Below are 113612 nucleotides of genomic sequence, written 5' to 3' on the forward strand. Positions count from 1 at the left end.
CGTCGCCAGCGGACCTTGTTGTTGCTCTCGACGGCTTATTCGGCTGCCATAATCTGCTCACCGGCTCGCTGATTGTGGGCGGTCCGCTCTTCTTCGTCTTCCAGTTTGTTTTCGCTAGGCTGCTCTGGAGTTTCCTCGACTATAGATTCGACCGCCGGTTCGTCGCCAATGGCTCGGCCCAGCGTGCGAAGCGGTTCGGGCAGCCAGGCCGTGTCGGTGAGCAAGGTCTGCGCCTCGGCAGCCATGTCACCCTTCTTCAGATGCTCGATCCGATCGGCGGCGCGCTGCCCTTTTGCCTCCACCACGGCCTGGAGGATTCGCGTCTTCGTCACCCGACCGAAGAAGTTGTCTACGGTCGGTTTCCACCCCGCCGCAGCCATGTCGAGATCGACAGCCCGGGCGAGACGGTCGGCGTGAGCGAGCGCACGCGGCCGCCGATTCCAGGGTTCATGCACGGCGTTGACCGACAGGCTGACGACATGGGCAAAGAGCATCGCCTGGCTGTCGCCGTCCCACGCCTGAAGTGCGTCCCAGAGGTCGGCCGATTCCTTCGGCAAAGCCTTCGCCCAGCGCTCGTGCCGAGCGCGGATCGCCTCGGCTAAGGCGCTGTCGTTCAGGCCGAGCGCCTGGGCGCCGAAACTCACGCTCTTCAGATCCAGCTCCAGGCAGCTATCCGAGCCGTAGTGGTAGAAGGTCTTCAATGTCAGAGCATGCAGGGCCGCATGAAAGGCGACCTGCGGCTGCTCACCGAGGGCATGACGCAGGCCGAGTGTCCGATGGGTGGTGAGCTCGGTCATCAGCCGGTCGGAGATGGGCGAAAGGCCCTCGTCCTCCTCCTGCTCGGCGCCGGGCTCGACCGACACGTTGCGCTCGCCGCCTTCGTAGCTCGCGGCCTTGGCCCGTTCGGCCTCACCATCTTCTTCAGCAAGACCGGGCTCCGGCTCCGCCGACGGTTCGTCTTCGGGCCGGACGTAGCCGCGCTCAACACGAAGCTCGCCTTCAGCGCCAATGCTGACGAAGACGCCTGCGCGCACGATCTCGGCCGGGTCGAAAACAACCGGCCGGCTCTCGAGCCCCTCCAAAGCTGTTTCCAGCTCGGACAACCGTTCGTCGACCTCGTCGGGCAGTTCATCGGCGTCCGCGTGTTTCTCAGACAGCTGATCGAACTCTGCTTGCAAGGCGTTGCGGGCCGCTTCCTCCTCGGCAGTGAGGGTGACGATCTCGCCGCGAAGTTGTCGCAGACCGAAAGCGTGGCCGTAAGCGAAATCGGGGGCGACCTCGGTCCACTTCCAACCCTCGGCGGCAATCGTCTCGGATTCCGCCTTCAGCTTGTCGGCCACCATCTGGTCGACGAGCGCGACATCCTGCATCCAGCCGCCATCGTCGCCCTGAAACAGATCTCGCAGCACCGTGCCACCGGCGGCAGTATAGGCGTCAACCCCGATGAACAGCGCCCGCTTGTCGGAAGCGCGGACCGCGCCTTCTGTCAGCATGCGGCGGATGACGTAGGGCTGCTTGTCGTGGGACGCCTTCAGCCGCTCGAACACAACTTCCTGACGCTCGTGGTCGCCAGATACAGCGAAGGCCATGAGCTGGTCGAGCGTCATGCCGTCCTCCGCATAGACGTCGAGCAGCGTCGGCGAAACCGACGCGAGCTTGAGGCGTTGCTTGACGACGTTGACGGAGACGAAGAAGGCGGCAGCGATCTCCTCCTCCGACTGGCCCTTTTCGCGCAGCGCCAGGAATGCCCGGAACTGGTCGAGCGGATGAAGCGGAGCGCGCTGGACGTTCTCGGCGAGCGAGTCTTCCTCAGCGATGCCGCTATCGCGGACGACGCAGGGCACCGGGGCGGTCTTGGCGAGGCGCTTCTGCTTGACGAGCAGCTCCAGCGCGCGGTAGCGCCGGCCGCCAGCCGGGATCTCGAACACGCCGGTCTCGGCGCCGACCTGGTCGACGACGGGCCGGACACTGAGGCCCTGCAGAAGGCCCCGGCGGGCGATGTCCTCTGCTAGCTCCTCGATCGAGACGCCGGCCTTCACGCGCCGGACGTTCGACTGACTCAGCACGAGCCTGTTGAAGGGGATATCGCGCGAGGGCGAAAGGGTGATCTTGCGAACGGTAGTCGCCATGGGATGATACTCCGCGACGGGCGCCGAGAGCCTCTCTCTCGACATCAACTCGTCACGAAGCGCAGCGCCGCCCTCTCACTTTGGAGGGCGGCGTCGCAAAGCCAACGAACAGGAAAGACGGAAAGCCTCGGAACCGGAAAAGCACCGTTCCGTATCTCCGGTTGTCCGGGAATCAGGCCGCGCGGTCGAGCAGCTTCTTCGCCCGTGCCTCCATGTCGAGTCGTGCGTCCTGATGAGTCTTGTCGCGCGCGACGGCTGTGATGCCCTGGACGAAATCAAACACGCTCTCGGGCTTCCGGCCTTCCTCGGACAGAACTGTGTCGATGATCTTCGCCGTCTCGGTCTTGGAGAAGCCGCCCTTGCGCAGAAACTCGCTGCGGTCCTCGTCGGTCCGGGCGACGATCCGCTCCCGCGCCGATTTGATGCCGTTGACGAAGGGCATCGGCGAAGAGTTCGCGAAGCGTGTCAGCGCCGGCGCCGCCTCATGGGCGAAGCGCGTCGCGGCGTATTTCGAATGGCGGATGGTGATCTCCTCGAAATCCTGAACACCCCACAAATTCCGATTCTGACAGACGGCGCGAAGATAGAAGCTCGCTATGCCGAGCGTCTTCGCGCCCACCTCGGAATTCCAGCAGTAGAAGCCGCGGAAGTAGAGGTCCGGCAAGCCGTCGGGCAGCCGGCCGGCCTCGATCGGATTGAGGTCGTCGACCAGAAACAGGAAGACATCGCGATCGGAGGCGTAGAGCGTCGTCGTATCCTGGGTGATGTCGACGCGCGGGTTGTAAACGCCAGTCGACCAATCAAGCACGCCTGGGACCTTCCAGCGCGTGTCACCCGTGCCATTGCCGGCGATGCGCTGAACAGCTGCCACGAGTTCGTGGTCAAATATACGCCCATATTCCGGACCCGTCGCGGCGCGAAGCTCGAGGCGACTGCCCTGCACCTCAAGCGTTTTTATCTGCTCGGCTCGATGAAAGCTGAGGCCGAACTGCAGGTTGATGCCAGCGAGCGGTGCCGGAAGCTGACGGAGGTAAGCCGCCGGCGCTCCGACCAAGCTGGCAAGTTGACCGAAGCTCCAATGAGTCGGCGCGATCGGCGCGTCGCAACCGGGTAGCATCAGCGTCAGGCGCTCGGCATCGTCGCGGTTGGCCTCCACTCGGATCGCGGTGCTCTCGACCGTTCGGGTCCGGCTGCGCTCGCTCCGGCTGCGCACGGCGGAGTAGAGATCCGACAAGGACAGATAGCGTTCGTCCGCCGGCCGCGAGAACCATTCGGATGAAACGCGGCCGATGCGCTCGCCGCGACTCACATCCACCTTGTAGCCGCCGGCGCAGTCGTGGGCAGCGATCAAAACTTCTGCTTGGGTCATGGGACAATCTCCATGACGGGCGCCGGAGGCCTCTCCTCCGATCATCAACCCGTCACGGCGAAGCCGATCCGTCCTCTCACTCTAATGGGGGCGTTGCGGGGTCTCCCCGCAGAAGGGGGTGCGTCGGCGACCGCGGCGCCGACCAGGGGGAAGGCTTTCCCCTCAAAGGCGCACCGCCGGAATTCGCCATATCATCGGAGCAACAGGCTGCGTAACCCGATGGACCAGCTCGGAAAGTTAGTGCGCGCGCAAACAAGGGGAACTGAACATCGGAGCCAACTGGCGGGTGCTTTCGCCATTTTCATACGACAGCTTGACTTGACGTCCCACACACCGGCAGAACGATCCTCCACAGACCACAACGTCAGCGATTGAAACGAAAATGACGTTCGATATCAGGGGCAGCATCAAGAATACGAAGATCAGCTCGAACCTGTATGTCGTTTTTGAGGAACCGATCTCAAATGCGACCGACTCATTCCTTATCCGCAAGCACGAAGACGCCTCTGAAACGGACATGCTGGTTGAAATCGACGTCTAATTTATTCGAGCTGACATGCTCGACGACCGAGAGTCCATGATCGTTTCCTGCAAAGACAACGGATACGGGTTGGGAGACGATCAGCTCAAGGCATTTCTAACCAAAGACACTTCCTACAAGGACGACCTTCCGATCTTCGCGATTGGTCAGTGTACCTGCGGCCGAGAGCCGCAAGTATTTTTGCTACGCTCCGTTACGCTATCTTGCGGCTATCAACGCAGGCTGACGCGTTAACTCGCTCGCGTTTGACGCGAGCTATGCGGGGTCATCGAGAATATCGTTTTCTTCCGTCATTCTGGGTGCCAACATCTCAGTCATCTCGACCGTGACGTTTCGTGCGGCGGAGTGATGGAGAAGACGAATGACGGAGTCCAAATTCCTGACACCGGAGGAAGTGTCTGCACGATACCGTGGCGAGGTCTCCGTGGGTACGCTGCGGAATTGGCGCGCAATGCGAACTGGGCCTGCATACATCAAGATCGGCAAAGCCGTCTTATACCCGGTGGACGAGCTTGACGCATGGGATCGGGGAAATCTGGTGATTTGTAGTGCGTCGAAAGAACTGAACGTGAGCTAGCTTGAGAAAACAAAATCGCGCTCTAATATGATGACTCAATCCGCTGGCACGCTCGAGACAACGACTCGGTTGCTGTGCTCGGAATGATAGGGAGCTAAAATCGCGAACCGCGCTGCGTTTCCCCTGTTCAGCGGTGCACCGTCAGACCACCGCTTTCATCATAAGTCGGCTCAACACTGACGCCATGTCCTCGCGGCACTCCGTCCGTGACCAAATACTCAGCGCAGAGAAGGCGACGTTGAGTTGAGCGCTCCGAACCGGTCGGTTCAGGCAATCAGCCGTGTCCGATAGGCCTCAAGCCGCGCCAGTCGATCCTGCAGATACGTGCGATATTGGATCAGAAGATCATCTGGACTGGCGAACTCGCCAAGCACCCTTTCCGTCTCTGCCATCGCCTGATCGATGGTGAGGCAGCCCGAACCGTCGCCTGTCATCTGATCGGTCAAGTAGCGCTCGACCTCCAATCGAGTAGGTTCGGGGAGAACCGAGCGCGCTTCGAAATAGATCAACCGGAGCCCGAACCAGCGCAGTCGCTCGTCCTCCATGCCCTGGACGATCGCGAGGCGGTCCTCCCATCGCGCATCGTGGAACGCGGCAATGCGTGCCTCATCAGCAGGACCGGGAAAGCCGCTATAGATGCGCTCTTCGAGGTGCGGAGATAATGCGTAGGGCTCGCGCGCAGCCATGTAAGCAGCCACAAGCCGCGCGCACAGACCAGTGTCCGCCTTCATGAGACAGGCCCGGTCTCCGGTGGCGCCCATCGAACCGCCATCCAGCATATGCTCGGGAGCGTCGTAGAACGCCGTCAGCGTGGGCGCGGCATTGATCCTGAAGCGACGAATCGGACTTGGCTTCTGCGTCCGATGAACTTGCAGTTCGAGATCGCTCATCGCGGCAAGCCGGCCCATGTCTTCGTTGAGACTCAAGCAAAGCCGGCCATTGGCCTGATCGGGATCCCTGCCGATGCAGACGACCGACGTATGATAAGCTTGGCCGCCGAAAAACTCGGTCAACACGAAGCCGTCTTCGACCTCAATGAAATCCGCGACGGTCGCTTTGTTCGAGAAGCGCACGAAGCGCTGCCACAACTCCGGAGACCTTCGATAGACCAATCGGCTCAGTTCGAGCGTCGCAAGCACATCGGACATCGCGTCGTGTGCCCGAGCATGTGCGACGCCATTTGCCGCCGCCAACTGTTGCAAGCGAAATGTCCGCCGCCCTTCTTCGCTGACCGGCACAACTAGTTGCGCAGGCGACACGGCATCGGCGGCCATCACCAGACTGAGCGCATCGGCGCGGCAGTTTCGATGATTACTTGTCAGATATGCCGGATATAGGCACTGGAAGAGGGCGTGGCGCAGCATCTCCTCGTCGAAGCGGATGGAGTTGAAGCCGACGAAAACCGCAGGGCTCCAGGAAATCAAGGTCCGGCGAATATCTCCTACCATGGTGTAGTGCGACGGCAGGCTGGAATCAGTCAACGACTCGATCGGCAATCCGTTCGTCCGAAGCGCCGAAGGATGGGGAAGCACATGTGGCTGAAGGCGCGAGCGCGTCTCGAACCGAGCCACCTCGTTCAGGTTTTCATCGGTGCGAACAGCGGCGAAGTGGAGAATCTGATCGAAGCCACGCTTAAGCCCCGTCGTCTCGGTGTCGAAAAAGACGAAGCTCATGGGTGTGCTACCAACGAGTCAACCGGAAACGCATCGCCGCCGGGCTTACCCTAAACCGGCGCGCGAGACCCTCAATCGCTGCCTCGTCCTCGAGATCCACACCACCGCCTTCCAAGACGGCGGCTAAGAGGTCGCCGGGGATCAACAGCTCTGAGGCGAAGGCGTTGGCTTCGATCTCTATCGGTTCGGTTCCGAGCGCTGAGATATCATCTCGGAAGAGAACGCGTATCCCCTTGTCGACGTGAACGGCTTGTCTGATGTCTTCGTCGTGCAGCACATGATGGGCGAGTTCATGGGCGGCGGAAAAACGCTGGCGGTTGGGATGATGTAGCGCATTGACGCCGATGATGCCGATGCCGTCCTTGATATAGGCCATGCCCGAAAGATCCTCCTCCAGCGGTGCGTACTGAAGGACGATCTTGCGCGATTTAATGATGCGTTCGACAGGGACGGGCGGCGCTGAAACGCCGAACTCCCGAAGGATCGAGCGCGCAGCTTCGCGCGCTCGACCTGGATCAGCGTCCCTCACGATCCGACCTTAGAGCCGCGGCGTGGCGCGAGCGCGCTGCTGATCAAATCAGCGACCTGGGCGCCCGCGTTCTCGGACAGCGACTCCTTCGAAAGCTTCTCATTGACCAGCGTCATCTTCAATTCCTCCCCGATGGACTTATGCGGCATTGGCGGCAGCAGGTCGGCGACCTTCGCGAAATCAAGCGCGGTGGCGAGGGCATAGACATGGTGCAGCAATATGTTCTGCCGGCCGCTCTCGATGTTGGCGATCGACGCGCGAGACATCTTAACTTTGCTCGCCAACTGGGCCTGGGTCAGCGAAAGAGCCTTGCGCCGCGTCGAGACCGCGTTGCCGAACGCTATATAGACCGGATTGCCCGCCATCGCCGATGTTTGCGCTGCTTCGGGCATAATGTCAATCCCGCAAACATTATGTGCTTATTACAAACTTACTAGTGTGATCATTACTTGACATATTGGCCAATCTCAGGAATCCATATCCCGCCGGAGAGCGCGACGCTCACCGACGAGGCGAAGGAACCGAGATGTCGAAGCGCATTCATGTCGTGCCGCACGAATCAGGTTGGGCAACCCGACGTGAGGGGGCGTTGCGGGTGGGGTCCACCCATCACACCCAAGCCGAGGCGACGGAGGCGGCGCGTAGCACTGCGCTTCGCGAGCACGGCGAAGTCGTCATCCACCGTCCCGATGGCCGCATTCGCGACGCCAACTCCTACGGAAACGATCCCTTCCCGCCGAAAGGATAACCCAACGGATCGCTCACCAGGGCGATCCGGTCGGATCGGCGCGCGGAGGTCATTCAAAGAAGAGGACCAATATCGATGTCGAATTTTCCGTCCCTGCGCCGCGATGATCGGCCTGATGATCCCTTTGCCGACCCGCTGGACGCGGTACTCGCCGAGCTTGCCATCAATATTCAGCTTCCGCCCGGCCTGCATGCCAAGGCGGTCGAGCGATATGAGGCGGTCCGACGCTACATCGAACGACCCGGTAGTCCGCTCGAAGGCAGGGTCGCCTGCTTCTATCCCCAGGGCTCCATGGCAATCGACGCAACCACGTCGACCCGCGGCACGGACGACGAGTACGATCTCGATATCGTCGCCGAGATCGAAGGCCCCGACCTCGGTCCCGAGGCGCTGCTGGATGACCTGGAAGCCGCACTCGAGAGCTACCCGGTAAGCAAGGTCGTGCGCCAAACTCGGTGCATCACGCTCTACTACGCCGACGGCATGCATCTTGACATTACGCCGTCGCGGCGGCGGGCGCCGAAGGAGAAGGAAGGCGAGATCCCGCATGCGAAGAAGGGGACTCGCAGCGACCCGGCGCGCTATGTGCCGATGAACTCATATGCCTTCGGGAAGTGGTATTGCGCCCGAACGCCTACCGAGGAGCGGTTCGCGCTGGCGCTGAATCGTCAGCTGTACGAACAGGCCGGAATCGCCTTCGCCGCAGCGGACGTCGAGGACGTTCCGCCGCAAACGCCGCTCATCATCAAGAGCGTGACGACGGTCGCGCTGCAGCTAATCAAGCGGCACCGCAACATCGCCTACGCGACCGAGACGGGCCGGATCCCGCCATCGGTGATGTTGTCGTGCCATGCCGGCCATGCCGCCCGTCCGGGCATGAGGCTTGCGGAAATGCTGATCCGGCAGGCGCGCTGGACGGCCCGCGCGATCGACGACGCCGCGAAGCGCGGCCAGCTCCTGGTCGTGCCCAACCCCGAATTTCCGGTCGAGCGTTTCACCGACCGTTGGCCAGAATCTCAGCTGCAACAGACAACCTATTCTCGCCACCTGCACACCCTCGCTAACGGGCTCGAAGCCGCCCGCACCGGCGACGTGCAGCTGGAGGACTTGCAGGAGTGGTTGCGCGGGCAGTTCGGGGACCGGGTCGTCACGCGTTCTGTCAAAGCTTTCAACCAGCGGCTCGGGCGCCAAGTTCAATCACGGCAGCATGGTTATACGCGCTCCGGCGGCCTGTTCGTTCCCGCCGCGCCGGCGATCATCGGCGCGGCGACCAGCCTGGCGCCAGTCGCGGCTCGCGCACACACCAACATGGGAGAGCGCCGATAAGTGGTGATGACGGTCGACGCCCAGATCACTGACATGGCTTCCTTGTGGCCGAACTTGAAACTCATCGGCCGCCACGGCGCAATCGCGGCGTGGCAGGGCCCTCTCCGGCCTTTGCTTCAGACGTTTCAGGTCGAGATCACTTATCGAGCGCCGCTGGTGATCGAACGGCTCGACGTGCGCATTCTCCAGCCACGCGTCAAAGTCTTGTCACCGCCGTTACGGCACCGTCCGGGCGACCCGGAGGGTAGGCTCCCTCACGTGTACTACGGTTCGGATGGCGAAGTGACGCTATGCATGCTCGATCCCGATTCCGACGATTGGTCGCCGTTCGACAGCCTCTCGCAGACAACTGTGCCCTGGGTGATCGAGTGGCTTGCCGCTTACGAGGGCTGGCGCGCAACGGGTCAATGGACAGCGAGCGGCCGCCACGTCGTAGCAGGTGGCGTCGGTGTCTAAGAGCAGCATTCCGCAAAAGGTCCAATCGGCGCTGTGGGCGCGGGCTGCTGGCCGCTGCCAATATCGTGGATGCAATACTGATTTGGTCGGCGACCTGGTGGCCGGGCGGCAAGACGGGATCTTCGGCTTCATCGCACACATCGTGGCTGACGTCGAAGGCGGCCCGCGCGGCGATCCGATCCGGTCGACTCAGCTCGCGCGTAGTCTGGAAAATCTAATGTTGATGTGCGCCCGACATCACAAGCTGATCGATCTTGACGCCGTCGCCGATCATCCGGAATCTGTTCTGCTAACTATGAAAGCCGAGCACGAGGGCCGGATCGCGATCGTTGCCGGCATCGACGAAGACCGGGCATCTCACGTCATCAGGTTTGGGGCGAGCATTTGTGACAACGAGGCGCTTGTATCGACGCAGGCGATCTTTTCGGCGATGCCGCCCGACCGCCACCCAGCCAGCGGCCAGAGGTTGGATCTTGAAATGGTAGGCTGTGCGTTTCGAGACAACGAGCCTGCCTATTGGACGGTCCAGCGCGAGAACCTGAGACGCCAGTTCGAAGCGAAGGTGCGAGGCCGCGTAGAGCGACAGGAGATTAGGCATCTAAGCGTATTCGCACTCGCACCGCAGCCGCTGCTGATCGAGCTTGGCCGGCTGCTCTGCGATATCGTTCCGGCCGTCGTTCATCAAAGGCATCGCGAACCCGCGAGTTGGCGATGGGCGTCCGATGGCCCCCCGATCACATTCCAGGTCACCGAACCGGATATCGGGCTGTCAGGCTCGGTCGCGCTAAAGCTCGGTGTCAGCGCTACCGTGACCGACGCGCGACTCCAGGCGGTTCTCGGCGACGAAGCCGCGATCTGGTCGCTCTGCGCGGATCAACCTCACAACGACGTCTTGCGGCGAGCTGACGATCAGGCCGCATTTCGGCGCGAACTCCGACGGCTCTACGACCGCATCAAGGCTCGGCATGGCGAGGGAACGCTGCTGCATGTTTTTCCCGCGCTTCCCGCCTCCCTGGCGGTCGAGGTCGGCCGCGTCTGGATGCCCAAATCGGATCTTTCCCTCCGGCTCTACGACAACAATCGATCGCACGGGTTCATACGGACCTTCGATATTCCCTAAACCCGATGCGACAAGCGCGCGGACATCTTCCTGTCCGCAATCCTCCTCGCCGCTGCGATTACCTGGTGGATCAATTAAGTCCGGACCCAAGCCCTCTCTCGTAGAGGCATGTATCCGAACGGGAGAAGCCTATTTTTTCAGGAGGCCACCAAGCCACTTTTGAAGGCTGTCACCGTTCATCAATTCGAGACGCGTCGGCAGAAAGGGAGTTATGAACGGATCAGATATTAGCCTTGGCGGAAAGTCCGACGTTGTAGTCAGGATTCCCTTAGAGGCATTCTGCTCCCCGCTGAGTACGCCCAGCAATGCACGAATGTCATCATATGAAACCTCGTTCCTCGGCTTATACGCCTTCACCGATCCTATGATCTTGATGCAACCAACCCCCTTCGAACAGCTATGACATCCCGTCCGTGATCCCCTGAGCGTGGCGTTAATGTCACCTCGTCGAACCCCGCTTTATCGAAGGCACCAGCGACGATCTCTTCCCAACGCGTCGCAGAAAGTGAATACGCTTGGCTCCAATCCGATTGCAGGCTTGCTACAATTTCATACCAAACCGCTGAGTTTGCCTTTATTAGAAATCCCTCTGCCGTTTTACGATCTGCCAGGACGATCTTGTGATCTGGTGTAATGATTCCCGCTACTCGCAACTCCGCTTGCTTATTCCCCTCGGAAAACCGCCGAGCGATAAACGACTCGAACACTGACGGAAGCCTGTCTTCGTAGATCAAGTCAGTAATTTTGATCTTCTCTGGTGGAATTTCCAGATTCCTAAAATCCACTAGTCGTGTGAACTCTAAAAGAATCGGAAACGCTAATTTCTGCGCAATAGGAAACAGCTTAACGGGCATGTAGAATATCAGTTGCTGCGCTAGGCGAACCCTTACCTCTTCCATCTGCTGCAAAGTAAGCATGGCACGCGCTCTTTACTACAACTGCGCATAGGTTAGCAGTCAGCCGGCTGTCGGGCCTTAACAGCCGGAATAGCCAAATCGCAGTTTCGAATACCGACTCCGTGATCAGCGCCTGCTAAGTTTGACAGATCACGTATCCATGTGCGTTCATTTCGGTACACGCCGAGAAGAATGACATCAACAGCCAATAGAGCTGAACGAAGTATGGGTCTGGCGCTTGGCCGGCTGCGACTTCCTTTAGCGCCTCTTCAACAGCACCGCGGCTCAGCGAAGAGGTCACGATGAAGACCCGACGAATTGCATCCGGCGCAAGCCGCACTTGAGCGAATTCGTTCATTAGCTCGTCGGCATCGCCTCGGACAATCCTCTTGATCCGGGTTTTGACTCCGCTACCGCTTACATACTTGTTGTTCCAACCACGAATTTTCGCTTCCATCGATTCCGGCGGAAGGCTCATACGCTGCAAGTTCTTAATTGCTTGGCTCACGGAGATATGGAACGGCCCAGCACCGAGCGATAGTGGACCATGCTTTGCGTGATAAAAGGTAATTCTAGGCGGGCTGCTGGAGTTGTTTAGCCCAATATAGTCCGCCCATTCGTCGCCAAGATCGTCGCACACAAGCACATCGTCCCCGTCCGCAACACTCGCTTCGATCACACCGAAAGTGGAGTCAGCATCAAAGGTGGCCTTTCGCGTCGAAAAGTTACCCTTTTCATCAGTCACTCCGTCTAGGAGCGGATCAGAGCGCAAATGGCGCAACAGGGCTGCGCCACCATCTACAAAGCCTTCGTCGCGGAACAAGGTCCCGTCGATGTAAGCTAAAGAGAGGGCGTCGAACAGCAATATGAACTTATCCTCGCGATCGATGTAGCGTCGGAGCGAGATCCGATTTGGATCGTGACCGAGAGCATACTCTGTACTTTCGACCTCGATGCCGGCAGTGATCGGCAATTGCAAGTCACGCAATGCTACGCGAGCTTGGTTGATTGCAATTGCTCCAACCGAATCAGCACCGTCGAAGATATCCATCCTCTTTCCGTCGCCGCTGACCCTAAACGCACGATCGAGCTCATTTAACGCTGCATCGATTTCATGCTTGGAGAGTTGAGTGAGTCTACCGCTATCTTCATGTACAAGTCTGATTTCGCGATCGACATGGATCGCATCAACAAATCCCGCAACGTCGACGGCAAAACTTGTTGGACGCGCGGTGCCGCCAATACTCGCCAAATCGATAGCGCGGGCTAAGGTACGGAGAAAGCTGGCAGGTGCAGCTCTTCCACCTACCAGCTCGTCAATTACAGATTTCGCGTACTCCACAAGTGCGAGGTGATCGACCCGATCAGACCGCTGCCCTATCCTGCCGGTGCTAGGAGTTGTAGAATAGTGGTCAGTTCCCGACCGGACCGCGTACGCCTGGGGCACATACCGGTTTGCGCCAGCAGGCCCGACAACATTTTGTAGGTCATCGGCTTCGAACGTTTTACTCCTCATCACGTGCTTGGAGACCGACATGTTTCGAAGCCGAATCTTTTCGAACACCGCTCCCTGCCGTGCGACCGCACGATCCACGCGTTCGGCTGATACTCGACCGAGATAGCGGGTGAAAAATCCTGCCGGAAGATCGAGCTTGGATTTAAGAATCGCGAGATGATCGCGATATTCGATCAAAAGAATAAATCCGCAGATTCGTTCTCGGATTCCTGCGTCTTCGGTTAAGAATGAAGGCGAGCGGTCATAGAGGAAGGAGATCGCAGACCAACGCGCGCGCCCAGCTTGGACGCGCCGATGGTAGAATATGTTTTGGGAGGCCGAGGGCTGGCTTGCCCGAACTTGGCGAAAAAGGTCATCCAATGCGGCATTGCTCATCTGCCGCTTAAGAATGTGAAAATTTGCTGTTTTTGCAACGCGAAGAGAGTCGATCATCCATCCCCCGTCGCGTTTCCGCGCGGAAGTACGCCATGTCAATTAAGACGGACCTTCAATATGATCAACTTAAGCGCGAATGCCTCCACGATGCAAATGGAAAGAACATGCCCCCCGCAAAGAAGAGTTAGAAGGCTACTCGATGTCGCGCAGCTCTAGACGGCCTGCTCAATAGCAACGTTAGCCACAAAGTGTCGGCTTATCGACACGTATCCGGTTGATGGGCGTTGAAGGCTATGATCTCTTGACTACGGGGCGACGGCATGCGGAGCGTGCTTGAGGTGCTATGCGACGACAACCCAGTGATCGTTCGATAAAGATTCTGTTCGCTTCTTCGGGGGGCCTATGCGCTTTCCCGGGATGTACAACGCAGCTCGTTCAGCCTCAATCTCGCGCATTACTGGGCGAACTCTGCCACATTCGTGCGGCCTCTCCCGGGGGGCCGAGATTCGATCCCGCGCAATCCGAAGAGTCGCGCAACGACGCAGACAACTTGATCATCCTATGTCCAACGCATCATCGTTTGGTCGATCAGGATCCGACCACTTACACAGCGGATTCGTTGCTTCTCATGAAACGGCGCCATGAGAGCCGCGTCGCAGCATTTCTCAGCTCGGTTGCTGTCGAGCTTACTGACAAGCAGGCTACCGACCTCTCGCGACAGGTGGAGGACGAATCAGTCGACTTCGCAGTTGTCGTCGCGTTGCGGAAGGAATTGGCTGCGCTTAAGCATTATTTTCCTGAGCTGGTACCGATTTCGTCGACATCGGATTCGACCCGCACGTACCTTCGCGGAACGATTCCAACAAGACGCGGCGGCTCGTATCGAGTTGTTGCCACTCTCCTTCATTCGATGGGAAATCTCGATGCCGCACATGCGACATCGGACCTCATCCACAAATGGAAGCCGCGATTTGTACTTGTGAATGGAATTGCTGGTGGAATCTCTAGAAAGGATCAGGGCTTCGGCGATATCGTGGCCTCGAACTCCATTTTCTATTATGAGCTCTCGAAGGTTCGACCCAATCATCAGGAGCATCGAGCTCGGCAATTTCAGGCGGACCCCATCCTCGTGGATGGAATACTGAACTTGACCGACTCAACGTGGCGCGCACATTTGCCTTCAAGGCCCGATGGGAAAAGCGCGAGCGCCATCGAGCCGAGAATTCATGTCGGACCAATTGCCTCTGGAGAGAAGGTGATTGCTTCAAGCGAGGCTGCCCAAGAGCTTCGGTCGTTGCAACGCGATCTCATCGCAATTGAGATGGAGAGTGCAGGAGTCGCTTCTGCGGCATTCAGCGCTGTCAAGAAGGTGGGATTCTTGACGATCCGAGCCATCTGCGACTTCGCCGACGGCAAAAAGAATGACATGTGGCAAGAGTACGCAGCGTATTCCGCGGCTTCGTGCTTGCGAAGCTTCATTGAGTCGCGCCCAGTTTCCCTCTCGGAGGGGGCGTGGCCGAAGTCCGTTGCTTCGGTAGCGGCAACGAAGTCGCGTATTTCGATAGCTCAACGTAAGAAATTGTTCGATGAGCTGTGTACGGCGTTCGATATGGAAGAGTTTAAGAACCTTTGCTTTCTCCTGGGCGTGGACATTGACGAAATTCCCGGCGACCGCAAATCGGCCCGGGTCAGAGAGCTAATTTTACTGTTCGAGCGGCGCGATACGTTGCACGTATTGGAGGAAGCCGTCGATGAAAGGACACGTTAACGGAAAACCTGAGCATTCAGGCTGATGCTTTCGGCGGTGTCCGTAAGCCGTCGATACGCACTGAAATGCATGTCACGGACAGATCGGGCATTGAAACAAGGACTCCAATCGAAGCGGCCAGGACCGAGCGTGAACTCTCGTGACTATCACGAACAATCACCCACTACATGCCCCAGTCTCCGCCTCCTACAGCTCGATCAGAATCTAAAATAACAGCAAACTCAAATAGATAATAGACGCCGCAGGCTCATGCACAACCACCCCTCAGGCGATCCCTCCCCCTCGCAGGCCGACATCCAGATGACCAAGGCCATCATCGACATCGCCAAGCCGCTGGGCATTGCCGTGCACGATCACATCATCGTCGGCAAGAACGGGCATGCCAGCCTGAGGGGAATGAAGCTGATCTAAACGACGTCGCCTCTCGGGCGTTAAAGCGGGCCTTGCCGCGAACCTCGCAAAACGACGCGATTGCCCCATCTGAGACATCGGCTGCCCGCGCGAAAAAGTTCGGCCGAACTCACAAGAAATCTTCTCTCTTTGGCTCTCGATGTTACGGACGAGCGGACACCGGCCTTAAAAGGCAAAGCGACGCGGATCACTCGATCCGGAACGGCATCGAAAGCCGCTTCTGCGCCGAAAAAAGGCCAACCCGGAATGATCGCATCAGGTTCACGCCTGAAGCTTTACTGGGCCATTGCCGAGGTGTTGCTCTTGCGAAGTCTGTCGAGGTCCTCATCAACCGCCAGAGCCATCGGCGTATTCCGCGGCGTCATCCGGTACGTCTGCAAAGAGGGTGCAGCCGCGACCAAAGCGGGCCACGCCGCCTCCGCGTCGGCGGCATGGCCGGTACGAATAAGCGACGATAGCCAGACCGCCTTGCAGACACCTATCGCAGGAGTTCGATCCATACATTCGCGAGCGAAACGCAGCGCATCCTCGTAATCCTGCACGGAATAGCGCAGCCTTGCCCCGTAGAGCGCGTAGTGCGCTGGGCGTACCGGGTTCCAGGAGATCGCCTTCTCGAAGGCTTCAATCGCTGTCTGGGTTCGACCGGCATAGTGCAATGCACCCGCAAGGGCGACCCAGTTGTCCGGATCGCCAGGGCCGAGCTCGATCGCCCGCTCGGCCGCGCTCACCGCTGACTCAGGGGCCTGACCTGCGTCGGTTACCAAGGACAGCACTCGCCACGAACTGGCACGCAGCGGGTCCAGCGCAATCGCGCGCCTGACGTCGGCGATCGCCTGCGGCAAGTCCTGACGACTGAGCCCAGGATCGTGATGGCCAAAAATCAGCATCTTCTTCACCAGTCCGAGTCCCGCCCACGCGGGCGCGTAGTTCGGATCAAGGCGGACCGCCAGTTCGAGCTCCTGCCGCGCTTGGCGGAGGCTCTCGGAACTTGGTACCATGGTCAGCGCAAGCGTGCGCAGCACGCGCGCATGCACATCAAGCGAGGCCGGCGCGCGGCTCCGCAACGCCGCCCGGTCCGACTCGCGCACGGTTGCACCAAGCGAGGCGCTGATCCGCGAGATCAACGTTTCAGTAACGTCGGGCAGGTCCTGCGCGGTGGGCTCGAACCGGCCGCTCCAGACGATGCGGCTGTTGCCGGAATCGATCAATTGCACGTGGAGCTGCAGCCGGTCGCCGCGTCTCTCCGCGCTGCCATCCACAAGGTAGCGAGCGTGGGTCATCGCGGCGATCTGCGCCGGCGGCAAGTTCTTGCCGCTAAGTTCGGCTGTGGCGAGGGTTGCGACGATGTGCAGGTCGGGGTTGCGCGCAAGTTCGGAGGCGATCATGTAGGCTAACCCGTGGCCGTCCGGACTGCCTTCCTGAGAGGTGTTGAGTACGCGCAGGGGTAGAACTGCAACATCGGCCACCATCCTCTTGTGTACTTTGGGGGGCCCGGAGCCGGCGCCGAGCAGTAGAAATTGCCAAACCAGCACAATCGCGACTGCCACCATCGCAAGGGCGGCGGCCAGGCGATAGAATCTTCGCACATCGCGCGGCGCCGTGTCGGCCGCGTCAACGATCAGAAGGTAACCGCGTCGTGGCATCGTCCGCACGACTTGCTGCCGGCTGTCACCGAGCGCGCGCCGGATCTCGACCACGCATTGCACGAGCGAGTCGTCGGTGACCGAAACGCCCGGCCACACTCGCGCACCGAGATCTAGTTTTGTAACCAGCTCTCCGGGACGGCGCCCCAATTCAAGCAAAACTGCCAGAGCCTGAGGCCGCAGCTCAACGGCCTGGCCGTGCCGGTCAAATAACTGCGCCTGATCCAAATTGAGCGTGTATCCGTTCAGCCGCAGGCAGGTCATGCGCACACCTCCCGCCACTGATCTTAGCGGACCGGAAAGTGCGTCTCAAGGCAGCGGCAGAGCCCGATTTCGTCCTTTATCGTGCCTTTTCGTGCGGTTTTCCCGCAGACCTGCACTACGTTGACAACCGGAGAGCCGCTGCCCTGAGCCCGCGGTAACCGAATAACGCGATACCGAGAAAGCTGCACCGCGCTCACAGGGCCGGAGTGTGTCCAGTGCGCAACATCAGACGGTGGACTCATTCTTCTCGCGAGATTGCAAATGCGGAAGAGATCTTCGATAGCCATCACAGCGGGAAGGGCACATTGCGGCGGAGTCGACCGTCATTCGCGCGCGCGCCGAGGCAGCCGTTACTTCATTGCGACGATACTGAGCGCAGCCTGCATCGTTCAGTTCGCAACCAATCCGGCGCGGGCTCAATGCACGGCTCGCGATGTCTTGCAAAACCAGCTGAAGCTCAAGACGCGCCCCGCCGAAGTGTCCCAGCAACTCATTCAGTCCGGCCGCGATGTGGCGACATGGAAGACCATTACCATTGGCACCTTCGCTGATCCGCTTGGACTGCGCAATAAACTGGACGGCATGGGCTGCGGTATCGGCGGGCAGGCCGCTGAAATACTTGCTCGACCGACATTCATCCTTGGCTCTCGCAAGACAGACGTGGAGCTTGTCCTCGTATCGCCAGCCCAGCTTGGATTCACGTCCGATACTGTGACCTTGGCTGATGTTTACGCACGTGCTCGACAGTTCGGCTTCGAACTCGCGGCAGCCGAAGTCGGCCCGCAATTGCGCATCCAATATCTTGACCAGCCTATCGGTGAATTTCTCATCATCGGAATGGAGCCAATCAAGACGTGGAGTGGCGAGCCGATTGTTCTGAATGTAGCAAATGGCGGCGCCGGATTGATCCTCATCGGCCAGGACGGCAGAGCCAGTTCCGCAATACACGTGACATCTCGGTTCGTCTTCGCGCGCTCGCATCCATCCGCACCCGGCACTGGACCGATTGATCAGACAGCGGCGTTTCTGCCACCATGAAGAGGAATCAAGCAGTGAGGCCACTATGCTTCATCGTGTCTCCATCGCAGCGGCATTGATCGCCGGAGCGATCGCCGGAGGTGAAGTCGCCAACACGGCCGCCCTCAATTCGGGGTACCGAGTGGTTGCCGGCAGCGAGCAGCCATCGGTCGATGTCGAACTCGTTCTTGCTGTAGATGTCTCCTATTCAATGGATCCTGGCGAGCTTTTGCTTCAGCGCGAGGGTTACGCGGAGGCCATCGTTTCCAACGAATTTCTGCAAGCGATCAAGGCCGGGCCGAACCGAAGGTTGGCCCTGGTCTATGTCGAATGGTCTGGACCGAACGATCAGAAAATCATCGTGCCGTGGAGATTGATCGACAGCCACGAATCTGCAGCTGCGGTGGCGGCGGAAATCGCGAAAGCGCCGGTTCGCGTGGGCTCACGCACCTCGATCTCTGGCGCGATAAATTTCGCATTGCCGCTGTTCGATGCGGATCCGTATCGTGGATTGCGGCGTGTGATCGACGTTTCCGGCGATGGCGCGAACAACGACGGAAGCCCAGTTACCATCGCACGTGATGCGGCACTGGCAAGGGGCATTACCATCAACGGATTGCCGATCATGCTCGAAGGAAGGCTTCCGTCGCAAATGGACATCGACGACCTCGATCTCTATTACGAGGATTGTGTGATTGGCGGGGCAGGCTCGTTTATGATGACGATCAGAAGCCGTGACAGGTTCAAGGAGGCGATCCGAACAAAACTCGTGCTCGAGGTTGCCGGCGGCGTGCCCAGGGACCGGATCGTTTCGGTGACCGAAAGGGAGCCGCGAGTATCCTGCCTCATTGGTGAGGCAATATGGGCGAAGCGAAGCCGGTGGTGAGCGCTTCGGTACCTTTTTGGAAGGCGCACAGCTCGATCCGCGTTGAACGAGCGTAGTACGTCTGCTCATGGCCCGTTTGAGACATGCCGACCGACTTTGAGAATGTCCGCGAACCGGGGAAGACCGGAAGTGGCCAGTGCACAAGGCAGGCCGCTTCCATGCGGCCGTCTTCGCTTGGTCACGAATGACTCGGATTGGCAGCCTGCAACGCGCCGATCGCCTCGGCAGGGCGAGCCGATGATCGCTTCCTTACGGCAGCGACCCTCTAAGGTCCGCGACACCAAAATCTACCAGGGCTCCGCCACCGTTCTCGGAAGTCGTCTGGGTGCGGGCCTCGCGGTACTCTGACACAGCGATGACCCGGCCGCCTTTCTTCTCCGGCGGTCCGACATTTCGAGCGAGGATCGCGCCAAGCAAAAGCATCGTGACCATCAGCCCGCTCACGGACGCAGTCACATAAAGATTGGACCAATTGCGCATCACTACACCACCCATGCGCATCGCCCCGGCCCGATGCAACATGCGTCGTTGAGTCGTTAGGCGATTTGGTGGCGCGGCAGTGGCGTTCTGGCGTTCACCTCACGTGTTACGCGGTGGCGACCACGCGTTGCAGGTTCGTGGCGAGCGGATTGCTTTGAGCAGCCTTTCCTGTGGACCGCCGCACTTCCATCACAGGAGGCAGCATGGACTCAGGCATACTCCGAAATTGCGCGGCTTGCTCTCCCGGCCGCGCGGATCTGGCCTGGAGCCCCGGCTGGTACGGTCGGGGCTCTCTTTGGAGCGTCTCTCTGAGACCGTTCAGCTTGGCCTCGGGCGGCGGTCTTCTGCCAGTCGCCTCAGCCACCAACCCTATCACAAGCTCCGTCAGAACTGCCGACGTTGCCGTCCGCTTTCGGGATTTCAGCGCTGTTCGTCTGGATCAGACATAGCTGTTTCCGCATCTCGACGAGGCGCGCTCCACTTGCGGCGTCGCGAACTCCTCCAACAACGCCTTTGCTCCACTCAGGTCATGGGTGTCGAAGCCCTCGGTAAACCAGCCGTAGACCGGAGCGAGAAATTCTCAAAGGTCCTCATTCCGTCTCCCTTGATCGCGCCGCAGCCGCGCCGTGCTAATTGTTGCGCGCAGCTCAAATGACGACAATTCCGGGCTGTATCGTGCTTCATCGTGAGCAAGAGCGGCCACGCCGGTCTGCGCGGATGCGGTTGATCTAGGGCTTCGAATCAAGTGACAACGGCAGCATGAGCGACTGGCTGCACAATCTGCCGGTGCCCGTGATGGCGCTGGTGATCTTTGGATTCACATATCTGCTCGCCGCGGCCATCTTCGCAGGCATCGCGAGGGCTGCGACGGAGGAGCGCGCGAAGTCGCTGAAGGCGATCTCGCCGGGCATGCTGCCGGTGCTCGGTATCATCTTCGGCCTGTTCGTCGCCTTCACCGCGGCGCAGGTCTGGGGCGACAGCGACCGCGCCAGCGCCGCGGTGAGCCGCGAGGCCAGTGCGCTGCGCAGCGCCGTGCTGCTGGCCGCCGGCCTGCCGGCGGAGCAGGAGACGAAGCTGCGCGGCCTGGTGCGCGACTATGTCGGCCAGGCCGTCGCGGTGGAATGGCCGATGATGGCGCATCAGGAGGTGTCGCTGAAGGTCACGCCGCCGGCGCTCGCCGAAGCCCTGCAGTTCGTCGTCGCGATGACGCCGCAAGGCCCCGGGCAGGCGAATGTGCAGCGCGAGCTCATCGCCGCGCTGGAGCAGGCGCTGGACGCGCGGCGGCAGCGGATCATCGTCAGCCTCGCCGCGGTCAACCCGGTCAAATGGTGGTGCCTGTATCTCCAGGCGGCCTGCGCGCTGCTGGTGATCGGCCTCGTTCATTGCGACAACCGGCTGGGATCGGCGATCGCGATGGGCCTGTTCGCCACCGGCGTCGCCACCTCCGTCCTGCTCATCGCCGCGCACGACCGGCCGTTCGCAGGCCAGATCTCGATCCAACCGGAGCCGCTGCTCCAGATCATGCCGGCAGCCCCCGGCTAGAGTTGAGCAGAGCGCCGCCCGAGAGAGCATCTCACCGGACGAGTTGCCACCCCTTCGGGGTCCAGCGCAGCAGCGTGCCGGACAGCGGCTTCGGCGCGCGCGCCATCATGCTCCTGGCCAGCGTCCGCAGCGCGTCGATCGCAGCACTGCTGTCTTCGCTTGCATAGAGCACGAGATCGGCCGACGGCGCTGCGACGATCAGGACACCGCCCTGGGCCTGCGCGAGCGGCGCCCAGCTGTCGACCAGCGCGAGCCGGCTGGTCTGATAATAGTCCCCCGTCAGCGTGCCGAACTGTCCTGACGGGACCGCTTTTGCAACCGTCGTGAGCGGCTTCACGCTGCTGCGCAGATTGGCGATGGCGATGTCGAAGACCTGGTCCTGCGTCAAGCCGAGCGCGGCACGATCCTTGTCGTTGAACACCCTGACCGCCCGCGGCGAATCCAGCACCGGGACGACCACCAGCCCCTCCGCCAGGGGCCGCGTCAGCGCCGGGTCGCGCGCGTCGACCTCCCGAAGCGCCTGCCGCATGTAGTCAGCCGAGCGCACGACCACGCGAAGGGCTGCTCGGGTCGGCGGATCGTTCCGGCTGCTCGCCGTTGCCTTGACGCCGCTGACATAGGCGCCGATCTCCCTGGCGCAGCCGCCCGTATTGGCCTTGCAGAAGGCGTAGATGCGGTCGAGGTTGGTTTGCAGAGGGCCGACCGACAGCGTCAGCGGTCCCTTGATCACGACCGGGGTGTCACGAATCTCGGCGCGGATGCGCTCGGCCACGAAAGCGGTAAACCCGGGTTCGTCGGCTGGAATCTGTTGTGCCCGGGCAGCCCCGGCTCCGACAACGCCGGCTACGACCGCGGCGATCAGCCACCGGCATATCCGCGATCGGATGCTCATGCGAACCACCAGCCGGCGGCTGATCGATCAATAGCAATAGCGTTGGCTGACCCGGACATAATAGCCGTCGGGACGCTGCATGTAGCAGCCGCGCTGATAGGCGTAATAACCGGAGCGGCGGCGCTCGCCCTCGGAGGCGATAGCAGCGCCCGTGCCGGCACCGACGACCGCGCCGATTGCGGCGCCGCGTCCGCCGCCGAGCGCGCCGCCGAGGATCGCCCCGCCGACACCGCCGATGATCGCGCCGCCGATGGCATCCTGGGCCGCGGCCTCCTGCGCCGGCATCGCCATCGCGACCGTCAGACATGCCGCGATTGCAAAACTTCCAATGCGAAGACCTCGAAGCATGCTCGCCCTCCCTGTGATGAGCCAGTCATAGCGCCGGAAGCGGATTCGGACCAGACAAATAGCCGGGCGGCACGGCTCGCGACGCCTAAGCGATGGCGTCGGAGGCGCAGCGTGAAGACGGCTCAAACCATGCCGCCAGCGATGCACCGGCCGATCGGACGTCAGGGATCGATCCAGCGCTGCACGGCCTCGGCGGTGTCGGCCGGCGTGGAGTTGAAGCAGATGGCGGCGTCAGGCGCCAGGCGATGGACGAGATTGAGCACCTTCTCGAACAGCAGCAGGCGCTCTTTCGGCTCGCGCAGCCCCGCGCCGATCACGATGCAGTCGAAGCGTTCGTCGCGCAGTGCGGCCGTGACGCCGGCTTCCGCGGTCGCATCGAGATCGATCAGGCAGCTCGTGACCTCGTAGCCGCGATCACGCAGGCGCAGCAATTGCGCTTCGATATAATGGCGCACGAGCTCCGGCGTGAGCTGCGGAAATGCGCTGTAATCCGCATTGCCGGGTTCGATGCCGATCGCGAGGACGCGCTTGGCCATGCAGGGCTCCCTACCGCATCGTCTAAAATGCTAACGGGCGAACGACCATGCCGGTTCCCCCACCGGCGGGTCGCGCTGCCGGCGAAGGCGCGGGTCCGGCCCTGCGGCACATTTTCCCGCCGAGGCTGTAAGCCATTTCACATGCGCCGGGCCGGCAACCTGCCACATTTGCTGGAGATCCCGTTGGAGTCACACCCGATCACGGCACCCGGTCCATATCTGACTTGCACGAAATTTCGATAATTCATCAATTTTCGGGAGCGGAAGATGGTCTCATTCGAGAGTCTGAAGAGCGAGTACGAGCGGAATTGGTCCAATCTCGAGATCCGGCCTTCCCGCCTCGGCGATGCGAATGGGGTCGCGCGCAAGGCGATCAACGGCAAGGCGACCTATCAGCAGATCGAGCGGTTGACCGGAGTCCCCTGGTATTTTGCTGCGCTCTGCCACTACCGCGAATCCAACTTCGATTTCGATACCTATCTCGGCAACGGCGAAACGCTTCATCGCGTGACGACCATCGTTCCGAAAGGGCGTGGCCCCTTTACCACTTTCGTGGACGGCGCGGTGGACGCGTTCAGAATCGAGAACTTCATCGGCGCCCACGACTGGGGCATCGCCCGGATCCTGTTCCGGCTCGAGGCGTTCAACGGCTTCGGCTATCACGCCAAGGGCTGCAATTCGCCCTACCTCTATGGCGGTTCGACACTGTACGGCCCGCCCGAGGCGAGGGCCGGCAAATTCGTCCGCGACCACGTGTTCGACTCGAACCACGTCGATTCCCAGCTCGGCACGGCGGTGATCCTGCATGCGATGATGTCGCTCGATTCCTCGATCACCCTCGACGGCAGCCCGCAATTCGCCAGCCGCACCGAGCCCGAGGACGATGCGGCGTCGACGATTGTTCTGATGCAGCAGGCGCTCAACAAGCTCGGCGCCAATCCGCCGCTCGTCGAGGACGGCATCAGCGGACCGAAGACGGGGGCCGCGGTCTCGCAGTTTCAGCAGCAGAACGGCCTGAGGGATACCGGGCTTCTCGACGGGGCCACGGTCGCGGCGCTCACGCGTGCAACGCAGGCGGGAGGCTCCGTGCCGAGCGGCGATATTTCCAAGATCCTGAAGCGGCTGGAAGACCTCGCACACTTGCTGCGACCGTCAGCCGGCGGCGTAACACCGGGAACGACGACACCGGGCAGCACGCTGCCCGCCACCAACGATCCGATCAACCTGTTCGAACGGCTCTTCTCCCTCATCAACAAGACGGCGCCCGTGCCAGGACCGGTCAGCCCGACCAACCCGGCCCCTGTCGATCAGCTGAAGCAGGTTGTCGACCTGCTCAGCACCCTGCTCAACAAGGACGGCAAGCCGGTGCTCGGCCAGGTCAACGGCGCGCTCGGCGAGACCATCGGCAAGCTGCTCGACGGCAAGAAGACCGCAATCGGCATCGGCGGCTCGGTGCTCACTGCGCTGCTCTCTTCGGTGACCGCGAGCCCGAATGCTGGCGGTCTTGCCGGACTGCTCGGCACGATTGTGTCGGCGGTGCCGGGCCTCGGCCAGTTCGCAATGCCGATCTCGCTGGCGCTCACCGCCTGGGGCGTGCTCGGCAAGCTCGAGAAGTGGGCGCAAGGCACCGCGCCGCCGCCGAAGCCGACGACGTAAGGCCGTTTGCGTCTTCAGCCGTCGGAATCGGCAATGGCTGCCGCACGCCGCTCCATCAACACGCGCTCGCGCGCATTGTTCGCGAGTCGTGCAGCGGTCTCGAACGATCTTCGCGCCTCGGCAAAGCGGCCGAGCTTCTCCAGGAGGTCGCCGCGGACAGAATGGAGATGGTGGTAGGCCCCGAGCGCCGGTTCGTCCGCGATCATGTCCACGAGATCGAGACCGGCCTGCGGCCCTTCGGCCATTCCGAGCGCGACCGCCCGGTTGAGCTCGATCACCGGCGAGCGCACCAGCGCCGCGAGCTGGCCGTAGAGCTCCGCGATGCGGCGCCAGTCGGTGGCAACGGCCGTCTCCGCCATCGCGTGACACGCGACGATCGCGGCCTGCAGCGTGTAGAACCGGCCGGCACCACCGAGCTCGCGCGCGCGGTCGAACGCGCGAAGGCCGCCGCCAATCAGGCGCCGGTCCCAGAGCCTGCGGTCCTGGTCCATGAGCAGGATGGGCTCGCCATCGATGCCCGTGCGCGCCTGCTTCCGCGCGGCATTCAGCTCCATCAGTGCCATGAGACCGTGGACCTCGGGCTCGAGAGGCGCGAGCCCGACCAGCACCCGTCCCATGCGCAGGGCCTCGTCGCAGAGCCGCGGCCGCAGCCACTCCTCGCCGCCCGAGGCCGAATAGCCCTCGTTGAAGATGAGATAAACGACCTCGAGCACCGAGGCGAGACGCTCCGAAAGCGCCTCGCCGCTCGGGATCTCGTAGCTCAGGCCCGACCGCGACAGCGTGCGCTTGGCGCGGACGATGCGTTGCGCGACGGTTGCCTCCGTGACCAGGAAGGCGCGCGCGATCTCGTCGGTGGTCAGGCCGCAGATCATACGCAATGCCAGCGCCGCGCGGGCCTGCCGCGGCAGCAGCGGGTGACAGGCCGTGAAGATCAGCCGCAACCATTCGTCACCGATATCGTCGTCGAGGGCGGCGTCGATATCCGGCATCGCGTCCTGCTCCTGCATCAGCTCGTGCGCGAGCTGCTCCTGCTTGCGGGTGAGCATTTTTGCCCGGCGCAGATGATCGAGCCCGCGGCGCTTGGCCGTCGCAACCAGCCAGGCGCCGGGATTGTCCGGCACCCCGCTGTGTGGCCAGGCTTCCAGCGCTGCGACCAGCGCGTCCTGGGTCAATTCCTCGGCCAGCGGCACATCCCGCAGCATGCGCGACAGCGTGGCGATCAGCCGCGGCTGCGCGACACGCCAGGTTGCGTGAATCGCGGCACGGATCGCGCGATCGATGTCGGCGGTCGTCATCGCCGCCGACCAGAGCCCTTTCCGTTCCGATTGAATCGGAACGGGGCTCTGGATTCTTGTTTTGACGTGTTTTCTCGACGCGAACCGGTATCCGCTTCGCTCGAAAACGCTCTGGGACGAGCGGTGCTGTCCATCAGGCGTGGGCGGCCACCCTGGACTGCGCGTCGACCTGGCAGGCTGTGTCGAGGCCCGGCGTGGCGAAGGCCCGCAATTCGCAGGTACCCTCCCAGCCCGGCATGTGATCGAGGTGCAGCTGCATGAATTCCTTCGCCATGGCCACGGCTTCCGCCTTGTCGCGCAGCTCGAAAATGGCATAGCCGCCGATCACTTCCTTGGCCTCGACGAAGGGGCCGTCGATGACGCTGAGTTCGCCGTCGAGGATTCGCACCCGTGCGCCGGTCGCAAGCGGCATCAGGCCGCCATTGTCGATCATTCGACCAGCCTTGATCTCCCGCTCGGATATGTCCTGCATGGCCTCCATCAGCGCCGGGCTCGGGGCAGCCATCGGCTGGCTGGAGGTGACGATGTACATGAAGCGCATGAAAGACTCCCTTGGCGAGCAGCAGCCGCTCCGGCTGCAAACCGCTCGCTATGGATGTGACGATTGAGCCTCGGCTAAATCGACATCGACCGGAAGAATTATTGCCGCAGCATGATCAGGGGATCGGCGGTATCGGGGACGCGCCGCCATTGCGCGTTGTCATCGGCCTCGAACTGCCAGGCCTCGCCCGATTTCGACATCAGGACGATCTGGCCGCGCTCGAGCCGCCATTGCGCCGGATTGAACTGAGCAATCGCCGGATCGCATTTCGGCTTGAGGAAGACCTGGAAATTGTCCGGGCCGGCTTCCGTGTTGGTCAGCGTCAGCCCGCACACCGGCTGGCCGTTGCCGCGCACCATCGACCAGTCGCCGATCATCTGGTCCATAGACTTGGCCATCGAGCGGGCTGCGGCGAGGTCCTGGAGGATGTAGACGCCCTCGCCCTGCCGCAGGCCTTCGAAGATGCCCGCCTCGACCTCGGTGAAGTCGATCACGGCTTCACCGGTCGCGTCCTGCAAACGAACGATGTCGAGGCCCCTGACGCTCCAGGCGACGATGTCCTTCGTAAAGGGCAGCGTGGTCTTGCAGGCCGGCTCCAGCTCCAGCTTGAACCCCTGCCCCGCGGCATCGCCCTTCATCGTGACGACGCAGGTCTTGCTGCGCTCGGTGGTCGAGAGCTCCCACTGCCCGGGCATCGTCTTCTTCAGGGTCGTAGCATCCTGCGCATGCGCGATGCCGATCGCGGCCACGCAGGCCGCGACGGCGAATGCAACGACCCGAAGACCTCTCATCAGCGCCCCTTGAACGGCGTTTCCGCAACCGGCGTCAATGGCGCCTTGCCGGCGAACCAGGATTTGAGGTTGTCGACCACGAGCTGATCCATCGCGTTGCGCGTCACCACCGACGCCGAGCCGATATGCGGCAGCAGCACGACGTTCTGCATGGTCTTGAGCTCGTCCGGCACGTTCGGCTCGGCCGCGAACACGTCGAGACCGGCGGCGAGGATGGTGCCTGATTTCAGCGCCTGGACCAGCGCCGCCTCGTCGACCACCGAACCGCGCGCCACGTTGACCAGCACGCCGCGCGGACCGAGCGCCTTCAGAACCTCGGCATTGATCATCTTGCTGGTCGAGGCGCCGCCGGGCACGATCACCATCAGCGTGTCCACCGCCTTCGCCATCTCGATCAGATCGGGATAGTGCTTGTAGGAGACGTCCTTCGACGGATTGCGGGAGTGGTAGACCACCGGCACCAGCGAGGCATCGAGCCGGCGCGCGATGGCCTGGCCGATCCGGCCCATGCCGACGATGCCGACCTTGCGATCGCGCAGCGAGCCGACGCTGAGCGGATAGTTCTGCGTCTGCCAGAGGCCGGAGCGGACGTAGCGGTCGGCCTTGATGAACTCACGCACGGTGGAGATCAGAAGGCCCATCGCGACGTCGGCGACCTCCTCGGTCAGCACGTCGGGCGTGTTGGTGACGATGATGTTGTGTTCGGCCGCGTATTTGGCGTCGACATGGTCGTAGCCGACGCCGAAGCTCGCCACCATCTCGATCTTGGGCAGCTGCGACAGCGATTCCTTGTTGGCGTGGACCGTGTGATAGGTCACCGCCACGCCGCGGATCTTCTCGCGGACCGCCGGCGTCAGCCGCTCGAGATCGCCCCGTGTCTCGGCCTTGTGCACGACGAAATGATCGGAAAACCCGTTCTCGAGGATCGGCCGCACCGGTCCATAAATCAGAAGGTCGATCTTTTCGGACGAAATCGAACCGGTAGTCATCAGTTTTCCTTTCCAAGCGCGCTCTCGTGCCAGCGCCGTAAAACGAGGTGGGAAACTAGCGCCAGCACCCCATAGATGACAATCCCGGCCAGCGACAACAGCAGCAGCGCCGCGAACATGCGGGGTATGTTCAATCGATAGCCGGATTCGGCGATCCTGTAGGCGAGCCCGGAGCCGGCGCCGGCCGTGCCGGCCGCGATTTCGGCCACAACCGCGCCGATCAGCGACAGGCCGCCGGCAATGCGCAGGCCGCCGAGGATATAGGGCAGCGCCGCTGGCAGCTTCAGGAAGCGCAGGGTTTGCGGCGGCGAGGCGCCGTAGAGCTGGAACAGACCGGCAAGGTTGCGATCGACCGAATTCAGCCCAAGCGTGGTGTTGGACAGCACCGGGAAAAAGGCGACGATGAAGGCGCAGACGACGACCGCAGTCTGCTGCTCCAGATAGATCAGAAGCAGCGGTGCAATCGCGATGACAGGAGTCACCTGGAGGACGATTGCATAGGGGAACAGTGAATATTCCACCCATTTCGACTGGTTGAACAGCAGCGCCAGCGCGATGCCGCCGATGCTGGCGGCGACAAAACCTTCGAGCGTGGTCAGCAGCGTGGTCGCGAGCGATTGTGACAGCACCGCCCAGTCCTTGACCAGCGTCAGGAAGATGACGGAGGGCGCCGGAAGAACGTAAGGCGGGATGTCCTTGATGCGGACGACCAGTTCCCAGGCCGCGAGTCCGGCTGCGAAGACGATGACGGGAAGCACGAAGCGCATCGCGCGTTGCGCGCCGGATGGCTTTGCGGCGGCGGCAGCTTGCGCGTTCATAGCGTCGACTGCCCCGAATAGGACGGCGCCAGCGCAGCCGACACTTTCCGGCAATAATTGGAATAGGCGGCCGAGGTCCGAAACTCCTCACCGCGCGGCTCGACCGTCTCGATGCGGATATCGGCCTGGATGCGACCGGGCCGCGCGGTCATGACGACGACCCGCTGCGACAGATAGACGGATTCGAACACCGAATGGGTGACGAAGATGATAGTCTTGCCCAGGGCGCGCCACAGCGCAAGCAGGTCGTTGTTGAGGCGAAAGCGCGTGATCTCGTCGAGCGCGGCGAACGGCTCATCCATCAGGAGGATATCAGGGTCGGTGACGAGCGCACGCGCCAGCGACACCCGCATCTTCATGCCGCCGGAGAGCTCGCGCGGGAAGGCATCGGCGAAATCGGCAAGACCCACGCTGGCCAACGCCTCATCGGCCCGCGCGCGCGCCTCCGCCTTCGGAACGCCCGCGAGCCTCAAGGGCAGCCGCACATTCTCGCGCACGCTGGCCCAGGGCATCAGCGTCGGCTCCTGGAACACAAAGCCGATGCCATGACCCGGCAGCACATCGCCCTCGTGGCGCGCCACCCGCACGATGCCGGACGATGGCGCGCTGAGCTCTGCGATCAGGCGCAGCGCAGTGGACTTGCCGCAACCTGACGGGCCCAGCAGCGAGATGAACTCGCCCTTGCGAACGGCAAGGTCGAGCGGGCCGAGCGCCATGACGCCATTGTCATACGCCTTCGTCACGCCGCGCAGGCTGACGGCGAGAGCCGTCAGGCCGGCCTCGACCCCGGACGAAGTTTTGGCGGATGACATGGACCTTGCGCTACGGCTTGCTCGGGCGCAGCTCGACGCCGACGCCCTTGTTGACGAAGCGCAGCGTATAGGACTTGCGGAAGTCGAGATCCGCCTTCACGACGCCGGCTTTCACCATCTTGTTGAAGAAGGAGGTGTAGCGATCGTCGCTCATCGCGCCGATGCCGTTCTTCAAGGACTCGCCGGAATCGACGATGCCGTACTCCTTCATCTTGGCGACGGAATAGGCGAGCAGCTCGTCGGTCATCTCGGGGTTGAGCTGCTTGATCATGGCGTTGCCCGCGGAATTGTCGCGGTAGATGTAATTGTACCAGCCGACCATGGAGGCATCGACGAAGCGCTGCACCAGGTCCGGCTTCTTCTCGACCATGTCGCGGCGAGTCTCAATCAGGGTCGAATAGGTGTTGAAGCCATAATCGGCAAGCAGCAGCACATTCGGCTTGAAGCCGGCGGCCTTCTCGACCGCGAAGGGCTCGGAGGTGACGTAGCCCTGCATCGCGCTCTTGGGGTTGGCGATGAAGGGCTGCGGATTGAAATTGTAGGGACGGACGTTCTTCTCGCTGAAACCGTATTCGGACTTCAGCCACTGGAAGTAGCTGGTCATGCCCTCCTTGGAGACGAACAAGGTCAGCGGCTTGAGATCCTCGATCTTGGCGACCTTGGCATCCGGCTGCGTCAGCATCACCTGCGGATCCTTCTGGAAGACCGCTGCGATGGTGACGACGGGGACGTTGTTCGCCACCGCGTCGAACGACATCAGCGTGTTCGCGGCCATGAAGAAATCGATCTTGCCGGCGATCAGCAGCATCCGGTTGTTCTCGTTCGGACCGCCGGGAACGATGGTGACGTCGAGCCCGTATTTCTTGTAGGTGCCGTCGGCGACGGCCTGGAAGAAACCGCCATGCTCGGCCTCGGCGACCCAATTGGTGCCGAAGGTGACCTTGTCCAGCGTCTCGGCGCGCGCCGGAGCCAGAGAGACGAAGGCGGCCATCAAGCCCGCCGTTAACGCTCGCCGCAAATGAGAGGGGCTCATGGGTGCACTCCGTCGATCGCTTCTAGCAGATGCCAATCCAACGCGATAAAACCGCAAGACATTCGGGGACGCGAGCCGGCCAGGCCCGCGTCCCCTGATAACCCCAAAATACGCGACAAATTCGGGCAAAGAAACCACGATGACGCCGTCTCGCGACTGGATCGACATCAACTGGGCCGATGGGAGCCTTGCAGAGGTGTCGCGCTGGATCGCGGTGCTGCCGCTGGCGGCGACCGAGCAGCACGGCCCGCATCTTCCGCTCGAAACCGACGTGCTGATCGCGGACGCGTATCTCGCGCGCGTGCGCGAGCTGTTGCCCGCAAATGTTCCGGCGACGTTCCTGCCCGTTGAACCGGTCGGGATTTCCACCGAGCATATCGACTTTCCGGGCACGCAGACGCTGCCGACCGAGGTGGCGCTGAAGCGATGGACCGCAATCGGCGAGGACGTCGCGCGGCGCGGCGTGAAGAAGCTCGTCATCATCACCAGCCATGGCGGCAACAGCGCGGCAATGATGCTGGTCGCGCAGGATCTTCGCGCGCATCACAGGCTCTTTGTGGTGACGACGTCGTGGTCCCGGCTGTCGCGCGCGGAGAAACTGTTCCCGGCGGATGAAGTGCGCCACGGCATTCATGGCGGCGCGGTCGAGACGTCGATCATGCTGGCACGCTATCCCGATCAAGTGCGGGTTGATGCGATCGCGGATTTTCCCGCGAGCAGCATCGCCATGGAAAAGCAGTATCGCTGGCTGTCGACACAGCGGCCCGCACCGTTCGCCTGGCAGGCGCAGGATCTCCACGCGAGCGGGGCGATCGGCAACGCGACATTGGCTGTGCCCGAGAAGGGTGAGCAGCTGCTCGATCAGGGCGCGCGCGCTTTTTGCGAACTGCTGACCGAGGTCGATAACTTCGACGTGAACAGGCTCGCCAAAGGGCCTCTCGGCTAGCCCGCATCCGACTGGAATCATTCAGGAAACAGCCGGGCCGCACGCGTGCTTTTGCGGGTTTCGAACCGGACGCGGCAAGCCTCCGTCCAACTGGGCACGCGGGCCACAACGGACCGCCTCAACCCGGATGGAGTTTCACATGTCGATCAAGACCAGGATTGCCGCCGTCGCACTCGCTGCCCTCGCCGTCACCGGCAGCATCGTGTCCACCACCTCTTCGGCCGAAGCCAAGCAGCCCGGCTGGGTCTGGGGTGTGGGTGCCGGCATCGCCACCGCCGCCGTCGTCGGCTCCGCGATCGCCGCCAGCAACGACCCCTATTACTACGGCTATCACCGCTGCGGCTGGGTCGCCCAGTACAACGCCTTCGGCCAGTACGTTGGCCGCGTTCGTTCTTGCTACTGATTTGAGTACCTGAGGCCGATCTCACGTGGATCCTGCGTCCGACACGGGCGCCTCATCCACCCCGTGTCGTGTCCCCGACCCCGCCCGGCTGTCCCCCCGGGCGGGGTCATCCATTTTTGCCGCCGGGAATTTGTTGCAGCTCCGTCACACAAGAGTGCGAACCATCTGCTGCGGCAATCCGTGCCAGTTGCTATTGCGAATTAATCGCAATAAGGTTCGCAGCAGGCACAGGGGCTTGGGAAGAAATCGCGTCGAATCGGGATCGTCTGGTCCGATCGCGTGAACAACCAAGACTTCGTGACAGGGCCGCCGCGAATCTGCAGGGATATCGCGGCGAATGGGACACATTCGCGTTTGGGGGCGTGCGTTTTGACGTTGAGAGGTCACCGTTACAGGTATTTGCGAACGGCCGCGGCGGTTGCCTCGGGCGTGCTGGCTTTTCCCGCCGCCGGCCACGCGGCCGATCTGCCGCTGAAGGCACCGGCGCTGAAAGCGGTCTATGACTGGACCGGCCTCTATATCGGCGCGCATGCCGGCTACAGCCGTGGCTCGTCCGGCTTCGCGCTGAACGACGGCGCCGCGATCAATGGCAACGGCGTCTTCAGCGGCATGATCGGCGGCGTGCAGGCCGGCTACAACTACCGGCTCAATTCCGGATGGCTCGTCGGCGTCGAAGGCGATTTTTCGTTTCCCAACTACATCACCTCCAATTCGATCGTTTCCTTCCTCGGGACGCCAGCCAACACGGTCATCCAGCAATGGGACTACACCGCGAGCGTGCGCGGCCGCGTCGGCTACACCAGCGGACCGTGGCTCGTCTACGCCACCGGCGGTTTTGCGTGGATGGGCGAGCGCTATTTCGACACCCCGGCCTCCGACGACCAAGTCCCGAAGATCCTGAACACGCGGCCCGGCTGGATCGCGGGCGCAGGCATCGAATACGGCTTTGCGCCGCACTGGAGCGCGCGGCTCGAATATCTCTACAGCCGCTTCGACGGCGCCAACGTCGCCTTCTCCACGGGCGCCCAATACACGTCATCATCGCTCGACTTCCAGTCGGTCAGGGTCGGCCTCAACCGCAAGGTCGATTGGCCGGGCATGCCGAGCTACGACCCGAAGAGCTCCTTGATCGACACGGAATCGGATCGCTGGGAGATTCACGGCCAGAGCACCTATCTGCCGCAAGGCTATCCGTCGTTCCCTGCGCTCTACAGCGGACCGAACTCTCTGTCGCCATCGACGCAGGCCAAGGCGACGTGGAGCAACAGCCTGTTCCTGAACGCGCGGCTGTGGGACGGCGGCGAGGTCTATTACAATCCCGAACTGCTCCAGGGATTTGGACTGAACGACACGGTTGGCGCGGCAGGCTTCCCCAACGGCGAAGCGCAGAAATCGAACTTCCCCTATCCGCATTACAACACCTCGCGGCTGTTCGTGCGCCAGACGTTCGGCTTTGGCGGCGAGCAGGAGGAGCTCGCGAGCGGCCAGCTGCAGCTTGCGCAGAAGGTCGACGTGTCCAGGCTCACGGTGCAGGCCGGCAAGTTCGCGGTGATCGACGTGTTCGACGGCAATGCCTTTGCCAAGGACACCCGCAAGGACTTCATGAACTGGTCGCTGTGGGCGCCTGGCGCCTTCGACTATTCCGCCGACAAGGTCGGTCTCACCTATGGCGTCACCGCCGAGCTCAACCAGAAGCAATGGGCGCTGCGCGGCGGCTATTTCCTGATGGTCGCGGAGTCCAATTCGAATCATTTCGACACCAGGGTCGGGGAACGCGGTCAGTACGCGATCGAGCTGGAGACCCGGTTCTCGCTGCTCGGCCAACCCGGCAAGCTCAGGACCATGGGCTGGGTCGACAGCGCCAACATGGGCAGCTTCCGCGAGACGCTGGACAATCCCGCGCTCAATCTCGACATCGCGCAGACCCGGCGCGGCCGCCTCAAGGTCGGTTACGTCATCAACCTCGAGCAGGCGATCACAGAGGATATCGGGCTGTTCGGACGCTGGAGCTGGAACGACGGCAAGACCGAAACGCTCGCCTTCACCGACATCAACCGCAGCCTGGCCACCGGACTGTCGATCAAAGGCACGAAATGGGGCCGGCCTGACGACGTGATCGGCATCGGCGGCGCCATCAATGCCATCTCGCAGGATTATCGCGACTTCCTGGCCGCCGGCGGCCTTGGTGTTCTCATCGGCGACGGCGCTCTCAACTACCGCAAGGAGCGCATCCTCGAGGCCTACTATGCCTATTCGGTGAACAAGAGCGTCACGCTGACCGCGGACTATCAATTGATCACAAACCCGGCCTATAACGCCGACCGCGGGCCGGTCTCGATCTTCTCGGGCCGCCTGCACGCAGAGTTCTAGCCCAAAATTCCAGCCCAAGGGCGGGCCGATGAAGCCGAGAGATATCCGCACGGCCGCGATCGGCCGGGCGCTACTCCCCAATGTCTGGGACGTCGCGGCGCTGATCCTCGTCATCGGCGCCATGGTGCTGATCGTCTATGGCGGCAAGCAGACCGTCGCGCCGCTGTCCGAGCTGGAGCGCACGCCGGTCTCGCTCGATCCGGCAAACCTGCCGCTCTACGCCTTGCGCACCACGTTGCGGATGCTGCTTGCGATGGTGTGCTCGACGGTCTTCACCTTCGTCTACGCGGCAATTGCCGCCAAGAGCCGGCGCGCGGAGCTGGTCATGATCCCGCTGCTGGATATCCTCCAGTCGGTGCCGATCCTCGGCTTCCTCACCTTCACTGTCGTTTTCTTCATGAATTTGTTTCCGGGCCAGGTGCTGGGCGCCGAGCTCGCCTCGGTGTTTGCGATCTTCACCAGCCAGGCCTGGAACATGACCTTCAGCATGTACCAGTCGATGCGCAACGTGCCGAAGGACCTCGAGGAGGCCACCCAAAGCTTCCATTTGTCCGGTTGGCAGCGCTTCTGGCGCCTCGACGTTCCGTTCGCGATGCCGGGACTGATCTGGAACGCGATGATGTCGATGTCGGGTGGCTGGTTCTTCGTGGTCGCCTCGGAAGCGATCACCGTCGGCACGACCACGGTGACCCTGCCGGGAATCGGCTCCTATGTCGCGCTGGCCATTCAGCAGCAGGATTTGCCGGCCATCCTCTACGCCATGCTGGCGATGCTGTTCGTGATCATCGCCTATGATCAGTTGCTGTTCCGCCCCATCGTCGCCTGGGCCGACAAATTCCGCTTCGAGCAGACCGCCTCAGGCGAGGCGCCGACCTCCTGGATGCTCGACCTGTTCCGCCGGACCCGCGCACTGCGTGCGCTGACCCTTCCTTTCGCGGCGCTGAGCCGCGCGATCTCGAACTTGCGCATTCCGCTGCCGAAACTGCCGCCCGCGGCGGCAGGCAAGGGCCAGCCGTCCCGCCTCGTCGATAGGGTCTGGATCGCATTGATCCTCGCCGGCACGGCCTATGCCGCCTCGCTGACCTATCGCTATCTCTCGGCCAGTCTCGGAATGTCCGACGTTCTCGTCGTCATCAGGGACGGGCTCATCACATTGTTGCGCGTCGCCGTCCTGATCAGCCTCGCCACATTGGTCTGGGTGCCGGTCGGGGTCTGGATCGGCCTTCGCCCGAAACTGGCCGAACGGATTCAGCCGCTGGCGCAGTTTCTGGCGGCCTTCCCGGCGAACCTCGCCTTTCCCGTCTTCGTCCTCGCCATCGTCCACTTCAAGCTTGCCGCCAACATCTGGCTGAGCCCGCTGATGATCCTGGGCACACAATGGTACATCCTGTTCAATGTCATCGCGGGCGCCAGCGCCTTCCCGAGCGACCTGCGCGAGGCCGCGAGCAGCTTCCACCTCGGCGGATGGCGTTGGTGGTTCAAGGCGATCCTGCCCGGCATCTTCCCCTATTACGTCACCGGCGCGATCACCGCGTCCGGCGGCTCCTGGAATGCGTCGATCGTCGCGGAGGTCGCAAGCTGGGGCGACACGCATCTGAAGGCCACCGGGCTCGGCGCCTATATTGCTTCCGCCACGGAAGCCGGCGACTTCCCGCGCGTCGTGCTCGGAATTGCCACGATGTGCATTCTGGTGACGTTGTTCAATCGTCTGGTCTGGCGGCCGCTCTATGCCTTCGGCGAGCGTCGCCTGCGGCTCGGCTGACGAGGAGACCATCATGCTCGATCAACCCTCAGCGCTCATCGACATCCGCGGTGTCTGCCGGTCCTTCCCGAAAGGCAGCGGCGAGCAGCTCCTGGTGCTGGACAAGGTCGACCTGACGATCCGCTCGGGCGAGATCGTCGGCCTGCTCGGCCGCTCCGGCTCCGGCAAGTCCACCTTGCTGCGGATCATCGCCGGTCTGGTCAGCCCGTCTGCGGGACAGGCGACCTGTCGCGGCGAGATCATCGTCGGACCGCCGAACGGCGTCGCCATGGTGTTCCAGTCATTCGCGTTGTTTCCCTGGTTGACCGTGCTCCAGAACGTCGAGCTCGGACTCGAAGCGCTGGGCGTCGATGCAACCGAGCGCCACAAGCGCGCCCTTGCTGCGATCGACCTGATCGGCCTTGACGGGTTTGAGTCCGCCTTCCCGAAGGAACTGTCGGGTGGCATGCGCCAGCGCGTCGGATTCGCCCGCGCGCTGGTGGTGCATCCCGACCTCCTGCTGATGGACGAGCCGTTCTCGGCACTCGACGTCCTCACGGCCGAGACGCTGCGCACGGACCTGATCGACCTCTGGATCGAGGGCCGGCTGCCGATCAAATCGATCCTGATGGTGACGCACAATATCGAGGAGGCGGTCCTGATGTGCGATCGCATCCTGGTGTTCTCATCCAATCCAGGGCGTGTCGCCGCCGAGATCAAGGTCGACATGCCGCATCCGCGCAACCGGCTCGACCCCCATTTCCGGCAACTCGTCGACAACATCTACGCGCGCATGACCCAACGCGCCGAACCGAAGGCGCCCCCGTCGAAGGCATCCTGGGCTCCGGGGTCGGCATGACCCTGCACCACGTCTCGTCCAACGTGCTGTCGGGCCTGATCGAGACGCTGGCGGGGCCGCCCTATCACGGACACGCCGACCTGCCCGTGCTCGCAAGCCAGCTCCAGCTCGAGGCCGACGAGATCCTCCACCTCGGCGAGTCCCTGCAACTGCTGCGCTTCGCCCAGCTGAGCGAAGGCGACCTGATGCTCACCGACACGGGCAAGCGTTTTGCCCATCTCGAAACCGACGCGCGCAAGAAGCTGTTCGCCGAACACCTCGTCACTTACGTGCCGGTGATGGGATTGATTCGCCGCGTGCTCGACGAACGTCCCTCCCATACCGCCCCCGCGGCACGGTTCCGCAACGAGCTCGAAGACTACATGTCCGAGGACTATGCGGGCGAGACGCTGAAGACGGTGGTGTCGTGGGGCCGCTATGCCGAGCTGTTCGCCTACGACGAGCAGTCCGAGACGTTCAGCCTGGAAAACCCCGGAGAAGGCGGTTGAACCCGGCCTGCGACAATTTGGGCCGGAACCGGGCATATCGCATAGGGAATTCATATATAAAGGGCTTGGTCCGGCGTCCGCCGGGCCGAGATCTCCCTCTCGCTAGAGCGCAATGTTATCCGTCGAACTCGTCATCGTCGTCGTCCTGATCGTCATCAACGGCTTGCTGTCCATGTCGGAGCTCGCCGTGGTCTCGTCCCGCCCGGCCCGGCTGTCACTGCTCGCGGCCAAGGGGGTGCGCGGCGCCGAGCGGGCACTGACGCTGGCGGCCGATCCCGGAAAGTTCCTCTCGACCGTGCAGATCGGCATCACGCTGGTCGGCGTGCTCTCGGGCGCATTCTCGGGCGCGACGCTCGGACAGCGGCTGACGCAATGGCTGGTCGAGCTCGGCCTGTCCTCAGGGATCGCCGACATCGTCGGCGTCGGCATCGTCGTCACGCTCATCACCTACGCTACCCTGATCGTCGGCGAGCTGGTGCCGAAGCAGGTAGCGCTACGCGCCCCCGAGAGCATCGCGGTCAAGGTCGCGCCCGCGATGCACGTTCTGGCGCGGATCTCGCTGCCGCTCGTCTTCCTGCTCGATCTCTCCGGCAAGCTGATCCTCACGCTGCTCGGCCGCGGCGGCAAGGCCGAGGAGAAGGTCTCGGAGGACGAGATCCATCACCTCGTCAGCGAAGCCGAGAACGCGGGTGTGCTGGAGTCGGGCGAAAAGGAGATGATCGCGGGCGTCATGCGGCTCGGCGACCGGCCGGTCGGCGCGATCATGACGCCGCGCACGGAGGTCAACGAGATCGATCTGAACGATGCGCCGGAGGCCATTCAAGCGATCATCGCGAAGAGCCCGCATTCGCGCTTTCCCGTCTCGGACGGCGATCGCGACAAGCCGATCGGCGTGCTCCAGGCCAAGGACCTGCTGGTCGCCTACATGAACGAGCGCACGCCGGATCTGCGAGCGCTGGTGCGCGAGGCGCCCGGCATTCCGGCATCGGCCGACGCCCGCGACGTGCTGGCGATCCTGAAAGCCGCTCCGGTTCATGTCGGCCTGGTCTACGACGAATACGGCGCGTTCGAGGGTATCGTGACGACGGCTGACATTCTGGAATCGATCGTCGGCGCCTTCCATTCCGAGGAGGGACCGCCGGAGCCGGCCTATGTCAGGCGCGATGACGGCTCGCTGCTGGTCTCCGGCTGGATGCCGGTCGACGAGTTCGGCGAGTTGCTCGGCGTCGAGTTGCCGCCGCACCGCTACAACACGGTGGCGGGCCTGGTGCTGCAACAGTTCAGCGTGCTGCCCAATGTCGGCGACGCCTTCGACTTTGCCGGCTGGCATATCGAGGTGGTCGATCTCGACGGTCGCAGGATCGACAAGATTCTGGCAGGCCGGTTGAGTGAGGTCGAGACGGGGTGATTGCGCACCCAACCCTCCACCCGTCGTCCCGGACAAGCGCGCCCTAAGCGCGCGCCGATCAAACGCAGACCGCTCACCCGAACCGCACCCCGATCCGCTTCTCCTTGCGCCAGACCACCGTGCAGGCGAGATGCGTTCCGTCGGCCTGGATGACCAGGGTGAACCGCTCGGGGATACCGACCGGACTGGTGACATCGAGCGCGGCGCCGGTGTCGGAGAAATTACGGATGGTGCAGTCGATCGCGCCGCCGCCGAACTCGATCGTTCCGGCTTTCAGCACACGGTGCCTGGCTTTGTCGCGTCGCTCGTCCATGGGGCCAATCTACACCCCAAGCTGACACAGGCGTTAAAACACAACCACAATCCCCGATGAATTTTCACCGCCGCAGGGTGCGGCGGATCATGCGGTGGCCCCTACGGCGCCGGCTGGAACGACTCCGCCCGCGCCATCTGCCAGGCATCACGGAAGCGCGGATCTTCGGTGCCTTCGAGCAGCTCGCCCGGACGCAGCGACGGATAGAGCTGTGCAAAGGATCGCACCTGGGTGGTCGACGTCCGCTGGCTGAAGTGGATCGGGCGCAGCTGCTGCGGATGCTCGAGACCGGCCGCGGCGATCAACTCGGTGAGCGAGTGCAGCGTGGCGTGGTGATAATTATGCACGCGGTCGATCTTGAGCGGCACGTAGAGCGCGCGGGCCCGCGTCGGGTCCTGGGTCGCAACCCCGGTCGGGCAGCGGTCGGTGTGGCAGCTCAGCGACTGGATGCAGCCCAGCGAGAACATGAAGCCGCGCGCCGAGTTGCAATAGTCGGCGCCGATCGCCATCGCCCGCGCCATGTCGAAGGCGGTCGCGATCTTGCCGGACGCGCCGATCCTGATGCGGTCGCGCGCATTGATGCCGACCAGCGCGTTGTGGACGAAATTGACGCCCTCGCGCATCGGCATGCCGAGATGGTCCATGAACTCCAGCGGCGCCGCGCCGGTGCCGCCTTCATTGCCGTCGACGACGATGAAGTCAGGATAGATGCCGGTTTCCAGCATCGCCTTGCAGATCGCCAGGAATTCCCAGGGATGACCGATGCATAGCTTGAAGCCGGCCGGCTTGCCGCCGGACAAGCGCCGCATCTCGGCGAGGAACTGCATCATGCCGACGGGCGTGGAGAAGGCGCGGTGCGAGGCTGGCGAAATGCAGTCCTCGCCCATCGTGACGCCGCGGATTTTCGAGATCTCCTCCGACACCTTCGCAGCCGGCAGCACGCCGCCATGGCCGGGCTTGGCGCCCTGGCTGATCTTGAGCTCGACCATCTTGATCTGGTCCTGGCTCGCGACCCGCGCGAACGCCTCCGGGTCGAACGTGCCGTCGAGATGACGGCAACCGAAATAACCGGAGCCGATCTCCCAGATGATGTCGCCGCCCATCTCGCGATGGTAGGGGCTGAAGCCGCCCTCGCCGGTGTCGTGCGCGAAGCCGCCCTTCCTGGCGCCGGCATTGAGCGCGCGCACGGCATTCGGGCTGAGCGCGCCGAAGCTCATCGCGGAGATGTTGAACACCGATGCCGAATATGGCTTTGCGCAATCGGGGCCGCCGATGGTGACGCGAAACTTCTCCTCGGCGTGCGTCTTAGGCGAGACCGAGTGATGCATCCACTCGTAGCCCTCGCGGTAGACGTCCTCCTGGGTGCCGAACGGGCGCTTGTCGAGCTCCATCTTGGCGCGCTGATAGACCAGCGAGCGGGTATCGCGCGAGAACGGCATGCCGTCCTTCTCGCTCTCGAAGAAGTACTGCCGCATCTCCGGGCGTATCTCTTCGAGCAGAAAACGGATATGCGCCGAGATCGGATAGTTGCGGAGCACCGCGTGACTCTTCTGCATGAGGTCGCGGACGCCGAGCAGCGTCAGCGCGCCAAAGATCAGGATCGGGATCAGCAGGATGTCGAAGATCTTGCCATCGGCGAGGCCGATGCCGATCAGCAGCGCGGTGACGACCGCGCAGATGGTCAGCACGATGAAGCGCGGCGAGAACGGCAGCAGCAGGGTTTCCGTCAGCCCTTCGGCCGAAGCTTGCGTCTTGTTATCGTTGGCCACGACCACATCCCTCTCGTCAGTCTGACAGGGCATGATACGCCCGCGCCACGTCCACAGATATGACGTGGACCCCGCCTTGAGGCTACCGAATCCGGATGCCGCAAATCAATCCGTCCGGCGGCGTGCTTTCGCAGTGCAATAGATTCAAATGAAATGACAAATCAGTGACCATGAGGCTGCGCCTCATGCGGAATGACGCCGTGCTGATCGAGGCCGCCTCGCGCCAGCCAGGCATCGGTGCTCGCGACCGCGCGCTCGATATGGTCGTCGGTCCGCGAAAAATCGTAGGGCGATCCCACCAGCGGACAGAGCGGCGGCACCACGACATATTCGATGTCGGACGCCAGCCCCTCGAGCTCCGCCACCAATTGCCGGGCGATCAGCAGCGTCAGCGCATGCAGGGCATTGGCAACCGCGCCCACCGGCGGATCCTTCACCGCGCAGGCGTGCCCGGTCGGCAGCACGACCAGCCGTTTTGCGCCTTTCCTGATCGCGACCCGGACCGGGGTGTTCGAGGAGAGCGCGCCGTCGGCGAGGAACCGATTGCGGTAGTAGACCGGCGAGAACGCGCCGGGGATCGCAGTGGACGCCAGGATCGCGTCCACCGCCGCCCCCTCCGACAACACCACGCTCTCCCCGGAGACGAAATCGGTGGTGACGATGTGCACCGGAAGCGCGGCATCCTCGAGGTTGCGGTAGGGGATGTGGTCCTCGACCAGCTTGCGGATGCCATCATGGGGAATCAGGAAATCGCGTCGCCACATGAAGCCGGCGAGGCTCTTCCAGGTGACCGGGAAGACATCATGACGCTTCAGGCCGCGCCAGACGGCTTCAAGCCCGAGCACGCCCTTGAGCGAGGGGTCGCCGGCATAATAGGCGCCGTTGATCGCGCCGACGCTGGAGCCGACGACGAGATCGGCGACGACCCCGTGCCGCGCCAGTGAATGCATCATGCCGACCTGGATCGCTCCAAAACTGCCGCCGCCCGCCAGCACGAAGGCGGTCGGTTTCGGCGGACCATGGTCGATCACGGACAAGATTTGCGCAGCTCCCCAGCTCTCGCATTGCAACATCGCGGCGAGATTTTGGCGCGAGCTTATAACAAGGCCCGCGCGAGACGCGCCAATAACAAAGTCGGGGGAGGATGGTGAGGGAAGACGGTGGTGTTAGCGAGTGTGAGGCGCGATGGCAGCAACACTCACCGCCTTCATCCCCGCCTAGTGCGCAATTGCGCACGGGGGCGGGGATCCATAGCCACGGGGAGGAATTATTGCGCGAGCTGATAGCCACGAGTCTTCGCCAAACCACTTCCTGTGGTTATGGGTCCCGGGCTCGCGCTTCGCGCGCCCCGGGACGACACCGATGTTGCGGCTAAAGGCGTCGCTCGGAAACGAGCGGCTTACCGCTCGACGAATGCCTTCTCGATCACGAAATGGCCGGGCTTGTTGCCGGAGCCCTCGATGAAATCGCGGCCTTCGAACATCACCTTCAGCTCTTCCAGCATCGCCGGGCTGCCGCACATCATGATGCGGTCGGTTTCGATGTCGAGCGGGCCCTGTCCGATATCGTTGAAGATCTGCTCGGAGTTGATGAGGTCGGTGATGCGGCCGCGGTTCTTGAACGGCTCGCGGGTCACGGTCGGGTAGTAGATCAGCTTGTCCGCAAGCAGCTCCCCGAACAGCTCGTCCTCGCGCAAGGAAGCAACCAGCTTCTCGCCATAGGCAAGCTCGGAGACCTGGCGGCAGCCATGCACCAGCACGATGCTGTCGAACTGGTCGTAGACCTCGGGGTCCTTGATCAGGCTGGCGAAGGGCGCGAGACCGGTGCCGGTCGAGAGCAGCATCAGCCGCTTGCCGGGGATGAGGTTGTCGGTGATCAGCGTGCCGGTCGCCTTGCGGCCGACCAGGATGGTGTCGCCTTCCTTGATCTTCTGGAGGCGCGAGGTCAGCGGGCCGTCCTGAACCTTGATCGAGAAGAACTCGAGCTCTTCCTCGTGGTTGGCGCTTGCCATGCTGTAGGCGCGCAGCAGCGGACGGCCGTCGACCTCGAGGCCGATCATGGCGAACTGGCCGTTCTGGAAGCGGAAGCCGGTGTCGCGCGTGGCGCGGAAGCTGAACAGCGTGTCGGTCCAGTGCTGGACGGAAAGAACCTTCTCTCGGTAAAACGCGCTCATGATTTTCGATATTCCGAATAATTGCGGTTTTAGGGCAAAAGCGTTGCCCGGCCCCTGAAAGCGGGGCGGACACCATTGCCATGGCGGAGGATTTCGCGTGTGTGATCTACGCCATTGAGGCCAATAATCAACCTCGTTCCGGATGCAATTGATGCCGCTCAGACCGGCATTTGCGGCGGAAATGGCCACATCATTAATGAATCTGCTGCCGGGAATGCGCGGCGGGCAATTTCTTTTCCCTCCGGGGCCTGATTGCAGCACTTAATTTCCGTCGCGCTCGCGAGAATTTCATTAAGAATAGCTCTGACTTTCACCCCGGTTTGGCGCCGTTTCCCGCATTTTTGCGGCTTTTGGCGACAGGAACGACTGAACACATGGCAAGCGGCGAGCGGATCTTCGTCCAGGCGATCAGGCGCTATTGCGCGACCCATGGCATCGCGCTCGACGTCCGCGCCGGCGGCTGGCTGCTCGCGATGCGCAGCCGCGCGAAGCGTCACTTCGCTTTCGGCTACGACATCGGCCTCAACAGCGCGATCGCGCACCGCCTCGCCAACGACAAATCGGCCACTGCCGAGGTGCTGGCGCTTGAGGGGGTGCCGTGCGTTCCCCATTGCCTCTTCCTCAACCCAAAGCTGGGCAAGAACGTTGTCGGCCCCAATTGGCGAGACGCAATGCTCGAGCTGCTTCACGACCATCCGCAAGGCGTGGTGGTGAAGCCGAACGAGGGGACATCGGGGCGCTCGGTGTTCAAGGTGACGACAGCGGCTGAACTCGACCACGCGGCCGCCGAGGTGTTTTCGATGAGCGCCGGACTCGTGATCTCGCCCTATGTCGCGATCGAGCAAGAGGTGCGTGTGATCCTGCTCGATGATGTGCCACTCGTCGTCTACAGCAAGCAGCGTGGGTCGGATTGGCGACACAATCTTGATGCCGGCGCCAAGCCGGTGCTGCTGGAGGACGACAAGGTTCGAACGGCCTGCGTGAAGCTCGCGACCGATGCCGCGAGCGCCATCGGCATCGCCTTTGCGTCAATTGACGTGGTGCGTGTCGACCGTGATTGGCGCGTGCTCGAGATCAATTCCGGCGTGATGATGGAAGCACTGGCGAAGCTGCATCCGGAGTTGGTGCAGGCGACGTACGACGCGGCGCTGGATCGGGTGTTTGGGGATAAAGGCTGAGCGCTCAGCACTCGCCGTCTTCCCTTCTCCCCTTGTTAGAGAAGGTGGCGCGAAGCGCCGGATGAGGGGTATCTCTCCGTAGATTCAATATGAGTTGGACTCGCGGAGAGATACCCCTCACCCGGCTTCGCTCTTCGCGAAGCCACCCTCTCCCGCAAGGGGAGAGGGTGCACCGAGCTTGCGGCTCAATTATTCGCGCTGGCGGAATCGTCCATCGACTTGAACGCTTCCTCCAGCTGCAGGGAGATCGGCACGTTCAGACGTTCACCGGTCGGAAGCCGTGCGATGAACCATTTGTTGTAGAGTGGGATGAGGTCCTGATTGGAGCCGAGCTTGCGGAAGGTGCGGTCGACCACCGCCGTCAGCTGAGGCTCACCCTTCCTGAACATGATGCCGTAGGGGTCATAGGACAGGTAATCGCCGGTGACGCGGAACTTGTCCTGCGCCTTGTGACGCGCGATCAGGCCGGAGAGCAGGATGTCGTCGGTTGCGAACGCGTCGGCCTTGCCGTCGACGAGCATCTGGTAGGACTGCTCGTGATCCGGCGAGGTGACGATGTTCAGCCCGAGCGAGGACTTCTTGTCGGCCGCGTGGATCGCCTGCTCGTTGGTGGTGCCTTTCGTCACCACCACGGTCTTGCCCTTCAGATCGGCCAACGACTGGACCTTTGACGCCTTCGGCACCATCAGCTTGGTGCCGGCGACGAACATCAAAGGCGAGAACGCGACGCGCTTGCCGCGCTCGGCATTGGCGGTGGTCGAGCCGCATTCCAGGTCGATCTTGTTCTGGAGCACGGCGTCGATGCGGTCGTCCGACGTGACCTTGACGTAGTCGATCTTCAGATCGGGATCGTCGACCTCGACGCCGATCTCCTCGACGATGGCCTCGCAGAGCTCGAGGCTGTAGCCGATCGGACGGCCCGACTGGTCGAGGAAGGAGAACGGCGGCGAGCTCTCGCGATAGCCGAGCCGCACGGTATGCCTGTTCTTGATGGCCGACAGCGTCGGGCTAAGCCCTTCGCTGCCGCCGGTCTGGGCGGAGGCGCCGGTTGCCAGCAGGCATGCTGCCAGCAACAGGCCGCCCGATATCGCCGTTGAAAGGCGCATGACGCACTCCCGTCAATGGCCGGCCATCGCGGGCAGTTCGCCCGGAACCATGTCCGGCGTCGTCGCTTCGCCGGGTCCGAGCTCGTGCTCGGGCCCGAGCTCACCTTCCCACTTCGCGACCACGGCAGTCGCGAGCGAATTGCCGATGACATTGGTGGCGCTGCGTCCCATGTCCAGGAACGTGTCAATGCCCATGATCATCAGCAGGCCTGCCTCGGGGATGCCGAACTGCGACAGCGTCGAGGCGATCACCACGAGGGATGCGCGCGGCACGCCGGCAACGCCCTTGGAGGTGATCATCAACGTCGCGAGCATCGCAAGCTGCGTCGCGAGCGACATCTCGATGTGGTAGGTCTGCGCGATGAAGATGCTCGCGAAGGTGCAGTACATCATCGTGCCGTCGAGATTGAAGGAATAGCCGAGCGGCAGCACGAAGCTCGAGATCCGCGACGAGGCGCCGAACTTGGTCAGCCCCTCCAGCGTCTTCGGATAGGCCGCTTCCGAGCTCGCGGTCGAGAACGCAATCATCAACGGCTCGCGGATAAGTCTCAAGAGATGGCTGTAGCGCGGCCCGATCACGATGAAGCCGACGACCATCAGGATGCCCCACAGGATCGCTAGCGCGAGATAGAAGCCGCCCATGAAGACGACGAGCTTCCACAGCACGCCAAGACCGCTCTTGGCGACGGTGGCCGTGATGGCCGCCCACACCGCCAGCGGCGCGAACAACATCACATAGCTCGTCACCTTGAGCATGATGTGAGCGACGTCGTCGATCATCGCCAGGATCGGCTTCGACCGCTCGGGCATCGAGCCCATCGCCACCGAGAAGAACACGGCGAAGATCACGATCTGGAGGATCTCGTTCTGTGCCATCGCATCCGCGATCGAGGTCGGGATCAGATGGGTCAGGAATTTTTCGATCGAGAAGGCCGAGACCGGTAAGCCGGTCGATTGCCCCGCCTGCGGCAGCGTGCCGGGGAAGTTCGCGCCGGGCTGGAGCAGATTGACCATCACGAGGCCGAGCAGCAGCGACACGAAGGACGCGCTGACGAACCAGCCCATGGTCTTGGCGAAGATGCGCCCGAGCCGCGAGCCGCTGCCCATATGCGCGATGCCACCGACCAGGGTTGCGAACACCAGCGGCGCGATGATCATCTTGATCAGGCGCAAGAACATCATGGCGATCAGGTTGATGGAGGAAGCCCATTCGGCTCTGGTGTCGGGCAGGAAGTTGAAGATCGCCGCACCCATGACGATGCCCAGCACCATCGCTGCCAGAATGTATTGCGTAAACCTGTTCGACATCGCTTACCCCCACGTACACCGGCGCTTCATGATGTCGCAGATATGACGACGACGCAACACGCTTGGCGTGCGCGCGCGATGGCTGGATGTTCCCGTTGCGAAACGGGTCGGCGCGATCTAGCCTTCATGCAGCGCACAACGAATGCGGCTTGCACGTTTTCTTTGCGGCGGCTGCATCAATAATCGTCAAGCAAACGTGGAGGAAACGCCATGAGCAGCAGCATCAATCGCCAGATTCTTCTGGTCGAAAAGCCCAGCGGCAAGCTCGGTGCCGAGCACTTCAAGATGGTCGAGGGTGCGATGCCGGAGCCGAAGGACGGCGAGGCCTTGCTGCAGGTGCGTTACATCTCGCTCGACGCGGCCAACCGCGCCTGGATGCACGGCGCGACCTATCGCTCCGCGGTCGAGGCCAACAGCGTGATGGCCGGCGGCGGTATCGCCGAGGTCGTCAGCTCTAAGGCGCCGGGGCTGGCTGCCGGCGACATCGTGTTCGGCGACACCGGCTGGCAGGAGTTTGCCGCGGTGCCGGCAAAGCATCTCACCAAGATGCCGAAGCTGGAGCCGATGACGCATCTACTCAGCGTGTTCGGCATCGCCGGCCTCACCGCCTATTTCGGTCTGCTGGAGGTCGGCAAGCCGAAAGAGGGCGAGACCGTCGTGGTGTCCGCGGCGGCCGGCTCGGTCGGCTCGATCGTCGGGCAGATCGCCAAGATCAAGGGATGTCGCGTGATCGGCATCGCCGGTGGCGCCGACAAGTGCAACTGGCTGACCTCCGAGCTCGGCTTCGATGCTGCCGTCGACTACAAGGACGGCGCAGTGTTCAAGGCCCTGCGCGCGGCCGCGCCAAAAGGCATCGACGTCTATTTCGACAATGTCGGCGGCGACATTCTGGAAGCCTGCCTGCCGCAGATGAACAATTACGGCCGCATCGCCTGCTGCGGTGCGATCTCGCAATATGACGGCGCGCCCTCTGCCCACGGCCCGCGCGGCGTGCCCGGCCTGATCGTGGTGAAGCGGCTCATCATGCAGGGCTTCATCGTGATGGACTACATGAAGGAGAGCCAGCGTGCGCTCGCCGACCTCCAGGGCTGGGTCGCATCCGGCAAGCTGAAGGTGCAGGAGGACATCATCGACGGATTGGAGAACACGCCGAAGGCGTTGATCGGATTGCTCGCGGGAGAGAACCGCGGCAAGCGCATGGTCAAGCTCTGACGACGTATTGCTTGAGCATGATCTCCGCGCAAACGCGTTCCGCGCTTGTCGCGAGGGAAAATCGCGGCACACTTTCCGGATCGTGCTCTAGTTACGTCGCAATTGCGCCCGTATAATCTACTTGCGGTAGAGGCCGAGGCAGCCAATGATGCTGCACGCGGCATCACCCGCAATGATTGCTTGCATTACATTTGAAAATTGTCGGCGTGACCGACAGGGCAGGGAATTTACCCAAATGTTCAACACGTTGAAACATGCATCAACGCGTCGCGCGCTGCTGGCGGCAACGCTCTTCGCAACTGCAACAGGCGCATTCGCGCAAGCGCCGACCGAGGCTCAGAAGAGCGCCATCCGCTCCGCATGCCGCTCGGACTTCATGGCGCACTGCGCGAGCGTCACGCCCGGCGGCGTGGAGGCGTATCAATGTCTCCAGAAGAACATGTCCAGCCTGTCATCGGGATGCCAGACCGCGGTTCGCGCGGTCGAGCCCGCGGCCGCGCCGAAGACTGAAGCTGCACCCGCCAAGGAAGCTGCACCCGCCAAGTCTGAACCGGCAAAGACCGAAGCCGCCCCCGCTGCCGCAGCCGCTCCGAAAGCGGCGGCGTCAAAGCAGCCGGGCAGCGCGCAGATTGCAGCGGTCAAGAGCGCGTGCCGCGCCGATTATCCCAAGGTGTGCGCGAGCGTGCCGCCGGGTGGCGCCCCCGCCCTCGAATGCCTCGAGAAGAACAAGGCCAAGGTTTCGCCGGCCTGCGAGAAGGCGGTGAGCGCCGCGACCGGTGGCGGCGGCGCCGCTGCAACGGCAGCGCCTGCGGGCGCAGCTCCAGCGGCGGCAACGGCGGCGCCGGCCGTAATCGCTCTGCGCCCGCTGCGGCCGCGCGAAGAGCTGTTCATCGTGCGCTCGGCCTGCGGTGCCGACATCCGCACGCTCTGTGCCGGCGTCGCGCCGGGCGGGGGCCGCATCGTGCAATGCATCTCCAGCAATGCCGCGTCACTGTCGCCCGCCTGCAAGGAAGTGCTGGCGCCATTCGCTGCGCGATAAGCGGCGCTGGATTGCGCGCCAAGGGCGCGACCATGATCGGCCGCGCGCGAATGAATTTTCGCGCGCCGGCCGCGACAAACCCTTTGCAAGTCACCGATTTCAATCACGACAAGACCGGGAGGACAACATGCGTTCATTTCTGCTTATTGCTGCCGCGCTCCTGGCCTTCGGCGCGAGCATGATCTTTGAGTCTACCGATGCCAACGCGGTGGTGTGCGCCCGCGGCGTCTACCGCGCCGGCTGCGCCGGGCCGAATGCGGCCGTCGTGGTGCGCAAGCCGGTTCCCGCGGTCCGCTGTACCAGAGTGCTGGTGAACGGCGTCTACGTGAAACGCTGCGTCTGACCCCCCGATGGCCAAGCCCGCACGGTTTGGCTATGGTTCGCAACGTCACTGCTTCGGACACGCGGCAGGCGCGTGTCCGGGAGAAGGCTTCGACGCGCCTCGCCTTCGATAATTCCACTGGCGTGGACGGCCGGAGCACATTAGTCTACCCCTAGATAGTAAGTATACTGTCAATTTGGGAGGCAGACGTTGCGGATCGCCGTGATTGGCGGGGGGCCCGGTGGGCTCTATTTCGCCTATCTCTGGAAGAAGCGTCACCCCGAGGATCAAGTCGACCTGTTCGAACAGAACCCGGCCGACGCGACCTGGGGCTTTGGCGTCGTGTTCTCCGATCAGGCCCTGGAGTTCCTGCGCGCCGACGACCCCGAAACGGTCGATGCGATCGCGCCGCACATGGAGAGCTGGGAGAACATCACGCTCAACCTTCACGGCGACAGCGTCGCCATCGACGGCGTCGGCTTCTCCTCGATCGGCAGGCTGGAGCTCCTGCAGTTCCTCCAGCATCGCGCGCTCGACGCCGGCGTCACGCCGCGCTTCGACACGCAGATCCACTCCATCGACCAGCTCAACGGCCACGATCTGATCGTCGCCGCTGACGGGCTGAATTCGCTGGTGCGGCGCGCCTATGAGGGGGATTTCGGCACGTCGCTGTCCTACTCCTCCAACAAGTTCGTCTGGTACGGGACCTCGAAGCGCTTCGACACGCTGTCGCAGACCTTCGTGAAGACGGATCGCGGCGCCTTCAATGCCCATCACTACCGCTACTCCCCGACCATGAGCACCTTCCTGGTCGAATGCGACCACGCGACATGGCAGGCCTATGGCTTCGCCTACAAGGATGCCGAGCAGTCCAAGGGCGTTTGCGAGGAGGTCTTTGCCGACACGCTGGGCGGCCACTGCCTGGTCTCCAACAAGTCGGTCTGGCGCAACTTTCCCTGGGTCTGGAACGAGCACTGGTCGTTCAAGAACATGGTGCTGCTCGGCGACGCCCTGCACTCGGCGCATTTCTCCATCGGCTCGGGGACGCGGCTCGCGATCGAGGACGCCATTGCGCTGGTCAAGGCGCTGGAATCGGATGCGCATCTGTCGACCGCGCTGCACCGTTATCAGGCCGCGCGCAAACCGGTGGTGCAGAAACTCGTCAATGCCGCGCGCACCTCGGCCTTCTGGTACGAGAACTTCGCCCAGCACATGCAGCTCGACCTGATGGACTTCGCCTACAGCTACATCACCCGCTCCGGCCGCATCGACGACCCCCGGCTGCGCGCGATGTCGCCCGCCTTCATGACGCGCTACGAGGCCGAGAAGAACGGCGGAGATGCCGCATGAGCCGCGAGATCCGCGACCAGGTGCCCGCCGACAGCCCGGGTGTCCGCGAAATCGGCTTTGCCATTCCGCAAATCTACAATGCCAGCCGCGTGCTGTTCGACCAGCTCGCCAAGGGCCGCGGCGACGAGCCCGCGCTGATCGGGCCAGCGGGGACGCGCAGCTATGCCGAGCTCTGCGCGGAAGCTTGCCGCTGGGGCAACGGCTTCGCCTCGCTCGGCCTGAAGCGCGGCGACCGCGTGCTGCTGTTCCTCGACGATACCCCGGCCTATCCGGCCGCATTCTTCGGCGCGGTGCGCGCCGGCTTCGTGCCGCTCCTGATCAATACGCTGACGCCGCCGGACCTGCTGCAATTCTATCTCGCCGATTCCGGCGCGGCGGTTGCTGTGGCGGACGCCGAATTCGCGACGCGCTTCGATGCGGAGGCCTGCGCGGCAACCTGCCTGCGCACGCTGATCGTCGTCAACGGCGAAGCGCACGGCCACGCCGCGCTTGCGGCGATCGCGGCGCCGGGCTGGCTCGCGCAGTTCCCGGCCGAGCTCGCCGAAGCGGACACCCATCGCGACGAGATGGCGTTCTGGATGTACTCCTCCGGCTCGACCGGCCGGCCCAAGGGCATCGTGCATCTCCAGCACGACATGGCCTACAGCGATGCCGCCTTTGCGCAGAACGTGTTGAAGCTGACCCCCGGCGACATCTGCTTCTCGGTGCCGAAGATTTTCTTCGCCTACGGTTTCGGCAACTCCGTCACCTTCCCGTTCTCCGCAGGTGCCGCGACGCTGCTGCTGCCGGGGCAGCCGAAGCCTGCAACGATCTTTGCCGCGATCGAGCGATACAAGCCGACGGTCTTCTTCGGCCTGCCGACGCTGTACACCTCACTGACAAAGGCCGAGGGAGCAGACAAGACCAACTTCTCGTCGCTGCGCATGTCGCTTTCCGCGGCCGAGGTCTTGTCTGCGGATGTCTTCAACGGCTGGAAGACGCTCACCGGCCTCGAGATCGTCGAAGGCCTCGGCTCGACCGAGGTGCTGCACATCTATCTTTCCAACCGCCCCGCGCAGAAGAAGCTCGGCGCCGCCGGCCTGCGCGTGCCCGGCTACGAGGTCGCTCTGCGCGACAAGGACGGCCGCGACGTCGCCGACGGCGAGGAAGGCATCCTGTGGGTGCGCGGCGATTCCAACACGCCGCTGTACTGGAACCGGCCGGACAAGTCCGCCGAGACCATCCGCGAGGGCGGCTGGATCTACACCGGCGATCGCTTCGTCCGCGACGCCGACGGCTTCCACTTCTTCCGCGGCCGTGCCGACGACCTCATCAAGATCTCAGGCCAGTGGGTCTACCCGCTCGAAGTCGAGCTGTGCCTCGCCGACCACCCCGACATCCGCGAATGCGCCGTGTTCGCCGCCGAACTGCCGGACCGGCGCATGACGCTGAAGGCGGTGGTGGTGATGAACAACCGCGCGACCGATCAGAATGAGGCGACGCGGCGGCTGCAGGATTACGTCAAGGGCAAGCTGCTTCCCTACAAATATCCGCGCGAGGTGATCTTCATCGACGAGCTGCCGAAGACGGGGACGGGGAAGATCGACCGGCAGGCGTTGTTGCGGATGTGACCACCGCTGTCATCGCCCGGCTTGATGTTTAGACCGGACAGATCACTGACAGGTGTTCGGAGACATAGCTGACACATCAAACTGGCTGGATTGGTCGATTTGGGAGGCCGTCCATGCCCTGGAACGAGGTGTCGGTAATGGATCAACGACGCGAGTTTGTGCGGCTGGCTTTGCAGGAAGGCGCGAACCGGCGGGAGTTGTGCCGGCGGTTTGGGATCAGTCCTGAGGTCGGCTACAAGTGGCTGAAGCGTTGGCAGGCAGGGGACCATGATCTTCGGGATCAGTCCCGCCGACCGAAGAGTATGCCCAGGCGGAGCGAGCCTGCGATCGAGGCTCAGGTCTTGGCGATGCGCGACACGCATCCGGCCTGGGGGGCGCGCAAGATTGCTCATTGTCTGAAGCGCGCTGGCCAGGCCGTGCCGGTGCCTTCAACGGTCCATCAGATCCTGTGCCGGAACCAGCGGATCAAGCCGAGCGAGCAGGCTGCAGCTGGCTCTCCAGGGCATCGCTTTGAGAAGGACGCGCCCAATCAGCTCTGGCAGATGGACTTCAAGGGCCATATGCCGCTTGCCGGCGGGACGCGGTGCCATCCGCTCACCATGGTCGACGATCACTCGCGCTATGCCCTGTGTCTGAAGGCCTGCGCCAACGAGCAGCGTCCTGACGTGCAGAAGCACCTGACCGACACCTTCCGACGCTATGGGCTGCCGGAGGCCTTCTACCTCGACAACGGTTCTCCGTGGGGCGACACGTCCGGCGTCCGCTGGACCGCGCTGAAGGTATGGCTGCTCAGGCTCGGCGTCAGGGTCGTCCATGCCAGGCCGCGCCATCCTCAGGGCCGGGGCAAGAACGAACGCTTCCATCGCAGCCTGAAGGCGGAAGTGTTCGCCCTGCGCACGTTCCGCACCCTGGCGGAAGTTCAGCGGGCTCTCGATCGCTGGCGCATGCTCTACAATCTGGAGCGGCCTCATGAGAGCTTGGGCATGGGTGTCCCCGCCGATCGCTATCGGCCGAGCTCTCGCCCCATGCCGGACCGTGTCCCGCAGGTCCAATACGACGCCGGAGAGACCGTTCGCACGGTCTCCTCGACCCGGAGCTACATCGCCTTCAAAGGCCGAATGTGGAAAGTCCCTCAAGCCTTCTGCGGCGAGCAGCTCGCCGTCAGGCCGCTCGACCGCGACGGCCGTTATGGAATCTTCTTTGCCAGCTGGCAGGTCGCATCAATCGACTTGACCCGCGGCCAACCTGTCAGTGATGTGTCCGAACAGGTGTCAGCTATGTCCCCGGTCTAAACACTTGACCGGGCGATCCAGTATTCCAGAGGCGGTTGTGATTGAACCGAGGGGCCGCGGCGTACTGGATTCTCCGCTTTCGCGGGGAATGACACCGTTGGTGCTGCAAGAGCAGCGCCCCCTCACCCACCCTTCCCCAGATGCTCCAGCGCGTCCTCCGCGCGCAGCGGTACGCGCGAGGCCTCGTTGTTGAGGTCGACGAGCTGCACCAAAAGTCCCATCAGCGCCTTGCGGTCGGCGGGTTTCAGCGGCTCCAGCATGCGCGCCTGGGCGCGCTCGACGGCGGGGATGATCTCGCGCAGGATCGTGGCGCCTGATTTCGTCAGATAGAGCAGCTTGATCCGCTTGTCTTCGGGTGCCGGCTTGCGCTCGATAAAATCCTTGGCCTGCAGCCGCTCGATCACGCTGCCGAGCGTGGAGCGGTCGAAGGCGATCACCGCCGACAGCCGCGTCGCGTCGATGCCGGGATGGGTGTGGATCGCGATCAGCGCCGCATATTGCACCGGCGTGAGATCGAACGCCTTGCACTCCTCCATGAAGATCGAGACTGCGATCTGCTGCATGCGCCGGAACAGATAGCCCGGCGCGGCATAGACCGCGTCGATCGTGATCGGAGGGGCGGGCTTACTCGGCATCGGGCTGCTTCTCCGGGGCGGCGTTAGCGAAGGTCGGCAGCGCCTTTGCCGCAGCCTCCGCCTTGAGCAGCCGCGGATAGGCCGAGACATCGACGCCGAAGCGGCGGGCATTGGCGAGCTGCGGCACCAGGCAGAGATCAGCGAGAGTCGGTAAATCGCCGAAGCAGAACGGCCCCGCCTCGTCCTTGATCAGCGTCTCGCAGGCCGACAGCCCCTCGCGGTTGACCCACGCCGCCCAGTCTTGGACCTTCTCCTCGGCGAGCCCAAGCTCGCGCAGCCGCGCCAGCACCTTCAAATTCTGCACCGGGTGGGTGTCGCAGGCGATCGCCAGCGCGAACGCCCTCACCTTCGCGCGCCGCAGCGGATCCTTCGGCAGCAGCGGCGGATTGGGATGCGTCTCGTCGAGCCATTCGATGATGGCGACCGATTGGGTCAGTACCGCTCCCGCATCGTTCTCCAGCGTCGGCACCAGCCCTTGCGGATTGATGGCGAGATAGGCCGGCGCACATTGCTCGCCCTTGCGAAGATGATGCGGCAGGTGCTGGGCGCCGAGGCCCTTGAGGTTCAGCGCGATCCGCACCCGATAGGCGGCGCTGGAGCGGAAATAGCCGTGCAGCTTCATCGGAACCCTCCCTGTACTTTGTTCGTCATTCCGGGGCGACGCGTTAGCGACGAGCCTGGAATCCATATCCACGATCGGGAGTATGGATTCTGGGCTCGCGCCTTTCGGCGCGCCCCGGAATGACAGCGGCTTTGTAGGCCGTTCGTCACGTTGACGCTACCTAGATCGTCAGTATACTGTCAATCAACAAAACGAACGGGAGCCGCACCATGGAAGCCGTGACCAAGACGCCGGAACGCGAGGCCTTCTACCGGAAGATCGACGGCGAAAACCTGACCGCGCTGTGGACAGTGATGAGCGATTTGATCACGCCGGAGCCGAGGAGCGCCTGCCGCCCGCATCTGTGGAAATTCGACGTCATTCGCGACTACATGACGGAAGCCGGCCGACTGATCACGGCCAAGGAAGCCGAGCGGCGCGTGCTGGTGCTGGAGAACCCCGGCCTGCGCGGCCAGTCTAAAATCACGACCTCGCTCTATGCCGGCGTGCAGATGGTGGTGCCCGGCGACGTCGCGCCCGCACACCGGCACAGTCAGTCGGCGCTGCGCTTCGTGCTCGAAGGCAAGGGCGCCCACACCGCGGTCGACGGCGAGCGCACCGCGATGGAGCCCGGCGATTTCATCATCACGCCGTCGATGACCTGGCACGATCATTCCAACGAGACCACTGAGCCGATGTTCTGGCTCGACGGCCTCGACATCCCGCTGGTGCAGTTCTTCGACTGCTCCTTTGCGGAAGGCTCCAAGGAAGACCGGCAGAGGATCACAAGGCCTGCCGGCGACAGCTTTGCGCGCTACGGCCACAATCTGCTGCCGGTCGACGCGAAGCGATCGTCCAAGACCTCGCCGATCTTCAGCTATCCCTATGCCTACACCCGCGAGGCGCTGGAGAAAGCCCGCGCGAGCCAGGAGTGGGACGCCTGCCACGGATTGAAGCTGAAATTCAGCAACCCCGAGACCGGCGATTTCGCAATGCCGACCATCGGGACCTTCATCCAGTTGCTGCCGAAGGGCTTCAAGACCGCACGCTACCGCGCGACCGATGCGACCGTGTTCTGTCCGATCGAGGGCAAGGGACGCAGCCGTATTGGCGATGCCGTTTTCGAATGGGGCCCACGCGATCTGTTCGTGGTGCCGAGCTGGCAGTGGGTGACGCACGAGGCCGAAGACGACGCCGTGCTGTTCAGCTTCTCGGATCGCCCGGTGCAGCAGAAGCTGGATCTGTTTCGCGAGGATCGGGGGAACGCGTGAGCCGCCGGTCTCGTAGGATGGGCAAAGGCGCCCTTGCGCCGTGCCCACCACACTTCAGCGACTGATGAAGAGATGGTGGGACGCTTTCGCTTTGCCCACCCTACGGCTGCGGTGATTGCGGCTACCGCCAGTGCAGCAACCGCGTCTCCAGCCAGCCGATCACCTTCCCGACCACAAGCCCGAACACCGACAGGATCACCACGCCCGCGAGCAACTGGTCCGTCTGCATCAGATTGCCGGCCTGAAGCACAAAGGCGCCGATGCCGTACTGAGCGCCGATCATCTCGGCACTGACGACGAGCAGCAGCGCGACCGACGCGGTGATGCGGAAGCCGGCGAGGATGGCGGGCAGCGCGCCGGGCCAGATGACCTTGCGCACGATGGTGGCGAAGGGGACGTTGAAACTCTGCGCCATGCGGATGAGGTTGCGCGGCACCGCATCGACGCCGCTATAGACCGAGATCGCGGTCGAGAAGAACACGCCGAGTGCAATGGTCGCGATCTTCGGCTCTTCGCCGATGCCGAGCCAGAGAATGAGCAATGGCAGCAGTGCGATCTTCGGGATCGGGAACAGCGCCGAGATGAAGGTGATGCCGACGCTGCGCGCGAGCCGCGACAGGCCGATGGCAAAGCCGACAACGACACCGGCCGCCGTTCCCAGCAGCCAGCCGACGCCGATGCGCAGCAGCGAGGCCGAGAGATGCTGCCAGAGCGCGCCGGACATCGCGAGCTCGTAGATCGCCCGCGTGATCGCAGCCGGCGCCGGTAGGAACAGCGGATTGACGAGCCCGGCGCTGCCGGCCGCCTGCCAGATCGCAATGACGAGGGCGAGCGCGATCCAGCCGCCGAAGCGGCTCGAGGCAGGCACGAAGCCGGCGCCGCGAAAGCGGACGCGCCGCGTCGTGTCGTCCTTCGCAGACATCCCCGCGCGATCAAGCATGCTGGACCTCGCGCTCGGCGTCGATGGCCTCGTTGCGGATCAGCGACCAGATCTGGTTCTGAAGCGCCAGCAGCTTTTCACGCGCAGCGATCTCGCCGCGCTCGGTGCGCGTCATCGGTACGGTCACGACTTCTCGGATACGACCCGGCCGCCGCGACAGCACCACGATGCGGTCGGCGAGCCGCGCGGCTTCCTCGAGATTGTGGGTGACATAGACCGCGCCCATGCCGCCGTCGGCGAGCAGGCGGACGAAGTCTTCCATCAGCAATTCGCGGGTCTGCGAATCCAGCGCCGAGAGCGGCTCGTCCATCAACAGGATGGCGGGCTTGACCGCGAGCGCGCGCGAAATGCCGACGCGCTGGCGCATGCCGCCGGAGAGCTGCTTCGGATAGGTCGTGCGGAAGTCGGTCAGCCCGGTGCGGCGCAGGGCATCGTCGACCAGCACGCGGCGCTGCATGGCCGAGAGCTGCGTATGCAGCAGCGGGAATTCGACATTCTCCTCCACCGTCGCCCAGGGCAGCAGCGCGAAATCCTGAAACACGAAGGTCAGCGGATTGAGGCTGTCCGCCGGCGGAGTCCCGCGCAGCTCCGGCGCGCCCGAGGTCGGCTGCAGCAGCCCGCCGAGGATCGACAGCAGCGTGCTCTTGCCGCAGCCGGACGGACCGACGATCGCCACCACCTCGCCGGCGCCGACGGTGAAGGAAACGTCGTCGAGCACGGCGAGGTCGCCGAAACGATGGCTGATGTGGTTCGCGATCAGGTCCATTCTATCTCGTCTATCCTGTTCTCCGTCGTTCCGGGATGATCCGAAGGATCAGACCCGGAACCTCGAGATTCCGGGTTCGATGCTTCGCATCGCCCCGGAATGACGAAGGGCTAGTCCGCCTTCACAAAATCCTTGGCGATGATCGCGTTCGCATCGAAGCCCTTGTCGGCAAAACCCTGCTCCTGCAGCCATTTGATCTGGTTGTCGACGTTCTTGACGTCCAGCTTGCCGTCGGGATCGATGTAGGCGCAATTGCCGACCACCTGCTCGACCGGCAAATTGGTGTATTTTGCGATGATCTCCAGCAGCGGTTTTGTCTTGTCGTTGATCGGCGCGACGCCGTCCTTCATCGCGGCGAGGATGACGTCGTGATATTCGCGATCGGCTTTCGCGAGTACGCCGAGAAATTTCGTCACCAGCACCTTATTGGTCAGCGTCTTCGGCGAAGCGAACACCGCGCCGAGCTGCCACGGCGTCTCGTCGCCGACCCATCCCAAAAACTTCGCGCCGCCTTCGTCCATCAGCTTTCGCGCGGTAGAAATGGGCAGCAGCGCCGCATCCACGGTTTCGCCCTTCAAGGCGGCCGCCGCGTTCGACAGCGATTGCAGCGGCACGATCTTCACGTCGGCGAGCTTGAAACCATATTTGTCGGCGAGCAGCCCCAGCGAATAGTGAAAGGACGAGCCGACCTGCGTCACGGCCACGCGCTTGCCCGCGAGGTCCTTCGGCGTCTTCAGTCCGGCGGCATAAGCGTTGTTGCTGGCGAAATAGCCGATCAGGGGATAACCGGCCTTTTCGCGGCTCATCCCGCCGATCACTTTCAGCGTGCCTTTGCCGGCGAGATTGTAGAGACCGGCGGTGAAGGCGGTGACGCCAAAATCGACGTCGCCCGATGTAGTCGCCACCGCGATCGGCTGCGCCGCATCGAAGAACTTCAGCTCGACGTCGAGGCCGGCCTCGCGGAAATAGCCCTTGTCCTGCGCAATGAAGACGGGCGCGGACGACGACAGGCGGAGCACGCCGATCCTGGCCTTCAGCGCGTCTTCGGCCCGGGCCGTGCCCATCGCTGTGATCGTCATCAGGCCAGCCAGTGCGAGCCGCGCAATCCCGATCATCCCGTTTCCTCCGTCGTCGTTCTCTCGGTCGTAATGTTACAACCGTCACAAACCTTCAGGCACGGGCTGGTCCCGCCCAATGAAGGCGCCCTGTTGTTTCAACGTTTCCTGCAATTTTTCAATGGGGATGTCGCGCGGGACACGGTTTCCTGAGAGCGCGAGCGCCGCGGCGGAACCGGCGGCTTCCCCCATCACGAAACAGGCACCGGAAACCCGCGCCGCCGACTGGCCCTCATGGGTCATCGAGGCGCAGCGGCCGGCGACGAGGAGATTGTCGACGCCCTCGGGCACCAGCATGCGATATGGCAGCTCGTTATAGCCGCGCGATTCCGGGATTGGCGGGAACGTGAAGACGACGTCGCCGGGAACATGAGCCTCGATCGGCCAGCCATTGACGCCAATGGAATCCGCGAACGAGGCACAGCCGAGCACGTCCTCGCCGCTAAGCTGATAGCCGCCCCTGATGCGGCGGGTCTCGCGGATGCCGAGCTGCGGCGGCAGATCGACGATGTAGGATTTTTCAAAACCCGGCACGGTGCTGCGCAGGAACTCGAATGCGGCCAGCGCCTGCTTACGACCCTCGATCTCGCCGCGGGTGAGGTCGTCAGGCTCGATGCCGTTGATGGCATGGCCGTCCTCGCGCGCCACTTGGGTGAAATTCACCCGCCATTCGATGCCTGATTTCTGCGGCCGCACGATTGCGCTCTTGCGCGGGAATGTGTGGGTGCCGGCGGCGACCGCCTTCTCCATCAATTGCGGGATGGTCCGCCAGGCATCGCCAGCCTTCTCGGGATCGATGCCGTTGAGGCGGAGCATCATCGAGGGGTACATCGGATGGCCGTGCTCGTCGCCGACCTCGAACGGCGCTCCGGCCCAGACCGCGAGGTCGCCGTCGCCGGAGCAATCGATGAAGATCTCGGCGCGGACCGCCTGCCGTCCGGCCTTGGTCTCGACCATCAGCGCATCGATGCGGCTGTTATCGCCCATCACGACACCGGCACCGAGCGCATGGAAGAGGATGTGCACCTTGTGGCTTGCGAGCAGCTCGTCGGCCGCGATCTTGTACGCCGCGGTGTCATAGGCCTGGGCGAAGACCTTGCCGAGGATCAGATGTGGCGCGTTCAGGCCGTTCAAATGATCGATCCGCGCCAGCAGATCGGACGCCATGCCCTGCACCAGCCGGTGGGCCTGGCCGTAGACATTGCCATGCAGGCCGCAGAAATTGGTGACGCCGGCAGCCGTGCCCATGCCGCCGAGGAAGCCGTAGCGCTCGATCAGCAGCGTCTTTCGTCCCGCGCGCGCCGCTGACGCCGCCGCCACGATGCCGGCGGGGCCGCCGCCGAGAACGACGACTTCATATTCGCCGTAGAGCGGCACCTGGCGTGCCGGTTCTTCGATCATCATGGCCCGCATACGCGTCCGCTCCCAAAATCTCTTGCTTGAAGCCGACTATGAATTAACGCAGGGCGAGCTACAATCCACCAAAATACGCGATCAGCTTTCTCGAATCGAGAAAGGTCGACATGGACATCCTGGTAAACCTTCAGGCCTTCCTCGCCACGGCGGATACGGCCGGATTCTCTGCCGCCGCGCGCAAGCTCAATGTCTCGACCTCGGTCGTCGCCAAGCGCGTCACGCAACTGGAGACGCGGATCGGCGCGCCGCTGTTCCATCGCTCGACCCGGCAATTGCGCCTGACGGAAGCCGGCCAGCGCTATGTGCATCGCGCCCGCAGTGTCGTCACCGATGCCACCGACCTGCTCTCGCGCATGGGCGAGAAGGGCCACGATCTGGTCGATCACCTCCGCATCAAGGCGCCGACCTCGCTCACCGTGGCGCGCCTTGCCGACGCCTTCAGCGCCTTCCAGACGCAGAACCCGCGATTGAAACTCGAGATCGTGCTGATCGACCGCCCGGTCGATCCCGTCACCGAAGGCTTTGACATCGCCATCGGCGCCTTCCCTCATTCCTTCGGCGGCGTGGTCGACGAGCCGCTGTGTCCGCTGAAGCGGCTGCTCTGCGCCTCACCGGCCTATTTGAAGAAGCACGGCGCGCCAAAGCACCCGCGCGACCTCGTCGACCATCGCTGCCTCAGCTTCCTGCCGACGGGGCCGGAGTGGATCTTCGACGGCCCGCGCGGGCGCATCAGCATCCAGGTCAGCCCGCTACTCTCCTCCAACGAGGGCCATGTGCTGGCGCGCAGCGCGATCGCCGGCAACGGCATCGCGCTGATCTCTCACTATCTCGTCGCGGATGCCTTGCGCGACGGCACGCTCAAGCCTGTGCTGCGCGACTTTCCGATTCCGGAATTGTGGGTGAAGGCCGCGATCCCCGAGCGGCGGCGCAACGCCGCCGCAGTGCAGGCTCTCTTGCGCGAATTGAAGAGCGCGCTGCTACCGGTGCTGTAAGGCCGCCTCGTTCGCCTCCGTGGCGTCGCCGGCTTCTCCGGGTTCAGGCCGCCGAGCGGATGGTGTGGAGGAAATCGTCGACGTTCGACCTCATCGAATCCGCCTGCTGCTTCAGGGCGGCTGCGACCGTAAGGGCGGCTTCGGCGCCGGCGTCGGTCTCGCCCGCCACGGCGCGCACCTGACCGATTTCCTGCGTCACCGCCGTGGTGCCGTTGGCCGCCTCCTCGACGTTGCGCGCGATTTCGCCAGTGGCCGCGCCCTGCTCTTCGACCGCCGCAGCAATCGCCGTGGCGATGTCGGCCATTTCCTTGACGGTGGAGCCGAACTGCTTGATCGCCTGAACCGATTGGCCGGTCGCACTCTGGATCGTCGCGATCTGGCCGGCGATCTGCTCGGTCGCCTGCGCCGTCTGGGTGGCGAGACTCTTGACCTCGCTGGCGACGATCGCGAAGCCCCGGCCGGCGTCGCCGGCGCGCGCCGCTTCGATCGTCGCGTTCAGCGCCAGCAAATTGGTCTGGCTGGCGATGGCCTGAATCAGCTGAATGATGGTGCCGATCTTCTCGGCCGCATCCGACAGCCCGTGCATCAATTCGGAGGTGCGGTTGGTCTCGTCGGTCGCCCTGTTCGAGACCGCGACGGAGCGGTGCACCTGGCTCGAGATTTCACGGATCGAGGCCGCGAGTTGCTGGGTGGCGGAGGCGACGGTCTGCACATTCATCGATGCCTGCTCGGCGCGGGTGGCGACCGCTTCGGCGAGCCCGCGTCCGCGTTCGGCGACCTTTGCCAACTCCTCGGCGCTGCGCCCCATGTCGTTGGCACGGCCGCCGACACCGGCAATGACCCCCTGCATGCCCTGCTCGAACCGGCCGGCAAGATCCGACATCATGCGGGCGCGGTCGGCCTCGCTGGCTTCGCGCTGCGCGGTCGCCTCGCTTTCCATGCGGCGAACCGCCAGCGCGTTTTCGCGGAACACCTCGACGGCGCGCGCCATGCGGCCGATCTCGTCGCGCGATTCGCCGCCCGGAATCGGCTCATCGAGCTCGCCCGCCGCCAGCGATTGCATCCGGTCCGTCATGCCGCGAATAGGACCCGACACGCTGGCGCCGATCAGCCACGCCAGCACCGCTCCCAGCAGCAGCGCGCCGGCCGCGGTTGCGATGACGGTCTGCTTGGTCTGATCGACCGCCGCCGCGGTCTTGTCGCCCTGCTCGGCGCGCACGGTGCCGAGCTTCGCGTTGATCTTGTTGACGTGGTCGTCGATTGCCGCACTGGCCTTCTTCAATTCGGCCTGCCTGGCGCGCAGATCGGCGGCCACCTTGATGACCTCGTCCAGCGCGGCCGCGTCGGCCGTGATCGCAGTCTTGAGCGCTGCGACCAGCGCCTTCAGCTTGGCGTCGTTCGCCTCCGCCAGCTCAGCCTCGGTGTCCGTGATCGCCAGCTGGGCGTAGGACAACGCCTGCTTGGCGTCGTCGGCATCGCCCGTCGACAGAGTGGAGCCATAGCGCATCACGGTGATCCGCAATGCGTCAACGACGCCGGCCAGCCGCATCGGGTTGACCAGCCGTTCCGCGTCCTCGGACCGGTTGGCGAGCGCAACCTGAATGCCGCTGACATTGAGGCCGGCGGCGGCCCCTTGGGCGTCGGCTTTCGTGGTCGCGGCGCGCAGCCGATCCGCCGCCTCCGCAGCCGCGGTGAACGACGAGCGATAGGTTTCCAGCGCGGTCTTGACCGGGCCGATGCCTTCCGCGATCGCTTGCAGCTTGCCGAACTGCCGGTCGACCTGATCGGCCAGTTTGCCGACGCCGTCGATCGCCTTGGCCGCGGCATCTTTGTCGCCGACATTCCAGGTTCGGATAAATTTCTCGACCGCCGAGTTCGCCTCCAGAAGCGCGGCCCGCGCCTGTGACATGCCGGCGTCGCCGGCAGCGCTGGTCACGAGCTCATTGACCGTTCCGCCGATCCGCTCGACCTGGACGATGGCGAAGCCCGCGAGCAGGACCAGAAAGCTGAGAACCAGCGCGAAGCCGCCAAACACGCGCGGACGAACGCCGACCCGGGACATCATGTGCGATAATTTCATGGCAGATCCGAAATTCTTCAACGAGTGGAGCGGATGGCGGCGAGCAGATCCTTGCCAAACCGCTTCTCGAATTCCTGATCGAGCGGCTTGACCGCGTCGACGAAGGGCTGGCGATCGAAGGTCTCGATGACGTCCATGCCGCCGCTACGCACCTGCTCGAGCGATGCGGCATCGAGCTTCGCCTGCCAAGTCACCTCCGCGCCCTCCTTCGCCAGCGCGATCAGCATGGCCTGGTCGGCCGGCGGAAGCTGTTCGAACATGGCACGGTTGGCGACGAACGCGATCGGCGCGAAGAAGTGACCGGTCAGCGTGAGGTATTTCTGGACTTCGTAGAGCCGGGAGCCGGCGATGGTCGGCACCGGATTTTCCTGCCCATCGAGCCGGCCGTCCTTCAGCGCGGTGTAGACCAGCGGAAATTCCATCGGGACCACTTCGGCGCCGAGCGCCTTGAACGTCATCTGGTAGATCTCGTTCGGAATCACGCGAATCTTGAGACCCCTGATATCCTCGGGCGTGCGAACCGGCCGTTTGGAATTCGTGACGTTGCGAAATCCCTGTCGGCCGATCGCCAGCAGCGTCAGCCCCTTGTCGGCGAATTTAGTGGCGATTGCCGCGCCGGCCGGACCTTGCGCCACGGCCTTCGCGTGGGCTGTGTCGCGGAACAAGAAGGGAATGTCGAACACGCCAAGTTCGGGGACGACCGAACTGACCACAGACCCCGACAGCACCGCCATATCGACCGAGCCGGCCCGGGTCGCCGCCAGGATGGCGTTCTCGCTGCCGAGCGCGTTGGTGGCGCGCTCGTCGATCACGATGCGCTTGCCGACCGATGCCACCAGCTTCTGGCGAAACTCATCGGCTCCGAGCTGCTGCGGGCTCCCCAGCTGGGAATTGAACGCCAGAGAGATCAATCGCGGTGAAGCGGCAGCTGGTTGCAGAACCAGCAGCCCCGCCGCCGCGGCGACGATCGACCCGGCTTTCCAAAGTCCCAAAACTTGTCTGTGCATTCGACACCATGGCGTGACAATTGTCGTAACCCTAATGGCCGGGAATGATTGAACCCTTAAGGAAGGCCCCGCGGAATTACGGAGATTCGCCTCGATCGGCCGCAATGCCGGTTCATCCAGGCCAAGGCGGAGCGCGAAGCGTGTTACCAACGCCAGGAAGCCGCGCTGGCCGCCAAGCGCAAGCCGGAGCCGAGCGCGGAAAGCAAGACGCTCGAAACGATGCGCCAGATGCGGCAGGACGACGATGCCGTCTATCGCAGCATCAACAATATCTGCCGCGGCTGCTGAACGACAGAGGCTCAGCCTTGACCGCCACTCCAGCGCCCCGCGCGCTTCTCGGCAAACGATGCCAGCCCTTCCGCCGCCTCCGCGCTCTGGCGTTTGACTGAATGCAGGTGCACGAGCCGCTTGTACGCGGCATCGTCCACCGCCATCCCGCCAAACGAGCTCTCCAGCGCGAGCCGCTTGGTCTCGGCCATCGCCTCCGGTCCGTTGGCAAGGAGCTGCTCGACCACCTTGGCGCCGGCGGCTTCGAGGTCGGCGAGCGGGACGACCTCGTGGACGAGGCCGATGCGGCGGGCATCTTCGGCGCCGAAACGTTCGCCGGTCAGCGCGTAGCGGCGGACTTGCCGTACACTAATGGCATCGCAAAGCTGCGGGATGATGATCGCGGCGGTCAGGCCCCAACGCACCTCCGTGATCGAGAACAGCGCATTGTCCGCCGCGATCACGACGTCGCAGGCGGCAATCACGCCGGTGCCGCCGCCAAAACAGCCGCCCTGCACCAGCGCGACGGTCGGGATTGGCAAGGTATTGAGCCGCTGCACGGCCTCGAAGGTCGCACGCGACGCCGCCTCGTTCGCCTCAGCCGATTGCGGCCGCACGCCGTTGATCCATTTGAGGTCGGCGCCGGCCTGGAAATGCTTGCCGTTGCCCCGGAGCACGACGACGCGAAGACTGGACTTCCTGCCGAGATCGTCCATGGCCGCGAGCACGCCTGCGATCAATGCGCCGTCATAGGCATTGTTCACTTCGGGCCGGTTCAACGTGACGGTCGCAACCCCACGCTCATCGAGGGTCCACAGGACGGGGTTGGCAGTCATCGGCGATCCTCCGGTCATCTTGTTTGCCGCCCACTATGGCTGAGGCAACTCATCCCGATCCATATCTTTCCGGCGTAGGGCGGCCGCGTCCATCGCATGGCGGCTTGTGTCATGCTGCCGCCGGGCGACATCCAAGGGATCAGGGACGGGACATCACACATGCGCATCTGCATTTTCGGCGCGGGCGCCGTCGGCAGTCATATCGCGGTCAGGCTGGCCCGCGCCGGCCATGAGGTCTCTTGCGTGATGCGCGGCGCCCATCTGGAGGCAGTCCGCGCCAATGGCCTGAAGCTGCGCGTCGGCGATTCCGAGGTCACCGCCAAGGTGAACGCCTCCGGCGATCCGGCCCAGCTCGGCCCGCAGGACGTCGTGATCAGCACGCTCAAAGCGACCGCACTGACGGGGCTGGTCGCCAGCATAAAACCGCTGCTCCAGGACGACACCGCGATCGTCTTTGCGCAGAACGGTATTCCCTGGTGGTACGGCATCGGCCTGCCGCCGCGGCATCCGACGCCGCCCGATATTTCCTTCCTCGACCCCGGCGGGCGCTTGCGCGCATGCATTCCGAAAGAGCGGATCGTCGGCGGCGTCGTCTTCTCCTCCAACGAGGTGACCGCGCCCGGTGTGGTGCAGAACCTGACGCCGGACCGCAACCGCCTGCTGATCGGCGAATGCGACGACCGCAATTGCGAGCGCATCACCAGGCTTCGCGGGGTTCTCAACGATGCACGGCTGGAATCGCCGCCGGTGGCGGAGATCCGCGAGGCGATCTGGTCAAAGCTCCTGACCAACATGTCACTGTCGGTGCTGTGCCTGCTCACCGGCCAGACCGCGCGCGGCGTGCGTGACGACCCGGCCTTTGCCGACGTCATTCCGCGCATGCTGAACGAGGCGAACGACATCGCGCAGCACTTCATCCCCGAGGTCAAGCGCGTGACGCGCAGCGGCCCCGCCCCCAACCACAAGCCGTCGCTGCTCCAGGATTACGAGCTCGGCCGCGCCATGGAGATCGACGTGCTGGTGAAGGCGCCCGCCGCCTTCGCCCGCACCGCCGGCCTGTCGACGCCGACGCTCGACCTGATCGCCGCGCTGGCGATCCAGAAGGCGCGCGACAAGGGGCTTTATTCCGCTTGAGCCTTAGGCGAGCTCATCGATCCAGGCCGCGAGCGTATCGAGCACCTCAGTAAGCGCCTCTTCATTGGTTCGGCCGGACTTCTTCAGCACCGCGAAGGAGTGATCGCCGCCGGCGACCTCGTGCAGTGTCGCCCTCGGGCCGAGTGCATCGATCACGGGCTTGAGGAGGCCGAGATCGGCAAGCCCGTCGCGCGTGCCTTGCAGGAACAGCATCGGGATCTCGACATGAGCCAGATGCTCGGCGCGCTCCGTCGACGGCTTCTTGTCGGCGTGCAGGGGAAAGCCGAGGAAGGCGAGCCCTTGGACGTCAGGCAGCGGCGCCTTGGACTGCGCCTGCGAGGTCATGCGCCCGCCAAACGACTTTCCGCCGGCAACGAGCTTCAAGCCGGGGCAGAGCCGGCTTGCGTCCTCGACTGCCGCGCGGATGGTGGCGTGGGCGACCGCCGGCTGGTCAGGACGGCCCTGCTTGTTTTCCATGTAGGGAAAATTGAAGCGGAACGTCGCGATGCCACGATCCGCGAGCCCGTCCGCAATCTTGTCCATCGAGGCATGCCGCATCCCCGCGCCGGCGCCGTGCGCGAGGACGTAGCAGGCGCGCGCCTTGGCCGGCTGCACCAGGATCGCCGAGACCGCGCCGATGCGCTCGATGTCGAGCTTGAGCTCTTGAGTTTTGGTCGCCACAATCAGCCATCCCGACAGACGCGTTTCCGGCTGCCTTGGTAGCCTCACCGGCGTAGCCTGAAAACACAATAATCGCCGCCGCCGACCGGCCTACCAAGGTCGGAAAGCTGCATTGACCGAGGTGACCATGTCCTACCGCTCCTCCTGGATGACCGAAGAGCTCGAAATCTTCCGCGACCAGTTCCGGAAATATTTGGCCAAGGACCTGGCGCCGCATGCCGAGAAATGGCGCGAGCAGAAGATGGTCGACCGCTTCGCCTGGCGCGGGCTCGGCGAGATGGGCGCGCTGCTGGCGAGCGTGCCGGAGGAATATGGCGGGTTGGGTGCGACCTTCGCCTATGACGCCGCCGTGCTGGACGACCTCGAAAGCACGGTGCCGGAGCTGACCACCGGCGTCTCCGTGCACAGCGCCATCGTCGCGCACTACATCCTCAATTACGGCTCGGAGGAGCAGAGGAAGCGCTGGCTGCCGAAGATGGCTTCCGGCGAGATGGTCGGCGCCATCGCCATGACCGAGCCCGGCACCGGCTCGGACCTGCAGGCCGTCAAGACCACCGCGAAGAAGCAGGGCAATTCCTACGTCATCAACGGCCAGAAGACTTTTATTACCAACGGCCAGGCCGCCGATCTCGTCGTCGTCGTGGCACGCACGGGCGAAGCCGGCGCCAAGGGCATTTCGCTGATCGTCGTCGAGACCGCGGGCGCGGATGGCTACAAGCGCGGGCGCAACCTCGACAAGATCGGCCTGCACGCCTCCGACACGTCAGAACTGTTCTTCGACAATGTCACGGTGCCGCCGGAAAACCTGCTCGGCAAGGAGGAAGGCCTGGGTTTTGTCCAGCTGATGCAGCAATTGCCGCAGGAGCGCCTTGCCCTTGCGGTTGGCGCGGTCGCCTCGATGGAGCGCGCGGTCAGGCTCACCACCGAATACACCAAGGAACGGAAGGCGTTCGGCAAGCCGCTGATGGACTTCCAGAACACCGCCTTCACGCTCGCCGAGCGCAAGACCGAAGCGATGATCGCGCGCGTCTTCGTCGACTGGTGCATCGAGCGCCTCGTCGCCAAGGACCTCGACACCGTCACGGCGTCGATGGCGAAGTACTGGTGCTCGGACAAGCAGGTCCAGACCGCCGACGAATGCCTCCAGCTGTTCGGCGGCTACGGCTACATGCAGGAATATCCGATCTCGCGCATCTTCATCGATTCCCGCATCCAGAAGATCTATGGCGGCACCAACGAGATCATGAAGCTGCTGATCGCCAGATCCTTATGATCAGGTTGCTGTAGCTCTGTTCAACGCGCACGCCAATCGCGTGGGCGGCAGCCGAAGCGCTGTTTGAAGCGCCGCGCGAAGTGGGAGAGATCCGAGAAGCCCCAGTCGAACGCGATGGCGCCGATCGCGCGGCCGCCCGATGCCGGATCCTTCAGGTCGGCCGCCGCGCCCACGAGGCGGCGATCCATCAAATAGTCCGAAAATGTCGTGCCGGAGCGTTCGAACAGCTTGTGGACATAACGCTCGCTGATGCCGACAACGCCGGCGACCGCCGCGACCGTCAGTCCCGGCTCGCGCAGCCGCTCGTGAATGGCGCGGCGCAGCGCCAGCACGGTCGCGTCCGCAAAGCCGGCCGCCTCCGCCGTCTGCGCCCGCGAGCGGCGCGACAGGCTGAGCGCAACGAGATCGAGCAGAACGTCGAACAGCCGAATGCTGTCCTCTTCCGCCATCCGCAATACGCCGGCGTTGAGGGAGCGTGCGGTCTCGACGATGAGGTGACCGACATGGGGATCGTCGGAGACGCGCTCGGCCCTGAAATCGAACGACGGCGGCAGCCGGTCGCGTAAGGCGCGCGATGGCACCCAGAACGAAGCGACCTCCAGTGTCGGACCGCGATCGTGCAGCAGCGTCACCTCGCGGTCGCTGTCGACGATGCCGACCTGGCCGCGCGACAGGCTGACCTCGCTGTCGCCCTGGAGCATGCGGCAGCGGCCGGCCAGCTTGAAGTTGAGATAGAAGCAGCTCTCGGTCGACGCCGCGATATCGGCGCGCGAGCGATGCACGGTATGCTCGGGAAACACCACCCGGTTGATTGCGCCGGCGCCCAACCCGATCGTCTCCACCTTGGCCGGGAAGCGCGACGTCGTCGCCGATTCCGGCGTCAGGTTCATGAATGCCTGGCAGATCGCCTCGCGGTAATAGGAAAACTGCTCGTCCGGCGGGGTCACTGCGGTGTTCCAGATGACGTGCCGCGGCCGGCTTGTGACCTGCTCCATCAGTTCGCTCCGAGACCAATCCGGTTCAGCGCCAGCCAAGCGGAAAATGGCCGGCCGGTTCACACTTCGCACAACAAGAATTGTCCGCCGCGCCTCGCGAGCGCCGCAAAGGACCCACGTCATGCCGATCTAACCACACCCTCGGGAGCAGCTACAACATGTCGACCTACGTTCTCGTCCATGGCGCCTGGCACACCGGTGCCGAGTTCGAACCCGTCGCGGCCCCGATCCGCGCCGCCGGCCACAAGGTCTATACGCCGACAATCAAGGGCAATCGCCCCGGCGATCCCAAGACGACCGGGCTGAAGGACGCGATCCAGTCGATCGCCGACTATCTCGCCGAGAACGATCTGAAGGATGTCGTCCTGCTCGGCCATTCCTATGGCGGCATGATCATCACCGGGGTCGCCGACCTCGCGCCCGAACGCATTCGCCGCCTGGTCTATTGGAATGCCTTCGTGCCGAACAACGGCGAATGCCTCAACGACATGGTGCCGCCGCACTTTATCGGGCTGTTCGAAGCCATCGCGGCCGAACGCGGCGACAGCTCCGTGGTGTTGCCCTTCCCCATCTGGCGCGAAGTCTTCATCAACGATGCCGATCTCGAAACCGCGCAGCGCGCCTATGACGTGCTCAATCCGCATCCGCTGGCGACTTTCACCGACAAGATCGCGCTCAAGACCAATCCGGCGGAGATGCCGCTGGCAAAGTCCTACATCAACTGCACCGAGGACATCGCGATGCCGCACAGCCATCCCTGGCATCCGCGGCTCTCGGAGAAGCTCGGCCTGTTCCGCCTGGTGCAGGTGCCGGGAAGCCACGAGCTGTGCTTCTCCGACCCGGCGCGTCTCGCCAAGGCGATCATGGAGGCAGGACGCGACTGACTTGACGCGTCCCGCGATCGCGCGCTCACGACCCGTGAGCGCCGATCAGTTCGGATGCCACCAGCGGCCGCCGATAACGACCCCTTCGGAGACGATCTTGCGATCGCCGATCAGGTGCTCGCCGACGACGTCCTCATAGTCGAACTGGCCCTGCCTGACTGTAACAAGCGTGGCGTCGCCGACGCTGCCGGGCTTGAGGCTGCCAAGCTCCGGACGCCGCAACGCCATCGCCGCGTTCACCGTCGAGGCGGCGACGACGTCCGACAGCTCCATGCCCATGCACAGGAACTTCGACATGGTCGTGACCTGGTCGAAGGCCGGGCCGTCGATGCAGAGCTGATGGATATCGGAAGAGATGGTGTCGGGATAGAAGCCGTTGGCGAGCATCGCGCGCGCGGTCTTGAAGGCGAACGAGCCCTTGCCGTGGCCGATATCGAACAGCACGCCGCGCTCGCGCGCGTCCAGCACCGCCTTCTTCACCGTGCCTTGCGCGGTCGCCGGCGTATTGGGGAAGGGGCGGAACGCATGGGTCAGCACGTCGCCCGGACGCAGGCGGCCCAGCACCTCCTCGTAGCTCGGCGGCGGATGGTCGATATGCGCCATCAGCGGCATGCCGACCTCGTTCGCGACCTCGAGCGCGATGTCGAGCGGCACGATCCCCGACGTGCCCGAGGAGTGCAGCCCTACGCGCACCTTGATGCCGACGATGAGGTCGCGGTTGGCATCGGCCACCTTGGCCGCCTCGATCGGATTCATCAGCCGCAGTTCCTCGCTCTCGCCGACCATGATCCGGTGCGAGAAGCCGAAGATGCCCGCATGTGAGACGTGCAGATAGGCGAGGATGCGGACCTGGCTCGGCTCGATCACATGCTTGCGGAAGCCCGCGAAATTGCCGGGACCGGCGCTGCCGGTATCGACCGCCGTGGTGACGCCGGACAGGCGGCAGAATTCCTCGGCGTCGATGCCGAGCGAGGTGCCGCCCCAATAGACATGGGTGTGCAGATCGATCAGCCCCGGCGTCACGATATAGCGCGAGACGTCGCGCACGTCGGTGCCCGGATCCGCCTTCAGCCCGGTCCCGACGGCGGCGACCTTGCCGCCGGCAAAGGCGATGTCCGTCACGGCGTCGAGCTTCTGGGACGGGTCGACCACACGGCCGCCGCGCAGGATCAAATCGAAAGGCATCGTTGTCTCCGGATGGGGTAGCGAGGCGTGGCCGGCACGTCGGCAAGGCCAGGAAGGACGTCTTTCGCTTCTAGCAAATTTTGCGCCGACGAGCGTGGCAAACAGCGACGATTGCCTATGACAAAATGGCGATCCCGGGAAGACACGTGCGAAGCTGAAACATCCGCGGCCTATTGAAAAGACGGCGAGCGCGCATCCGGCAAACATCGAGTCGTCGGCAGGTCTCGGGCCAATGAGTGTCCGGCAAAGGTCGAGACGTGGCCGACATCATGTAGCTGGAGAAAAACGATGGAACGACTGAAATTGCTTGGCGTGATCGCTCTTTGCGCAACCCTGGCGCCGGGAGCGGCCGCCTCTGCGCGCGGCGGCGGACATGGGGGCGGTGGACATGGCGGCGGTGGCGGACATTTCGGGGGTGGCGGCGGATTTCACGGTGGTGGGCACTTCGGAGGCGGCGGAGGCTTCCACGGCGGAGCTGGTCATTTCCGGGCCGCTGGCGGCTTCCATGGCGGCCAATTCCATCATGCCGGGTTCCGGCATCGCTACCGCCACGCATGGGCTTACGGCGGGGGTCTTGGCCTTGGCGGCGCCTTCGCATTGGGCGCCTATTCGGGCTGGCCTTACTATGGCGGCTACGACGACGGCTACTACGGCGACTACGACTCTGCGGATGGCTCGTCCTATTGCGAACAAAAATATCGCTCGTACGACCCGGCTTCGGGAACGTATCTCGGCTACGATGGCAAGCGACACCCCTGCCCATAGCTCGATGTAGTGATGTCTTCGCGCCGTGCCCGCCGGCACCTTGGGAATCCCTGAGATCGCCGACGACGCACGGCCCGAATGCCGGCGCGTTCCGAACTGTGCGAGCCACTCTCGCAGCCATCCGTCCAAAAGCAACGCCGGCCCCTCCGGACCAGCGCGACGCCGCGACTGAAGGCCGCTCCGGTCAAGGCTGCTGGACGGCTGATGCAACCATCCTTGACAACCAATCTTCCACTGAAAGGCCGGCCTTCCTGGCCCTGGCAGTTACTTCGTCGACCATTGACGGCTTCAAGGGGACATTGAGGATGATCTCGGAAGCCTCCTCCACATCATAAACGAGCACTGTTACGCGACTCGCGAACCGGCGAACCTTTGCAGTCCTGTCGGCGTCCGAAAGGCTATTGTCCCTGGCGACAGTTGGGCAATACGCTCCGATCAAGTGATCGATGATCAGGGTCCTTGACAGGCCGAGACGCCTGAGCGCGTCGATGCTTGAGTTCAAGCGGCCGGGATCGTCCATCGCGTTGCCGACCGGAAGTAACTTCTGAATTTCAGCCCTCTTTGCCGGCGTCGTCTCGTCAATAGATTCCGGGCATTCGAAGCTCATCTTCGCCGCTTGCGCCGGAAGTGTGGCTCCCAGCATCAACGCGAGTGCCACACCTGTCTTTGCAAGATGTTCCATGGCAAGCGTCCGCGCTCTCATACGATGTTTCGATTCGCGTCATCGTCTTCAACATGCCGCAAGCGCTGCGACGACTGGTAGAGCGTAGCCAGGAAGCCCTTCATCGTCTTCTTGGCTTCAGCGGCACCTTTCTGGAATGCACGGTTCGATGTGAGCCTAACACCGTTACGCACCAATATCGCACTTGAAGATCGAACTTGGCAGTTTCGGCGGCGTCAGCTGCGGCAAGGCTTCATCAAGAACCGAAGAGAAGAGCGTCCTTCATGGGTGCGAGCATTGCTACGACCAAGAGAGAACAGTTTGAGCCATGCAGCCTGAGCAAAAACCGAGCAAAATTTCTGCTCAGCCCCTGGCGACACAAAGCTAAGTCGTTGAAAAAATGGCGATCCCGGCATGACTCGAACATGCGACCTACGGTTTAGGAAACCGCCGCTCTATCCGGCTGAGCTACGGGACCGCGGAACCTGCGGGTGCGGGTTCGGGCCCCCTCATAGCAGAGCAGGATACGGTTCGCCAGCCGCAAGGCGGGCCGGATCATCGTCAACCTGAACAGAGCGGCTATACAATCGCGTCCAGGTCCCTCCCGGCGGAGCAGCTCACATGATCGAAAGCATCAGCGCCATCACGCTCGGCACACATGACATGGGGCGCTCCGTGCACTTCTACCGGTCGCTGGGGTTCGAGCTCCTGTATGGCGGCGAAGCCGCTGCATTCACCAGCTTTCGTGCCGGCACTGGCTATCTCAACCTGACGGCGCAGCCGGACGACAAGCGCTGGTCCTGGTGGGGCCGCATCATCTTCTACGTCGCCGATGTCGACGGGACCTATGAGCGCGCACGCGCCGCCGGATGGCAGCCGTCGACCACGCCGCGCGATGCAGAATGGGGGGAGCGATACTTCCATCTCACCGACCCCGACGGCCATGAACTCAGTTTCGCGCGGCCGTTGTCCTGACCGAATAAGTCGCATCTGCTGACGTTCCAAAGCACAAGTAGCGCTGTCTCAGCCGCCGTGGCAAGCTCGGCGCGGTTGCCTCAAGCGAGAATTGGATCTGGGTTCTAACCAGGGAGGACGACCATGGTAACCTATGTCGTGCTGGGAAACTTCACTGATCAGGGAGTCCGCAACGTCAAGGACTCGCCGAAGCGGGCCGAAGCCTTCAAGGAGATGGCCAAGACGTTCGGCGTGACCGTGAAAGAGATCGTCTGGACGCAGGGACGGTATGACGTTGTGACCGTTCTCGAGGCTCCAGATGAGGCTGCCGCGATGTCGCTCAGCCTTAGTCTCAGTGCACTCGGCAATGTCCGCACCGAAACGCTGCGCGCGTTTTCGGCGGCAGATATGACAAAGATCGTCGGCAAGATGCTCTGACGCTCAAGCCCGCGCAAGCGGGCCGGGCCTGGCACCGAACTTGGCACCGGACCTGGGATGGCAATCCCGGAAAGAGGCGTTTTACGCCTTGATATTGTTGTCCTTCACCACCTTGCCCCAATAGGCGACCTGCTTGTCGAAGAAGGTCTTGAAGGCGGCGCCGTCCTGGAGCAGCAGCGTCATTTGCTGGGTCTCCTTGAGCTGGGCGGCGGTCGCGGGCTCGCTCAGGATCTCCCTGGACGCCGTCGCCATGGCCGCGACGACATCCGGCGGCGTGCCCGACGGTGCAAAAACGCCCCACCAGGCGAGCGTCTCGAAGTCCGGGAAGCCAGCCTCGATCGCGGTCGGCGTATCCGGCAACGCCGGCAGTCGCTCGCGGCCGAGTTGCAGGATCGGCCGCAGCATGTTGGTGCCGAGCTGGGCCGAGACCAGCGCCGCCGATCCCGCGATCAGATCGACATGGCCGCCGAGCACGTCGTTCATCGCCGGACCGCCGCCGCGATAGGGCACGTGCATGATCTCGACGCCGGCCTTGGTGCCGAGCACGGTCATGGCGAGATGGCCGAGCGTGCCGATGCCGACGGAGGCATATTTCACCGCGCCGGGCGTCGCCTTGCAGGCGGCGACCACGTCGGCAAAGCTCTTGTAGGGACGGCCGGCGCCGGCAGCGATCACGTAGGGCGCGGTGCCCACCAGCAGCACCGGCATCAGCTCACGCTCGACATCGACCGGTGGCTTGTCGAGGATGGACGGGATCACCGCGTGGGAATCGAAGGTGACCAGGAACGTCGAGCCGTCCGGCGGGCTCTTGGCGACCTGCGCCGCGCCGAGCGCGCCGGCGGCGCCCGACTTGTTCTCGACCACGACGATGCGGTTGAGCTTTGTCTGCAGATTGGCCTGCAACAGTCGCGCCATCGCATCGGTCGAGCCGCCCGGCGGAAACGGCACGACCAGCGTAATCTTGCCGGCCTGCGCCACCGCTGGCGCGATTGCGAGAATGGCGGGCGCTGCCAGCAGCGTGCGTCGTGTGATCGTCATGGTCCCCTCCCCTTTGGTTTTGCGCCTGGCTTTTTGCTCTTTGGCGCCTAGGTCGTGCCGAAGCCCGACCCCGCTTTTTTGTATTCTGGCCGTGGTGGACTGAAAATGTCCAGCACGCGGGCCCCATCGGGGCCGGCGCGCATCGTGTGCGGCACATTGCCGGGCGTGCGCCAGAAATCGCCCTTCTTCACCGGAATTTCCTCATCACCCTGGACGCGGATGGCGGAGCCGTCGAGCAGCACGCCCCATTGCTCCTCGGGATGATGATGCAGCGTGCCTTGCGCATGCGGGGCCAGCGTCACCACCGACAGCATCGCCTGCTCGCCGGAGAAGATGCGCGTGGTGACCCCCGCCGCGAGCTCGCGAAACAGCCCGTCGCTGGGATCGTTGATGTTGTGAAATTCGTCCTTCTGGCTCACGCTGCCCTCCCCTTCATTCTGATCTGATCAGGATTTGCCGTAGGAGCCCTGGTAGCGGCCCTCGCGGATCGCCTTCATGGTCTCCTCCTCACGCGCGACCTGGGCGCGGACGGCTTCCAGCAGCGCCGCGGCGCCGGCGGCGGGGAACGACACCACGCCGTCCTCATCGCCGACGACGACGTCGCCGGGCGAGATCACGCTGCCGCCGATCGTCACGGGCACGTTGACCTCGCCGGGGCCGTTCTTGTAGGGGCCGCGATGGATCACCGCGCGGGCGTAGCAGGGAAAGTCGTCGGCCGCGAAGGCCGCGACATCGCGGATCGCGCCGTCGATGACATAGCCTTCGGCTTTGCGCCACTGCGCGATGTTCTTCATGATCTCGCCGACCAGCGCCCGGGTCTCGTCGCCACCGCCGTCGACCACGATGACGTCGCCCGGGCCGACCAGCTCGAGCGCGCGGTGGATGGCGAGATTGTCGCCGGGACGCGTGCGCACCGTGAAGGCCGTCCCCACCAGCTTGCCGCCGCGATGATACGGCTTTAGCCCCACCGCGCCCGGCAGCCGGGCGAGATTGTCTGAAATGACCGAAGTCGGCGCGCCGCGAAAACCCTCGATGATCTCGGCCGGCGGCTTCGGCACGCTGTTCGCTGCGATGGTGATCGTCATGTCTCAATCCTTCTGTATTCTTCTTATTCGGCGTGCGCCCGCGCCTTCGCCGGCCGAATCCGGAAGGCGCGCCCTTCCTTCATCCACGCCGCGCGCTCGTCGCGCAACAGGGTGCGGCGAACTTTTCCGGAATCATCGCGCGGCGGGGCGCTGACGATCTCGAAGCTCTCGGGGTGCTTGTAGCGGCTCAGCCTGTCCTTCAAGAAGTCCGCCATGCCGTCGGCGATGGCCTGGCCGTCCGCGTCCGGCTCCGGCTCGATGATGGCGTGCACGCGCTGGCCCAATTCCGGATCGGGCAATCCCACCACCACGCAGGACCGCACACCTGGCGACTCGGAGACCGCGGCCTCGACCTCGGCCGGATAGATGTTGGCGCCGCCGCGCAGCACCATGTCGGCGAGACGGTCGCCGAGATAGAGATAGCCTTCCGCGTCCAGCCGACCGATATCGCCGAGCGACTCCCAGCCGTCCGCGCGGCGCTTCGGCGCGGCGCCGAGATAGTGATAGGTGGCGTCCTCGCCGTCATTGTTGAGGAAATAGATCTCGCCGGTCTCGCCGGGCGCGACGTCGTTGCCGTCCTCGCCGACGATGCGCAAGCGCGCCATCTCGCCGATCTTGCCGACCGAGCCCTTGTGGGTCAGCCATTCCGTGCCTGATATGATGCACGAGCCCTGCCGCTCGGTGCCGCCATAGAGCTCCCAGACCCGCTCAGGCCCGAGCCAGGCGATCCAGTTCTCCTTCAGCCAGGGCGGCATCGGAGCTGCCATGTGGAACACGGTCTGGAGGCTCGACACGTCATAAGAGTTGCGCACGCTCTCCGGCAACGCCCAGATCCGGTGCATCATGGTCGGCACGAAATTGACCCATTGCACGCGCTCGCGCGCGATCTGGCGCAGCGTTTCCTCGGCATCGAACTTGACGAGGCCGGTGAGCTGGCCGCCGGTGAACAGCGCGTAGTGCGACACGATGAACGGCGCATTGTGGTAGAGCGGACCGGGATTGAGCAGCGAAACGCCGAAGGGAATGTTGAGCGGTGGCGCGGCGACCGTGTCGGTCACTGCTGGCTGATGATCGAGGATCACCTTTGGCCGGCCGGTCGAGCCGCCGCTGGTCATGGCTTTCCAGTAACGGGCCACCGGCGGATCGAGCGGCTCGTCCGAAAAACCTTCCGGCACGAAATCCGCCGGCAGGCGGTTCGGCGCGTTCCAGTCGGCCTCGCCGCCGACCACCAGCGCGGGCTTCAGGATGTCGAGCACCGCAGCGGCTTCGCCGCGCGGCAGCCGCCACGACAGCGACGTCGGCGTCGCTCCGCACTTCCATACCGCAAACGAGGTCTCGAAGAACGCGTTGCCGTTAGGCAAGCCGATTGCGACAAAGTCGCCGGGCTTGACGCCCTTGGCCATGAACGCTCGCGCGCGCCGATTGGCGCCGCGTTCGAGCTCGTCCCATGTCAGCGTATCCTGCCCGTGGCGGACGGCGATCGTGCCTTGCGGTTTGCGTTGAGCGTACCAGCGAGGCACGTCGGACAGGGGTAGCAGCATCAGGCGTTTCCACTTCGTCTTCTTGGCGAAGTCTCAGGATGAGGCGTCGCGAGACGAAGTGTAACAGCCGGAGCCAAGCCTTCAAGGCATCTGCCTTCAAGACGTCCGCATCAGCGCTCCGCCCCGCAGCCCGGAATATCGAACAGCGCCGCGAGGCCGCATTTCGAGGTCAGCATCTTGTCGCCGTCATGGCCGACGCCGGCGACGTCCCAGACCCGGTGATTGGGCGTACCGCGGTCGCGCTTGGCCATCGCATCCGCATAAGCGTGGCCGCGGGCGTAGCGCGTGGGACCTTGCGCCTCGGCCATGCAGCTCTTGTCCAGCGCGGAATGCTTCGGATTGGTGTCGAGCGTGCCGAGCAGATAGATCACCTCGCGCTCGACGTAGCGCTGCTCCAGCGCTACCGGCGTTGCGTTCGCAAGATAGGGCGGACGCCCGTCCATGCCGTATTTCCAGTTGTTGTAGCCCGGGCAGGATGCGGCGATCGCCGGCACGGGCCGCGTGTTGCTGAAATAAGCGTAGGAGGAGGGGTTGGCGACGACGTAGCGGACATCGATATGCTGGCGCGACAGCGCCACCTCGCCTTTGCCGGCGATCGCATAGCGTTGCGCGACCTGGCCACCGCCGGAATGGCCGGCGACGACGACCTGCTTCAGATTCGGGAAGATACGCCGGTCCGAGAGTTTTACGAGGATCGCATCGAGCGCATCGAAGGATGAGACCGGATTCGGCGCCAGCGCGGCGTCGCCGCCCTCCCATCCCTCCAGCGACCAGCGCAGCGTATCCGCGGGCAGCTTGTGCGCGTCGATATCGATCTCCGCCAGAAACTGCGGGACGATCATCAGCGCGTTCTTGCCGTCGTCGCCCGCCGCAACCTGCGCAGTATGGGCCGACATGTAATATTCGTCGGCATTGCGCAGGCGTCCGTGCAGCAGGATGATGGCGCGCGAGATCGCCGGCAGCGGCAGCGACCAGTCGCTGGAGAGATAGAGCGGCAGCATTCCCTGGCCGCCGACCGAGAGCCGCGCGTCGGCAATCGCCCTCACCGGCTTGCGGTTGGGCGCTTCTTCGTCCGCTGCGAACGCATGGCTCGAAATGAACGCCAATGTGATTGCGGCGAGACGGGCCAACGCTCTCATGATGGATATTCCCCTTCGAACTCAAACCAATAAAAGTCTAAGCCGATCACGTGCCGCGCGGCTGTGACTCTCGCGCCACGTCAAGCAAAAATGTCAGCATTCCAGCCATGAAATTCCCGAGTTCCACGGGTGACAAGCCGGCGATAAAGGGGCAAAAATCGGACCCGACTCAGTTCGGGTTGAGTTTTGCAAGGAATGCTCTCGTAGAATGTCGGACGTAGTTGCATCGCGTCGTGCGGCGCTTGTCGTTGCCGCAGCAGGATTTCTTCTGCTGACGCCGTTGCATGCCCACGCCCAATGGTGGAAGCGCGCGCCCGTCGATTTCGAGGAATGCGCCGACGCCGCCGAGAAGGCCGCGAACAAGACCGAGAAGACGGCTGCGCTTGCCGATTGCAACGCCAAGTTCGCCGGCCGCCGCAAGCCAGGCGGCGGCTATTCCTATTACGATTTCCTCCAGGACCGCACCTTCGACATCGCAGGTCCCAACCCGACGCCGGAGGAGCAGAAGAGGATAGACGAATCCTACACCGCCTACCTCGCCAATCAGCGCCGTAGCAATGAAGCGGCCCAAGCCGCCGCGCGCCAGCAACGCGAGCAGCGCGAGCAACAGGAACAGCAAGCGCGGCAGCAGCAGGTCGCACTGCGAACCGAGGTCGAGCGCGTGCCCGCCCCGGTCGCGCGCGTGCCTGTCCCGGTCGAGCGGCCGAAGGTGCAGCAGTCCGTCAGCCCGCGACCGAAGGGCGCACCCTGCACCAAGGGCTCGTTCTCCTGCGAATGGCCGCGGCTATCGGAAAGCTTGAGCGATCTGAAGAAGCTGTTCACCCCGGCGCCAAGCAAGCCGGCGAAGAAGGGGTGAGCCACGGCTTCAGCCGTCATTGCGAGCGTAGCGAAGCAATCCAGAGTCTTTCCGCGGAGGGATTCTGGATTGCTTCGCTGCGCTCGCGATGACGAGTTGGATGGATATTCGTGCCCCCATCCTCAGTTCGGATGCTTCTTCTTGACGCGCTTGGGTGCGGGCACCGATTGACTCCCCGGCGCCGTTGTCATCGGCGAACCACTTAACGCCTTGCGGCTCTCCTGCAACCGCCTGTCATAGCCGGGCGAGCTCACCACCGTTGGCGGCCTTGCATAGGCGAGCGTCGACGCGGCGCAGAGCGCGGCCAGCGCGAGCACAATCACCAGATAACGCCTCATCGGTGCTCCTCCCGCCGCCCGGCTCGCACTCAGGCCGCTCCGCGGATCTGCCGCGGCGTCAGTCGCGGCGGACCATTGCCTGCCGCCTCGGCCTGCTTGATCAGCGCAACAATGCGGCGCATCAGCGGCACATCGACGTTGTTCTGCTCGGCGAGTGCGATGACTGCGCCCTGGAGATAGTCGATCTCGGTCTTGCGGCCCTGCTTCAGGTCCTGCCACATCGAGGAACGCGCCTCGGGATCGATCTTCATCGTGCGTCCCAGGATCGCATTGAAGATCACATCGGGCAGCCTCAGCAGGGTCGGCGTCCACCTCAGCGGGATCGGCGTCGCCGAGACCGGCGTGATGCCGGCGGCCGTCATCGCAGCCACGCCTTCGGCCATCTGGTCGGCGAACAGTTTTCGCCAGTCGCGGTTCGCCAGTTGCGCGGCGAGCGGCATGTCGGACAGCGCGCTGAGCGCATTGTTCAAATTGATGATCAGCTTGCCCCATTGCACGTCGGTGATGTCACGGCTTGCGCGCACGGCGAGGCCGGGCACCGACAGCGCTGCGGCCGTATTCGCCTCATCCGCGCCGACATGGATGTCGCCGGACGTCGAGCGGTGGAAGCGTCCCTCGCCCATCGCGATCACGTTGAACGGCACCATGCCGGCGAGCACGCGCCGGCCGCCGAGCCGCTCGCGCAGAACCGCGACATTGCTGACGCCGTTTTGCAGGGAGACGATGACGGCGTCCTGCGGCGCGTGCCGGGCTATCTGGTCCGCGACATCGGCGGTGTCGGCGCTCTTCACCGTGACCAGCACGATGCCGGCGTTGTGGAAGATCGCGGGATCCTCCGACAGCGCGAGCTGGCCCGCGCCGAGCTTCTGCTCGGAGCCGTCGAAATCGGTCAGCCGCAGGCCGAACCGCTCGATCTCGGTTTTGACCCGCGGCCGCACCAGCAGCGCGACGCGATGCCCTCCGGCCGCCAGCAGGCCTCCGACGAAACAGCCGATGGCGCCCGCGCCGGCCACCACGATCGGTCGATCCGCAACCACCTGACCTTGCTCCCTTCAATGACCCGCCCTCGATAGCAGAGGCAACGTCGGCTGCCCATTGGTTGCAGTGCATTCGCCTTGTAACCGTCATGAGAGCCTCATATGTTTTTGCCCCGGGGGGCTGTCACCGGCGAGAACTCGCCGACGAGAACGAAGGAGAGCACCATGGGTCTACTCGACGTCCTCAACGGCATGCAGAACGGCCCCCGCGGCCCGAGCACGCCCAGCTCTGAGCAATCCTCCGGCGGCATGTCGCCAATGACCATGGCGCTGCTCGGCCTGATCGCCTGGAAGGCGTTCAAGCATCTGACGGCAGGCCAGCCCGACGCGGCGCCGGCGCCGCAGCAGCGCTCGCCGCTGCCGCCTCCGACGCCTGTCAATACGGGCAGCAGTGCTGTTCCCGGCGGCCCCGGTGGTAGCGGCGGCCTCAGCGACCTGCTCAAGGGCGGCCTCGGCGGCCTGCTCGCGGGCGGCGCCGCCGGCACCGTGCTGAGCGGCGGCCTCGGCGATCTCCTCAACCAGCTTCAGCAGGGCGGCCACGGCGAGGCCGCGAATTCCTGGGTCGGCAAGGGCGAGAACAAGGCGATTGCGCCCGGCGATCTCGCCAGCGCCCTCGGCGCCGACCAGATCCAAAGCCTGTCCGCCCAGAGCGGCCTGTCGCGCGACGAGTTGCTCTCCGGCCTCAGCCAGTATCTGCCACAGGTGATCGACCACCTGACGCCGGACGGACGGCTGCCGACCGAGAGCGAGCTCTCGGGCAGACTCTAATCGAACCTTGATCTACCCGTTCTCGGGAAGGGGAGCACTGACATGAGCATGGGCGGCCTGTTGTGGATCATCGTCGTCGGCTTCGTCGCCGGCCTTATCGCGCGCTGGCTGGCGCCGGGACCGAACAACCCGAGCGGCTTCATCCTCACCACCATCCTGGGCATTGCAGGTGCGTTTCTCGCCACCTTCGTCGGACAGGCGATCGGGCACTACAGCCCAGACCAGGGCGCCGGCTTCATCATGGCCACGATCGGCGCGGTGGTGGTGCTGTTCATCTGGCACCGGCTGGTCGCGAGCGGCGTGATAAAAGGGTAGCGGTGCGGGACGTCGCGCACGACGCTGCCCTCGCACTCCGTCATTGCGAGGAGCCCTTGCGACGAAGCAATCCAGACTGTCCGCGCGGACGCTCTCTGGATTGCTTCGCTTCGCTCGCAATGACGAATTAAGTAATCAAATGCATGCCCGCATCCATGCGCACGACCTCGCCGGTCATGTTGCTCGACGCCGGCGTCGCCAGGAAGCAGACGAGCTGCGCGATGTCATTGGCGGATGAAGCGACCTTCAGCGGCACCTTCGCCACCACGCTGTCGCGCACCTGCTTGGCGCCGGCCTCGCCGCGGCCCTTGGTGAACCAGGGCGTATCGATATAGCCGGGACACACCGTGTTGACGCGGATCAGCGGCGCCAGTGCACGTGACAGCGACAACGTCATCGTGTTGAGCGCGCCCTTGCTCGCGGCATAGGCGATCGACGAGCCGACGCCGCTGATGCCGGCAACCGAGGACACGTTGACCACGGCGGACGGCCGCTCCGAAGCCTTCGCCCCGGCCTCGAGCAGGCTGCGCGCCGCGCGCACCATCTGGAACGGGCCAATCGTGTTGATGCCGTACAAGCGCTGGAAATCTTCGGCCGACAATCCATCGAGATCGGCATGCGCGACATGCTTGGTGATGCCGGCATTGTTGACGAGCACGTCGAGCCGGCCCCAGCCGCTGGCTGCCGCGACGATCTTGCGGCAATCCTCGTCGCGCGAGACGTCGCCCTGCGCGACCAGCACTTCCGCCGCGCCTGCCTTGCGGCACAGTTCGGCCGTGGCCTCGGCTTCCTTCTGGCTCGAGGAATAGTTGATGACGAGCCGCGCCCCGCTCCGCGCGAGAATTTCCGCGGTCGCTGCACCAAGTCCAGATGCGGACCCCGTCACGATTGCGCACAAGCCGTCTTTTGCCATCCGGATTTCCTTCCCCTTGATTGAATGCAAGCCTTGAGCAGCTGGCCCTGTTTAGCGAGTTTGCCGCGCCCTGCAAATCGAGCAAACTCCGCTAAGCGGAATTAGTCCATAGCAGCTCTTGCGCCCATGCCGGAGCCGCAGATGGGCCTGCGGTCAACGCTTGTCAGGGCCATGGCTTTTTCGGATCATCGGGCGCAAGAAGAGACCGCGCGCCGCGCCGACCGGGCGGACCGCGCCAATGGCAAAACACGGGGAACGCTGTGGCGGAGAGTGACAATATCGTCGTCGAGACCGCGGAGAAAATCTTCGCCGACCTCGCCGATCCGCAGACCATCAACAACGACAAGAAGGGTTCGTGGCAGGCGCCGCTGTGGCAGGCGCTGAGCGAAGCCGGCTTGCCTTTGTCCTGGGTGCCCGACGATCTCGGCGGCTCCGGCGCCAGCCTTGCCGACGGTTTTGCGCTGCTGAATGCCGCCGGCCGCTTCGCAGTCGCGGTTCCCCTGGCCGAAACCATGCTCGCAGGCTGGCTGCTTGCGCAGGCGAAAATCGCCTCACCGGAAGGTGAGATGACGGTGCTGCCGGCCTCGCCGAAGGATCGCATCACGCTCGATGCCGACGGCGCGCTCTCCGGCCGCGCCCGCGGCGTGCCCTTTGCCAAGGCAGCGAAGCACTTTGCGGTGCTGGCGCACGGCAAGGATGGGATCTCGGTTGCCTTGGTCGAAGCGAGCAAGGGCCGGATCGAATCCGGACTCAACGTCGGCTACGACCACAGCGATACCGTGACGCTCGACAAGGTCCAGCCCGTCACCGTCAAGCCCGCAAAGGGCCTTGACCAGACCACGCTCATGCTGATGGGCGGCGTCGCGCGCAGCCTTCAGATCGCGGGCGCGCTGGAAGCGATGCTCGACATCTCCGTGCGCTATTCCAACGAGCGCGTCGCGTTCGAGAAGAAGATCTCGAAGTTTCAGGCCGTGCAGCACAATCTCGCCCGCCTCGCCGGCGAATCCGCCGCGGCGCTCGCGGCCGCGACGTCGGCGGCCGATGCCATCGCGAACGCAAAATCATTCGACGACGAGGTCTACCTCGAAGCCGCCTCGGCAAAGATCCGCTGCGCGGAGGCCGCGGAAAAAGGCGGCGCCATCGCGCATCAGGTGCACGGCGCCATCGGCTTCACCAGCGAGCACATCCTGCACCGCTTTTCGCTGCGGGCGCTGGCCTGGCGCGACGATTTCGGTTCGGAGAGCCACTGGGCCGTCGAGCTCGGCAAGCTGGTGGCAAACCGCGGCGCCGACGAATTGTGGCCGCTCGTGGCTTCGCGCTGATCAGAGGACGAGACAACAATGACCGCTGCCCTCCGTTTCGATCCGATCCGCCTGCCCGAGAAGTGCGAGCAATTGCGCAAGGAAGTGCGCGCCTTCCTCGCCGAGGAAATCGCGGCCGGTACCTTCGATCCGCACAAACCCAACCGCGAGGACACCGACGCGCCGGAATTTTCCCGCCGGGTCGGCGCCAAGGGCTGGCTGGGCATGACCTGGCCGAAGAAATATGGCGGCCAGGAGCGCTCCTTCCTCGAGCGCTACGTGGTGACCGAGGAAATGCGCGTCGCCAACGCGCCGACGCGGCGTTTCTTCGTCGCCGACCGCCAGAGCGGGCCGGTGCTGATCAAATACGCGCCCGAGCATATCAAGATGGATATCCTGCCGCGCATCTGCCGCGGCGAGATCTGCTTTGCGATCGGCATGAGCGAGCCGAACTCCGGCTCCGACCTGTTCGCGGCGAAGACGCGCGCGACCAAAACCGACGGCGGCTATCTCATCAATGGAACCAAGATCTGGACCTCGTCGGCGCACATCGCCGACTACATGATCGCGATCTTCCGGACCTCGCAGCCGACCAAGGAAAACCGCCGTCACGGCCTGACCCAGTTTCTGGTCAAGATGAAGCAGCCGGGCATCCAGGTGAACCCGATCGGCCAGATCACCGGGCAGTACGAGTTCAACGAGGTCGTCTTCACCGACTTCTTCGTCCCCGACGATCACGTGCTCGGCGAAGTCGACGGCGCCTGGAAGCAGGCGACGAGCGAGCTCGCCTATGAGCGTTCCGGCCCCGAGCGTTTTCTGGAGACCTACTACGTGCTGACCGAGCTGGTGCGTGCGGTCGGCCCCACCCCGGACACCCGCAGCGCCGAGGGCATCGGCCGGCTCGTGGCGCAGCTCCACACCATGCGGCGCATGTCGGTCTCGGTTGCGGGCATGCTGCAGGCCGGCAAGGAGCCGGTGGTGGAGGCGTCCATCGTCAAGGACATCGGCACGGTCTGGGAGCAGCAGCTTCCGCATCGCGTGCGCGATCTCGCCGCCTTCGTCGAGGAGACCGCGACCAACCGCGAGACGCTGGAGCGGCAACTCGACTTCGCCATCAAGACCGCACCGAAACTCACCATCCAGGGCGGCACCACCGAGGTGCTGCGCGGCATCATCGCGCGCGGACTGGGTTTGCGCTAATTCAATCGAGGATCGTCATGAGCACCTACAAAGATATCGGCGTCGAAAAAGTTGGCCACGTCGGCACCATCGAGATCCGCCGTCCGCCGCTGAACTTCTTCGACATCTCGCTGATCAACCAGATCGCGGATGCACTCGACGAGTTCGATCGCGACATCGAGATCCGCGCATCCGTGCTGTCGGCACAAGGCAAGGCTTTCTGCGCCGGCGCCAATTTTGGCGATCCGGCGCGGCAGGCGCAGGAAGCGCGCGAAGCCGAGAAGAAGGGCGACCCGGCCGACAACCTCGGCCCGATCAACCATCTCTACATCCAGGCCGTGCGCATCTTCCGCGCCAAGAAGCCGATCGTCGCGGCCGTGCAGGGCGCGGCCATCGGCGGCGGGCTCGGTCTTGCAGTGTCGGCCGACTTCCGCGTCACCTGCCCGGAAGCGCGCTTCTCCGCCAACTTCACGAAGCTCGGCTTCCATCCCGGCTTCGGCCTGACGGTGACGCTGCCCGAGCTGATCGGCAAGAACAACGCCGAGTTGATGTTTTACACCAGCCGCCGCGTCACCGGCGAAGAAGCCGTCAAGTGGGGCCTCGCCAACGAGCTGGTGCCGCAGGACCAGGTGAAGGCAGGCGCGATGAAGCTCGCCGCCGAAATCGCCGAATGCTCCCCGCTCGGCCTCCTCTCCACCCGCGCCACGATGCGCGCCAACCTCGCCGATCGCGTGATGGCCGCGACCAATCACGAGCTCGCCGAGCAGACGCGCTTGCGGGCAACGGAAGACTTCAAGGAAGGCGTCAAGGCCACGGAAGAGCGCCGCACGGCGAATTTCAAGGGAAGGTAGCCTCCCCCTCTCCCCTTGTGGTGACGTCTCCCCATTCTTCCTTGAGCGGCCGCACTCTCGGACCCGTCATCCCTGCGCAACGGCGTAGCCGTTGTCGATGGAGGTGCGAGCTGCGCGGTGCGCAGCACCGTGCGGGGAGCTTTGAAGGATGAACGGCCCCGCCGGTGGCCGTCACCCTTCGAGGCTCGCCGAAGAGGCTAGCACCTCAGCGACAACGGCTACGCCGTTGCGCAGGGATGACGGATCACTGACATCAACTGACGCGGAACGTCACCCCGCCGAGCAGAAACTCGTTCCCCGCAACCGCGAGTCCCTTCGCCTTCGCGGCATGCAGCACGCTCGCGACATCCGCCACCTGAAACTCCAGCGCGCTCATGATCTCGCTGGCGCCCTTCACGAAGCGGAAGGTGGCATTGGGCAATGTCAATTCGGCACCGCCACTCGGCGCGGCCCCGATGATCTTCCCCCAATGTTCCGCGAGCCCCTGAGGATCCGGGCTCTGCATCTCCACGCCCGTCAGCGCCTGCGTCACATCCTTGCGGATGAACTTTTGCCAGTCCGGCCCCGCGGGCGGGTACGGCCCCAGAATATCGTCGCTGCCCTTGGTATGGTTGAACTCGATGAAGGCCGCGCGGCAGTCGCGGGGGTGGAGCTGCACGCCGTGATAGGGCGCGTGGTCGATCACGTTGGCGGTGCGCACGCCCATCGCATTGGCGTTGCGGCCGCGTTCGTCCGGATCGTTGCAGCAGAAGATCGCCATATAGCCGCCGCGGCCGCCGGTCTTCTCGATGAAGCGGCCGGCAGTGGTGCCGCCCTTGAACGGCGCGACCACCTCCAGCAGGATCGTGTCGACCGGGAGCAGCACGTTCTCCAGGCCGTATTTGGCGACATTGCCATCGCGGTAGCAGACGGCGAGGCCCATGATCCCGGCGATGTCGGAGGCCACAGGCGCGAGCTGCGGCGCGACGAGGCAGATCTGCCGGAGCCGCATATAGGGCGCCATCGTCATGTGCCCCTGAAGGTCGGCTTTCGCTTTTCGACGAAGGCCTTCGCGGCTTCCTTGTGATCCTCGGTGTCGCTGCAACGGGTGTGATGGATCGCCTCGCCGTCGAAGCAATCTTCCAGCGCCAGATGCTCGGCGTTGTTGATGTTGCGCTTGATGAAGCCGAGCGCGATCGATGGGCCCTGCGCCAGCGACAGCGCGAGCTCGTGCGCGGCGGCATCGATCTCGGCGTCGGGCACCACCTTCGTCACCATCCCGATCGCATGCGCCTCCTTCGCGGTCAGCACCGGCGACATCAGATAGAGCTCGCGCGCCCGCGCGCTGCCGAGCAGCTGCGTCAGGAAATATGTGCCGCCATAATCGCCGGAGAAGCCGACCTTGGCGAAGGCGGTCGTGATCTTGCAGGATTCGCTCGCGATGCGCAGGTCGCAGGACAGCGCCATGGAAAGGCCGGCGCCGGCGGCCGCGCCGTCGAGCTGCGCCACCACGGGCTTCGGCATCTGGTGCAGGATGCGCGAGACCTCCATGCCGCGGCGCAGGTTCGCCATTTTCACTTCGAACGGCAGCGGCGCACGGCCTGCCGCCATCGACTTGACGTCGCCGCCGACGCAGAACGAGCCGCCTGCGCCCTTGAACAGCACCGCGCGCACCTCGGGATCGTCGGCCGCGCGCCGCGCGGCCTCGACCAGCCCTGCGACCATGTCGGGGTTGAGCGCGTTCTTCCGCTCCGGGCGGTTCATCGTGATGGTGAGCAGCCCGCCTTCGAGCTTTTGCAGGACCATGTCGTTCATGGGACGTCTCCCTTGTTGTTTTGCTCGGGCCTCAGCCACACCCATCATTGTGAGGAGCGAAGCGACGAAGCAATCCAGATCGTCTCTGCGGAAACATCTCTGGATTGCCTCGCTTCGCCCGCAATGACGGCTATTTCTTCACCAGCGGGCAGCGCGACTGCTCCAGCGACTGGAACGCCTCGTTGCCGGGCACGGTGGCGAGCAGCTTGTAGTCGTCCCAGCGGCCCTTGGACTCCGACGGCTTCTTGACCTCGAACAGGTACATGTCGTGGATCATGCGACCGTCCTCGCGGATCTTGCCGTTCTTGGCGAAGAAGTCGTTGATCGGCGTCTCCTTCATCACCTTGATGACCGCGGCCGAGTCGGTCGTGCCCGCGGCCTTCACGGCCTTCAGGTAATGCATGACGGACGAATAGACGCCGGCCTGCGCCGAGGTCGGCACCCGCTTGGTGCGCTCCATGAATCGCTTCGAGAACGCGCGCGTATCGTCGTTGAGGTCCCAGTAGAACGCTTCGGCGAGCAGCAGGCCCTGCGCGGTCTCCAGCCCGATCGAATCGATGTCGGAGACGAAGGCGAGCAGCGGCGAGACCTTCTGGCCGCCCTTGGTGATGCCGAACTCGGCCGCCTGCTTGATGGCGTTGACGGTATCGCCGCCGGCGTTGGCAAGGCCAATCACCTTGGCTTTGGACGCTTGAGCCTGGAGCAGGAACGACGAGAAATCCGACGTGTTGAGCGGATGGCGCACGGCGCCGAGCACCTTGCCGCCGGTCTTGGTGACGACGGCGCTGGTGTCCTTCTCCAGGTCCTGGCCGAAGGCGTAGTCGGCGGTGAGGAAGAACCAGCTGTCGAGGCCGGACTTCACCGCGGCAAGACCGGTCACGTTGGCCTGGCCGTAAGTGTCGAACACGTAGTGGATGGTGTAGGGACCGCAGGCCTCGTTGGTGAGACGGATCGAGCCCGGGCCGTTGAACATGATGATCTTGTTGCGCGCTTTCGCGATCTCGCCGGCGGCGAGCGCAGTGGCCGAGGCCGCGACGTCGTAGATCATCTCGACGCCCTGGTTGTCGAGCATGTCGCGGGCGATGTTGGCGGACAGGTCAGCCTTGTTGAGATGGTCGGCCGCCAGCACCTGGATCTTGCGTCCCAGCACCTCGCCGCCAAAATCTTCGACGGCCATCTTAGCCGCGGTCTCGCTGCCGGGACCGGTGATGTCGGCATAGAGGCTCGACATGTCGAGGATGCCGCCGATCTTCAGCGGCGGCTTGTCCTGGGCCTGCGCGGCGGCGCTCGCACTCAGGGCGAACGCTGCGGCAAAAATGCCCGACAGAATATGCTTCATCGAAAAAGACCTCCCTTATCGCGCCGTACTCTGATGGCGGCTTGGTTATTGCTCTTGGTTATTGCGCTTGGCTATCGCTATTGCCGCAATCATGCCGCATGCGCGAGAGCGCAGCAAGCGCAGGTGCGTTACGAAGCGGCGATTGGCGCGCGCGTTTTCCGCAAAGCGGAATGGTCGGGTACGGATAATTGTTTCTCCGTCATTGCGAGCAGAGCGAAGCAATCCGGAATCTTCCGCGGCGGGACTGCTTGGCTGCGCTCGCAATGACGGAGCGTGACGAAGCCTCTTCGCGAGACGCTACGCTTGAGTTAAGACTGGCACTCAACGCAACCTCTCCGGGCAACGTGACACGACTGTTTCACTTCATCGTCGCATTTCTTCTCGCCGCGGCTCACACTGCGTTCGCCGCCCCGTGCCAATTCGAGACTCAAGGCGAGGGCCGCGTCGCGGCGATGGTCGACGCCCGCAGCGTGCGTCTCGATGACGGCCGCGAAGTGCGCCTCACCGGAATCGAACCGACCGCGACGACGAAGCAGGCACTGACCTCGCTGCTCGTCGGGCGCGACGTGAGTCTGCGGAGCGCGGACGACACGCCCGACCGCTACGGCCGCCAAGCTGCGTTCATATTTGCCGGCGACGGCGGCATCTCCGTGCAGGCAGTGCTGCTCGCCCAGGGCGACGCCCTCGTCTCCGCCGAGATCGCGGACAAGGACTGCGCGGCGGCCCTGATGGCGGCGGAGACCGAGGCACGGCGCCAAAAAAAGGGCAACTGGGCTGACCCGTCGGCCATAAAAAACGCGGAAAGTCCGGACGATATTTTGGCGGGGATCGGGCGCTTTATGGTGGTCGAGGGCAAAGTCCTGTCGGTCCGGCAAGCTGGGGCAATGACGTACCTCAACTTCGGACGAAACTGGACACGCGGCTTTGCCGTGACTATTTCAAAGCGCACGCAACCCGCGTTCGAAAACGCCGGGATTGCTCTTAAGTCCCTGGAAAATCGACGCATTCGCGTCCGCGGCTGGGTCGAGGGGAATACAGGGCCACGCATCGATGTGCGCCTTGCGGGGCAGGTCGAGTTGCTGGGCGCAAACGAGCCGACTGGGGTAAGGCCCTAAAAAGGGCCAGGCACGGGTTAAGCGACGTGAATGGGGTGCTAGGGTCTGTACCTAAATAGCGCCACGTGATTCTCTTGCCTACGTGTTGATTCGGGGGCGAGAGAATGCGCGCTGGTTTGTTTTGGCTGAACGACAGGCAATGGGCGCGTATCGAACCGCATCTGCCGAGGGGACTGACGGGGCCGGATCGGGACGACGACCGACGCATCGTCAGCGGCATCATTCACATGCTGCAATCGGGTGCACGATGGCGTGATTGTCCACGTGAATACGGCCCTTACACGACGATCTACAATCGCTTCAATCGCTGGGCCAAGCGAGGACGATGGTGCGCAATCTTCGAAGCGCTGGCCAAGCCTGGCGAAGACGGCGTCGTACTGTCGCTCGACTCGACCTCGATTAAAGCTCACCGGTGTGCCTCCGGCGGAAAAGGGGGGAGCACAATCAAGCAATCGGCCGCTCGCGCGGAGGCCGCACGACAAAAATCCATGCGCTGAGCGATCCGCTCTGCCGGCCGGTCGTCCTGCATCTGACTCCAGGCCAAGATGCCGATATCGCTGCGGCTCCCGATGTCCTGGCGCTCGCGCCACCCATGAGCGTGCTCCTCGCCGACAAAGGGTATGATGGCGACAAGCTTCGCGGCGCAATCATTCGTCGTGGCGCCAAGCCCGTAATCCCCAATAAATCTAACCGTGTCGTCATCCATCGCTTCAACAAACGCGCCTACAAAGGACGAAATGTCATCGAACGCTGCTTTTGCAGGCTCAAGGACTTCCGGCGCATCGCCACGCGATATGACAAGCTCGCCCGTAATTTTTTGGCCGCTGTTCATCTCGCCGCTCTCGTCGCATATTGGCTCAATTGAGTCTGGACCCTAGAACGGCACGTATGCAGTGAACGCCGCCGCCTGCGGGCTGCGCCGGCCGCGCTGTGCCTCGTGCTGGGCTCGGCCCTTGCCGGTTGCGGCGACATGAACCGGTTCCAGACCGCAGCGGCCCCGCCGACGGTCGCGATGCCCAGGCCGAAGCCGGCGGTCGCGCAGACCCCCGCCACCGAAAAGGAGCACGAGCGCATCCTGGCGAGCTATGGCGGGACCTATGACGACCCCAGGCTCGAATCGCTCGTCAGCAAGACCGTCGACCGGCTCGTCGCGGCGTCCGACCGCCCCGACCAGGGCTACAAGGTCACCATCCTCAATTCCGGCGCCGTGAACGCGTTCGCGCTGCCGAACGGCCAGCTCTATGTCACCCGCGGCCTGCTCGCGCTCGCCAGCGACACCTCGGAATTGTCCTCCGTGCTCAGCCACGAGATGGCGCATGTGCTGTCCAAGCACGCCGCGATGCGCGAAGACCAGGCGCGCCAGGCCGCGATCGTCACCCGCGTCGTCACCGACATGAGCAACGATCCCGATCTCACCGCGCTTGCGCTGGCCAAGACCAAGCTCACCATGGCGAGCTTTTCGCGCAACCAGGAGTTCGAAGCCGACGCCATCGGCGTCGGCCTTTCCGCCAAGGCCCATTTCGACCCCTATGGTGCCGCCCGCTTCCTCTCGGCGATGGAGCGCAATGCCGAGCTCAAGGTCGGCAAGACCTCGCTCGATCCGCGCGCGCAGGATTTCACCTCGTCGCATCCGGCCACCCCCGAGCGGGTGCAGAATGCGCAGACCATCGCACGGCAATATGCGGCGCCCGAGGGCGCCGAGCGCGACCGCGAGACCTACCTCGCCGCGATCGACAACCTCGTCTATGGCGAGGACCCCAGCGAAGGTTTTGTCCGCGGCCGGCGCTTCCTGCACCCGAAACTCGGCTTCACCTTCCAGGCGCCGGACAATTTCACGCTCGACAACACCGCGCAGGCGGTGATCGGCGTGCGCGACGGCGGCTCGCAGGCGATGCGCTTCGACGTCGTGCGGGTGCCGGCCGAGCAGTCGCTCGGCGATTACCTGAATTCCGGCTGGATGGAGGGCGTCGAGAAGGCCTCCACCGAAGACATCACCATCAACGGTTTTCCGGCTGCGTCCGCCACCGCCAAGGGCGATCAGTGGCAATTCAAGGTCTATGCGTTGCGCTTCGGCAGCGACGTCTATCGCTTCATCTTCGCGACACGGCAGAAATCGACCGAGAGCGAGCGCAACGCGCGCGAGACCGTCAATTCATTCCGCCGCCTGACGCTCGACGAGATCCAGGCCGCGCGGCCCCTGCGCATCAAGGTCATCACCGTGCAGCCCGGCGACACCGTGGAATCGCTCTCCCACCGCATGGCCGGCGTCGATCATCCCGCCGAGCGCTTCCGCGTGCTCAACGGGCTCGATCGCAACGCCCAGGTGAAGGTACGGGATCGCGTGAAGGTCGTGGCGGATTGACGCGCGCCAAGCGCGCGTCATCCCGGGGCGCGCTCAGCGCGAACCCGGGATCTCGAGCCGCCAATTCCGCTGCCGCAGGGCCGTAGGGTGGGCAAAGGCGCGTAGCGCCGTGCCCACGACCCGTCAATGATAGCGACAGATGGTGGGCACGCTTCGCCTTGCCCACCCTACGAGACCTGCTCTGCCGACCTACCGCGCCTTTTCCTTCAGAAACGCGATGATATCAGCACGATCCTGGGCGTCCGGGACGTCGAAAAACATCTTGGTTTCCGGCACCATGGCCTGCGGTCCGGCCAGCCATTTGTCGAGATTGTCCTCGGTCCAGACGATCCCTGAGTTCTTCAGATCGGCCGAATAGTCATAGCCGGGCACGCTGCCCGCCTTGCGACCGACCACGCCCTTGTGCATCGGGCCGACAGCGTTCTCATTGATGGAGTGACAATCTGCGCAGCCCTTGTAGAGCGTTTGGCCGCGCGCGACGTTGCCGGTGGCGTGGGCAAGCCCCGTCGAGAAAACGATCGCGACGATGGTGAGGACCAGGCTTACGGTGAGGACTAGGCTTGCAAAACTTTGCTGTTGGACGGGATTGGACCGGACGTTCATGAGATCTCCTGCTTGCGTCGCCGCAAACAGGATCGTCCGGCCCGAGTTTTATTCCCGTCCGCTGGACGCGGCTTAAGCGCCCGCGTCCATATCGCCCGCCTCGCGCTGGCCGCTGAGCCAGAGTGCGAGCAGCGTCCAGAACGCGCCTGACAGCAGATAGGCACCCGACGCGATGACGCCGAGATTGGTGGCGAGCAGAAGCGCGACCAACGGCGCGAAGCCGGCACCGAACAGCCAGGCCATATCCGAGGTCAGCGCGGAAGCCGTGTAGCGGTACGCCTGCCGGAAGTTCGAGGCGATCGCGCCAGAGGACTGGCCGAAGGAGAGACCCAGCAGGATGAAACCGATCACCATGTAGATGGTCTCACCGAACGCGCCGGCATCGAGCAGCTGCGGAGCAAAACCGCTGTAGATCGCGATCGCAATGGCCGATCCCATCAGCAGCGATTTGCGGCCGACGCGGTCGGCGATGATGCCGGAGGCGACGATCGCCGCGACGCCGAACACGGCGGCGACGATTTCGATGATCAGGAAGCGCACCGGGCTTTCGCGGGTGAACAGGAACACCCAGGACAGCGGAAACACCGTGACCATGTGGAACAGCGCGAAGCTTGCGAGCGGCGCAAACGCGCCGAGCATGATGTTGTGGCCTTCGCGTGCGACAGTTTCGGAAATGCGCGAGGGCTGGAGATCGCGATTTTCGAACAGCGAGGCATATTCTTCCGTCGTCACCATGCGCAGGCGCGCGAACAGCGCCACGACGTTGATGGCGAAGGCAACGAAGAACGGATAGCGCCAGCCCCAGTCGAAGAAGTCGTCGGCCGACAGGTTGCCGGCGAAATAGGCGAACAGCGCGCTCGCCACGATCAGCCCGAGCGGAGCGCCGAGTTGCGGCACCATGGCGTACCAGCCCCGCTTCGAAGCCGGCGCATTCAACGCCAGCAGCGAAGCCAGACCGTCCCAGGCGCCGCCCCAGGCCAGACCCTGCGCGATACGCGCCAGCGCCAGCAGCCAGATCGCCGCAACGCCGATGTCGTGATAGCCGGGCAGGAACGCGAGCGCGACGGTGGCGGTGCCGAGCAAGAACAGCGCCGAGACCAGCTTGGCGGTTTTGCCGTACTCGCGATCGACCGTCATGAAAATGACGGTTCCGATCGGCCGGGCCACGAAGGCCAGCGCGAAGATCATGAAGGAATAGAGGGTGCCGGTCAGCTCGCTGGTGAACGGGAACACGAGGCGCGGAAATACGATCACCGAGGCGATCGCATAGACGAAGAAGTCGAAGAATTCCGAGGTGCGGCCGATGATAACGCCGATGGCGATCTCGCCGGGACTGGCCTGGTCGTGGCCGTGCTCGCCCGAGTGGATATCTGCCATTGCGGGGGTCTGTGCCGTCGCCATTCGTGCGCCCTTAACGTCCTGAAAACCAAAGCCGACCGCCCGGCGGGGCGCCAGGCAATCTGCCCCTGTCTGACCCAACATTCCGCACTGCAACATTGGACAAATTGTCCAATGTCCGGATTGCTGCGTCGCAGCTACCCCTTGGGCCCGCAAAGGAAACTCATTCTCATAAGGCTCGGCCCGTGTCCCGTCTCAAGATCCTGGCGCTACTACCTCTGGCAGCTGCGCTCAGTGGCTGCAACTACGTCGTGCTGGCACCTGCCGGCGATATCGCAGCGCAACAGCGCGACCTCGTCATCATCTCCACCGTCCTGATGCTCCTGATCGTCGTCCCCGTGATGGCGCTGACAGTGCTGTTCGCCTGGCGCTACCGCCAGTCCAACACCTCGGCCCGCTATGAGCCGGATTGGGACCACTCGACCAAGCTCGAGCTGGTGATCTGGTCGGCGCCGCTGCTGATCATCATCTGCCTGGGCGCGCTGACCTGGATGGGCACGCATCTGCTCGACCCCTACCGCACGCTCGGCCGCATCCATGCCGACCGCGCCCTCGACCAGTCCAAGGCCCCGCTTGAGGTCGATGTCGTCGCGCTCGACTGGAAGTGGCTCTTCATCTATCCGGACTACGGTATCGCCACCGTCAACGACCTGGCGGCTCCGGTCGATCGTCCGATCAACTTCCGCATCACCGCGTCTTCGGTGATGAACTCGTTCTACATCCCCGCACTCGCCGGCCAGATCTACGCGATGCCGGGCATGGAGACGAAGCTCCACGCCGTGGTGAACCACGCCGGCACCTACAAGGGCTTTTCGGCCAACTACAGCGGCGCCGGTTTCTCCGGCATGCACTTCAACTTCCAGGGCCTCGACGACAAGGGCTTTGACGCCTGGATCGCCAGCGCCAAGTCCGCCGGCGGCTCGCTCGGCCGCGCCGAATATCTCCAGTTGGAGAAGCCCAGCCAGAACGAGCCGGTCCGCCGCTGGGGCACCATCGATTCCGATCTCTACCGCCTGATCCTCAACATGTGCGTCGAGACCGGCAAGATGTGCCAGAGCGAGATGATGGCGATCGACGCCAAGGGCGGCAACGGCCATGAGGGCCTGAACAACACCCTGCCGCTGGCCTACGACAAGTACGCCCGCCGCGGCAGCGCGCTCGGGCCGGAGCCGACCTTCGTCGCCGGCACCTGCACGCCCGATGCGCCGCAGGGCAAGACCACCGCCTCGATCACGGCACCCACCGACACCGCGCCGCTGCTCGGCGCCGGCCTGAAGCGGCCGACCTTCACGCCGCTGAAGTCCTCGTCCTTCTTCCTCGGACAGCGTCCGAAGTCAGACTCCTAAAGAGATCCCGCATGTCTCCTGATCTTCTCAAGCTCATCTTCGGCCGGCTCGGCCTCGAATCGCTGCCGTTGCACGAGCCGATCGTCGTCGGCACCTTCGTGGTGGTCGCGCTCGGCGGCGCCACGCTGCTCGCCGGCCTCACCTATTTCCGCCTCTGGGGCTATCTCTGGCGCGAATGGTTCACCACCGTGGACCACAAGCGCATCGGCATCATGTACATGATCCTCGGCATCGTGATGCTGCTGCGCGGCTTCGCGGACGCGCTGATGATGCGCGGCCAGCAGATGCTCGCGTTCAACGGCTCCGAAGGCTATCTCAACGCCCATCACTACGACCAGGTCTTCACCGCCCACGGCGTGATCATGATCTTCTTCGTGGCGATGCCGCTGGTGACGGGCCTGATGAACTACGTCGTGCCGCTCCAGATCGGCGCCCGCGACGTGTCGTTCCCGTTCCTGAACAATTTCAGCTTCTGGATGACGGTCGGCGGCGCGGTGCTGGTGATGGCCTCGCTGTTCATCGGCGAATTCGCCCGCACCGGCTGGCTGGCTTATCCGCCGCTGTCGAACATCGGCTACAGTCCTGATGTCGGCGTCGACTATTACATCTGGGCGCTGCAGGTCGCCGGCGTCGGCACGACCTTATCCGGCATCAACCTGATCTGTACCATCGTCAAGTTGCGGTGCCCGGGCATGACCATGATGAAGATGCCGGTCTTCACCTGGACCTCGCTCTGCACCAACATCCTGATCGTCGCCTCCTTCCCCGTTCTGACCGTCGTGCTCGCGCTGCTCTCGCTGGACCGCTACGTCGGCACCAACTTCTTCACGAACGATTTCGGCGGCAGCCCGATGATGTACGTGAACCTGATCTGGATCTGGGGCCACCCCGAGGTCTACATCCTGGTTCTCCCCGCCTTCGGCATCTTCTCGGAAGTCACCTCGACCTTCTCCGGCAAGCGCCTGTTCGGCTACACCTCGATGGTCTACGCCACCGTGGTCATCACCATCCTGTCGTACCTGGTGTGGCTGCACCACTTCTTCACGATGGGCTCTGGCGCCAGCGTCAACTCGTTCTTCGGCATCACCACGATGATCATTTCGATCCCGACGGGCGCGAAGATGTTCAACTGGCTGTTCACGATGTATCGCGGCCGTATCCGCTACGAGCTGCCGATGTTGTGGACGATCGCCTTCATGCTGACCTTCGTGCTCGGCGGCATGACCGGCGTGCTGCTCGCGGTGCCGCCGGCCGACTTCGTCCTGCACAACAGCCTGTTCCTGATCGCGCACTTCCACAACGTGATCATCGGCGGCGTGGTGTTCGGCGCGTTCGCCGGCATCAACTACTGGTTCCCGAAGGCGTTCGGCTTCAAGCTCGATGTGTTCTGGGGCAAGCTGTCGTTCTGGTTCTGGGTCGTCGGCTTCTACCTCGCCTTCATGCCGCTCTACGTGCTCGGCCTGATGGGCGTGACCCGCCGCCTGCGCGTGTTCGACGATCCGTCTCTCCAGATCTGGTTCGTCATCGCCGCGATCGGCGCCTTCCTCGTCTTCCTCGGCATCCTCAGCATGCTGATGCAGTTCGCGGTCTCTTTCCTCAAGCGCGAGCAGCTCAAGGACGTCACCGGCGATCCCTGGGATGCGCGCACGCTGGAATGGGCGACCTCCTCGCCCCCGCCGGACTACAACTTCGCCTTCACCCCCGTCGTTCACGACAATGACGCGTGGTGGGACATGAAGAAGCGCGGCTACCAGCGTCCGCTCACCGGGTTCAGGCCGATCCACATGCCCAGCAGCACCGGCACCGGCATCATTCTCGCCGGCTTCGCCACCGCGATGGGATTCGGCCTGATCTGGTACATCTGGTGGCTGGCGGCTGCGAGCTTCATCGCGATGCTCGTCGTCGGGATCGGTCACACCTTCAACTATCACCGCGACTTCGACATTCCGGCTGAAGACGTCATCCGGACCGAGGACGCGCGTACCAAACTGCTGGCCGGAGCCAAGTAAATGACTGTTGCTGTCAATCCCGCCCAGACCGGCGAGCCGCTCTTCTATCTCGCCGACGAACACCCGCATCCGGAAGGCTACAGCACCTCGCTCGGCTTCTGGATCTATCTGATGAGCGACTGTCTCATCTTCGCGATGCTGTTCGCCGCCTTCGGCGTGCTCGGCGGCAACTACGCCGCCGGCCCCGCCCCGAAGGACCTGTTCGAGCTGCCGCTGGTCGCGGTGAACACCTCGATGCTGCTGCTGTCGTCGATCACCTATGGCTTTGCCATGCTGACGATGCAGCAGAACAAGATCGCCCAGACCCAGATGTGGCTGGCGATCACCGGCCTGTTCGGCCTCGCCTTCATCGGCATCGAGCTCTCCGAGTTCGCCCACATGATCCATGAAGGCGCGACGCCGCAGCGCAGCGCCTTCCTGTCCGCCTTCTTCACCCTGGTCGGGACCCACGGCCTGCACGTCTCCTGCGGCCTGATCTGGCTGGTCACGCTGATGGTGCAGGTCTGGAAGTTCGGCCTGATCGAAGCCAACCGCCGCCGCCTGATGTGCCTGTCGATGTTCTGGCACTTCCTCGACGTGGTCTGGATCGGCGTCTTCACCTTCGTCTATCTCCTGGGAGTTCTGCGATGAACACCGATACCCACGCCGCCCACGCAGACGGCCATCACCACGACGACGGCCACGCCCACAGCACGTTCTCGGGCTACATGCTCGGCTTCGTGCTCTCGGTGGTGCTCACCGCGATCCCGTTCTGGCTGGTGATGAGCGGCACGCTGCCGAGCAAGCAGATCACCGCGCTGGTCATCATGGCCTTCGCGGTCGTGCAGATCGTCGTGCACATGATCTACTTCCTGCACATGAACACCAAGTCCGAGAACGGCTGGAGCATGATGGCGCTGATCTTCACCATCGTCATGGTGGTGATCGCGCTGTCCGGTTCGCTGTGGGTGATGAACCACCTCAACAGCAACATGATGCCGATGCACGAGATGACGGGAATGAAGTGAGCGAGATCCGGACCGTGACGAGCGAGGCAGAGGACGCAGGCCGCAAGGCTGCGCGTCCGCGCCTGTGGCTCACGGTCCTCTCGCTTGCGGCATTTGCACTTCTGATCGCACTCGGCATCTGGCAGATCGAACGGCGCGCCTGGAAGCTGGCGCTGATCGACCGCGTCGAGCAGCGCGTCCATGCCCCGGCCCAGCCGATGCCGTCGCCCGCGGCCTGGCCGACCGTCTCCACCGCAAACGACGAATACAGGCACGTCAGCGTCACCGGCCGTTTCCTGCATGACCGCGAGACGCTGGTTCAGGCCGTCACCGAGGAAGGCCCCGGCTATTGGGTGCTGACGCCGCTTCAGCGCGGCGACGGCTCGCTGGTCCTGGTCAATCGCGGCTTCGTGCCGTCCGAGCGGCGCGACGCATCGACGCGCCAGAACGGCAATCCGGACGGCCAGGTCGAGATCACCGGCCTGCTCCGCATGACCGAGCCGAAGGGCGGATTCTTGCGGAACAACGTGCCCCAGCACAACCGCTGGTACTCGCGGGATGTCACCGCGATTGCGGCAACGCGCGGCCTCCACGATGTCGCGCCCTTCTTCATCGATGCTGACGGCGGATCACAAACCACCGGCGGGCCGATCGGCGGATTGACCGTGATCCGCTTTCCCAATAACCACCTGATCTATGCGCTGACGTGGTTTGCCCTGGCGTTCATGCTGGCCGGTAAACTTCTCGTCACATTCGGCGGCGGGCTGTTCCGCCGCAAGCGCTTCGTCCACGAACCGGCCGGCGGCTCCGATGCCACCGCCCGCAGGACGGGATCAGATGCTGGAACGATCGTCGAATCTACCTGACGACGGAATGACGCATGACGCCGTCACGCTGCAATCGCAGGCGGACGCGCGCAGCGAGCTGATCGGCGTTGCGCCGACCGACGACGAGACCAACCGCAAGAACATGGCGCTGCTGATCCAGCTGCGCTGGACCGCGGTGGTCGGCCAGATCGTGACCATCGGCGGCGTGCATTTCGGCCTGGGTATTCCCCTGCCATTGGAACGGATGGGCGCGGTGATCGGCGCGCTGCTGCTGCTCAACGTCTCCAGCCTCGTATGGGTGCGCCATCGCGCGGCGATCACCAACAACGAGCTGCTGGTCGCCTTGATGCTCGACGTCGCCGCACTGACCGCGCAGCTCTACCTCAGCGGCGGCGCCACCAATCCCTTCACCTCGCTGTTCCTGCTCCAGGTCACGCTGGGCGCGGTGCTGCTCGATGGCCGCTCGACCTGGTCGCTGGTCGCGCTGACCTGCGCGAGTTTCATCTGGCTGACCATGGCCTACCGGCCGCTCGACCTGCCGCCGAACCCGATCAGCGAGGCCTACAGTCTCACCGTGACCGGCATGCTGCTGGGCTTCGTCCTCAACGCCGTGCTGCTGGTCGTGTTCGTCACCCGCATCAACAGGAACCTGCGCGAGCGCGATGCGCATCTGGCGGCACTGCGCCAGCATGCGGCCGAACAGGACCACATCGTCCGCATGGGCCTGCTCGCCTCCGGCGCGGCGCATGAGCTCGGCACGCCGCTCGCCTCGCTGTCGGTGATCCTCAGCGACTGGCGCCGCATGCCCGATCTCGCCGCCGATCAGGAGCTTGCCGAGGATCTCGCGGAGATGGAGACCTCCCTGCAGCGCTGCAAGACCATCGTGACGGGCATCCTGGTGTCGGCGGGCGAGGCGCGCGGCGAAGGCTCCTCGCCGACGACGGTGACGGCCTTCGTCACCGCGCTGGTGGACGAGTGGCGCGACGCGCGCTCGGCCCGCACGCTCTATTTCGTCAACACGTTCGGCGAGGACGTCGCGATCGTCTCGGACGTCGCGCTGAAGCAGGTGATCTTCAACGTGCTCGACAATGCCTATGAGGTCTCGCGCGAATGGGTGGAGCTGCTGGCCGAGCGCGAGGGCGACAATCTCGTGCTGTCGATCAGCGATCGCGGCCCCGGCTTTGCGCCGGAGATGCTGGCGCAGCTCGGGAAACCCTATCACTCGAGCAAGGGCCGCGCCGGCGGCGGGCTTGGCCTGTTCCTGGTGGTGAACGTCGTGCGCAAGCTCGGCGGCAGCGTGACCGCCGAGAACCACAGGAAGCGCGGCGCCACCGTCCGCCTGACGCTGCCGCTCGCAACGCTTGCGATCGGAGGAAATTTTGACGCCTGACCGTTCGCTCATCGTCGTCGAGGACGATGCCGGCTTCGCGCGCACGCTGAAACGCTCGTTCGAACGCCGCGGCTACGACGTCGTCCTCGCAGCTTCGATCGAAGAGGTGCGGAAGGTGCTGGAGGAGCGATCCTTTGGACACGCGGTGGTCGATCTCAAGCTCGGTGGCGCCTCGGGCCTCGCCTGCGTCGAGCTGCTGCACACGCACGATCCGGAGATGCTGATCGTGGTGCTGACCGGCTTTGCCAGCATCTCCACCGCCGTCGAGGCGATCAAGCTCGGCGCCTGCCATTACCTGGCAAAGCCGTCGAACACCGACGATATCGAAGCCGCCTTCAACAAGGCCGAAGGCAACGCCGAAGTCGCCCTCGATGCACGGCCGACCTCGATCAAGACGCTGGAATGGGAGCGCATCCACCAGACGCTGATCGAGACCGATTTCAACATCTCGGAGGCGGCAAGAAGGCTGGGCATGCACAGGCGCACACTGGCAAGGAAGCTCGAGAAGCGGCCGGTGAAGTAGATCGCTCCTTGTCACTTCGTAGGGTGGGGTAGCGAAGCGTAACCCACCACTTTTCTTTCCTCGGCAGCCGAAGTGGTGGGTTACGCCAGCGGACTGCGCTTCGTGCAGCCGCTAACCCACACGACAAAGCCACGAATCCAAAAACAAAAAGCCCGGCCGACCGGCCGGGCTTTTGATTGCTTGCGATCGACGCTGCGAGACGCTTACGCGGCCTCGTCGGCGACGGCGGTGTCGTCGCCATCGGTATCACCGTCGGCATCCGCCTCGCCCTCGCCGTCAGCGGCTTCCGCCTTGGCGTTGGCGCGGCGCGGGCTCTTGGCGAGCTGGGCCTCGATCTCCTTGACCGCTTCGGTCTCGGTCGAGTGCTGCACAACCGCGATCTCGCGGGAGAGACGATCGAGCGCCGCTTCATAGAGCTGGCGTTCAGAGTACGACTGCTCGGGCTGCGACTCGGAACGGTAGAGGTCGCGCACGACTTCCGCGATCGCGACGATGTCGCCCGAATTGATCTTTGCTTCGTATTCCTGGGCGCGGCGCGACCACATGGTGCGCTTGACGCGGGCGCGGCCCTTCAGCGTCTCCAGCGCCTTCTTCACCAGCGCGGGGTCGGACAGCTTGCGCATGCCGACGTTGGCGACCTTGGCGGTCGGCACGCGCAGCGTCATCTTGTCCTTGATGAAGTTGATGACGAACAGCTCGAGCTTCGCACCGGCGATCTCCTGCTCCTCGATGGCCAGGATCTGGCCGACGCCGTGAGCGGGATAGACGACGAATTCGTTGGCCTTGAAGCCCTGACGCTGGGTCACGACCTTCTTTTCCTCGACCTTCGGCGCGGCAGCCGCGGGCTTCACGGCCGGCTTGGCAGCGACAGGAGCCTTGGCAGGAGCAGCAGCAACGGGAGCCTTCGGCGCGGCCGGCTTGGCGGCGGGAGCCTTGGCAGCAGGAGGCTTGGCAACGGTCGCTTTCGCGGCCGGTTTGGCAGTCTTGTTAGGCATTGCGCTTCTTTTGTTCTTCGAGGACTTTGCAGCCGGTGCCTTCGTCGCGGTCCGACCCTTGGATGCGCTACGGCTGGCCGCGGCGACTTTTTTGGCCTCCTTATGGGAAGCCCTCGCTGAAGTACTCTTTTTACGCGTTTTCTGTGACACAGCCTGCGCGCGGAAACTGCCACGCCCCTGTTCGACATTTGGTTTCACGGGAACCCAGCGGGGCCAACGGGGCTGACGGGTTCTGCTTAATGTGCTGAATATAGCACATTTCCCGCAAAAATCAATGATTTAGGGACTTTTGTGACTGGTTTTCGGCGCTGACGAAGGTATTAGGGTTAAGTTTGGGCGCGAATTAGTCCCCCGAGCCCGGGTTCGGAGAAAAATATTTCTCGAACTTGCCTTCCTGACCGTCGAATTCCTTCGCGTCGGGGGGCGATTCTTTCTTCTGGGTGATATTCGGCCAGCTTTTGGCGTAGTCGGCATTGACCTGGAGCCACTTTTCCAGACCCGGTTCCGTGTCCGGCTTGATGGCGTCGGCGGGGCATTCCGGCTCGCACACGCCGCAGTCGATGCATTCGTCAGGGTGGATGACGAGCATGTTGTCGCCTTCGTAGAAACAATCGACCGGGCAGACCTCGACGCAGTCGGTGTACTTGCACTTGATGCAGTTTTCAGTGACGACGTAAGTCATCCAACGCTCCGAAAAGCTCTTTTAAAAGTCGCGGCTTGCGTAGCGCGGATGGCCCGGCGCCGCAAGGTCGGGAACGGCCGATCATGACGGCTTTACGCGTTTGATCGACCAAGAAATGAACTAACAGCGCAATTAATTGCGCCGAGAACTTTGATTGCCTTCGCTCAGCTCCTCGTAGAGCACGCGGGCCGAGGCGGCATCGCCGCGGCGCTCGTTGAAAGCGGTTACTTTCAGCACGCGCACGGTGCGATCGAGCGCGATGGTGATCACGTCGCCGATCTTGATCGCATGGCCCGGCGACTTTTCGCGCTCACCGTTGACGCGGACGTGGCCGGACTCAACGAGCTCGGCCGCGGAGGTGCGCGCCTTCACCACCCGCGCGTGCCACAGCCATTTGTCGAGGCGCTGCCGCTCGGTCGTGGGATCACTCCTTGCGACCGGACAGCTGCTCTTTCAGCGCGGCGAGCTTTGCGAAGGGCGAGTTCGGATCGGCCGGACGATCGCGCTCGCGCGGGTTCGCGCTCGAGGCGTAGGGGCGCAGCGAGGGACCGCCCTGACGGTCGCGGCCCTTGTCGCGGTCGCGACCGCGATTGTCGCGGCCCTTGTCGCGCTCTCCGCCAAACTTGCCCTTGTTGCGATCGCGATCCTTGTTGTCGCGATCCTTGCCTTCGAAGCGGCGGTTCCTGTCGTCGCGCCCCTCTTGGCGCGGCGCACCTTCGGCGCCACCTTCGCGCGGCTTGCGGAAATCCCTGCCGCCATCGCGGCGATGACCGCCGTGACGATGACGCTCGCCGCGCTTCTCGCCGTCAGCAGCTTGCGCTGCTTCGCCTTCCGCTGGTGCAGCACCCGCCTCTACGCCCGCCTGCGGGCGCTGATTGTGGTGACGCTGGTGGCGATGGCGCTCGTGGCGCGGCTTGCGATCCTCGTGGCGGCCGCCGGGACGCCAGACCTCGACGAGCTCGGCAGGCGCAGCGGCAGCCTCGACTGGCGCAGCAGCATCAGCGGATGCGGCGGCTTCCGTTGCAGCAGCCTCGGCAGGGGCGGCTTCCACAGCCTCGGTGGGCGCAGCAGCAGCCTCTTCCGCCGGCGGCGCGATGCCTGGGGCATCCTCGGGCGTGACGGGGGCATCAGGCGATGCTTCGAGCGCCGGCTCTTCATGCGCGGGCTCGTCGTGCTGCTCCATGCCGGGCGCGTCCTCGACGGTGACGGGCTCGGCGGCGGCTTCGATCGCGGTGTCCGCGCTTGCGGCGACATCATCGGTCGCCGTCGATTCAGTCGGAGCCTCTGCGCTTGCTTCGGCCGCCGGCGTCTCCGCGGCAACAGCCACCGGCTTCGGCGGCAGCGGCGCACGCTTCTCCATGCGATAGCCGAGCGCGCGCAGCACCGAGGCGAAATCCTCGCCGGCCGAGCCGGTGAGCGAGGTCATCGCCTGCGTCACCACAAAGCTCCGGCCATCGAACGCGCCGGCGGGCTTTTCGCCGGGCGAGTTGTCGCGCCAGGCCAGCGCCGGGCGGATCAGATCGGCAAGCCGCTCCAAGATATCGACGCGCACGGCGCGCTCGCCGGCCTGCTTGTAGCCGAGCACGCGATAGGCATCGCGCGGCAGCTGCTTGTCGACCGGGAACGAGGTGCGGCCCGAAGATGCCAGATGCTGCGCGCCCGACAGCGACGACAGATCGACATTGTCCTGCTTCAGCGCCCACAGCAGTGCGGCCAGCGCGCGGCCGGCGGGCTTGAGCAGGCCGGGGAAATAGATGTGATAGGCGCCGAAGCGGACGCCATATTTGCGCAACACGGCGCGCGAGGGCTGGTCGAGATCCTTCAGCTCGTTGGCGATCTTCGGGCGCTCGAGCACGCCGAGCGCCTCGACCAGCTGATAGGCGATGCCGCGGGCAATGCCGGTGACGTCCTCGGCCTTCGACAGCTCGAACATCGGCCCGAGCAGCTTTTCGATATGCGTCTTGAGCCAGAGCTCGAGCCGGGCCTGCACCTTCTCACGCGGCGCACCGGTAAGGCGCTCGTCGGAGATGATGCGGATGCGCGGCTGCAGCGCCTCCTCTGCGGCAGACAGGCGCGCCACGGCATCGCCGGTCCAGCGGATCGTGCCTTCCGAGGTCAGCACGAACTGATCGTCCGGCGCATTGCCCAGTTTTTCGGCGCGCGCGTTGATCTCGCCGGCGAGCACCGCTTGCGCTGCAGCCTGCAAGGCTTTCGCATCGGAGCCTGCTTCCGCCGCATCCGGTGCAAAGGTGAAGCCATCGAGGCGGCCGATGACATGGCCTTCGACGATGACTTCGCCGGTCTTGCCGATTTCAGTATTCAAGCTCGTGTTCTCCCGCAGGCGGCGCATCAATACACTGGTCCGGCGATCAACGAAACGCTCAGTCAAGCGTTCATGGAGCGCATCCGATAATTTATTTTCGACCTCGCGGGCGATCCCCTGCCAGCGTTCGGGGTCTTTCAGCCAGTCCGGGCGGTTGGCGACGAAGGTCCAGGTGCGGATCTGAGCGATCCGGGCCGACAGCGTGTCGATGTCGCCGTCGATGCGGTCGGCCTGGTCGACCTGGGCCGCGAACCAGGAATCGGGGATGCAGCCCTTCTGCATCAGGAAGCCGTACAGCGTGGTCACGAGCTCGGCATGGGCGGCCGGCGACAGTTTTCGGTAATCCGGGACCTGGCAGGCATCCCACAGCCGTTCCACGGCGGCCTTGCCATGCGCGATATCGCGCACCTCGACGTCGCGGGCGGCGTGATCGAGCACGCGCATGTCCTCGGCGATCGGCGCGCGCGTCAGCGCCTCATGGCCGGGCGACTGGTTCAGCGACACCTGGAGCGCGCCGAGGGAGGCGAAATCCAGCTTCGAATTGCGCCATTGCAGCATCTTCACGTTGTCGAAGGTGTGGTTCTGCAGCGCGTTGACGAGCTCGGGCTCGAACGGCCCGCAGCGGCCCGTCGTCCCGAAGGTCCCGTTGCGCGTGGCGCGGCCCGCGCGCCCGGCGATCTGCGCGAATTCGGCCGGCGTCAGGCGGCGGAACTGGTAGCCGTCGAACTTGCGGTCGGAGGCGAAGGCGACGTGGTCGACGTCGAGATTGAGGCCCATGCCGACGGCGTCGGTGGCGACGAGGTAGTCGACGTCGCCGTTCTGGAACATCGCCACCTGCGCATTGCGCGTGCGCGGGCTAAGCGATCCCAGCACCACGGCCGCGCCGCCATGCTGGCGGCGGATCAGCTCGGCGATGGCGTAGACCTCGTCTGCGGAGAAGGCGACGATGGCGGTGCGGCGCGGCTGGCGCGTGATCTTGCGGTCGCCGGCGAATTCCAGCTGCGACAGGCGTGGCCGCGTGATCATGGACACGCCCGGCAGCAGCCGCTCGATGATCGGGCGCATCGTGGCCGCGCCCAACAGCAGCGTCTCGTCGCGGCCGCGACGGTTGAGGATGCGGTCGGTGAAGACGTGGCCGCGTTCGAGATCGGAGGCGATCTGGACCTCGTCGACGGCGAGGAAGGAGACGTCGAGGTCGCGCGGCATCGCCTCGACGGTGGAGACCCAATAGCGCGGGTTCTTCGGCTTGATCTTCTCCTCGCCGGTCACGAGCGCGACCGCCTCGCTGCCGACCCTGGCTGCGATCTTGTTGTAGACCTCGCGCGCGAGCAGCCGCAGCGGCAGCCCGATCAGCCCCGAGGGATGCGCGAGCATCCGCTCGATGGCGAGATGGGTCTTGCCGGTGTTGGTCGGCCCGAGCACCGCAGTGACGCCCGCGCCGGGTGCGCGCTCGGAGGCGAAGGGGGAGGAGGAGAAGGCCATGTCTGGGGATTAGGTAGTCGCGATTTGGGCGAATGTCAGTGCCGTTTTGGGGTGTGTTGAGGGCTGGGGCTTGCCCCGAGGCGCGAAGCGCTCATCGCACGCACCGCTGTCATCGCCCGGCTTGACCGGGCGATCCAGTATTCCAGAGGTGGCGCTGCTCATGCCGAGAAGCCGCGGCGTACTGGATGCCCCGGTCAAGCCGGGGCATGACAGCGGAGAATGCGGCAAGCCTCCCCAAACCTCGCGCAACTGTCTCACTTTGCGACGCTTTTCCCGTTGGCCTTAAGCTTCGGAACGACTCTAGAACGAATCGCGGCCGAATCGCTGACTCCCGCTGAAGCTTGTTCCGTTCACGCCACATGTCGCGGGACTCTTATTGGTTGCGCACTAGATGGAGTTTTACCCGGCCGCACAAGCGGCGTTTCGATGACCGGTTCCTTAAAATTGGGGACGGCGCGGAGTCGAATCAGAATCGGGGAGGAGTCAAATGGATTCCCGGACCGGAGGGCGCCAAACTCATTTTCGCGAAAACAACCCCATGCACAGTAGACATGCCGTTGAAATCACTAGATCTTTTAAACCACGAAAATGACGGATCACAGCCCGTCTGGAGCGGCGCGCCTCCCCCTCCAGGGGAGGGTAAGATCACTGCGTCTTGGCGACGCGTGGCGGCTGGGGTGATGTGATGAAGCTGGTCGCTTCCAGCATGGCCGGGCCGAGCGGCGTCGGCACTTTCAGCCAGAACGGCACCAGGATGCGCGTGCCCGCGATGGGCGCGAAGGCGACCTCGATGTTGCGCTGGGCGGCGAGGTATTTGATCACGGGCCGGTCGGGGATGTAGCCCGCCACGGGGGCGAAATAGAGCGCGCAGACCACGACCGGGCCCTTGTAGCCCTTCTCGGCCTTCACGGTCTCCATGCGCTTGAAATCGAGCTTGAGGTCGTAGCGCATGCGGCCGTCGAACACCGGCGCGGCGTTGCGGCAGGCGTCGGGCGTCACGGGGTCGCCGGTGCCGGGCACGCGCAGCAGCGAGGCCGTCATCGGGTCCCAGACGCCGCGGCGATGCGCGTCGGTGACGACGACGCGGTCGGCATCAACAGGCGGCTCCGGCACGATGCCGAACTCCTTCACATTGCCCTTGTCGAGCGTGATGTGGATCTGTTCGGTCTTCTTCGAGGTGGTGGTGGAGGCCTGGTAACCGGTCGCGACCAGCGCGCCGTTGACCACCCGACCTTGCGAGGCGCCGGTGCCGGACCCGCCCGCGAACGACTTCAAGATCCCCGTGGTGCCGCCGGAGGCCGCGGCCGCGAACACGTCGTCCCCGATGTCGATGTTCCAGGCACCCTTGCCGACGGGAATGCCCGCCAGCGACGCCTCATACTGTGCCTCGAGCTTGCCCTGCGCCGCCACGGGCTCCGCCCCCCACGCCACCACGAGCCCGCAAAGGGCTGCGAAGGCCAGCCGGCCGGCAGAGCGCGGACTGATTGAGCCCTTGGCTGAGTCCTTGGGCCAGAATCGGGGTGATGCGAGCACGAAACAATCCAATCGGGGCGCGAACGGTTGTTACTTAAGCCAAAAACCGCGGCAAACAATGTGTCAGGGCGCGGAGGCTTGCGGAACTCCGCTTGATACTTCGGGGGCGAATACGCCCTTTATGTGATGGTAAGGCACTTCAATCATTGCCGTTTTGGTGATCTTGGATGTGTCAGGGACGCGCACCTGCCCCGCCCCTCTCCGCTGTCATGCCCCGGCTTGACCGGGGCATCCAGTACGCTGCGGCCCCTCGACTCCAGCCGCGCCGCCGGTGGAATACTGGATCGCCCGGTCGAGCCGGGCGATGACAGCCGATATGCGGCCTGAGATCCCGGGTTCGCGCTCCCGCCGCCCCGGGACGACGGGCCAAAAACGGCCCGTCGCCTTGACGTCCCGCCCCTTCCCCCCTATACGTCCGCCCGCTCCCTGCAAGGACACAGAATTAGCCCCCGTGGCGCCCAGAATGGCGGCCGCAAATCGTTGGGGGACAGAAGAGGATTTCTACCATGTCTCGCCGCTGCGAACTGACGGCCAAGGGCCCCCTCGTCGGCCACAAGGTCAGCCACTCCAACATCAAGACCAAGCGCCGCTTCCTGCCGAACCTCGTCAACGTGACGTTCATCAGCGAAGCGCTGGGCCGCAACGTGCGCCTGCGCGTCTCCACCAACGCGGTCAAGAGCGTCGACCACAATGGCGGCCTCGACCCCTTCCTGCTCAAGGCCAACGCCGACGTCCTGTCGCCGCGCGCCCTCGAGCTGAAGCGCGCCATCCAGAAGAAGGTCGGCGACACCGCGCCGGCCAAGAAGGCCAGCTAAGAATTTTTCGGAATTGGGCGGGGGCTAGGTTGCGTCGCGTGGCGTAGGCTTAGCCAGTAGAGTTTGCGTTGCGGCCGGATCGAAAGATCCGGCCGTTTTTGTTTGTGGAGTTTTGAGCTCCCTCGCGCCGAAGGTCAAAAAACAGTGGCTGCCCGACTTGATGGCACGCCGCGCTACAGCCTAGAGTTTAGCTAGAGAATCGTCGCCACTTGCCTTGTGTTTTTTGGAAAATCCCATTGCACCGAACGTTCCCAACACACGATCTTTCGGACGACGAGTTCGAGACGCTCGTCGCAGCGATTTGCTACCATGTCCTAGGCACAGGCCTCATCGTTTTTGCTGCCGGTCCCGACGGTGGACGGGACGGGCTCTTCACTGGAACAGCCAGCAGGTTTCCTAGCCCAGCGGCGCCGCTCGCGGGTAAGTTTGTCGTTCAAGCGAAACACACACAGAATCCCGCAGCCTCGTGCGCCGATGCTATTTTCGGAAGGATACTGGTGGGCGAGCATTTGAAGATTGCGAAACTCATCGCCGCTGGAGAATTGGAACACTATCTCGTATTTACGAACCGCAAAAAGCCAGCGAACGATGCCATCACTAAGGAGCAGGCCTTACTGGCGCTGGGCCTCACGTCGGCACATCTTCTCGGAGCCGAACAATTGCGGCTCTGGCTCACTCTCCATCCAGACATCTGGTCAAAGCTTGGATTTGATCGATTTGATGCACCACTGCGAATTCAGGTCGATGATCTCACCGCAGTAATAACTGCATTCCATCAGACCGTCAGCGGGACTTTCCCAATTGGGGACGGCACAGATCTCACATACGTCTCAAAACCCAAAAAGAACAAGATCAACAAGCTGAGCGATGCCTACTGGGAAGAAATTCGAACGCGGTCACTGCCATACTTCAGGACGATAGAAGACTTCCTCAAAAATCCGCGCAACATTGACTTTAGAGAGATGTACGAGGACACAGCCGACGAGATCAGACGCAAACTGATCACCAAGGCGCCTCCGTTTGAAAGTTTCGACGATGCCCTAACTTTCATCATTGACCTAGTCACAACTAACAATCCCAGCCTGAACAAACGTCGGCGATACGCCTCACTCTTTCTGCACTATATGTATTACACTTGCGATATTGGCCAACATGCTGATCCCCTCGAAGCATCTTGATCTGGATAGAGCCGTCGTTCGGGTCGCAAGCGAGCTTCTGGCCGAACTGCGTCGAAGACGAATTATGGAATACGATTCAGCCATGCGATTGATCAAGCGACGAATAGGGGACGATGGCGAAGCAGTGATCGCTCCAGCGATCAGCTTTCTATTCCTTATAGGCCGGCTCGAATATCACTCGAAAAACGACACATTCGAATATCGAGCGTGATGAAGTTACGGCCATGCAACTAAACCGATTGTATTCGAATCTCGATCACCTCTTTACCCCGATCCATTTCAATGCGGGCCCTGCATCTTCGTTACTGAACGTTGTGTTTGCGGAAGTAACGAGAAAGCGTGCCCGAGACGGAGATTCGCACAATCTCGGTAAGACGACTTTGATCGCGCTGATTGACTTCGTCCTACTCAAGGACATCTCCGGGGCCGATCACTTTCTTGCCAAACACAAGGATCGCTTCAGCGATTTCGTGTTCTACTTTGAGATATTCACTCACGAGGGCACGTGTGTAACACTTCGACGATCGGTAGCGGAGCCGAATGAGATCAGTCTGATAAAGACAGACATCAGCGTCGCCGATGCGCGCAAGTTGCCGAGTGAGGAGTGGGACCACTGGAAGATAAATCTGACCGCGGCGCGACAGGCGCTTGATGCGTACCTCAATCTGAGGATGGTCGCTCCCTGGGACTATCGAACGGGCGTATCGTACTTTTTGCGCACACAAGCAGACTACACCGAATATTTTCAGATTCAGAAATTCATGCGGGGGCAAGATCGAGCGTGGAAGCCGTATTTGGCCGCGATCCTTGGCTTGGACCACGAAGCCGTGTCCCTGAAGTACACCGTGGAGGATCAGATTGGCGAGCTCACAGCAGAGCGAGATAAGCGACTAGCCGAGATTGACCCCAAGGATCAAGATCGGGGCGAATTATCTACGCGAATTGAGATTGCCCGAGATGAAATTTCGGAGATTGACGGCAAATTGGACGGATTCGACTTTCACGAAGTCGAACTTCAGATAAACAAGCGTGTTGTGGACGCCGTAGAGGCGAGCATCACCGAAATTGGCGAAGAGCTATACGACCTTGACGTCGACATCGCCCAACTTGAGCGCTCCATTAAATCGGGGATCAAGTTCGATCTTCGGCGCATTCAGCAGATCTATTCTGAAGCCCTTGTTGTTTTGCCCGACGCACTCGTTCGCAACTACGAAGAGTTAATTGAATTCAATCAAAAGCTGACCACAGAACGAAATCGGGCCCTGCGGAAACGCATACAAGAACTGAAGGCTCGGCGCGATACGCTATCTGAGGAACATCGCAAAAAGAGCGACGAACGTCAGCGACTGATGTCGATCGTGCAGCAGGCCGATACGTTTCGCAAATACAAAGCCCTGCAGGCCGAACAATCTCAGCGCCGAGCGCGCCTAACTTTCCTAGAAGCCCAACTAGCTCGCGTAGATGCGGTGGCCGACCTCGAGCGAAAACTTCGAGAGCTACGTGGGCGCAAGGATATCGCGACGTCTGCGATCGAACGAAGTCTAGAAAGAGGCAGCCCGGTACAGACTGCCGTAACCCGTTTCTTCAATCGATTTGTAAAACTTATTCTCGGGATAAACGGCGAATTCATCGTCAGCGGCAACAGCAACGGCAACCTTGAGTTTGAGATACGAACTAAGGATGTTGTCGGTATAGATACTAGCCAAGACCAAGGACATTCGTACCATCGACTGCTCTGTGCACTCTTCGATCTCTCCGTCCTTCGCGCATTGGACAGAGCCCCGTTTTATC

Annotated in this window: 107 protein-coding genes, 1 tRNA gene and 4 pseudogenes (1 of these 112 cut by a window edge); 54 read left to right on the forward strand and 58 right to left on the reverse strand. The window is 63.6% G+C overall.

Annotated elements, in window-relative coordinates:
* Positions 1–35: 35 nt before the first annotated feature.
* Positions 36–2129 (reverse strand): ParB/RepB/Spo0J family partition protein, encoded by a 2094-nt coding sequence (locus BJ6T_RS00295; protein ID WP_014490278.1) that lies wholly within the window; start codon positions 2127–2129, stop codon positions 36–38.
* A 172-nt stretch (positions 2130–2301) separates the two neighbouring features.
* A complete protein-coding gene (locus tag BJ6T_RS00300; protein ID WP_026192137.1) occupies positions 2302–3498 on the reverse strand; it encodes a hypothetical protein in 1197 nt (398 codons plus the stop codon).
* A gap of 382 nt (positions 3499–3880) precedes the next feature.
* On the opposite strand from BJ6T_RS00300, the gene BJ6T_RS46880 reads away from it, so the two are divergent.
* The gene (locus BJ6T_RS46880) at positions 3881–4039 is read left to right on the forward strand and encodes a hypothetical protein (protein ID WP_016839828.1); all 159 of its coding nucleotides are present in this window, start codon (positions 3881–3883) and stop codon (positions 4037–4039) included.
* 361 nt (positions 4040–4400) lie between these two features.
* Positions 4401–4616: a helix-turn-helix transcriptional regulator gene (locus BJ6T_RS42970; protein ID WP_011082899.1), complete on the forward strand. Its 216-nt coding sequence runs from the start codon at positions 4401–4403 to the stop codon at positions 4614–4616.
* 266 nt (positions 4617–4882) lie between these two features.
* Here BJ6T_RS42970 and BJ6T_RS00310 read toward each other — a convergent pair whose 3' ends face one another.
* The 3 genes from BJ6T_RS00310 to BJ6T_RS00320 are packed head-to-tail and all read right to left on the reverse strand — an operon-like array spanning position 4883 to position 7210.
* The gene (locus tag BJ6T_RS00310) at positions 4883–6289 is read right to left on the reverse strand and encodes an exodeoxyribonuclease I (protein ID WP_014490281.1); all 1407 of its coding nucleotides are present in this window, start codon (positions 6287–6289) and stop codon (positions 4883–4885) included.
* Positions 6290–6296: 7 nt separating this feature from the next.
* Positions 6297–6818: an ImmA/IrrE family metallo-endopeptidase gene (locus BJ6T_RS00315; protein ID WP_011082901.1), complete on the reverse strand. Its 522-nt coding sequence runs from the start codon at positions 6816–6818 to the stop codon at positions 6297–6299.
* Positions 6815–7210: a helix-turn-helix transcriptional regulator gene (locus BJ6T_RS00320; protein ID WP_011082902.1), complete on the reverse strand. Its 396-nt coding sequence runs from the start codon at positions 7208–7210 to the stop codon at positions 6815–6817. Before BJ6T_RS00320 ends, BJ6T_RS00315 begins: the two co-directional genes overlap by 4 nt.
* 134 nt (positions 7211–7344) lie before the next feature.
* Here BJ6T_RS00320 and BJ6T_RS42975 point away from each other — a divergent pair, with 134 nt between their 5' ends.
* From BJ6T_RS42975 to BJ6T_RS00335, 4 genes are all read left to right on the forward strand, one after another.
* Positions 7345–7566: a DUF2188 domain-containing protein gene (locus BJ6T_RS42975; RefSeq protein WP_011082903.1), complete on the forward strand. Its 222-nt coding sequence runs from the start codon at positions 7345–7347 to the stop codon at positions 7564–7566.
* A 75-nt stretch (positions 7567–7641) separates the two neighbouring features.
* On the forward strand, positions 7642–8892 hold the full coding sequence (locus tag BJ6T_RS00325; RefSeq protein ID WP_011082904.1) for a nucleotidyltransferase domain-containing protein: 1251 nt from the start codon (positions 7642–7644) through the stop codon (positions 8890–8892).
* 6 nt (positions 8893–8898) lie between these two features.
* On the forward strand, positions 8899–9348 hold the full coding sequence (locus BJ6T_RS00330; RefSeq protein ID WP_202557271.1) for a type II CBASS E2 protein: 450 nt from the start codon (positions 8899–8901) through the stop codon (positions 9346–9348).
* Positions 9332–10468, forward strand: coding sequence for an SAVED domain-containing protein (locus BJ6T_RS00335; RefSeq protein ID WP_011082906.1), 1137 nt, complete (start codon positions 9332–9334; stop codon positions 10466–10468). Before BJ6T_RS00330 ends, BJ6T_RS00335 begins: the two co-directional genes overlap by 17 nt.
* 129 nt (positions 10469–10597) lie before the next feature.
* Here the strand turns inward: BJ6T_RS00335 and BJ6T_RS49535 are convergent, their stop codons facing one another.
* The 3 genes from BJ6T_RS49535 to BJ6T_RS48090 all read right to left on the reverse strand — a co-directional run bounded on the left by BJ6T_RS49535 (position 10598) and on the right by BJ6T_RS48090 (position 13312).
* On the reverse strand, positions 10598–10825 hold the full coding sequence (locus BJ6T_RS49535; protein ID WP_071908403.1) for a restriction endonuclease: 228 nt from the start codon (positions 10823–10825) through the stop codon (positions 10598–10600).
* A gap of 5 nt (positions 10826–10830) precedes the next feature.
* Positions 10831–11385, reverse strand: a complete 555-nt coding sequence (locus BJ6T_RS00340; RefSeq protein WP_011082907.1) for a restriction endonuclease — start codon at positions 11383–11385, stop codon at positions 10831–10833.
* A 115-nt stretch (positions 11386–11500) separates the two neighbouring features.
* Positions 11501–13312: a hypothetical protein gene (locus tag BJ6T_RS48090; RefSeq protein WP_011082908.1), complete on the reverse strand. Its 1812-nt coding sequence runs from the start codon at positions 13310–13312 to the stop codon at positions 11501–11503.
* A gap of 286 nt (positions 13313–13598) precedes the next feature.
* Between BJ6T_RS48090 and BJ6T_RS49540 the strand changes: the two are divergent.
* The 3 genes and pseudogenes from BJ6T_RS49540 to BJ6T_RS42990 all read left to right on the forward strand — a co-directional run.
* Positions 13599–13835: pseudogene (locus BJ6T_RS49540) on the forward strand (HNH endonuclease signature motif containing protein); the annotation flags it as partial.
* Between the two features lie 48 nt (positions 13836–13883).
* A complete protein-coding gene (locus BJ6T_RS42985) occupies positions 13884–15023 on the forward strand; it encodes a phosphorylase family protein (RefSeq protein WP_223153803.1) in 1140 nt (379 codons plus the stop codon).
* Positions 15024–15269: 246 nt separating this feature from the next.
* Positions 15270–15434: pseudogene (locus tag BJ6T_RS42990) on the forward strand (JAB domain-containing protein); the annotation flags it as partial.
* Positions 15435–15709: 275 nt separating this feature from the next.
* Here BJ6T_RS42990 and BJ6T_RS00355 read toward each other — a convergent pair.
* Positions 15710–17341: a winged helix-turn-helix domain-containing tetratricopeptide repeat protein gene (locus tag BJ6T_RS00355; RefSeq protein WP_014490287.1), complete on the reverse strand. Its 1632-nt coding sequence runs from the start codon at positions 17339–17341 to the stop codon at positions 15710–15712.
* A 261-nt stretch (positions 17342–17602) separates the two neighbouring features.
* On the opposite strand from BJ6T_RS00355, the gene BJ6T_RS00360 reads away from it, so the two are divergent.
* The gene (locus BJ6T_RS00360) at positions 17603–18379 is read left to right on the forward strand and encodes a hypothetical protein (RefSeq protein ID WP_080593818.1); all 777 of its coding nucleotides are present in this window, start codon (positions 17603–17605) and stop codon (positions 18377–18379) included.
* 25 nt (positions 18380–18404) lie between these two features.
* On the forward strand, positions 18405–19244 hold the full coding sequence (locus BJ6T_RS00365; RefSeq protein WP_014490289.1) for a DUF1194 domain-containing protein: 840 nt from the start codon (positions 18405–18407) through the stop codon (positions 19242–19244).
* Between the two features lie 249 nt (positions 19245–19493).
* On the opposite strand, the gene BJ6T_RS00370 is transcribed toward BJ6T_RS00365, so the two are convergent.
* Positions 19494–19766: a hypothetical protein gene (locus BJ6T_RS00370; RefSeq protein ID WP_014490290.1), complete on the reverse strand. Its 273-nt coding sequence runs from the start codon at positions 19764–19766 to the stop codon at positions 19494–19496.
* A 717-nt stretch (positions 19767–20483) separates the two neighbouring features.
* Between BJ6T_RS00370 and BJ6T_RS00375 the strand changes: the two genes are divergently transcribed.
* Positions 20484–21266, forward strand: a complete 783-nt coding sequence (locus tag BJ6T_RS00375) for a bestrophin-like domain (RefSeq protein ID WP_014490291.1) — start codon at positions 20484–20486, stop codon at positions 21264–21266.
* A gap of 31 nt (positions 21267–21297) precedes the next feature.
* Here the strand turns inward: BJ6T_RS00375 and BJ6T_RS00380 are convergent, their stop codons facing one another.
* The 3 genes from BJ6T_RS00380 to BJ6T_RS00390 form a co-directional block, all read right to left on the reverse strand.
* The gene (locus BJ6T_RS00380) at positions 21298–22158 is read right to left on the reverse strand and encodes a DUF1444 domain-containing protein (protein WP_225895099.1); all 861 of its coding nucleotides are present in this window, start codon (positions 22156–22158) and stop codon (positions 21298–21300) included.
* 27 nt (positions 22159–22185) lie between these two features.
* Positions 22186–22506, reverse strand: a complete 321-nt coding sequence (locus tag BJ6T_RS00385) for a YMGG-like glycine zipper-containing protein (protein ID WP_014490293.1) — start codon at positions 22504–22506, stop codon at positions 22186–22188.
* Between the two features lie 161 nt (positions 22507–22667).
* Positions 22668–23042: a hypothetical protein gene (locus tag BJ6T_RS00390; protein WP_014490294.1), complete on the reverse strand. Its 375-nt coding sequence runs from the start codon at positions 23040–23042 to the stop codon at positions 22668–22670.
* Positions 23043–23309: 267 nt separating this feature from the next.
* Between BJ6T_RS00390 and BJ6T_RS00395 the strand changes: the two genes are divergently transcribed.
* A complete protein-coding gene (locus BJ6T_RS00395) occupies positions 23310–24698 on the forward strand; it encodes a peptidoglycan-binding protein (protein ID WP_014490295.1) in 1389 nt (462 codons plus the stop codon).
* A 14-nt stretch (positions 24699–24712) separates the two neighbouring features.
* On the opposite strand, the gene BJ6T_RS00400 is transcribed toward BJ6T_RS00395, so the two are convergent.
* From BJ6T_RS00400 to BJ6T_RS00430, 7 genes are all read right to left on the reverse strand, one after another.
* Positions 24713–25993: an RNA polymerase sigma factor gene (locus BJ6T_RS00400; protein WP_014490296.1), complete on the reverse strand. Its 1281-nt coding sequence runs from the start codon at positions 25991–25993 to the stop codon at positions 24713–24715.
* Positions 25994–26126: 133 nt separating this feature from the next.
* Positions 26127–26534: a YciI family protein gene (locus BJ6T_RS00405; protein ID WP_014490297.1), complete on the reverse strand. Its 408-nt coding sequence runs from the start codon at positions 26532–26534 to the stop codon at positions 26127–26129.
* Between the two features lie 98 nt (positions 26535–26632).
* Positions 26633–27325 (reverse strand): AprI/Inh family metalloprotease inhibitor, encoded by a 693-nt coding sequence (locus tag BJ6T_RS00410; RefSeq protein WP_014490298.1) that lies wholly within the window; start codon positions 27323–27325, stop codon positions 26633–26635.
* The gene (locus BJ6T_RS00415) at positions 27325–28314 is read right to left on the reverse strand and encodes a 2-hydroxyacid dehydrogenase (protein WP_014490299.1); all 990 of its coding nucleotides are present in this window, start codon (positions 28312–28314) and stop codon (positions 27325–27327) included. The genes BJ6T_RS00410 and BJ6T_RS00415 overlap by 1 nt, the downstream gene beginning before the upstream one ends.
* Positions 28314–29132: an ABC transporter permease gene (locus BJ6T_RS00420; RefSeq protein WP_014490300.1), complete on the reverse strand. Its 819-nt coding sequence runs from the start codon at positions 29130–29132 to the stop codon at positions 28314–28316. The genes BJ6T_RS00415 and BJ6T_RS00420 overlap by 1 nt, the downstream gene beginning before the upstream one ends.
* Entirely contained in the window at positions 29129–29944 is an 816-nt protein-coding gene (locus BJ6T_RS00425) for an ABC transporter ATP-binding protein (RefSeq protein ID WP_014490301.1), read from the reverse strand. The genes BJ6T_RS00420 and BJ6T_RS00425 overlap by 4 nt, the downstream gene beginning before the upstream one ends.
* Before the next feature lie 10 nt (positions 29945–29954).
* On the reverse strand, positions 29955–30977 hold the full coding sequence (locus BJ6T_RS00430) for an ABC transporter substrate-binding protein (protein ID WP_028170408.1): 1023 nt from the start codon (positions 30975–30977) through the stop codon (positions 29955–29957).
* Positions 30978–31116: 139 nt separating this feature from the next.
* Between BJ6T_RS00430 and BJ6T_RS00435 the strand changes: the two genes are divergently transcribed.
* The 6 genes and pseudogenes from BJ6T_RS00435 to BJ6T_RS00460 all read left to right on the forward strand — a co-directional run bounded on the left by BJ6T_RS00435 (position 31117) and on the right by BJ6T_RS00460 (position 39192).
* Positions 31117–31923, forward strand: a complete 807-nt coding sequence (locus tag BJ6T_RS00435; RefSeq protein ID WP_014490303.1) for a creatininase family protein — start codon at positions 31117–31119, stop codon at positions 31921–31923.
* A gap of 139 nt (positions 31924–32062) precedes the next feature.
* A complete protein-coding gene (locus BJ6T_RS00440) occupies positions 32063–32326 on the forward strand; it encodes a hypothetical protein (protein WP_028170409.1) in 264 nt (87 codons plus the stop codon).
* A 399-nt stretch (positions 32327–32725) separates the two neighbouring features.
* Positions 32726–34696: a carbohydrate porin gene (locus BJ6T_RS00445; protein WP_014490305.1), complete on the forward strand. Its 1971-nt coding sequence runs from the start codon at positions 32726–32728 to the stop codon at positions 34694–34696.
* 28 nt (positions 34697–34724) lie between these two features.
* Positions 34725–36458, forward strand: coding sequence for an ABC transporter permease (locus BJ6T_RS00450; RefSeq protein ID WP_014490306.1), 1734 nt, complete (start codon positions 34725–34727; stop codon positions 36456–36458).
* Positions 36459–36471: 13 nt separating this feature from the next.
* Positions 36472–37784: pseudogene (locus BJ6T_RS00455) on the forward strand (ABC transporter ATP-binding protein).
* Positions 37785–37896: 112 nt separating this feature from the next.
* A complete protein-coding gene (locus BJ6T_RS00460) occupies positions 37897–39192 on the forward strand; it encodes a hemolysin family protein (protein ID WP_014490309.1) in 1296 nt (431 codons plus the stop codon).
* A gap of 73 nt (positions 39193–39265) precedes the next feature.
* Here the strand turns inward: BJ6T_RS00460 and BJ6T_RS00465 are convergent, their stop codons facing one another.
* The 4 genes from BJ6T_RS00465 to BJ6T_RS00480 all read right to left on the reverse strand — a co-directional run bounded on the left by BJ6T_RS00465 (position 39266) and on the right by BJ6T_RS00480 (position 43447).
* Entirely contained in the window at positions 39266–39505 is a 240-nt protein-coding gene (locus BJ6T_RS00465) for a PilZ domain-containing protein (protein ID WP_014490310.1), read from the reverse strand.
* 101 nt (positions 39506–39606) lie between these two features.
* Positions 39607–41274, reverse strand: coding sequence for an FMN-binding glutamate synthase family protein (locus tag BJ6T_RS00470; protein ID WP_043900321.1), 1668 nt, complete (start codon positions 41272–41274; stop codon positions 39607–39609).
* A 161-nt stretch (positions 41275–41435) separates the two neighbouring features.
* Complete coding sequence (locus BJ6T_RS00475) at positions 41436–42347, reverse strand: patatin-like phospholipase family protein (protein ID WP_014490312.1); 912 nt, start codon at positions 42345–42347, stop codon at positions 41436–41438.
* 326 nt (positions 42348–42673) lie between these two features.
* Positions 42674–43447, reverse strand: a complete 774-nt coding sequence (locus BJ6T_RS00480) for a ferredoxin--NADP reductase (protein ID WP_014490313.1) — start codon at positions 43445–43447, stop codon at positions 42674–42676.
* A 374-nt stretch (positions 43448–43821) separates the two neighbouring features.
* On the opposite strand from BJ6T_RS00480, the gene BJ6T_RS00485 reads away from it, so the two are divergent.
* A complete protein-coding gene (locus BJ6T_RS00485) occupies positions 43822–44625 on the forward strand; it encodes an ATP-grasp domain-containing protein (protein ID WP_014490314.1) in 804 nt (267 codons plus the stop codon).
* Between the two features lie 185 nt (positions 44626–44810).
* Here the strand turns inward: BJ6T_RS00485 and BJ6T_RS00490 are convergent, their stop codons facing one another.
* Positions 44811–45731, reverse strand: coding sequence for an amino acid ABC transporter substrate-binding protein (locus BJ6T_RS00490; protein WP_014490315.1), 921 nt, complete (start codon positions 45729–45731; stop codon positions 44811–44813).
* A 12-nt stretch (positions 45732–45743) separates the two neighbouring features.
* Positions 45744–47039, reverse strand: a complete 1296-nt coding sequence (locus BJ6T_RS00495) for a dicarboxylate/amino acid:cation symporter (protein ID WP_014490316.1) — start codon at positions 47037–47039, stop codon at positions 45744–45746.
* A 210-nt stretch (positions 47040–47249) separates the two neighbouring features.
* On the opposite strand from BJ6T_RS00495, the gene BJ6T_RS00500 reads away from it, so the two are divergent.
* The 6 genes from BJ6T_RS00500 to BJ6T_RS00525 all read left to right on the forward strand — a co-directional run bounded on the left by BJ6T_RS00500 (position 47250) and on the right by BJ6T_RS00525 (position 53864).
* On the forward strand, positions 47250–48251 hold the full coding sequence (locus tag BJ6T_RS00500) for an NADP-dependent oxidoreductase (protein ID WP_014490317.1): 1002 nt from the start codon (positions 47250–47252) through the stop codon (positions 48249–48251).
* 235 nt (positions 48252–48486) lie between these two features.
* Positions 48487–49290 carry a cysteine rich repeat-containing protein gene (locus tag BJ6T_RS00505; RefSeq protein ID WP_014490318.1) on the forward strand — a complete coding sequence of 268 codons (804 nt, stop codon included), beginning with the start codon at positions 48487–48489 and terminating at the stop codon, positions 49288–49290.
* A 127-nt stretch (positions 49291–49417) separates the two neighbouring features.
* Positions 49418–49633 (forward strand): hypothetical protein, encoded by a 216-nt coding sequence (locus BJ6T_RS00510; protein ID WP_014490319.1) that lies wholly within the window; start codon positions 49418–49420, stop codon positions 49631–49633.
* Positions 49634–49822: 189 nt separating this feature from the next.
* The gene (locus tag BJ6T_RS00515) at positions 49823–50962 is read left to right on the forward strand and encodes an FAD-dependent monooxygenase (RefSeq protein ID WP_014490320.1); all 1140 of its coding nucleotides are present in this window, start codon (positions 49823–49825) and stop codon (positions 50960–50962) included.
* Positions 50959–52572 carry a benzoate-CoA ligase family protein gene (locus BJ6T_RS00520; RefSeq protein WP_014490321.1) on the forward strand — a complete coding sequence of 538 codons (1614 nt, stop codon included), beginning with the start codon at positions 50959–50961 and terminating at the stop codon, positions 52570–52572. The genes BJ6T_RS00515 and BJ6T_RS00520 overlap by 4 nt, the downstream gene beginning before the upstream one ends.
* 113 nt (positions 52573–52685) lie before the next feature.
* Positions 52686–53864, forward strand: coding sequence for an IS481 family transposase (locus BJ6T_RS00525; RefSeq protein ID WP_014490322.1), 1179 nt, complete (start codon positions 52686–52688; stop codon positions 53862–53864).
* Positions 53865–53986: 122 nt separating this feature from the next.
* Here BJ6T_RS00525 and BJ6T_RS00530 read toward each other — a convergent pair whose 3' ends face one another.
* Together BJ6T_RS00530 and maiA are read right to left on the reverse strand one after the other, a co-directional pair.
* A complete protein-coding gene (locus BJ6T_RS00530; protein ID WP_014490323.1) occupies positions 53987–54499 on the reverse strand; it encodes a MarR family winged helix-turn-helix transcriptional regulator in 513 nt (170 codons plus the stop codon).
* Positions 54489–55121, reverse strand: a complete 633-nt coding sequence (maiA, locus tag BJ6T_RS00535; RefSeq protein ID WP_014490324.1) for a maleylacetoacetate isomerase — start codon at positions 55119–55121, stop codon at positions 54489–54491. Before maiA ends, BJ6T_RS00530 begins: the two co-directional genes overlap by 11 nt.
* Before the next feature lie 209 nt (positions 55122–55330).
* Here maiA and gtdA point away from each other — a divergent pair, with 209 nt between their 5' ends.
* Positions 55331–56371 carry a gentisate 1,2-dioxygenase gene (gtdA, locus tag BJ6T_RS00540; RefSeq protein ID WP_014490325.1) on the forward strand — a complete coding sequence of 347 codons (1041 nt, stop codon included), beginning with the start codon at positions 55331–55333 and terminating at the stop codon, positions 56369–56371.
* Between the two features lie 121 nt (positions 56372–56492).
* Here the strand turns inward: gtdA and BJ6T_RS00545 are convergent, their stop codons facing one another.
* The 4 genes from BJ6T_RS00545 to BJ6T_RS00560 all read right to left on the reverse strand — a co-directional run bounded on the left by BJ6T_RS00545 (position 56493) and on the right by BJ6T_RS00560 (position 60605).
* Positions 56493–57311: an ABC transporter permease gene (locus tag BJ6T_RS00545; RefSeq protein WP_014490326.1), complete on the reverse strand. Its 819-nt coding sequence runs from the start codon at positions 57309–57311 to the stop codon at positions 56493–56495.
* Positions 57304–58077 carry an ABC transporter ATP-binding protein gene (locus tag BJ6T_RS00550; RefSeq protein ID WP_014490327.1) on the reverse strand — a complete coding sequence of 258 codons (774 nt, stop codon included), beginning with the start codon at positions 58075–58077 and terminating at the stop codon, positions 57304–57306. Before BJ6T_RS00550 ends, BJ6T_RS00545 begins: the two co-directional genes overlap by 8 nt.
* A 110-nt stretch (positions 58078–58187) precedes the next feature.
* Positions 58188–59192, reverse strand: a complete 1005-nt coding sequence (locus BJ6T_RS00555; protein ID WP_014490328.1) for an ABC transporter substrate-binding protein — start codon at positions 59190–59192, stop codon at positions 58188–58190.
* Between the two features lie 45 nt (positions 59193–59237).
* Positions 59238–60605 (reverse strand): FAD-dependent oxidoreductase, encoded by a 1368-nt coding sequence (locus tag BJ6T_RS00560; protein WP_014490329.1) that lies wholly within the window; start codon positions 60603–60605, stop codon positions 59238–59240.
* A gap of 110 nt (positions 60606–60715) precedes the next feature.
* Here BJ6T_RS00560 and BJ6T_RS00565 point away from each other — a divergent pair, with 110 nt between their 5' ends.
* Positions 60716–61600, forward strand: coding sequence for a LysR family transcriptional regulator (locus tag BJ6T_RS00565; RefSeq protein ID WP_014490330.1), 885 nt, complete (start codon positions 60716–60718; stop codon positions 61598–61600).
* Between the two features lie 43 nt (positions 61601–61643).
* On the opposite strand, the gene BJ6T_RS00570 is transcribed toward BJ6T_RS00565, so the two are convergent.
* From BJ6T_RS00570 to BJ6T_RS00580, 3 genes are all read right to left on the reverse strand, one after another.
* The gene (locus BJ6T_RS00570; RefSeq protein ID WP_014490331.1) at positions 61644–63680 is read right to left on the reverse strand and encodes a methyl-accepting chemotaxis protein; all 2037 of its coding nucleotides are present in this window, start codon (positions 63678–63680) and stop codon (positions 61644–61646) included.
* Positions 63681–63697: 17 nt separating this feature from the next.
* Positions 63698–64687, reverse strand: a complete 990-nt coding sequence (locus tag BJ6T_RS00575) for a TRAP transporter substrate-binding protein (RefSeq protein ID WP_028170453.1) — start codon at positions 64685–64687, stop codon at positions 63698–63700.
* A 299-nt stretch (positions 64688–64986) separates the two neighbouring features.
* Positions 64987–65790: an enoyl-CoA hydratase-related protein gene (locus BJ6T_RS00580; RefSeq protein WP_014490333.1), complete on the reverse strand. Its 804-nt coding sequence runs from the start codon at positions 65788–65790 to the stop codon at positions 64987–64989.
* Between the two features lie 159 nt (positions 65791–65949).
* Between BJ6T_RS00580 and BJ6T_RS00585 the strand changes: the two genes are divergently transcribed.
* On the forward strand, positions 65950–66924 hold the full coding sequence (locus BJ6T_RS00585) for a ketopantoate reductase family protein (protein WP_028159939.1): 975 nt from the start codon (positions 65950–65952) through the stop codon (positions 66922–66924).
* A 3-nt stretch (positions 66925–66927) separates the two neighbouring features.
* On the opposite strand, the gene BJ6T_RS00590 is transcribed toward BJ6T_RS00585, so the two are convergent.
* Complete coding sequence (locus tag BJ6T_RS00590) at positions 66928–67605, reverse strand: alpha/beta hydrolase family protein (RefSeq protein WP_014490335.1); 678 nt, start codon at positions 67603–67605, stop codon at positions 66928–66930.
* Positions 67606–67732: 127 nt separating this feature from the next.
* Between BJ6T_RS00590 and BJ6T_RS00595 the strand changes: the two genes are divergently transcribed.
* Positions 67733–68878: an acyl-CoA dehydrogenase family protein gene (locus tag BJ6T_RS00595; protein WP_028170452.1), complete on the forward strand. Its 1146-nt coding sequence runs from the start codon at positions 67733–67735 to the stop codon at positions 68876–68878.
* Positions 68879–68898: 20 nt separating this feature from the next.
* On the opposite strand, the gene BJ6T_RS00600 is transcribed toward BJ6T_RS00595, so the two are convergent.
* Positions 68899–69873, reverse strand: coding sequence for a helix-turn-helix domain-containing protein (locus BJ6T_RS00600; RefSeq protein WP_014490337.1), 975 nt, complete (start codon positions 69871–69873; stop codon positions 68899–68901).
* A gap of 158 nt (positions 69874–70031) precedes the next feature.
* Here BJ6T_RS00600 and BJ6T_RS00605 point away from each other — a divergent pair, with 158 nt between their 5' ends.
* Positions 70032–70757 carry an alpha/beta fold hydrolase gene (locus BJ6T_RS00605; RefSeq protein ID WP_014490338.1) on the forward strand — a complete coding sequence of 242 codons (726 nt, stop codon included), beginning with the start codon at positions 70032–70034 and terminating at the stop codon, positions 70755–70757.
* A gap of 45 nt (positions 70758–70802) precedes the next feature.
* Here BJ6T_RS00605 and BJ6T_RS00610 read toward each other — a convergent pair whose 3' ends face one another.
* Positions 70803–71942 carry an amidohydrolase/deacetylase family metallohydrolase gene (locus BJ6T_RS00610; protein WP_014490339.1) on the reverse strand — a complete coding sequence of 380 codons (1140 nt, stop codon included), beginning with the start codon at positions 71940–71942 and terminating at the stop codon, positions 70803–70805.
* 288 nt (positions 71943–72230) lie between these two features.
* Here BJ6T_RS00610 and BJ6T_RS00615 point away from each other — a divergent pair, with 288 nt between their 5' ends.
* Positions 72231–72707, forward strand: coding sequence for a BA14K family protein (locus tag BJ6T_RS00615; RefSeq protein ID WP_080588599.1), 477 nt, complete (start codon positions 72231–72233; stop codon positions 72705–72707).
* Positions 72708–72891: 184 nt separating this feature from the next.
* Here the strand turns inward: BJ6T_RS00615 and BJ6T_RS00620 are convergent, their stop codons facing one another.
* A complete protein-coding gene (locus tag BJ6T_RS00620) occupies positions 72892–73389 on the reverse strand; it encodes a hypothetical protein (RefSeq protein WP_028170450.1) in 498 nt (165 codons plus the stop codon).
* 380 nt (positions 73390–73769) lie between these two features.
* A tRNA-Arg gene (locus BJ6T_RS00625) sits at positions 73770–73846 on the reverse strand.
* Positions 73847–73989: 143 nt separating this feature from the next.
* Here BJ6T_RS00625 and BJ6T_RS00630 point away from each other — a divergent pair.
* The gene (locus tag BJ6T_RS00630) at positions 73990–74343 is read left to right on the forward strand and encodes a VOC family protein (RefSeq protein WP_014490343.1); all 354 of its coding nucleotides are present in this window, start codon (positions 73990–73992) and stop codon (positions 74341–74343) included.
* 123 nt (positions 74344–74466) lie between these two features.
* Positions 74467–74760: a GYD domain-containing protein gene (locus BJ6T_RS00635; RefSeq protein WP_014490344.1), complete on the forward strand. Its 294-nt coding sequence runs from the start codon at positions 74467–74469 to the stop codon at positions 74758–74760.
* An 81-nt stretch (positions 74761–74841) separates the two neighbouring features.
* Here BJ6T_RS00635 and BJ6T_RS00640 read toward each other — a convergent pair whose 3' ends face one another.
* From BJ6T_RS00640 to BJ6T_RS00660, 5 genes are all read right to left on the reverse strand, one after another.
* On the reverse strand, positions 74842–75798 hold the full coding sequence (locus BJ6T_RS00640) for a tripartite tricarboxylate transporter substrate-binding protein (RefSeq protein WP_014490345.1): 957 nt from the start codon (positions 75796–75798) through the stop codon (positions 74842–74844).
* 47 nt (positions 75799–75845) lie between these two features.
* Positions 75846–76217, reverse strand: coding sequence for a dimethylsulfonioproprionate lyase family protein (locus BJ6T_RS00645; RefSeq protein WP_014490346.1), 372 nt, complete (start codon positions 76215–76217; stop codon positions 75846–75848).
* Between the two features lie 27 nt (positions 76218–76244).
* On the reverse strand, positions 76245–76883 hold the full coding sequence (locus BJ6T_RS00650) for an RraA family protein (protein WP_014490347.1): 639 nt from the start codon (positions 76881–76883) through the stop codon (positions 76245–76247).
* A gap of 23 nt (positions 76884–76906) precedes the next feature.
* On the reverse strand, positions 76907–78424 hold the full coding sequence (locus BJ6T_RS00655) for an AMP-binding protein (RefSeq protein ID WP_014490348.1): 1518 nt from the start codon (positions 78422–78424) through the stop codon (positions 76907–76909).
* Between the two features lie 110 nt (positions 78425–78534).
* Positions 78535–79563 (reverse strand): alpha/beta hydrolase, encoded by a 1029-nt coding sequence (locus BJ6T_RS00660; protein WP_014490349.1) that lies wholly within the window; start codon positions 79561–79563, stop codon positions 78535–78537.
* A 208-nt stretch (positions 79564–79771) separates the two neighbouring features.
* On the opposite strand from BJ6T_RS00660, the gene BJ6T_RS46890 reads away from it, so the two are divergent.
* Entirely contained in the window at positions 79772–80419 is a 648-nt protein-coding gene (locus tag BJ6T_RS46890) for a hypothetical protein (protein WP_014490350.1), read from the forward strand.
* A 122-nt stretch (positions 80420–80541) separates the two neighbouring features.
* Here the strand turns inward: BJ6T_RS46890 and BJ6T_RS00670 are convergent, their stop codons facing one another.
* Positions 80542–80757, reverse strand: coding sequence for a hypothetical protein (locus BJ6T_RS00670; RefSeq protein WP_014490351.1), 216 nt, complete (start codon positions 80755–80757; stop codon positions 80542–80544).
* A gap of 29 nt (positions 80758–80786) precedes the next feature.
* Positions 80787–81794: a 2-dehydropantoate 2-reductase gene (locus tag BJ6T_RS00675; RefSeq protein ID WP_014490352.1), complete on the reverse strand. Its 1008-nt coding sequence runs from the start codon at positions 81792–81794 to the stop codon at positions 80787–80789.
* Between the two features lie 165 nt (positions 81795–81959).
* Here BJ6T_RS00675 and BJ6T_RS00680 point away from each other — a divergent pair, with 165 nt between their 5' ends.
* Together BJ6T_RS00680 and BJ6T_RS00685 are read left to right on the forward strand one after the other, a co-directional pair.
* Positions 81960–82562 (forward strand): YidB family protein, encoded by a 603-nt coding sequence (locus BJ6T_RS00680; protein ID WP_014490353.1) that lies wholly within the window; start codon positions 81960–81962, stop codon positions 82560–82562.
* A gap of 42 nt (positions 82563–82604) precedes the next feature.
* Positions 82605–82877 (forward strand): GlsB/YeaQ/YmgE family stress response membrane protein, encoded by a 273-nt coding sequence (locus tag BJ6T_RS00685; protein WP_014490354.1) that lies wholly within the window; start codon positions 82605–82607, stop codon positions 82875–82877.
* 127 nt (positions 82878–83004) lie between these two features.
* Here BJ6T_RS00685 and BJ6T_RS00690 read toward each other — a convergent pair whose 3' ends face one another.
* The gene (locus BJ6T_RS00690) at positions 83005–83790 is read right to left on the reverse strand and encodes an SDR family NAD(P)-dependent oxidoreductase (protein ID WP_014490355.1); all 786 of its coding nucleotides are present in this window, start codon (positions 83788–83790) and stop codon (positions 83005–83007) included.
* A gap of 260 nt (positions 83791–84050) precedes the next feature.
* Here BJ6T_RS00690 and BJ6T_RS00695 point away from each other — a divergent pair, with 260 nt between their 5' ends.
* From BJ6T_RS00695 to BJ6T_RS00705, 3 genes are read left to right on the forward strand one after another with little or no spacing between them, the layout of a single operon-like run.
* The gene (locus BJ6T_RS00695) at positions 84051–85112 is read left to right on the forward strand and encodes an acyl-CoA dehydrogenase family protein (protein WP_014490356.1); all 1062 of its coding nucleotides are present in this window, start codon (positions 84051–84053) and stop codon (positions 85110–85112) included.
* Between the two features lie 18 nt (positions 85113–85130).
* The gene (locus tag BJ6T_RS00700) at positions 85131–86291 is read left to right on the forward strand and encodes an acyl-CoA dehydrogenase family protein (protein WP_014490357.1); all 1161 of its coding nucleotides are present in this window, start codon (positions 85131–85133) and stop codon (positions 86289–86291) included.
* Between the two features lie 17 nt (positions 86292–86308).
* Positions 86309–87121 (forward strand): enoyl-CoA hydratase/isomerase family protein, encoded by an 813-nt coding sequence (locus tag BJ6T_RS00705; protein ID WP_014490358.1) that lies wholly within the window; start codon positions 86309–86311, stop codon positions 87119–87121.
* A gap of 253 nt (positions 87122–87374) precedes the next feature.
* On the opposite strand, the gene BJ6T_RS00710 is transcribed toward BJ6T_RS00705, so the two are convergent.
* The 3 genes from BJ6T_RS00710 to BJ6T_RS00720 form a co-directional block, all read right to left on the reverse strand.
* Positions 87375–88124, reverse strand: a complete 750-nt coding sequence (locus BJ6T_RS00710; protein WP_014490359.1) for a VOC family protein — start codon at positions 88122–88124, stop codon at positions 87375–87377.
* Positions 88125–88126: 2 nt separating this feature from the next.
* Positions 88127–88915, reverse strand: coding sequence for an enoyl-CoA hydratase (locus tag BJ6T_RS00715; RefSeq protein ID WP_014490360.1), 789 nt, complete (start codon positions 88913–88915; stop codon positions 88127–88129).
* A 130-nt stretch (positions 88916–89045) separates the two neighbouring features.
* Positions 89046–90254 (reverse strand): ABC transporter substrate-binding protein, encoded by a 1209-nt coding sequence (locus BJ6T_RS00720; RefSeq protein ID WP_014490361.1) that lies wholly within the window; start codon positions 90252–90254, stop codon positions 89046–89048.
* Between the two features lie 263 nt (positions 90255–90517).
* Between BJ6T_RS00720 and BJ6T_RS00725 the strand changes: the two genes are divergently transcribed.
* From BJ6T_RS00725 to BJ6T_RS00735, 3 genes are all read left to right on the forward strand, one after another.
* Positions 90518–91369 carry a thermonuclease family protein gene (locus BJ6T_RS00725; protein WP_014490362.1) on the forward strand — a complete coding sequence of 284 codons (852 nt, stop codon included), beginning with the start codon at positions 90518–90520 and terminating at the stop codon, positions 91367–91369.
* A gap of 104 nt (positions 91370–91473) precedes the next feature.
* Positions 91474–92234, forward strand: a protein-coding gene (locus BJ6T_RS43000; protein ID WP_110115815.1) for an IS5-like element ISBj2 family transposase whose coding sequence is annotated in 2 segments (ribosomal slippage) — positions 91474–91813 and positions 91813–92234 — 762 coding nt in all. Because the reading frame shifts where the segments join, the coding sequence is not laid out codon by codon here.
* A 105-nt stretch (positions 92235–92339) separates the two neighbouring features.
* Complete coding sequence (locus tag BJ6T_RS00735) at positions 92340–93731, forward strand: M48 family metalloprotease (protein ID WP_028170101.1); 1392 nt, start codon at positions 92340–92342, stop codon at positions 93729–93731.
* A gap of 189 nt (positions 93732–93920) precedes the next feature.
* On the opposite strand, the gene BJ6T_RS00740 is transcribed toward BJ6T_RS00735, so the two are convergent.
* Entirely contained in the window at positions 93921–94334 is a 414-nt protein-coding gene (locus BJ6T_RS00740; RefSeq protein ID WP_014490365.1) for a c-type cytochrome, read from the reverse strand.
* Between the two features lie 72 nt (positions 94335–94406).
* A complete protein-coding gene (locus BJ6T_RS00745; protein ID WP_014490366.1) occupies positions 94407–95735 on the reverse strand; it encodes an MFS transporter in 1329 nt (442 codons plus the stop codon).
* Between the two features lie 182 nt (positions 95736–95917).
* On the opposite strand from BJ6T_RS00745, the gene cyoA reads away from it, so the two are divergent.
* Genes cyoA through BJ6T_RS00780 form a run of 7 tightly spaced genes read left to right on the forward strand, consistent with a single transcriptional unit; the run spans position 95918 to position 102813 of the window.
* Entirely contained in the window at positions 95918–97078 is a 1161-nt protein-coding gene (cyoA, locus tag BJ6T_RS00750) for a ubiquinol oxidase subunit II (RefSeq protein WP_014490367.1), read from the forward strand.
* A gap of 11 nt (positions 97079–97089) precedes the next feature.
* On the forward strand, positions 97090–99087 hold the full coding sequence (gene cyoB / locus BJ6T_RS00755) for a cytochrome o ubiquinol oxidase subunit I (protein ID WP_014490368.1): 1998 nt from the start codon (positions 97090–97092) through the stop codon (positions 99085–99087).
* Entirely contained in the window at positions 99088–99717 is a 630-nt protein-coding gene (gene cyoC, locus BJ6T_RS00760; protein ID WP_014490369.1) for a cytochrome o ubiquinol oxidase subunit III, read from the forward strand.
* A complete protein-coding gene (gene cyoD / locus BJ6T_RS00765) occupies positions 99714–100094 on the forward strand; it encodes a cytochrome o ubiquinol oxidase subunit IV (RefSeq protein WP_014490370.1) in 381 nt (126 codons plus the stop codon). Before cyoC ends, cyoD begins: the two co-directional genes overlap by 4 nt.
* A complete protein-coding gene (locus tag BJ6T_RS00770; RefSeq protein ID WP_014490371.1) occupies positions 100091–100939 on the forward strand; it encodes an SURF1 family protein in 849 nt (282 codons plus the stop codon). The genes cyoD and BJ6T_RS00770 overlap by 4 nt, the downstream gene beginning before the upstream one ends.
* Entirely contained in the window at positions 100911–102290 is a 1380-nt protein-coding gene (locus BJ6T_RS00775) for an ATP-binding protein (RefSeq protein ID WP_028170100.1), read from the forward strand. The genes BJ6T_RS00770 and BJ6T_RS00775 overlap by 29 nt, the downstream gene beginning before the upstream one ends.
* On the forward strand, positions 102280–102813 hold the full coding sequence (locus tag BJ6T_RS00780) for a response regulator transcription factor (protein ID WP_014490373.1): 534 nt from the start codon (positions 102280–102282) through the stop codon (positions 102811–102813). The genes BJ6T_RS00775 and BJ6T_RS00780 overlap by 11 nt, the downstream gene beginning before the upstream one ends.
* Before the next feature lie 203 nt (positions 102814–103016).
* Here BJ6T_RS00780 and BJ6T_RS00785 read toward each other — a convergent pair whose 3' ends face one another.
* From BJ6T_RS00785 to BJ6T_RS00805, 5 genes and pseudogenes are all read right to left on the reverse strand, one after another.
* A complete protein-coding gene (locus BJ6T_RS00785; protein WP_014490374.1) occupies positions 103017–103808 on the reverse strand; it encodes a CarD family transcriptional regulator in 792 nt (263 codons plus the stop codon).
* Positions 103809–104151: 343 nt separating this feature from the next.
* Positions 104152–104490 carry a ferredoxin FdxA gene (fdxA, locus tag BJ6T_RS00790; protein ID WP_014490375.1) on the reverse strand — a complete coding sequence of 113 codons (339 nt, stop codon included), beginning with the start codon at positions 104488–104490 and terminating at the stop codon, positions 104152–104154.
* 132 nt (positions 104491–104622) lie between these two features.
* A pseudogene (locus BJ6T_RS00795) lies at positions 104623–104904 on the reverse strand (RNA-binding S4 domain-containing protein); the annotation flags it as partial.
* Positions 104905–104914: 10 nt separating this feature from the next.
* Positions 104915–108295 carry a helicase-related protein gene (locus BJ6T_RS00800; protein WP_014490377.1) on the reverse strand — a complete coding sequence of 1127 codons (3381 nt, stop codon included), beginning with the start codon at positions 108293–108295 and terminating at the stop codon, positions 104915–104917.
* A 645-nt stretch (positions 108296–108940) separates the two neighbouring features.
* Positions 108941–109780, reverse strand: coding sequence for a DUF3108 domain-containing protein (locus BJ6T_RS00805; protein ID WP_028170098.1), 840 nt, complete (start codon positions 109778–109780; stop codon positions 108941–108943).
* Positions 109781–110334: 554 nt separating this feature from the next.
* Between BJ6T_RS00805 and rpmB the strand changes: the two genes are divergently transcribed.
* From rpmB to BJ6T_RS00820, 4 genes are all read left to right on the forward strand, one after another.
* A complete protein-coding gene (gene rpmB / locus BJ6T_RS00810; RefSeq protein WP_014490379.1) occupies positions 110335–110643 on the forward strand; it encodes a 50S ribosomal protein L28 in 309 nt (102 codons plus the stop codon).
* A 236-nt stretch (positions 110644–110879) separates the two neighbouring features.
* Positions 110880–111821 carry an ABC-three component system protein gene (locus BJ6T_RS00815; RefSeq protein WP_014490380.1) on the forward strand — a complete coding sequence of 314 codons (942 nt, stop codon included), beginning with the start codon at positions 110880–110882 and terminating at the stop codon, positions 111819–111821.
* Between the two features lie 64 nt (positions 111822–111885).
* Positions 111886–112032 (forward strand): ABC-three component system middle component 8, encoded by a 147-nt coding sequence (locus BJ6T_RS49545; RefSeq protein WP_373866014.1) that lies wholly within the window; start codon positions 111886–111888, stop codon positions 112030–112032.
* 169 nt (positions 112033–112201) lie between these two features.
* Positions 112202–113612: the 5' portion of a DUF2326 domain-containing protein gene (locus tag BJ6T_RS00820; protein WP_028170097.1), read on the forward strand. It continues 242 nt past the right edge of the window; the window shows 1411 of its 1653 coding nt (coding positions 1–1411); its start codon is at positions 112202–112204; the stop codon falls past the right edge of the window.

Source organism: Bradyrhizobium japonicum USDA 6, from assembly GCF_000284375.1.
GTDB classification, from domain to species: domain Bacteria; phylum Pseudomonadota; class Alphaproteobacteria; order Rhizobiales; family Xanthobacteraceae; genus Bradyrhizobium; species Bradyrhizobium japonicum.

Coding starts and splice junctions, on each gene's coding strand:
- BJ6T_RS00295 (WP_014490278.1), bottom strand. CDS start 2,129: ATGGCGACTACCGTTCGCAAGATCACCCTTTCGCCCTCGCGCGATATC.
- BJ6T_RS00300 (WP_026192137.1), bottom strand. CDS start 3,498: ATGACCCAAGCAGAAGTTTTGATCGCTGCCCACGACTGCGCCGGCGGC.
- BJ6T_RS46880 (WP_016839828.1), top strand. CDS start 3,881: ATGACGTTCGATATCAGGGGCAGCATCAAGAATACGAAGATCAGCTCG.
- BJ6T_RS42970 (WP_011082899.1), top strand. CDS start 4,401: ATGACGGAGTCCAAATTCCTGACACCGGAGGAAGTGTCTGCACGATAC.
- BJ6T_RS00310 (WP_014490281.1), bottom strand. CDS start 6,289: ATGAGCTTCGTCTTTTTCGACACCGAGACGACGGGGCTTAAGCGTGGC.
- BJ6T_RS00320 (WP_011082902.1), bottom strand. CDS start 7,210: ATGCCCGAAGCAGCGCAAACATCGGCGATGGCGGGCAATCCGGTCTAT.
- BJ6T_RS42975 (WP_011082903.1), top strand. CDS start 7,345: ATGTCGAAGCGCATTCATGTCGTGCCGCACGAATCAGGTTGGGCAACC.
- BJ6T_RS00325 (WP_011082904.1), top strand. CDS start 7,642: ATGTCGAATTTTCCGTCCCTGCGCCGCGATGATCGGCCTGATGATCCC.
- BJ6T_RS00330 (WP_202557271.1), top strand. CDS start 8,899: ATGACGGTCGACGCCCAGATCACTGACATGGCTTCCTTGTGGCCGAAC.
- BJ6T_RS00340 (WP_011082907.1), bottom strand. CDS start 11,385: ATGCTTACTTTGCAGCAGATGGAAGAGGTAAGGGTTCGCCTAGCGCAG.
- BJ6T_RS48090 (WP_011082908.1), bottom strand. CDS start 13,312: ATGATCGACTCTCTTCGCGTTGCAAAAACAGCAAATTTTCACATTCTT.
- BJ6T_RS42985 (WP_223153803.1), top strand. CDS start 13,884: ATGAAACGGCGCCATGAGAGCCGCGTCGCAGCATTTCTCAGCTCGGTT.
- BJ6T_RS00355 (WP_014490287.1), bottom strand. CDS start 17,341: ATGACCTGCCTGCGGCTGAACGGATACACGCTCAATTTGGATCAGGCG.
- BJ6T_RS00360 (WP_080593818.1), top strand. CDS start 17,603: ATGCGGAAGAGATCTTCGATAGCCATCACAGCGGGAAGGGCACATTGC.
- BJ6T_RS00365 (WP_014490289.1), top strand. CDS start 18,405: ATGCTTCATCGTGTCTCCATCGCAGCGGCATTGATCGCCGGAGCGATC.
- BJ6T_RS00370 (WP_014490290.1), bottom strand. CDS start 19,766: ATGTTGCATCGGGCCGGGGCGATGCGCATGGGTGGTGTAGTGATGCGC.
- BJ6T_RS00375 (WP_014490291.1), top strand. CDS start 20,484: ATGAGCGACTGGCTGCACAATCTGCCGGTGCCCGTGATGGCGCTGGTG.
- BJ6T_RS00380 (WP_225895099.1), bottom strand. CDS start 22,158: ATGAGCATCCGATCGCGGATATGCCGGTGGCTGATCGCCGCGGTCGTA.
- BJ6T_RS00385 (WP_014490293.1), bottom strand. CDS start 22,506: ATGCTTCGAGGTCTTCGCATTGGAAGTTTTGCAATCGCGGCATGTCTG.
- BJ6T_RS00390 (WP_014490294.1), bottom strand. CDS start 23,042: ATGGCCAAGCGCGTCCTCGCGATCGGCATCGAACCCGGCAATGCGGAT.
- BJ6T_RS00395 (WP_014490295.1), top strand. CDS start 23,310: ATGGTCTCATTCGAGAGTCTGAAGAGCGAGTACGAGCGGAATTGGTCC.
- BJ6T_RS00400 (WP_014490296.1), bottom strand. CDS start 25,993: ATGACGACCGCCGACATCGATCGCGCGATCCGTGCCGCGATTCACGCA.
- BJ6T_RS00405 (WP_014490297.1), bottom strand. CDS start 26,534: ATGCGCTTCATGTACATCGTCACCTCCAGCCAGCCGATGGCTGCCCCG.
- BJ6T_RS00410 (WP_014490298.1), bottom strand. CDS start 27,325: ATGAGAGGTCTTCGGGTCGTTGCATTCGCCGTCGCGGCCTGCGTGGCC.
- BJ6T_RS00415 (WP_014490299.1), bottom strand. CDS start 28,314: ATGACTACCGGTTCGATTTCGTCCGAAAAGATCGACCTTCTGATTTAT.
- BJ6T_RS00420 (WP_014490300.1), bottom strand. CDS start 29,132: ATGAACGCGCAAGCTGCCGCCGCCGCAAAGCCATCCGGCGCGCAACGC.
- BJ6T_RS00425 (WP_014490301.1), bottom strand. CDS start 29,944: ATGTCATCCGCCAAAACTTCGTCCGGGGTCGAGGCCGGCCTGACGGCT.
- BJ6T_RS00430 (WP_028170408.1), bottom strand. CDS start 30,977: ATGAGCCCCTCTCATTTGCGGCGAGCGTTAACGGCGGGCTTGATGGCC.
- BJ6T_RS00435 (WP_014490303.1), top strand. CDS start 31,117: ATGACGCCGTCTCGCGACTGGATCGACATCAACTGGGCCGATGGGAGC.
- BJ6T_RS00440 (WP_028170409.1), top strand. CDS start 32,063: ATGTCGATCAAGACCAGGATTGCCGCCGTCGCACTCGCTGCCCTCGCC.
- BJ6T_RS00450 (WP_014490306.1), top strand. CDS start 34,725: ATGAAGCCGAGAGATATCCGCACGGCCGCGATCGGCCGGGCGCTACTC.
- BJ6T_RS00460 (WP_014490309.1), top strand. CDS start 37,897: ATGTTATCCGTCGAACTCGTCATCGTCGTCGTCCTGATCGTCATCAAC.
- BJ6T_RS00465 (WP_014490310.1), bottom strand. CDS start 39,505: ATGGACGAGCGACGCGACAAAGCCAGGCACCGTGTGCTGAAAGCCGGA.
- BJ6T_RS00475 (WP_014490312.1), bottom strand. CDS start 42,347: ATGTTGCAATGCGAGAGCTGGGGAGCTGCGCAAATCTTGTCCGTGATC.
- BJ6T_RS00480 (WP_014490313.1), bottom strand. CDS start 43,447: ATGAGCGCGTTTTACCGAGAGAAGGTTCTTTCCGTCCAGCACTGGACC.
- BJ6T_RS00485 (WP_014490314.1), top strand. CDS start 43,822: ATGGCAAGCGGCGAGCGGATCTTCGTCCAGGCGATCAGGCGCTATTGC.
- BJ6T_RS00490 (WP_014490315.1), bottom strand. CDS start 45,731: ATGCGCCTTTCAACGGCGATATCGGGCGGCCTGTTGCTGGCAGCATGC.
- BJ6T_RS00495 (WP_014490316.1), bottom strand. CDS start 47,039: ATGTCGAACAGGTTTACGCAATACATTCTGGCAGCGATGGTGCTGGGC.
- BJ6T_RS00500 (WP_014490317.1), top strand. CDS start 47,250: ATGAGCAGCAGCATCAATCGCCAGATTCTTCTGGTCGAAAAGCCCAGC.
- BJ6T_RS00505 (WP_014490318.1), top strand. CDS start 48,487: ATGTTCAACACGTTGAAACATGCATCAACGCGTCGCGCGCTGCTGGCG.
- BJ6T_RS00510 (WP_014490319.1), top strand. CDS start 49,418: ATGCGTTCATTTCTGCTTATTGCTGCCGCGCTCCTGGCCTTCGGCGCG.
- BJ6T_RS00520 (WP_014490321.1), top strand. CDS start 50,959: ATGAGCCGCGAGATCCGCGACCAGGTGCCCGCCGACAGCCCGGGTGTC.
- BJ6T_RS00525 (WP_014490322.1), top strand. CDS start 52,686: ATGCCCTGGAACGAGGTGTCGGTAATGGATCAACGACGCGAGTTTGTG.
- BJ6T_RS00530 (WP_014490323.1), bottom strand. CDS start 54,499: ATGCCGAGTAAGCCCGCCCCTCCGATCACGATCGACGCGGTCTATGCC.
- maiA (WP_014490324.1), bottom strand. CDS start 55,121: ATGAAGCTGCACGGCTATTTCCGCTCCAGCGCCGCCTATCGGGTGCGG.
- gtdA (WP_014490325.1), top strand. CDS start 55,331: ATGGAAGCCGTGACCAAGACGCCGGAACGCGAGGCCTTCTACCGGAAG.
- BJ6T_RS00545 (WP_014490326.1), bottom strand. CDS start 57,311: ATGCTTGATCGCGCGGGGATGTCTGCGAAGGACGACACGACGCGGCGC.
- BJ6T_RS00550 (WP_014490327.1), bottom strand. CDS start 58,077: ATGGACCTGATCGCGAACCACATCAGCCATCGTTTCGGCGACCTCGCC.
- BJ6T_RS00555 (WP_014490328.1), bottom strand. CDS start 59,192: ATGATCGGGATTGCGCGGCTCGCACTGGCTGGCCTGATGACGATCACA.
- BJ6T_RS00560 (WP_014490329.1), bottom strand. CDS start 60,605: ATGCGGGCCATGATGATCGAAGAACCGGCACGCCAGGTGCCGCTCTAC.
- BJ6T_RS00565 (WP_014490330.1), top strand. CDS start 60,716: ATGGACATCCTGGTAAACCTTCAGGCCTTCCTCGCCACGGCGGATACG.
- BJ6T_RS00570 (WP_014490331.1), bottom strand. CDS start 63,680: ATGAAATTATCGCACATGATGTCCCGGGTCGGCGTTCGTCCGCGCGTG.
- BJ6T_RS00575 (WP_028170453.1), bottom strand. CDS start 64,687: ATGCACAGACAAGTTTTGGGACTTTGGAAAGCCGGGTCGATCGTCGCC.
- BJ6T_RS00580 (WP_014490333.1), bottom strand. CDS start 65,790: ATGACTGCCAACCCCGTCCTGTGGACCCTCGATGAGCGTGGGGTTGCG.
- BJ6T_RS00585 (WP_028159939.1), top strand. CDS start 65,950: ATGCGCATCTGCATTTTCGGCGCGGGCGCCGTCGGCAGTCATATCGCG.
- BJ6T_RS00595 (WP_028170452.1), top strand. CDS start 67,733: ATGTCCTACCGCTCCTCCTGGATGACCGAAGAGCTCGAAATCTTCCGC.
- BJ6T_RS00600 (WP_014490337.1), bottom strand. CDS start 69,873: ATGGAGCAGGTCACAAGCCGGCCGCGGCACGTCATCTGGAACACCGCA.
- BJ6T_RS00605 (WP_014490338.1), top strand. CDS start 70,032: ATGTCGACCTACGTTCTCGTCCATGGCGCCTGGCACACCGGTGCCGAG.
- BJ6T_RS00610 (WP_014490339.1), bottom strand. CDS start 71,942: ATGCCTTTCGATTTGATCCTGCGCGGCGGCCGTGTGGTCGACCCGTCC.
- BJ6T_RS00615 (WP_080588599.1), top strand. CDS start 72,231: ATGGAACGACTGAAATTGCTTGGCGTGATCGCTCTTTGCGCAACCCTG.
- BJ6T_RS00620 (WP_028170450.1), bottom strand. CDS start 73,389: ATGGAACATCTTGCAAAGACAGGTGTGGCACTCGCGTTGATGCTGGGA.
- BJ6T_RS00630 (WP_014490343.1), top strand. CDS start 73,990: ATGATCGAAAGCATCAGCGCCATCACGCTCGGCACACATGACATGGGG.
- BJ6T_RS00635 (WP_014490344.1), top strand. CDS start 74,467: ATGGTAACCTATGTCGTGCTGGGAAACTTCACTGATCAGGGAGTCCGC.
- BJ6T_RS00640 (WP_014490345.1), bottom strand. CDS start 75,798: ATGACGATCACACGACGCACGCTGCTGGCAGCGCCCGCCATTCTCGCA.
- BJ6T_RS00650 (WP_014490347.1), bottom strand. CDS start 76,883: ATGACGATCACCATCGCAGCGAACAGCGTGCCGAAGCCGCCGGCCGAG.
- BJ6T_RS00655 (WP_014490348.1), bottom strand. CDS start 78,424: ATGCTGCTACCCCTGTCCGACGTGCCTCGCTGGTACGCTCAACGCAAA.
- BJ6T_RS00660 (WP_014490349.1), bottom strand. CDS start 79,563: ATGAGAGCGTTGGCCCGTCTCGCCGCAATCACATTGGCGTTCATTTCG.
- BJ6T_RS46890 (WP_014490350.1), top strand. CDS start 79,772: ATGTCGGACGTAGTTGCATCGCGTCGTGCGGCGCTTGTCGTTGCCGCA.
- BJ6T_RS00670 (WP_014490351.1), bottom strand. CDS start 80,757: ATGAGGCGTTATCTGGTGATTGTGCTCGCGCTGGCCGCGCTCTGCGCC.
- BJ6T_RS00680 (WP_014490353.1), top strand. CDS start 81,960: ATGGGTCTACTCGACGTCCTCAACGGCATGCAGAACGGCCCCCGCGGC.
- BJ6T_RS00685 (WP_014490354.1), top strand. CDS start 82,605: ATGAGCATGGGCGGCCTGTTGTGGATCATCGTCGTCGGCTTCGTCGCC.
- BJ6T_RS00690 (WP_014490355.1), bottom strand. CDS start 83,790: ATGGCAAAAGACGGCTTGTGCGCAATCGTGACGGGGTCCGCATCTGGA.
- BJ6T_RS00700 (WP_014490357.1), top strand. CDS start 85,131: ATGACCGCTGCCCTCCGTTTCGATCCGATCCGCCTGCCCGAGAAGTGC.
- BJ6T_RS00705 (WP_014490358.1), top strand. CDS start 86,309: ATGAGCACCTACAAAGATATCGGCGTCGAAAAAGTTGGCCACGTCGGC.
- BJ6T_RS00710 (WP_014490359.1), bottom strand. CDS start 88,124: ATGGCGCCCTATATGCGGCTCCGGCAGATCTGCCTCGTCGCGCCGCAG.
- BJ6T_RS00715 (WP_014490360.1), bottom strand. CDS start 88,915: ATGAACGACATGGTCCTGCAAAAGCTCGAAGGCGGGCTGCTCACCATC.
- BJ6T_RS00720 (WP_014490361.1), bottom strand. CDS start 90,254: ATGAAGCATATTCTGTCGGGCATTTTTGCCGCAGCGTTCGCCCTGAGT.
- BJ6T_RS00725 (WP_014490362.1), top strand. CDS start 90,518: ATGACGGAGCGTGACGAAGCCTCTTCGCGAGACGCTACGCTTGAGTTA.
- BJ6T_RS00735 (WP_028170101.1), top strand. CDS start 92,340: ATGAACCGGTTCCAGACCGCAGCGGCCCCGCCGACGGTCGCGATGCCC.
- BJ6T_RS00740 (WP_014490365.1), bottom strand. CDS start 94,334: ATGAACGTCCGGTCCAATCCCGTCCAACAGCAAAGTTTTGCAAGCCTA.
- BJ6T_RS00745 (WP_014490366.1), bottom strand. CDS start 95,735: ATGGCGACGGCACAGACCCCCGCAATGGCAGATATCCACTCGGGCGAG.
- cyoB (WP_014490368.1), top strand. CDS start 97,090: ATGTCTCCTGATCTTCTCAAGCTCATCTTCGGCCGGCTCGGCCTCGAA.
- cyoC (WP_014490369.1), top strand. CDS start 99,088: ATGACTGTTGCTGTCAATCCCGCCCAGACCGGCGAGCCGCTCTTCTAT.
- cyoD (WP_014490370.1), top strand. CDS start 99,714: ATGAACACCGATACCCACGCCGCCCACGCAGACGGCCATCACCACGAC.
- BJ6T_RS00775 (WP_028170100.1), top strand. CDS start 100,911: ATGCTGGAACGATCGTCGAATCTACCTGACGACGGAATGACGCATGAC.
- BJ6T_RS00785 (WP_014490374.1), bottom strand. CDS start 103,808: ATGCCTAACAAGACTGCCAAACCGGCCGCGAAAGCGACCGTTGCCAAG.
- fdxA (WP_014490375.1), bottom strand. CDS start 104,490: ATGACTTACGTCGTCACTGAAAACTGCATCAAGTGCAAGTACACCGAC.
- BJ6T_RS00800 (WP_014490377.1), bottom strand. CDS start 108,295: ATGGCCTTCTCCTCCTCCCCCTTCGCCTCCGAGCGCGCACCCGGCGCG.
- rpmB (WP_014490379.1), top strand. CDS start 110,335: ATGTCTCGCCGCTGCGAACTGACGGCCAAGGGCCCCCTCGTCGGCCAC.
- BJ6T_RS49545 (WP_373866014.1), top strand. CDS start 111,886: ATGGAATACGATTCAGCCATGCGATTGATCAAGCGACGAATAGGGGAC.